The 109832-nt window shown below is 64.6% G+C and carries 113 protein-coding genes and 1 pseudogene (2 of these 114 only partly in view); 56 read left to right on the top strand and 58 right to left on the bottom strand.

Annotated features, from left to right (window positions below):
• The 3 genes from aspS to AC58NV_RS06335 form a co-directional block, all read left to right on the top strand.
• Positions 1–834, top strand: the end of a protein-coding gene (gene aspS, locus AC58NV_RS06345; RefSeq protein ID WP_497226365.1) for an aspartate--tRNA ligase. It extends 945 nt beyond the left edge of the window; 834 of the gene's 1779 nt are visible here — the last part of the coding sequence; its start codon lies off the left edge, out of view; its stop codon occupies positions 832–834.
• 262 nt (positions 835–1096) lie between these two features.
• A complete protein-coding gene (locus tag AC58NV_RS06340; protein WP_497226364.1) occupies positions 1097–2482 on the top strand; it encodes a DUF1800 domain-containing protein in 1386 nt (461 codons plus the stop codon).
• 15 nt (positions 2483–2497) lie between these two features.
• Positions 2498–3718, top strand: coding sequence for a DUF1501 domain-containing protein (locus AC58NV_RS06335; protein ID WP_497226363.1), 1221 nt, complete (start codon positions 2498–2500; stop codon positions 3716–3718).
• A gap of 499 nt (positions 3719–4217) precedes the next feature.
• On the opposite strand, the gene AC58NV_RS06330 is transcribed toward AC58NV_RS06335, so the two are convergent.
• Both AC58NV_RS06330 and AC58NV_RS06325 read right to left on the bottom strand, forming a co-directional pair.
• Complete coding sequence (locus tag AC58NV_RS06330; protein WP_497226362.1) at positions 4218–4646, bottom strand: hypothetical protein; 429 nt, start codon at positions 4644–4646, stop codon at positions 4218–4220.
• Positions 4647–4682: 36 nt separating this feature from the next.
• Positions 4683–4934, bottom strand: a complete 252-nt coding sequence (locus AC58NV_RS06325) for a hypothetical protein (RefSeq protein WP_497226361.1) — start codon at positions 4932–4934, stop codon at positions 4683–4685.
• A gap of 180 nt (positions 4935–5114) precedes the next feature.
• Here AC58NV_RS06325 and mce point away from each other — a divergent pair.
• Both mce and AC58NV_RS06315 read left to right on the top strand, forming a co-directional pair.
• Positions 5115–5509 (top strand): annotated as a pseudogene (gene mce / locus AC58NV_RS06320) (methylmalonyl-CoA epimerase); the annotation flags it as partial.
• A gap of 229 nt (positions 5510–5738) precedes the next feature.
• Positions 5739–5840: a hypothetical protein gene (locus AC58NV_RS06315; RefSeq protein WP_497226360.1), complete on the top strand. Its 102-nt coding sequence runs from the start codon at positions 5739–5741 to the stop codon at positions 5838–5840.
• A gap of 323 nt (positions 5841–6163) precedes the next feature.
• Here the strand turns inward: AC58NV_RS06315 and AC58NV_RS06310 are convergent, their stop codons facing one another.
• Both AC58NV_RS06310 and AC58NV_RS06305 read right to left on the bottom strand, forming a co-directional pair.
• On the bottom strand, positions 6164–6853 hold the full coding sequence (locus AC58NV_RS06310) for an EI24 domain-containing protein (protein ID WP_497226359.1): 690 nt from the start codon (positions 6851–6853) through the stop codon (positions 6164–6166).
• Positions 6850–7428, bottom strand: coding sequence for a nitroreductase family protein (locus AC58NV_RS06305; protein WP_497226358.1), 579 nt, complete (start codon positions 7426–7428; stop codon positions 6850–6852). Before AC58NV_RS06305 ends, AC58NV_RS06310 begins: the two co-directional genes overlap by 4 nt.
• A 197-nt stretch (positions 7429–7625) precedes the next feature.
• Between AC58NV_RS06305 and AC58NV_RS06300 the strand changes: the two genes are divergently transcribed.
• Entirely contained in the window at positions 7626–7907 is a 282-nt protein-coding gene (locus AC58NV_RS06300) for a DUF167 domain-containing protein (protein WP_497226357.1), read from the top strand.
• Between the two features lie 3 nt (positions 7908–7910).
• On the opposite strand, the gene AC58NV_RS06295 is transcribed toward AC58NV_RS06300, so the two are convergent.
• Complete coding sequence (locus AC58NV_RS06295; RefSeq protein ID WP_366659066.1) at positions 7911–8147, bottom strand: DUF8831 family protein; 237 nt, start codon at positions 8145–8147, stop codon at positions 7911–7913.
• A 149-nt stretch (positions 8148–8296) separates the two neighbouring features.
• On the opposite strand from AC58NV_RS06295, the gene AC58NV_RS06290 reads away from it, so the two are divergent.
• The 5 genes from AC58NV_RS06290 to AC58NV_RS06270 all read left to right on the top strand — a co-directional run bounded on the left by AC58NV_RS06290 (position 8297) and on the right by AC58NV_RS06270 (position 10323).
• Positions 8297–9010, top strand: coding sequence for a M48 family metalloprotease (locus AC58NV_RS06290; protein ID WP_497226356.1), 714 nt, complete (start codon positions 8297–8299; stop codon positions 9008–9010).
• 2 nt (positions 9011–9012) lie between these two features.
• Positions 9013–9405 carry a YigZ family protein gene (locus tag AC58NV_RS06285; protein ID WP_497226355.1) on the top strand — a complete coding sequence of 131 codons (393 nt, stop codon included), beginning with the start codon at positions 9013–9015 and terminating at the stop codon, positions 9403–9405.
• An 88-nt stretch (positions 9406–9493) separates the two neighbouring features.
• The gene (locus AC58NV_RS06280; protein ID WP_366659061.1) at positions 9494–9757 is read left to right on the top strand and encodes a DUF6455 family protein; all 264 of its coding nucleotides are present in this window, start codon (positions 9494–9496) and stop codon (positions 9755–9757) included.
• A gap of 30 nt (positions 9758–9787) precedes the next feature.
• Positions 9788–10048 carry a DUF6455 family protein gene (locus AC58NV_RS06275; RefSeq protein ID WP_497226354.1) on the top strand — a complete coding sequence of 87 codons (261 nt, stop codon included), beginning with the start codon at positions 9788–9790 and terminating at the stop codon, positions 10046–10048.
• Complete coding sequence (locus AC58NV_RS06270; protein ID WP_497226353.1) at positions 10045–10323, top strand: DUF6455 family protein; 279 nt, start codon at positions 10045–10047, stop codon at positions 10321–10323. Before AC58NV_RS06275 ends, AC58NV_RS06270 begins: the two co-directional genes overlap by 4 nt.
• A gap of 34 nt (positions 10324–10357) precedes the next feature.
• On the opposite strand, the gene AC58NV_RS06265 is transcribed toward AC58NV_RS06270, so the two are convergent.
• The 3 genes from AC58NV_RS06265 to rimO form a co-directional block, all read right to left on the bottom strand.
• Entirely contained in the window at positions 10358–10600 is a 243-nt protein-coding gene (locus tag AC58NV_RS06265) for a CDGSH iron-sulfur domain-containing protein (protein WP_497226352.1), read from the bottom strand.
• Between the two features lie 145 nt (positions 10601–10745).
• Complete coding sequence (locus AC58NV_RS06260) at positions 10746–11828, bottom strand: Shedu immune nuclease family protein (protein WP_497226351.1); 1083 nt, start codon at positions 11826–11828, stop codon at positions 10746–10748.
• A 5-nt stretch (positions 11829–11833) separates the two neighbouring features.
• Entirely contained in the window at positions 11834–13258 is a 1425-nt protein-coding gene (gene rimO, locus AC58NV_RS06255) for a 30S ribosomal protein S12 methylthiotransferase RimO (RefSeq protein WP_497226350.1), read from the bottom strand.
• A 187-nt stretch (positions 13259–13445) separates the two neighbouring features.
• On the opposite strand from rimO, the gene AC58NV_RS06250 reads away from it, so the two are divergent.
• The gene (locus AC58NV_RS06250) at positions 13446–14801 is read left to right on the top strand and encodes a hypothetical protein (protein WP_497226349.1); all 1356 of its coding nucleotides are present in this window, start codon (positions 13446–13448) and stop codon (positions 14799–14801) included.
• 207 nt (positions 14802–15008) lie between these two features.
• Positions 15009–16913, top strand: coding sequence for an AsmA family protein (locus AC58NV_RS06245; RefSeq protein ID WP_497226348.1), 1905 nt, complete (start codon positions 15009–15011; stop codon positions 16911–16913).
• A 214-nt stretch (positions 16914–17127) separates the two neighbouring features.
• Here the strand turns inward: AC58NV_RS06245 and AC58NV_RS06240 are convergent, their stop codons facing one another.
• From AC58NV_RS06240 to AC58NV_RS06225, 4 genes are read right to left on the bottom strand one after another with little or no spacing between them, the layout of a single operon-like run.
• Positions 17128–18624, bottom strand: coding sequence for a phosphomannomutase/phosphoglucomutase (locus AC58NV_RS06240; RefSeq protein WP_497226347.1), 1497 nt, complete (start codon positions 18622–18624; stop codon positions 17128–17130).
• Positions 18625–18645: 21 nt separating this feature from the next.
• Positions 18646–19479: a 3-deoxy-8-phosphooctulonate synthase gene (gene kdsA, locus AC58NV_RS06235; protein WP_497226346.1), complete on the bottom strand. Its 834-nt coding sequence runs from the start codon at positions 19477–19479 to the stop codon at positions 18646–18648.
• 15 nt (positions 19480–19494) lie between these two features.
• Positions 19495–21120, bottom strand: a complete 1626-nt coding sequence (locus AC58NV_RS06230; protein ID WP_497226345.1) for a KpsE/RkpR family capsule polysaccharide export protein — start codon at positions 21118–21120, stop codon at positions 19495–19497.
• Positions 21098–21757 carry an ABC transporter ATP-binding protein gene (locus tag AC58NV_RS06225; protein WP_497226344.1) on the bottom strand — a complete coding sequence of 220 codons (660 nt, stop codon included), beginning with the start codon at positions 21755–21757 and terminating at the stop codon, positions 21098–21100. Before AC58NV_RS06225 ends, AC58NV_RS06230 begins: the two co-directional genes overlap by 23 nt.
• Positions 21758–21997: 240 nt before the next feature.
• On the opposite strand from AC58NV_RS06225, the gene AC58NV_RS06220 reads away from it, so the two are divergent.
• Both AC58NV_RS06220 and AC58NV_RS06215 read left to right on the top strand, forming a co-directional pair.
• The gene (locus AC58NV_RS06220; RefSeq protein WP_497226343.1) at positions 21998–22615 is read left to right on the top strand and encodes a uracil-DNA glycosylase family protein; all 618 of its coding nucleotides are present in this window, start codon (positions 21998–22000) and stop codon (positions 22613–22615) included.
• Complete coding sequence (locus tag AC58NV_RS06215) at positions 22612–23403, top strand: SseB family protein (RefSeq protein ID WP_497226342.1); 792 nt, start codon at positions 22612–22614, stop codon at positions 23401–23403. Before AC58NV_RS06220 ends, AC58NV_RS06215 begins: the two co-directional genes overlap by 4 nt.
• Before the next feature lie 234 nt (positions 23404–23637).
• Here AC58NV_RS06215 and yghU read toward each other — a convergent pair whose 3' ends face one another.
• Positions 23638–24513: a glutathione-dependent disulfide-bond oxidoreductase gene (gene yghU, locus AC58NV_RS06210; RefSeq protein ID WP_497226341.1), complete on the bottom strand. Its 876-nt coding sequence runs from the start codon at positions 24511–24513 to the stop codon at positions 23638–23640.
• 272 nt (positions 24514–24785) lie between these two features.
• Between yghU and AC58NV_RS06205 the strand changes: the two genes are divergently transcribed.
• Positions 24786–25304 carry a YHS domain-containing (seleno)protein gene (locus AC58NV_RS06205; RefSeq protein ID WP_497226340.1) on the top strand — a complete coding sequence of 173 codons (519 nt, stop codon included), beginning with the start codon at positions 24786–24788 and terminating at the stop codon, positions 25302–25304.
• Between the two features lie 218 nt (positions 25305–25522).
• Here AC58NV_RS06205 and AC58NV_RS06200 read toward each other — a convergent pair whose 3' ends face one another.
• Entirely contained in the window at positions 25523–25903 is a 381-nt protein-coding gene (locus tag AC58NV_RS06200; protein WP_497226339.1) for a VOC family protein, read from the bottom strand.
• Positions 25904–25942: 39 nt separating this feature from the next.
• Here AC58NV_RS06200 and AC58NV_RS06195 point away from each other — a divergent pair, with 39 nt between their 5' ends.
• Positions 25943–26485 carry a winged helix-turn-helix transcriptional regulator gene (locus AC58NV_RS06195; protein WP_497226338.1) on the top strand — a complete coding sequence of 181 codons (543 nt, stop codon included), beginning with the start codon at positions 25943–25945 and terminating at the stop codon, positions 26483–26485.
• 347 nt (positions 26486–26832) lie between these two features.
• Here the strand turns inward: AC58NV_RS06195 and AC58NV_RS06190 are convergent, their stop codons facing one another.
• Entirely contained in the window at positions 26833–27429 is a 597-nt protein-coding gene (locus tag AC58NV_RS06190; protein ID WP_497226337.1) for a GcrA family cell cycle regulator, read from the bottom strand.
• A gap of 161 nt (positions 27430–27590) precedes the next feature.
• Between AC58NV_RS06190 and AC58NV_RS06185 the strand changes: the two genes are divergently transcribed.
• Complete coding sequence (locus AC58NV_RS06185) at positions 27591–28403, top strand: ABC transporter permease (protein ID WP_497226336.1); 813 nt, start codon at positions 27591–27593, stop codon at positions 28401–28403.
• A 5-nt stretch (positions 28404–28408) separates the two neighbouring features.
• Here AC58NV_RS06185 and AC58NV_RS06180 read toward each other — a convergent pair whose 3' ends face one another.
• Both AC58NV_RS06180 and AC58NV_RS06175 read right to left on the bottom strand, forming a co-directional pair.
• The gene (locus AC58NV_RS06180) at positions 28409–29647 is read right to left on the bottom strand and encodes an MFS transporter (RefSeq protein ID WP_497226335.1); all 1239 of its coding nucleotides are present in this window, start codon (positions 29645–29647) and stop codon (positions 28409–28411) included.
• A 128-nt stretch (positions 29648–29775) separates the two neighbouring features.
• Positions 29776–30687 carry a DMT family transporter gene (locus tag AC58NV_RS06175; RefSeq protein ID WP_497226334.1) on the bottom strand — a complete coding sequence of 304 codons (912 nt, stop codon included), beginning with the start codon at positions 30685–30687 and terminating at the stop codon, positions 29776–29778.
• Between the two features lie 435 nt (positions 30688–31122).
• Here AC58NV_RS06175 and AC58NV_RS06170 point away from each other — a divergent pair, with 435 nt between their 5' ends.
• From AC58NV_RS06170 to AC58NV_RS06155, 4 genes are all read left to right on the top strand, one after another.
• Positions 31123–32298 carry an aspartate aminotransferase family protein gene (locus tag AC58NV_RS06170; RefSeq protein WP_497226333.1) on the top strand — a complete coding sequence of 392 codons (1176 nt, stop codon included), beginning with the start codon at positions 31123–31125 and terminating at the stop codon, positions 32296–32298.
• Between the two features lie 79 nt (positions 32299–32377).
• Positions 32378–33304: an ornithine carbamoyltransferase gene (argF, locus tag AC58NV_RS06165; protein ID WP_497226332.1), complete on the top strand. Its 927-nt coding sequence runs from the start codon at positions 32378–32380 to the stop codon at positions 33302–33304.
• Between the two features lie 164 nt (positions 33305–33468).
• Positions 33469–34044: an isochorismatase family protein gene (locus tag AC58NV_RS06160; RefSeq protein ID WP_497226331.1), complete on the top strand. Its 576-nt coding sequence runs from the start codon at positions 33469–33471 to the stop codon at positions 34042–34044.
• A gap of 91 nt (positions 34045–34135) precedes the next feature.
• The gene (locus tag AC58NV_RS06155) at positions 34136–34855 is read left to right on the top strand and encodes an SDR family NAD(P)-dependent oxidoreductase (RefSeq protein WP_497226330.1); all 720 of its coding nucleotides are present in this window, start codon (positions 34136–34138) and stop codon (positions 34853–34855) included.
• Positions 34856–34929: 74 nt separating this feature from the next.
• On the opposite strand, the gene AC58NV_RS06150 is transcribed toward AC58NV_RS06155, so the two are convergent.
• The 3 genes from AC58NV_RS06150 to hrpB all read right to left on the bottom strand — a co-directional run bounded on the left by AC58NV_RS06150 (position 34930) and on the right by hrpB (position 39622).
• Positions 34930–36411, bottom strand: coding sequence for an inorganic phosphate transporter (locus AC58NV_RS06150; protein WP_497226329.1), 1482 nt, complete (start codon positions 36409–36411; stop codon positions 34930–34932).
• A gap of 90 nt (positions 36412–36501) precedes the next feature.
• The gene (locus AC58NV_RS06145; RefSeq protein WP_497226328.1) at positions 36502–36960 is read right to left on the bottom strand and encodes an NUDIX hydrolase; all 459 of its coding nucleotides are present in this window, start codon (positions 36958–36960) and stop codon (positions 36502–36504) included.
• A 202-nt stretch (positions 36961–37162) separates the two neighbouring features.
• Entirely contained in the window at positions 37163–39622 is a 2460-nt protein-coding gene (gene hrpB, locus AC58NV_RS06140; RefSeq protein ID WP_497226327.1) for an ATP-dependent helicase HrpB, read from the bottom strand.
• Between the two features lie 197 nt (positions 39623–39819).
• Here hrpB and meaB point away from each other — a divergent pair, with 197 nt between their 5' ends.
• From meaB to AC58NV_RS06115, 5 genes are all read left to right on the top strand, one after another.
• A complete protein-coding gene (gene meaB, locus AC58NV_RS06135) occupies positions 39820–40797 on the top strand; it encodes a methylmalonyl Co-A mutase-associated GTPase MeaB (protein WP_497226326.1) in 978 nt (325 codons plus the stop codon).
• Positions 40798–40803: 6 nt separating this feature from the next.
• Positions 40804–41607 carry an alpha/beta hydrolase gene (locus tag AC58NV_RS06130; protein ID WP_497226325.1) on the top strand — a complete coding sequence of 268 codons (804 nt, stop codon included), beginning with the start codon at positions 40804–40806 and terminating at the stop codon, positions 41605–41607.
• Positions 41608–41756: 149 nt separating this feature from the next.
• Positions 41757–42047 (top strand): 50S ribosomal protein L28, encoded by a 291-nt coding sequence (gene rpmB, locus AC58NV_RS06125; protein WP_019296104.1) that lies wholly within the window; start codon positions 41757–41759, stop codon positions 42045–42047.
• Positions 42048–42185: 138 nt separating this feature from the next.
• Entirely contained in the window at positions 42186–42536 is a 351-nt protein-coding gene (locus AC58NV_RS06120; RefSeq protein ID WP_497226324.1) for a DUF2946 family protein, read from the top strand.
• Positions 42537–42592: 56 nt separating this feature from the next.
• Complete coding sequence (locus AC58NV_RS06115; RefSeq protein ID WP_497226323.1) at positions 42593–43081, top strand: copper chaperone PCu(A)C; 489 nt, start codon at positions 42593–42595, stop codon at positions 43079–43081.
• 95 nt (positions 43082–43176) lie between these two features.
• On the opposite strand, the gene AC58NV_RS06110 is transcribed toward AC58NV_RS06115, so the two are convergent.
• Positions 43177–43875, bottom strand: coding sequence for an NAD-dependent deacylase (locus AC58NV_RS06110; RefSeq protein ID WP_497226322.1), 699 nt, complete (start codon positions 43873–43875; stop codon positions 43177–43179).
• A gap of 50 nt (positions 43876–43925) precedes the next feature.
• On the opposite strand from AC58NV_RS06110, the gene AC58NV_RS06105 reads away from it, so the two are divergent.
• A complete protein-coding gene (locus AC58NV_RS06105; protein WP_497226321.1) occupies positions 43926–44363 on the top strand; it encodes a low molecular weight protein-tyrosine-phosphatase in 438 nt (145 codons plus the stop codon).
• A 1-nt stretch (position 44364) separates the two neighbouring features.
• Here the strand turns inward: AC58NV_RS06105 and AC58NV_RS06100 are convergent, their stop codons facing one another.
• From AC58NV_RS06100 to AC58NV_RS06085, 4 genes are all read right to left on the bottom strand, one after another.
• Positions 44365–45330, bottom strand: coding sequence for a LysR family transcriptional regulator (locus AC58NV_RS06100; RefSeq protein WP_497226320.1), 966 nt, complete (start codon positions 45328–45330; stop codon positions 44365–44367).
• 273 nt (positions 45331–45603) lie between these two features.
• On the bottom strand, positions 45604–45915 hold the full coding sequence (locus AC58NV_RS06095) for a hypothetical protein (protein ID WP_497226319.1): 312 nt from the start codon (positions 45913–45915) through the stop codon (positions 45604–45606).
• Positions 45916–46063: 148 nt separating this feature from the next.
• On the bottom strand, positions 46064–46246 hold the full coding sequence (locus AC58NV_RS06090; RefSeq protein WP_174146526.1) for a hypothetical protein: 183 nt from the start codon (positions 46244–46246) through the stop codon (positions 46064–46066).
• A 263-nt stretch (positions 46247–46509) separates the two neighbouring features.
• On the bottom strand, positions 46510–47127 hold the full coding sequence (locus AC58NV_RS06085; protein WP_497226318.1) for a hypothetical protein: 618 nt from the start codon (positions 47125–47127) through the stop codon (positions 46510–46512).
• Between the two features lie 688 nt (positions 47128–47815).
• Here AC58NV_RS06085 and lepA point away from each other — a divergent pair.
• The 4 genes from lepA (at position 47816) to AC58NV_RS06065 (ending at position 51891) form a co-directional block, all read left to right on the top strand.
• Positions 47816–49630, top strand: a complete 1815-nt coding sequence (gene lepA / locus AC58NV_RS06080; RefSeq protein ID WP_497226317.1) for a translation elongation factor 4 — start codon at positions 47816–47818, stop codon at positions 49628–49630.
• A 145-nt stretch (positions 49631–49775) separates the two neighbouring features.
• Positions 49776–50894 (top strand): hypothetical protein, encoded by a 1119-nt coding sequence (locus AC58NV_RS06075; protein ID WP_497226316.1) that lies wholly within the window; start codon positions 49776–49778, stop codon positions 50892–50894.
• Complete coding sequence (locus AC58NV_RS06070) at positions 50891–51277, top strand: hypothetical protein (protein ID WP_497226315.1); 387 nt, start codon at positions 50891–50893, stop codon at positions 51275–51277. Before AC58NV_RS06075 ends, AC58NV_RS06070 begins: the two co-directional genes overlap by 4 nt.
• A gap of 371 nt (positions 51278–51648) precedes the next feature.
• Positions 51649–51891, top strand: a complete 243-nt coding sequence (locus AC58NV_RS06065; protein ID WP_497226314.1) for a PA2433 domain-containing protein — start codon at positions 51649–51651, stop codon at positions 51889–51891.
• A 75-nt stretch (positions 51892–51966) separates the two neighbouring features.
• Here the strand turns inward: AC58NV_RS06065 and AC58NV_RS06060 are convergent, their stop codons facing one another.
• Complete coding sequence (locus AC58NV_RS06060; RefSeq protein WP_497226313.1) at positions 51967–52101, bottom strand: entericidin A/B family lipoprotein; 135 nt, start codon at positions 52099–52101, stop codon at positions 51967–51969.
• A gap of 208 nt (positions 52102–52309) precedes the next feature.
• On the opposite strand from AC58NV_RS06060, the gene AC58NV_RS06055 reads away from it, so the two are divergent.
• The 5 genes from AC58NV_RS06055 (at position 52310) to AC58NV_RS06035 (ending at position 56756) form a co-directional block, all read left to right on the top strand.
• On the top strand, positions 52310–52636 hold the full coding sequence (locus tag AC58NV_RS06055) for a TraR/DksA family transcriptional regulator (RefSeq protein WP_497226312.1): 327 nt from the start codon (positions 52310–52312) through the stop codon (positions 52634–52636).
• 153 nt (positions 52637–52789) lie between these two features.
• A complete protein-coding gene (locus AC58NV_RS06050; RefSeq protein WP_497226311.1) occupies positions 52790–53104 on the top strand; it encodes a TraR/DksA family transcriptional regulator in 315 nt (104 codons plus the stop codon).
• 211 nt (positions 53105–53315) lie between these two features.
• Complete coding sequence (locus AC58NV_RS06045; protein ID WP_497226310.1) at positions 53316–53969, top strand: protein-L-isoaspartate O-methyltransferase family protein; 654 nt, start codon at positions 53316–53318, stop codon at positions 53967–53969.
• Positions 53970–54103: 134 nt separating this feature from the next.
• Complete coding sequence (locus tag AC58NV_RS06040; protein WP_497226309.1) at positions 54104–55528, top strand: TolC family outer membrane protein; 1425 nt, start codon at positions 54104–54106, stop codon at positions 55526–55528.
• A 76-nt stretch (positions 55529–55604) separates the two neighbouring features.
• Positions 55605–56756, top strand: a complete 1152-nt coding sequence (locus AC58NV_RS06035) for a hypothetical protein (protein ID WP_497226308.1) — start codon at positions 55605–55607, stop codon at positions 56754–56756.
• A gap of 263 nt (positions 56757–57019) precedes the next feature.
• Here AC58NV_RS06035 and AC58NV_RS06030 read toward each other — a convergent pair whose 3' ends face one another.
• The gene (locus tag AC58NV_RS06030) at positions 57020–58474 is read right to left on the bottom strand and encodes a cobyric acid synthase (protein WP_497226307.1); all 1455 of its coding nucleotides are present in this window, start codon (positions 58472–58474) and stop codon (positions 57020–57022) included.
• A 193-nt stretch (positions 58475–58667) separates the two neighbouring features.
• Positions 58668–58985 (bottom strand): DUF6280 family protein, encoded by a 318-nt coding sequence (locus AC58NV_RS06025; RefSeq protein WP_008556013.1) that lies wholly within the window; start codon positions 58983–58985, stop codon positions 58668–58670.
• Positions 58986–59204: 219 nt separating this feature from the next.
• Here AC58NV_RS06025 and efp point away from each other — a divergent pair, with 219 nt between their 5' ends.
• Positions 59205–59768 carry an elongation factor P gene (efp, locus tag AC58NV_RS06020; protein WP_065270015.1) on the top strand — a complete coding sequence of 188 codons (564 nt, stop codon included), beginning with the start codon at positions 59205–59207 and terminating at the stop codon, positions 59766–59768.
• A gap of 138 nt (positions 59769–59906) precedes the next feature.
• Here the strand turns inward: efp and AC58NV_RS06015 are convergent, their stop codons facing one another.
• The 3 genes from AC58NV_RS06015 to ygfZ are packed head-to-tail and all read right to left on the bottom strand — an operon-like array spanning position 59907 to position 62062.
• The gene (locus AC58NV_RS06015) at positions 59907–60452 is read right to left on the bottom strand and encodes a hypothetical protein (RefSeq protein ID WP_497226306.1); all 546 of its coding nucleotides are present in this window, start codon (positions 60450–60452) and stop codon (positions 59907–59909) included.
• Positions 60453–60512: 60 nt separating this feature from the next.
• A complete protein-coding gene (locus AC58NV_RS06010) occupies positions 60513–61316 on the bottom strand; it encodes a fructosamine kinase family protein (RefSeq protein WP_497226305.1) in 804 nt (267 codons plus the stop codon).
• Positions 61317–61327: 11 nt separating this feature from the next.
• Positions 61328–62062 (bottom strand): CAF17-like 4Fe-4S cluster assembly/insertion protein YgfZ, encoded by a 735-nt coding sequence (ygfZ, locus tag AC58NV_RS06005; protein WP_497226304.1) that lies wholly within the window; start codon positions 62060–62062, stop codon positions 61328–61330.
• Positions 62063–62160: 98 nt separating this feature from the next.
• Between ygfZ and AC58NV_RS06000 the strand changes: the two genes are divergently transcribed.
• A complete protein-coding gene (locus tag AC58NV_RS06000; protein ID WP_497226303.1) occupies positions 62161–62841 on the top strand; it encodes a TIGR04283 family arsenosugar biosynthesis glycosyltransferase in 681 nt (226 codons plus the stop codon).
• 54 nt (positions 62842–62895) lie between these two features.
• On the opposite strand, the gene AC58NV_RS05995 is transcribed toward AC58NV_RS06000, so the two are convergent.
• Positions 62896–64758: an ABC transporter ATP-binding protein gene (locus tag AC58NV_RS05995; protein ID WP_497226302.1), complete on the bottom strand. Its 1863-nt coding sequence runs from the start codon at positions 64756–64758 to the stop codon at positions 62896–62898.
• Positions 64759–64964: 206 nt separating this feature from the next.
• Here AC58NV_RS05995 and AC58NV_RS05990 point away from each other — a divergent pair, with 206 nt between their 5' ends.
• The gene (locus AC58NV_RS05990; protein WP_497226301.1) at positions 64965–66173 is read left to right on the top strand and encodes a pyridoxal-phosphate-dependent aminotransferase family protein; all 1209 of its coding nucleotides are present in this window, start codon (positions 64965–64967) and stop codon (positions 66171–66173) included.
• 31 nt (positions 66174–66204) lie between these two features.
• Here the strand turns inward: AC58NV_RS05990 and AC58NV_RS05985 are convergent, their stop codons facing one another.
• Both AC58NV_RS05985 and AC58NV_RS05980 read right to left on the bottom strand, forming a co-directional pair.
• Positions 66205–66399, bottom strand: a complete 195-nt coding sequence (locus AC58NV_RS05985) for a histidinol phosphate aminotransferase (protein WP_366663115.1) — start codon at positions 66397–66399, stop codon at positions 66205–66207.
• A gap of 90 nt (positions 66400–66489) precedes the next feature.
• The gene (locus AC58NV_RS05980) at positions 66490–67599 is read right to left on the bottom strand and encodes a pyridoxal phosphate-dependent aminotransferase (protein WP_497226300.1); all 1110 of its coding nucleotides are present in this window, start codon (positions 67597–67599) and stop codon (positions 66490–66492) included.
• 94 nt (positions 67600–67693) lie between these two features.
• Here AC58NV_RS05980 and AC58NV_RS05975 point away from each other — a divergent pair, with 94 nt between their 5' ends.
• From AC58NV_RS05975 to AC58NV_RS05960, 4 genes are all read left to right on the top strand, one after another.
• Positions 67694–68764, top strand: coding sequence for an SMP-30/gluconolactonase/LRE family protein (locus tag AC58NV_RS05975; RefSeq protein WP_497226299.1), 1071 nt, complete (start codon positions 67694–67696; stop codon positions 68762–68764).
• Positions 68765–68841: 77 nt separating this feature from the next.
• Positions 68842–69627, top strand: a complete 786-nt coding sequence (locus AC58NV_RS05970) for a crotonase/enoyl-CoA hydratase family protein (RefSeq protein WP_497226298.1) — start codon at positions 68842–68844, stop codon at positions 69625–69627.
• A 449-nt stretch (positions 69628–70076) separates the two neighbouring features.
• Positions 70077–70274: a hypothetical protein gene (locus tag AC58NV_RS05965; protein WP_366663111.1), complete on the top strand. Its 198-nt coding sequence runs from the start codon at positions 70077–70079 to the stop codon at positions 70272–70274.
• Complete coding sequence (locus AC58NV_RS05960; protein WP_497226297.1) at positions 70271–70549, top strand: hypothetical protein; 279 nt, start codon at positions 70271–70273, stop codon at positions 70547–70549. Before AC58NV_RS05965 ends, AC58NV_RS05960 begins: the two co-directional genes overlap by 4 nt.
• A gap of 79 nt (positions 70550–70628) precedes the next feature.
• On the opposite strand, the gene AC58NV_RS05955 is transcribed toward AC58NV_RS05960, so the two are convergent.
• The 3 genes from AC58NV_RS05955 to AC58NV_RS05945 all read right to left on the bottom strand — a co-directional run bounded on the left by AC58NV_RS05955 (position 70629) and on the right by AC58NV_RS05945 (position 73359).
• Positions 70629–71531: a fructose bisphosphate aldolase gene (locus AC58NV_RS05955; protein WP_497226296.1), complete on the bottom strand. Its 903-nt coding sequence runs from the start codon at positions 71529–71531 to the stop codon at positions 70629–70631.
• 80 nt (positions 71532–71611) lie between these two features.
• Complete coding sequence (locus AC58NV_RS05950) at positions 71612–71944, bottom strand: DnaJ family domain-containing protein (protein ID WP_497226295.1); 333 nt, start codon at positions 71942–71944, stop codon at positions 71612–71614.
• Positions 71945–71988: 44 nt separating this feature from the next.
• Positions 71989–73359 (bottom strand): aminotransferase-like domain-containing protein, encoded by a 1371-nt coding sequence (locus AC58NV_RS05945; protein ID WP_497226294.1) that lies wholly within the window; start codon positions 73357–73359, stop codon positions 71989–71991.
• 146 nt (positions 73360–73505) lie between these two features.
• Here AC58NV_RS05945 and AC58NV_RS05940 point away from each other — a divergent pair, with 146 nt between their 5' ends.
• A complete protein-coding gene (locus AC58NV_RS05940; protein ID WP_497226293.1) occupies positions 73506–73886 on the top strand; it encodes a DUF983 domain-containing protein in 381 nt (126 codons plus the stop codon).
• A gap of 153 nt (positions 73887–74039) precedes the next feature.
• Here the strand turns inward: AC58NV_RS05940 and pyrG are convergent, their stop codons facing one another.
• A complete protein-coding gene (gene pyrG / locus AC58NV_RS05935) occupies positions 74040–75683 on the bottom strand; it encodes a CTP synthase (protein ID WP_497226292.1) in 1644 nt (547 codons plus the stop codon).
• A gap of 172 nt (positions 75684–75855) precedes the next feature.
• On the bottom strand, positions 75856–76224 hold the full coding sequence (gene secG, locus AC58NV_RS05930; protein ID WP_366663105.1) for a preprotein translocase subunit SecG: 369 nt from the start codon (positions 76222–76224) through the stop codon (positions 75856–75858).
• Positions 76225–76398: 174 nt separating this feature from the next.
• On the opposite strand from secG, the gene nthA reads away from it, so the two are divergent.
• The 5 genes from nthA to AC58NV_RS05905 all read left to right on the top strand — a co-directional run bounded on the left by nthA (position 76399) and on the right by AC58NV_RS05905 (position 80283).
• The gene (nthA, locus tag AC58NV_RS05925; RefSeq protein ID WP_497226291.1) at positions 76399–77025 is read left to right on the top strand and encodes a nitrile hydratase subunit alpha; all 627 of its coding nucleotides are present in this window, start codon (positions 76399–76401) and stop codon (positions 77023–77025) included.
• Entirely contained in the window at positions 77022–77699 is a 678-nt protein-coding gene (gene nthB, locus AC58NV_RS05920) for a nitrile hydratase subunit beta (RefSeq protein ID WP_497226290.1), read from the top strand. Before nthA ends, nthB begins: the two co-directional genes overlap by 4 nt.
• Positions 77696–78028 carry a nitrile hydratase accessory protein gene (locus AC58NV_RS05915; protein ID WP_497226289.1) on the top strand — a complete coding sequence of 111 codons (333 nt, stop codon included), beginning with the start codon at positions 77696–77698 and terminating at the stop codon, positions 78026–78028. Before nthB ends, AC58NV_RS05915 begins: the two co-directional genes overlap by 4 nt.
• A 702-nt stretch (positions 78029–78730) precedes the next feature.
• Complete coding sequence (locus AC58NV_RS05910) at positions 78731–80044, top strand: adenylosuccinate synthase (protein ID WP_497226288.1); 1314 nt, start codon at positions 78731–78733, stop codon at positions 80042–80044.
• Entirely contained in the window at positions 80044–80283 is a 240-nt protein-coding gene (locus tag AC58NV_RS05905; protein ID WP_366663100.1) for a DUF2842 domain-containing protein, read from the top strand. The genes AC58NV_RS05910 and AC58NV_RS05905 overlap by 1 nt, the downstream gene beginning before the upstream one ends.
• A gap of 137 nt (positions 80284–80420) precedes the next feature.
• On the opposite strand, the gene AC58NV_RS05900 is transcribed toward AC58NV_RS05905, so the two are convergent.
• Positions 80421–82649, bottom strand: a complete 2229-nt coding sequence (locus AC58NV_RS05900; protein WP_497226287.1) for a chemotaxis protein CheA — start codon at positions 82647–82649, stop codon at positions 80421–80423.
• A gap of 140 nt (positions 82650–82789) precedes the next feature.
• On the opposite strand from AC58NV_RS05900, the gene AC58NV_RS05895 reads away from it, so the two are divergent.
• Entirely contained in the window at positions 82790–83455 is a 666-nt protein-coding gene (locus AC58NV_RS05895) for a thiamine diphosphokinase (protein ID WP_497226286.1), read from the top strand.
• Positions 83456–83482: 27 nt separating this feature from the next.
• Here the strand turns inward: AC58NV_RS05895 and AC58NV_RS05890 are convergent, their stop codons facing one another.
• The 7 genes from AC58NV_RS05890 to AC58NV_RS05860 form a co-directional block, all read right to left on the bottom strand.
• Positions 83483–84397 carry a DMT family transporter gene (locus AC58NV_RS05890; RefSeq protein ID WP_497226285.1) on the bottom strand — a complete coding sequence of 305 codons (915 nt, stop codon included), beginning with the start codon at positions 84395–84397 and terminating at the stop codon, positions 83483–83485.
• 201 nt (positions 84398–84598) lie between these two features.
• On the bottom strand, positions 84599–85972 hold the full coding sequence (locus tag AC58NV_RS05885; RefSeq protein WP_497226284.1) for an L-serine ammonia-lyase: 1374 nt from the start codon (positions 85970–85972) through the stop codon (positions 84599–84601).
• On the bottom strand, positions 85972–86679 hold the full coding sequence (locus AC58NV_RS05880; protein ID WP_497226283.1) for a glutathione S-transferase family protein: 708 nt from the start codon (positions 86677–86679) through the stop codon (positions 85972–85974). Before AC58NV_RS05880 ends, AC58NV_RS05885 begins: the two co-directional genes overlap by 1 nt.
• A 590-nt stretch (positions 86680–87269) precedes the next feature.
• A complete protein-coding gene (locus tag AC58NV_RS05875; protein ID WP_497226282.1) occupies positions 87270–88259 on the bottom strand; it encodes a glycosyltransferase family 4 protein in 990 nt (329 codons plus the stop codon).
• A complete protein-coding gene (locus AC58NV_RS05870) occupies positions 88256–89254 on the bottom strand; it encodes a glycosyltransferase family 2 protein (RefSeq protein ID WP_497226281.1) in 999 nt (332 codons plus the stop codon). Before AC58NV_RS05870 ends, AC58NV_RS05875 begins: the two co-directional genes overlap by 4 nt.
• A gap of 20 nt (positions 89255–89274) precedes the next feature.
• Complete coding sequence (locus AC58NV_RS05865) at positions 89275–90198, bottom strand: glycosyltransferase family 2 protein (RefSeq protein ID WP_497226280.1); 924 nt, start codon at positions 90196–90198, stop codon at positions 89275–89277.
• A 3-nt stretch (positions 90199–90201) separates the two neighbouring features.
• A complete protein-coding gene (locus AC58NV_RS05860) occupies positions 90202–91437 on the bottom strand; it encodes an oligosaccharide flippase family protein (RefSeq protein ID WP_497226279.1) in 1236 nt (411 codons plus the stop codon).
• A gap of 201 nt (positions 91438–91638) precedes the next feature.
• Here AC58NV_RS05860 and AC58NV_RS05855 point away from each other — a divergent pair, with 201 nt between their 5' ends.
• The gene (locus tag AC58NV_RS05855; RefSeq protein ID WP_497226278.1) at positions 91639–92835 is read left to right on the top strand and encodes a polysaccharide biosynthesis/export family protein; all 1197 of its coding nucleotides are present in this window, start codon (positions 91639–91641) and stop codon (positions 92833–92835) included.
• Here AC58NV_RS05855 and AC58NV_RS05850 read toward each other — a convergent pair.
• The 4 genes from AC58NV_RS05850 to AC58NV_RS05835 all read right to left on the bottom strand — a co-directional run bounded on the left by AC58NV_RS05850 (position 92832) and on the right by AC58NV_RS05835 (position 98323).
• On the bottom strand, positions 92832–95354 hold the full coding sequence (locus AC58NV_RS05850; protein WP_497226277.1) for an ATP-binding protein: 2523 nt from the start codon (positions 95352–95354) through the stop codon (positions 92832–92834). The two genes, AC58NV_RS05855 and AC58NV_RS05850, sit on opposite strands and share 4 nt — an antisense overlap.
• A gap of 57 nt (positions 95355–95411) precedes the next feature.
• Positions 95412–95918, bottom strand: a complete 507-nt coding sequence (locus AC58NV_RS05845) for a putative pterin-binding protein (protein WP_497226276.1) — start codon at positions 95916–95918, stop codon at positions 95412–95414.
• A 102-nt stretch (positions 95919–96020) separates the two neighbouring features.
• A complete protein-coding gene (locus AC58NV_RS05840) occupies positions 96021–96908 on the bottom strand; it encodes a UTP--glucose-1-phosphate uridylyltransferase (RefSeq protein WP_497226275.1) in 888 nt (295 codons plus the stop codon).
• Positions 96909–96931: 23 nt separating this feature from the next.
• Complete coding sequence (locus AC58NV_RS05835) at positions 96932–98323, bottom strand: WecB/TagA/CpsF family glycosyltransferase (RefSeq protein WP_497226274.1); 1392 nt, start codon at positions 98321–98323, stop codon at positions 96932–96934.
• A gap of 247 nt (positions 98324–98570) precedes the next feature.
• On the opposite strand from AC58NV_RS05835, the gene AC58NV_RS05830 reads away from it, so the two are divergent.
• The 4 genes from AC58NV_RS05830 (at position 98571) to AC58NV_RS05815 (ending at position 102659) form a co-directional block, all read left to right on the top strand.
• Positions 98571–99185, top strand: coding sequence for a response regulator (locus AC58NV_RS05830; RefSeq protein ID WP_497226273.1), 615 nt, complete (start codon positions 98571–98573; stop codon positions 99183–99185).
• 132 nt (positions 99186–99317) lie between these two features.
• The gene (locus AC58NV_RS05825) at positions 99318–100760 is read left to right on the top strand and encodes a GumC domain-containing protein (RefSeq protein WP_497226272.1); all 1443 of its coding nucleotides are present in this window, start codon (positions 99318–99320) and stop codon (positions 100758–100760) included.
• A complete protein-coding gene (locus AC58NV_RS05820; RefSeq protein WP_497226271.1) occupies positions 100757–102013 on the top strand; it encodes an O-antigen ligase domain-containing protein in 1257 nt (418 codons plus the stop codon). The genes AC58NV_RS05825 and AC58NV_RS05820 overlap by 4 nt, the downstream gene beginning before the upstream one ends.
• A gap of 169 nt (positions 102014–102182) precedes the next feature.
• A complete protein-coding gene (locus tag AC58NV_RS05815; RefSeq protein ID WP_497226270.1) occupies positions 102183–102659 on the top strand; it encodes a hypothetical protein in 477 nt (158 codons plus the stop codon).
• A gap of 497 nt (positions 102660–103156) precedes the next feature.
• Here the strand turns inward: AC58NV_RS05815 and AC58NV_RS05810 are convergent, their stop codons facing one another.
• The 7 genes from AC58NV_RS05810 to AC58NV_RS05780 form a co-directional block, all read right to left on the bottom strand.
• The gene (locus AC58NV_RS05810; protein WP_497226269.1) at positions 103157–104113 is read right to left on the bottom strand and encodes a YeiH family protein; all 957 of its coding nucleotides are present in this window, start codon (positions 104111–104113) and stop codon (positions 103157–103159) included.
• A gap of 183 nt (positions 104114–104296) precedes the next feature.
• Complete coding sequence (gene hisD / locus AC58NV_RS05805; protein ID WP_497226400.1) at positions 104297–105562, bottom strand: histidinol dehydrogenase; 1266 nt, start codon at positions 105560–105562, stop codon at positions 104297–104299.
• 4 nt (positions 105563–105566) lie between these two features.
• Complete coding sequence (gene cuyB / locus AC58NV_RS05800) at positions 105567–106268, bottom strand: cysteate racemase (protein ID WP_497226268.1); 702 nt, start codon at positions 106266–106268, stop codon at positions 105567–105569.
• The gene (locus tag AC58NV_RS05795; RefSeq protein ID WP_497226267.1) at positions 106265–107458 is read right to left on the bottom strand and encodes a DegT/DnrJ/EryC1/StrS family aminotransferase; all 1194 of its coding nucleotides are present in this window, start codon (positions 107456–107458) and stop codon (positions 106265–106267) included. Before AC58NV_RS05795 ends, cuyB begins: the two co-directional genes overlap by 4 nt.
• 14 nt (positions 107459–107472) lie before the next feature.
• Positions 107473–108486: a D-cysteate sulfo-lyase gene (gene cuyA / locus AC58NV_RS05790; protein WP_497226266.1), complete on the bottom strand. Its 1014-nt coding sequence runs from the start codon at positions 108484–108486 to the stop codon at positions 107473–107475.
• Positions 108395–109480, bottom strand: a complete 1086-nt coding sequence (locus AC58NV_RS05785; RefSeq protein ID WP_497226265.1) for a GlxA family transcriptional regulator — start codon at positions 109478–109480, stop codon at positions 108395–108397. Before AC58NV_RS05785 ends, cuyA begins: the two co-directional genes overlap by 92 nt.
• Positions 109481–109487: 7 nt before the next feature.
• Positions 109488–109832, bottom strand: the 3' end of a protein-coding gene (locus AC58NV_RS05780; RefSeq protein WP_497226264.1) for a GcvT family protein. The gene runs 2091 nt beyond the window's last position; only the last 345 of its 2436 coding nucleotides appear in the window; its start codon lies beyond the right edge, outside the window — the gene reads right to left on this strand; the stop codon is at positions 109488–109490.

The following is a 109832-nucleotide window of genomic DNA, read 5'->3' as shown; positions in this document are numbered from 1 at the left end:
AAGCTGCTGGAGCAGGAAGGCACCGAAATCCGCGCCATCCCGGCGCCCACCGGCGGCTCCCGCAAGTTCTGCGACCGGATGAATGCGTTTGCCCAGAAAGAGGGACTGCCGGGCATGGGCTACATCTTCTGGCGCGAGGGCGCGGACGGCATGGAAGCGGCAGGCCCGCTGGCCAAGAACATCGGCCCCGAGCGCACCGAGGCGATCCGCCAGCAGCTGGAGCTGGGCGTGGGCGATGCGGCCTTCTTCCTGGGCGGCAAGCCCAAGACGTTCCAGACCGTTGCAGGCAAGGCGCGCAACGTGATCGGCGAGGAGCTGGGCCTGACCGAGCAGGACCGCTTTGCCTTTGCCTGGATCGTGGATTTCCCGATCTACCAGGAGGACGAGGAGAGCGGGAAGCTGGACTTCGACCACAACCCGTTCTCGATGCCGAAGGGCGGCATGGATGCGCTGCAAGGCGATCCGCTGGCCGTGACCGGCTACCAGTACGACCTCGCGTGCAACGGCTATGAGCTGGTCTCCGGCGCGATCCGGAACCACAAGCCGGAAATCATGTTCAAGGCCTTTGAAATCGCCGGTTACGGCGAGGACGAAGTGAAGAAGCGCTTTGGCGGCATGGTCAACGCCTTCCAGTACGGCGCCCCGCCGCACGGCGGCTGCGCGGCCGGCATCGACCGCATGGTGATGCTGCTGGCCGACGAGGCCAACATCCGCGAGGTCATCATGTTCCCGATGAACCAGCGCGCCGAGGACCTGATGATGGCGGCGCCGTCCGAGCCGATGGCGGAACAGCTGATGGAACTAGGCCTGCGGGTGATCCCGCAGGATCAGTAACCGCCGCAAGGAATTCAGGGAGGCCCGGGCAGTTGCCCGGGCCTTTTCTGTTGGGGCGCTGCCGGAATTTCGCGAAAACTCACGCCAGGACAGCAGGTGTCTTCCCGGCCGTTTTCCCGCGCCCGGAAGCGGTTTTCACAATACGGCCGCACAGGCGGCGGAACGCGCGGAGATTTGCGTATCATTTTAAATTCACCTGTGGGCCGGGGCGGCGATGCTCTAACTTGCAGGTGCAAGGGCAGTTCAGGGAGAGAGCAGGGCGATGCGGTTTGACGGGGATTTGGCTGAGATCCGCTTTGGGGCAGGGCTGTCGCCGCTGCTGCCGCCGCCGGCCTCGGCGGAGCAGATGCTGGCGCGCCTGAAGGGGCCGGATGCGGCTGCGAATGCGTTTCCGCTTCCGGATTTCGATGCCGCTTTCCAAGACACCGGGGAATTCCGCCGCCTGCGCCGCGCCCGCAACAAGCTGCGCGGCCAGCCCGGTCACGAGGCTGCCGAAGAAGCGTTCAAAGCCTACCGCAGGGCGCGCAACCGGGAGCGGCGACGCTGGCACGGGCAGCGGCTGCTGCGGCACATACACACCTCTGACGGGCTGCGCGAACGGCTGGTGCTGTTCTGGGCGGATCATTTTTCCGCGCAGGGCAAGACCGGCTTGTACCGCGTTCTGGCGACCCCTTACGCCGAAACCGTGATCCGGCCGCATGTGGCGGGGAGGTTTGAGGAAATGCTGATCGCTGCCGTCACCAGCCCGCTGATGCTGCATTATCTGGATCAGGAGCGGTCTGCCGGTCCGGGCAGCCGGGCGGCGCAGCGGCGCAAGCGTATCAGCGGGCTGAATGAGAACCTGGCCCGCGAGGTGCTGGAATTGCACACGCTGGGCGTGGATGGGCCTTACAGCCAGGCGGACGTGCGGCAATTGGCGGAGCTGTTCACGGGCCTGTCCGTCAAAGGCAGCGACGGGTTTCTGTTCCGGCCCGGGATGGCCGAGCCCGGCCCGGAAACCGTGCTGGGGCAATCCTACGGCGGCGGCAGGCCGGCGCTGGAGCAAGTGCTGGCGGCCTTGCGCGATCTGGCCCGCCATCCCGCCACCGCGCGCCATGTCGCCTGGAAGCTGGCGGTGCATTTCACCTCCGACACGCCGGAGCCGGCGCTGGTGGACCATCTGGCTGCCCGCTATCTGGAAGCGGATGGGGCGCTGCTGCCGGTTTATGAAGCCTTGCTGGAGCACCCGGCGGCCTGGGCGCCGCAGCTAGCCAATGTAAAGCCGCCGTTTGATTTCCTGGCCTCGGCCTGCCGGGCGCTGGCGGTGCCGGAGGCGCGGATCGCAGATCTGAAGCCGGGACAGATAAACCGGCTGCTGCTGGCGCCGCTGACCCCGATGGGGCAGCGCTGGGAATTTCCCAATGGCCCGGACGGCTGGGCGGAGGCGGATCAGACCTGGATCACGCCGCAGGCGCTGGCGGCGCGGCTGCGCTGGGCGATGGCGGCGCCGCGGCGGCTGCTGCAGGACCTGCCGGACCCGCGGGATTTCGCGGAGGCCGCCCTGGGCGGATACACCAATGAGAGAGTCCGCTTTGCCGCCCGCGCGGCGGAGACCCCGTCCGAAGGGGTCGGCCTGATCTTGTCTTCTCCCGCCTTTCAGCGCCGCTAACAGGAGGCCTTGCCGATGCAAATTTCCCGCCGTTCCCTTCTGACCCGCTCTGCTGCGCTGGGCTGTTCTCTGGCGGCCAGCCCGCTGCTGACCCCGGTCACCTTTGCCGCTGCTCCCTGGGACACCCGGCTGGTGGTGATCATCCTGCGCGGCGGCATGGATGCGCTGGATGCGGTGCAGCCCTATGGCGACCCGGATTATGCCGGCCTGCGGCAGAGCCTGCCCGGCGGGCCCGGCACCGGCGCTGCCGACCTGGACGGGTTCTACGCGCTGCACCCGGGGCTGGCGCCGCTGCTGCCGCTGTGGCGCGCGGGCCAGCTGGGCTTTGTGCAGGCGGTCTCCACCCCGTACCGCGACCGGCGCAGCCATTTCGACGGCCAGGACCTGCTGGAGGCAGGCACCGCCGGGCCGGGGCAGGCGGAGGGCGGCTGGCTGAACCGGCTGCTGCAGCTGATGCCGGGGGTGGAGGCGCGCACCGCCTTTGCCATCGGTCAGGAACGGATGCTGCTGATGGAAGGCGCGGCACCGGTGTCGCAATGGGCGCCGGGCGCCGGGCTGGCGATGAGCCCGCAGGCGGAGCGGCTGGCGGGCCTCTTGATGGAGGAGGATCCGCTGTTCCACGCGGCGCTGAACGAGGCGCTGGAGCTGACCCGGCAGGACCTGTCTTTGGGGACAGGGGAGAACAGCGGCGATGAAGGCGAGGACATGATGATGTCCATGATGAAAGCGCCCAAGGGCAAGGCGCACAGGGAAGTTGCCGCCTATGCGGCGCAGCAGCTGCGCGGCGACACCAGGATTGCGGCGTTTTCCATCAACGGCTGGGACACCCATCAGCGCCAGGCCAATGGCTTGAAAAATGCGCTGGGGCGGCTGTCCGAGACGATCCTGACCCTGCAGAGCGGTCTGGGCCCGGAGGCCTGGGGCAAGACCGCGGTGGCGGCGGTGACCGAGTTCGGCCGCACCGCCCGCGAAAACGGCACCGGCGGCACCGACCACGGCACCGGCGGCGCGATGCTGCTGGCAGGCGGTGCCATCCGCGGCGGCCGGGTGCTGGGCCGCTGGCCGGGGCTGGCGGAGGCGGATCTCTATGACCGCCGCGATCTGATGCCGACCGCGGATGTGCGCAGCCCCCTTGCCTGGCTGCTGCACGGGCTGACCGGCGCCGGCCGGAGCGGGCTGGAATCCGCTGTGTTCCCCGGACTGGACATGGGCGGCGACCCGGGGCTGCTGCTCTGATCGTGAATCACCTGTCCCGCTTTGCGGGCGACAGGCATCCGTTCCTATTGCGGCTTGGCGCTATGTCCGGCGGTCTTTCAGGCAGCGGCTCCCCCTGCCGGCCTGTTCAGGGAACGGGCCGCCGTCGGGCCTGGCACCGCCCTGCAGGCGGTGCCGGGCCGAAGGCCGCCAAGAAGCACGGCGTAAGCCGTGCGGCTGCGGGCGCGGGAGAGTTGGTGGATTGAGATTGGTGCCGGGCCTGGTCCATTTGCGTTGCGGTACGCGCAGGCGGCAGACAGGGAGGGTCTTGCCTGCAGCTGGACTGTCAAAGGCTGCCGCAGGACGAAGGTCTCAGCTGCGCCCGATCGGGTTTACTGCCTGCGCGGCTGCAGGATCAGGGCGCGGCTGCTGGCGGAGCCGCCGGCGGTTGCTGGCGGGACGGCGCGGGCTTCCAGCCGGACCTGGCCGTAAAAGGACAATAATCAGCGTGGCGAGGGCGATGAGGCAGGCTTCCAGCATGTCAGGTATCGCCGCGCGGCGCCGCAGCCGTCTGCACCAGCCCGGCCAGCGTGGCGGCGTCCTGGGTGAGCGGTCTGCCTTTCTGCCGCGAGCGGGCCAGGCGGTCGGTGGCATCGGCGAGCGGCCTGTCGCCGCGCCGCCGGGCAACGCCGCCCAGGCAACCGCGCCAGATAGGCCAGGTCCTTTCCTGCCCCATGTTCAGCACATCGGCGGCGTGGGCGATGTCGTCGCGGTAGGTGATCAGGTCCGGCTCCACCGTTCGTCGTTCAATGCGCGCGGGCCGCAGGGCTGGCGGTCCGCCGGGATGCCCGCACAGCACCGCCTGCTGGAAGGCGGCGAGCGAGGTGATCGGTTCTTCCAGGAAGCCGCCGGCGCCTGCTTCCAGCGCGGCCGCCGCCAGATTGGGGTCGCCGGAGGTGGCCAGGATCACGCTGGGCGCGGGCTGGCGTCGGCCAGTTCGCCGGGATCAGGTCGAGGCCGGAACCGTCCGGCAGCCGACATCGGCGATCAGCACCGACGGCGAGACTGGCAGATGGCGGCGGCGGGCGGACTTCAGGCAGTCGGCGCGGCGGATGCGGGCGCCGCTGCGCAGGCACAGAAGGGCGCAGCGCCTCGCAGGCGAAGCGGCTGTCCTCGACCACCAGGATGGTGACACCAGAAGCGGGCGCCTGCTGGCTGGCAGGCGCTGGGCGGCAGCAAACAGTTCCGAATCGTCCATAACGCATCCTCCTTGCGGATATGTTCCAACGCTAGGGATTCGAGGCGAATCACTCGTTAACGGGGCGTGCGCAGGAGCGGATGGACGAGCGAAGATGTGCGGATTGGCGCACTTGCCGGCGGCGCAGCAAAGCCCCCATAACCGCTGCGGAGGAATGTTTGTGAGAGGAGCACAACAAAGATGATCGGCCGCTTGAACCATGTTGCCATTGCTGTCCCGGATCTGGAGGTGGCATCGGCGCAATACCGCAACGCGCTGGGCGCCAAGGTCGGCGACCGGAGGATCAGCCTGGATCGACGGCGTCACCGTGGTGTTCATCGAACTGCCCAACACCAGATCTGAGCTGTTGTACCCGCTGGGGACAATTCGCCGATCAACAGCTTCCTGGAAAAAGAACCCGGCGGCGGCATCCACCACGTCCGCGATGAGGTGGAGGATACCCGGCGGTGCGCGACCACCTGAAGGCGCAGGGCGCGCGGGTGCTGGGTTGGGCCAGCCGAGATCGTCGCCCACGGCAAGCCGGTTCTGTTCCTGCATCCCAGGATTTCAACGGCTGCCTGGTGGAACTCGAGGAGTTTGACGTGATCAGCGCCGCGCCCGGCTGCGGGCAGGGGCAAACCGGAGGAGCCAGCGCCATGGGCATTACATCAGCAATCGTTCTGTACGGTGATCGTTCATGACCTTCCTGGTGTGTGATCCCATCCGGCTGGAAACCCAGGCGACAGGGGCGACGCTGGTGCCGGGCACCCATGCCTGCGTGCTGCAAAAGCACTTCCTGAACAGAAGGCCTGGATCACCACCGGCGTGGCGGCAGTGCTGTGGGCCATTATCTGCGCGATCGTCATCTCCGGCGTGATCTCGGTGCATGATTTCGACTGGATGGGAACGCTGCTGGAGCGGCAGTGATCCGTCTCGGCACCAGACAATCAAGATAGCAGGATCCTCCCTGCTCGGCTTGAAGGCATTGAAATGCTTCTCGTTCCTGGTTCGGGCGTGGCGCCGCGCTGATGCGCGGCGCGGCTGGCCAGCCCGGCGGGCTGGAGCGGACGGAAGCGCAAGATTGAACTCAGAAGAGATTTGCGGAGAAGCGTTTTCAAGGGCAGGACTGCCCTTGAAAGCGCCATCTCCAGTGTTTTGCGGCCTTTACCGCGTCAAGGCTGAACCGCGCGTGCCGCGCGGCGGCTGGCGCCGGCCTTGACCCGGCTGCGGCCGGAGGGGGCGGGGCCGGCCTAGCGGCGGGCCAGCGCGTGGTAGATGTGGGTGAAGGTGGCGGCGCCCAGGATCGGGATCACCAGGTTCACCAGCGGCACCGACAGCGGCACCGCCATCAGCGTGCCGGCTGCCCAGATGGTGGTGGAATGGCGGCGGCGCAGCTTCTTGGCCTCGGCGGTGCCGACCCGGCGGGCGGCAGCAAGGGTGAAATATTCGCGCCCCAGCAGGAAGCCGTTGAGCCCCCAGAAGATGAACAGCGCCGCAGGCGGGAACAGCACATAGAGGAACAGCGCCAGGATGTTGGCCGCAATCAGCAGGCCGAGGAAGTTCACCGTGTCCTTGACCGCGTCCCAGAACGGCACTTTGGCCGCCGGGGGCAGGGCGGGGTAGTGCTTGTCCTCCACCGCTTGGGCAACCTCCTCGAGGAACATCGAGGTGATGGCCGAGGCCACCGGCACCATCAAGAACACCGACAGGAACAGCATGAAGAACAGCGAGCCGAACGACAGGAGGTCGTCGAGCCAGGTGACCTCGCCAAGCACCGGCAGCGTGGCCTCCGGGCCGACCAGCCACTGGATCAGCATCAGGAAGCCGGCGTAGGCTGCGATCAGCAGGGCGATGGTCAGGCCCAGCCCCAGAAACAGCACCTTGCGGAAACGCGGGTCGCCAGTCTGGCCGAGGGTTTTGAAAAAGGCGGTGAAGATCATGCGCTCATCCAGGTGGTGATGGCGTCCAGGTCCGGGCGCGGGCGCTCGGGCGGGGCGGAGCTTTCGGTGGCGATATGGACGATGCCGGCGATGCGCTCGTTTTCCGCCAGGCCAAAGGCTGCCTCGCAGAAGCCGCGGTCATGGCTGGCCCAGCCGGTCAGCCAGTTGGCGCCCCAGCCTGCCGCCAGCGCCGCATTCAGCAGCGCCAGGCAGACCGCGCCGGCGGAGTAGGTCTGTTCAATGGCCGGGATTTTGGGGCTGCCCTTCTGCACTTCGACCACCACAACAGCAAGCTGGCCCTGGTCGAACTGGCTGCGGCCCTTGGCAATGTCTTCCGGGCTTTTGCCAAGGCGCCGGCCGGTTTCTTCGGTCAGGCCGGCCAGCCGCGCCATCGCGGGCTGCTCCACCACGACAAAGCGCCAGGGCTCCAGCTTGCCATGATCGGGGGAGCGGGCGGCGGCGGTCAGGATCGGCAGCAGCTCGTCCCGCGAAGGCGCTGGCGCCACCAGCGTCTTGGCCGGGCGCGAGCGGCGCGACAGCAGGAATTCGAGGGCGGCGTCATTGCGTGCAGGCATATGTGAAACCTTTTTACATCTGGTGCTGCCTATCTCGGCGGCGTTGGGTGTTTTTTCAAGAGCCAATGGGCCTTGCGCGCCATCTGTGCCGGAAATGCAGCAGGCGGCGGGGGCTTGGGTTTCGCTGGCAGGGTGATAGCGGTGTCAGGGCGGCAAAGTCTATGGTTTTTGCCGCCTGCGCAGGGCATCAGTGCCTCATGGGAAAGCCAAGGAAGAAAGACCTGCCGGATCTGTGCCATCTGTGCGTGCCGGGCGCGGAGATCGCGGTGCGGGCGGCGCCCAAGGCGGCGCGCAATACCATTGTGCAGGCGGAGGGGGTGCTGAAGATCTCGGTCACCGCGGCGCCGGAGAACGGCAAGGCGACCGAGGCCATCCGCAGCCTGCTGGCCGTGGCGATGGGCACGGCTGCGACGAATCTGGAACTGCGCCGCGGCGCAACCTCGCGCGGCAAGGTGTTTGTCTATACCGGGCCTGCCTGAGGGCTAGTCGTCGCCGACCAGCCGGTAGACGCCCTCGGGCAGATCGAGTGCGGCGGCCAGATCCCGCACCTGGTTGTGCGACAGCGTGATTTTCTGCACGCTGTCGGTGCGCGGGTCGTATTGCTCAACCGTGACGCATTCGGCAAAGGAATTGATGGTCACATCCTCGTTGAGCGGGCTTGTGTTCTCGTCAACAAGGGTGATGACCGTCGAGTCGAATTCATGTTCGATGGTAAACATGCCCCCAGCCTGCACTGCGGGCCGCCTTCTGGCAAGGCCTTGCAATTGCAGGCGATCATCCCGATCTGCCGGCAAGGTTCCGCCGCCGGGCAATTGCCTTCCACCGAGGGAGCAGGGTAATGTGCGGGTGGATTTCAAAAGGATGTGCCATGCGCCGTTATCTGTGTCTCATTGCCCTTGCCGCCAGCGCCTGCAACATGGTGGTGGAACCCGCACCCCAGCCGGTCCAGACCGCGCAGCGGCAGCCGGTGCAGGGGATGGCGCCGGGCGAGGCGCGCAGCGCCTTTGCCTCCGTCACCCGCCGGGTGGAGCCGGTGGCGGAGCGCGAATGCCGCAGCCGCACCCAGGGCCTGAACTGCGACTTCCTGATCCGCATCGACCCGAATCCGAACGCCGCGCCCAACGCCTATCAGAGCCTCGACCGCAACGGCCGGCCGGTGATCACCTTCACCCAGCGGATGCTGGGGCAGATTGCCAACCACGATGAGCTGGCCTTTGTGATGTCGCATGAGGCGGCCCACCATATCCGCGGCCACTTGGCGCGGCAGGCGACGAACTCTGCCCTGGTCAGCGCCGGTGCCGGTCTGATCACCGCGCTGGCGGGGGGCGGGTCCGCCAGCGTGTCCACGGCGCAGGATATCGGCGGTTTTGTCGGCGCCCGCACCTATTCCAAGGAATTCGAGCTGGAGGCGGATGAGCTGGGCACCATCATCACCCACAAGTCCGGCTACCGGCCCAGCGTCGGCGTGCGGTTCTTCAACCGGCTGCCGGATCCCGGCGACCGCTTCCTCGGCACCCACCCGGCCAACCCGGACCGGGTGCGGGTGGTGCAGGCCACCATCGCGCGCAACAATCTGAACTGACCGTGGCGGCCAGGGACACCTCTGCCCCCGGGCTGGAAAAGCTCGGCGTGGTGCTGACCGACCGCGGCTCGAAATACGCGGTCACCGGCGCGCGTGTGACCTCGCGCGAGGACGTCGATGCGGTGCTGGCAGAGCTGAAGTCTGAGCGCGCCTACGCCAAGGCCACCCACAACACCTGGGCGGCGATGCTGCCCAGCGGCGGGCTCAAGGCTGATGACGGCGAAAGCGGTGCGGGCATGGTGATCCTGCGGATGCTGGAGCGCGAGGGGATCACAGACCACGTCATCATCGTCACCCGCTGGTACGGCGGCAAGAAGCTGGGCGGCGACCGTTTCCGCCGGGTGCAGGATGCGGTGCGCGCCTATCTGGACCACCGGGGCGGTAAGCCCGCGTGAAAATTCTCTCCGGTTGACCTGAGTCAAATCCGCTCCCGCCGCCAATCGCTAAGCTGCCCCGGCAATGCATGATTACGGGGTATGCGCGATGACCGCCGAAGCTGATCTGAAAACCCACGCCGAACTGTTCGACCGGATGGCCTGCGCCGTTGGCCTGGACCTGGAGGAAGAGGCAGTCAGCGGCCATCTGCGCTTTGACGAGATCGCCGAGGCGGTGCTGCGCTGCACCCGCTGCGGCGGTGTCGGCGCCTGCCGCAAATGGCTGGCCGAAGGCCTGCGCCCGGGCGCCGACGCGCCGGATTTCTGCCGCAACCGCGATCTGCTCGGCTATTTGAACGAGCAGCAGGCCTGACCGCTCCGCCCCATCCCAGGAGATTGAAACATGAAGCCATTGGGTGAGCCGCTGCGCCATTTGCGGCTGATGTCCCGCATGGGACAGGCCATCGGCGCCGACCTGTCCGGCGCCCTGGCCGCAGGCCGGATCAGCAATCAGGATTGGGCCGACATGGTCACCCGCTGCCGCGGCTGCAGCGCACCGGGCCAATGCGCTGCCTTCCTGGCAGAGCATGAGGACGCCAGCGCCCCGATGCCCGGCTGCCTGAATTCCGAAGACCTGATGCGTCTCAAGGAGCAGGCCCGATGAAGGACATGGCAGCGGAGGCCGAGGGTCTCGGCAATATCTTCCGCCACCTGTGGCTGTTGCGCGCCGTGGCAGAGGCCGCGGGCGTCGATCTGGATCAGGCGGTGAAGGCGGGCCGCCTCAGCGGCCTGGATTATGCCCGGATGGTGACAAGCTGCCGCGGCGCGGGCTGCGGCAAGTCCTGCGCGCTGTGGCTGTCCGCCCGCCGGGGCGGCGAGATGCCCGCAGTGCCGGAGTTCTGCCCCAGCGCGGATGTCTTCAGGCGGCTGATGCCCTGATCCGCCGCCCGCGCGGCGCCTGCGGCTTGGCCCGTTACAGCTTGGAATGCGTCCCGTCGCACAGGGGCTTCTTGCCCGTGTGCTTGCAGCCGCAGAAGAACAGCTTGCCGTCCTTCTCCGCGGTGTATTTCACCGGCTCGAACGCCGTGTCCTTGTGCGAGCCATCGCAGAACGGCTGCCGCTTGGACCTGCCGCAGGCGCACCAGAAATAGGTCTTTCCCTCCTTCACCTCGACCGGGAAGGGGGCTTTCTGGGCGATTTCCGGAGTGTCTGACATGGCTGGGCGCTCTCCCTGGCTGGTTGCGGTTGGGGAAGAGCGTAGCAGGGATTTGGCGCGAGGGGAGGGAAAACCCAAAGCCCGCGCCTTGCACGGGGCAGCGCCCGACCTTCCCCACGGGAGGGCGCTTCGCACCCACCCAGGGTCAGACGCTGGGGTGATGGTTCGTTTCTAGCGCTTTAAGCATCGCTTCGGCCCGATGGTAGAGCTCGTCAAAGGTGATTATCTCGGGTGAAGTAGTGTTTCGACGAAGTAGTTCAAAGCAAGAAATTTTGTCGTCGTTCTGTGCAATCTGAGATAGCCTTCCTGCCACGAGGTAAGATTTGGGAAACACCTGATAAACGTACTCTGGCAAGTTGTTGCCGTCTTTGTCTTTAAGCTGTGTCCTTAGTTGCCTTCTTGAAAACTCAAAGCTGGTCTTCTGCGCTTGAGAAATCGCCCCTGAAAGTTCGTCACTTGGCTGCCAAACTCCCGATCTGTAGGGAGCCCTTTTAACTAGTGAAGTTGTGCTAGACTTTATCTCAATGAGTACGAAATTGCTTACTTCAGCTCGAGTTTTGGCTAGCCCATCTGCCCGCTTCCCAGCAGAGTTGAAATCACTACCAGTAGTAGTTTGCTCGAATTTTTCACCAACCTTGTCAATGAAGATGTAATTGAGGCCGAGGCCAAAGATCCAGCTGTTAGCTTCCAGGAAGTTCTGCCAAGTTGTTTCAGGTGTATCGTTTTCCAGTAGCTTTTTGAAGTCGTTAAGAGATTTCCGTTTGTTGGCTAATGCAAAGATGTCGTTGGAGAATTTCGGATTTTTTGATAGATCTCGAGTTATCTTTTGAATGTTTTCGAACGAGGCAAAAGATAACAAGTCATCAAGCGAAAACGTGTTTAAATCAATCTTTTTCTTGCTTGGGTTCTCGAGGTCGAGACTGCGCAGGATAGATAAAAGAGAGGTAACAACTTCTGTGTCAAACCCATTGAAGCTAATGCTCTCATCCAAGAACCAGCCGCTGTTCTTTCTGAACCTAAGTTTATGAATTTTTAGGGTCGATATGTTGCTCGAGTCTTTTTTGTAGAACGCAGAGACGGATATCCTTGTTAGGTTCGAAAGTTCGAACTCTCCAAGAACGTTTTCCTCATGGTCATCACAAATTGCCGCGTAGGCTCCACCCTTAGGCGACGGGTTCACATAAAGTCTTTTAGGGCGATAGCGTGCTATGTATTGCTCATCAGACATCCAAGCTAACTGCCGTTGCTAATAACTCCCCACAAGTCATACTCTCCCGCCTCGTCAACTTCAACGGTCACCAGATCACCCGCCTGCAACCCCTCGGTCCCCTCATCAATGAAAAGGTTGCCGTCGATCTCCGGCGCGTCGGCCTTGGTGCGGCAGGTGGCGATGCCATCCTCGTCAATGTCGTCCACGATAACCTGCATCGTCTGGCCGACCTTGGCCGCCAGCTTGGCCTCGGAAATCGCCTGCGCCTTCTCCATGAACCGCTCCCAGCGCTCCTGCTTGACCTCTTCCGGCACGTGGTCCGGCAGGTCGTTGGAGCGCGCGCCGTCGACGTTTTCGTATTTGAAGCAGCCGACCCGGTCGAGCTGCGCCTCGTCCATCCAGTCGAGCAGATGCTGGAACTCCGCCTCGGTCTCGCCGGGGAAGCCGACGATGAAGGTGGAGCGCAGGGTGATGTCCGGGCAGGTCGCGCGCCAGGCGTTGATCTCGTCCAGCGTCTTGGCTGCCGCCGCCGGGCGGGCCATGCGGCGCAGCACATCCGGGTGGGCGTGCTGGAAGGGGATGTCCAGGTAGGGCAGCAGCGCATTGTCCGGGTCCGCCATCAGCGGGATCAGCTCGCGCACATGCGGGTAGGGGTAGACATAGTGCAGCCGCACCCACAGGTCCTCCGCCGGGGCCAGCTTGCCCAGCTCGCGAGAGAGGTCCTGGATATGGCTGCGCACCTCCTCGCCCTTCCAAGGGTGGGTCGAGTATTTCCGGTCCAGACCATAGGCAGAGGTGTCCTGCGAAATCACCAGCAGTTCGCGCACTCCGGCTTCAACCAACTTTTCAGCCTCGCGCAGCACCGCGTGCACCGGCCGCGACGCCAGCTTGCCGCGCATGTCCGGGATGATGCAGAACTTGCACTTGTGATTGCAGCCCTCGGAGATCTTCAGATAGCTGAAGTGCCGCGGGGTCAGTTTCACACCCGCCGCGGGCAGCAGGTCCACGTAGGGGTTCGGGCTGGGCGGCACCGCGGAGTGCACCGCGTCCAAGACCTGCTCATACTGGTGCGGGCCGGTCACCGCGTGGATGCGCGGGTGATGCTCGCGGATGTAGTCCGGCTCGGCGCCGAGGCAGCCGGTCACGATCACCTTGCCGTTTTCCTTCAGCGCCTCGCCGATCGCCTCCAGGCTTTCCGCCTTGGCGCTGTCGAGGAAGCCGCAGGTGTTGACGATCACCGCGTCGGCGCCCGCGTAGTCGGGCGAGATGCCGTAGCCCTCGGCGCGCAGCCGGGTCAGGATCCGCTCGCTGTCCACCAGCGCCTTGGGGCAGCCGAGCGACACCATGCCGAGGGTCGGCTGGCCGTCGCGGGGCGCCTCGCGGAACTGCGGTTCCGGGGCGAGGTCAGGGCGGAGGCTGGGCGGGTTGCTGGACGGGGTACTGGTCATGCGCGCGCATATAACAGGAATGCGGCAGGAGGCAAGGAAAACGGGGGGTGCAAGCGGTGCACCCCCTGTGCACCCCCTGTGCACCGGGGAGGTGCATTTTCGCCGGATGTGCGGGGTTCGCAGTTGTAGGCGGGGCGCCAAAGCCCGTAGCCTGCGGCAAAGCGAATTTGCATGACGAGAGCGATTGATGCGTGACGAGACCCAAACGCCGGAGGCCCCGGCCGCCCCGCAGCGCAAGCTGACACCCGCCAACGAGAACCCCTGGTATGTGCTGATGACGCTTTATGGGGAGCAGGAAGGGGAGGAGATTGACGAAGGACTTCACGAGAAAAACAGGAGAGCGTGGAACTCTTGGGTCCTGCGATATCTTTCCATTGAGGAAATTGAAGAACAAACTGTTGGCTGGAAAAGCGAGTGTCTAGATGATCTGATAGGGTTAGAATGGGGGCGAAGGGAGGAGGTATTGTTTTCTGATGAAATTCAAAAGAGAGCTGTAAAAAGTAAGTATTCCTTGCCAGGCTGGGCCGACGTCGTTCAATTTCTGGACGTTGAGTTTAACAACGAATTGTGCCTAGATGGCTTCGTTTTGCCCAAGGATGTTGAGTTCACGCGCTGTAAGTTGCTTGGCATTTCGGCTAAATATACTGCATTTTTAAAGGATCTCCGGCTGGAAGATGTTGAAGTTTCTCAAAAGGCGTCATTTAGTGAAGCGCTATTTTGCGCTGCGTACCGAAGCTTCGAAACTGAATATCTTGGTCCTGTAAATTTTCTTCAGTCGATATTTAAGAGTGAAACCTTTTTCTACCGTGATACCTTTTTTAGCGAAGCCTATTTTCAAGATGTGAAGTTTTGTGGCGAAGTTGAATTTGCCGGTTCGACTTTCCTGTACGACGGGGAGGGTTACTACGATGAGGGTCTCTTTCAAGGTTGTATTTTTGAAAGCCCTGCAAGCTTTAGAGAAGTGAGGTTTTTGCGACAATACCCTAGATTTCACGAGTCTCTTTTGCATGAAAAGACTATGTTTAGTGCCAATAATGAATGCTGGCCCGATATAGTCTCGCAGCCTTTGCATCATGCGAAAAGTGCCTGTTCAGCAATTCGCCACCTTGTTGCCAAACAGGGCCTCCCGGAAGACGAGCACTTCTTCTTCCGCCGCGAAATGCAGTTTGCCAGCAAGATCGGCTCCATCTGGCAGCGGCTGCCCTATCTTCTGTTCGGCTGGCTCTCGGAGTACGGCTATTCCATTGCCCGCCCTCTCTGGTGGCTGTTCGCCATTTGGCTGTTTGGAACCTTTGTCATAGCGGAGCACTTTGTGGCGGAAACCGCCGAGCCTCTGCTAGGTTCTGATGATTGGACAGCTATGGCGCTAAGCTTTTCCAACCTGTTTCCTGTATTCGGGTTCGGGCGGGCTTATTTCGGGACTGAGTTCCTGCAGGCATTGCCGCAGCATCTAAAGGTTCTCTCCGGCTTCCAGACCGTCGCCAGCCTGCCGCTCTTGTTCTTCCTCGGCCTGGGCCTGCGGCAGCGGTTCCGGCTGCGGTGAAGACATGAACGTCCCGGGCCGCTTGCGGCCGGTTCTTCCCCGCCCCGTCACGCCGGAAGGGCGCCCGCCCCGGGGCGGGTGCGGAGCTCTCGAAGACGTGACAACACCATCCCTTGACCCCTCTATGCATTGCGCCCCCGCGCACAGGCGGTAAGCTGGGGAAAAGACCCTCGGGGAACAGGGGGACAAGGCAAGAGGAGCGGGATGATGAAGCTGATAATCCGGGTCGTGACGGCGCTGGTGCTGACGGTGGTCGTGCTGGCGGCGCTGGTGCTCTTGCTGCCGGGCGAGAAGATCGCGCGGCTGGCCGCCGATCAGCTGGAAACCCAGACCGGGCGCAAGCTGGACTTCGGCGGCAAGGTGCGCTTCACCTTCTGGCCGACGCTGGGCGTCAAGGCCGATGCGGTGACGCTGTCCAATGCGGACTGGGCCGGTCCGGAGCCGATGCTGCGGGCCGAACGGCTGACCATCGGGGTCTCCGCGGCAGAGCTGCTGCAGGGCGATGTGCGGGTCACTGAGGTCTCTGCCATCCTGCCGCATCTGAACCTCGCCACCAACGCGGAGGGCACAGGCAACTGGGTCATGGGCGGCACCGGCGCGGCGCCGGGCGGCGGCGGCGGTGCCTTGCCGCTCCGGATCGAGGCGGTGGAGCTGACCGGCGCCTCGCTGCGCTATGCGGCGCACGGGCAGGAGCCGGTGGTGATGAAGAACATCGATCTCAGCCTGCTGTGGCCGGACCCGGCCGGCACCGCAAACGTCAAGGCCACGCTGCGCCCGGCGGGGGAGCCGGTGGAGGTGGACGCCGAGATCGGCACCTTTGCGGGTTTCCTGGCCGGTGAGGTGTCCTCGGTCGGGGCAACGGTGACGGCGCCCGGCGGCAAGGGCCGGTTTGACGGCCACGCCGATATCAACGGCGAGGCCAGCGGGCGGCTGACCTTCGGTGCCGAAGACGCGCTGCAGACTGGTGTGGCGCTGGGGGTGTTCCTGCCCGATGCGCTGGCGCAGAAGGCGGTGTTCGGCGCCGATGTGACCTATACCGCCGACGGGCGCCTGTCGATGCGGGACCTGGCGCTGGAGCTGGGCGCCAACCGGCTGACCGGCGCGGCGGATGTGGAATTCAATGACCGTCCCAGCATCACCGCGCAGCTGCAGGGCGGGGCGCTGGATTTCTCCCGCTATGCCGCCGGGCAGGGCGGTGCCGGCAGCGGCGGACCGGCAAGCCGCGGCTGGCCGGAAGGGGTGATCGACGCCTCGGCGCTGGGGCTGGCGGACGCGGCGGTCGACCTGACCTTTGACAGCCTTCGCACCGGCGGCCTGACCCTGGGCGCCAGCAAGCTGAACCTGACGGTGGAGCGCAGCCGCGCGGTGCTGAATTTCCTGCCTGCGGCGATGTTCGGCGGCCAGGTGCAGGGGCAGGTGGTCGCCAACAACCGCAGCGGGCTGTCGGTGGGCGGCAATCTGACCTTCACCGGCATCCGGCTGGAGCGCGCGCTGGGCGAAACCGCGGGATATGACCGGCTGAACGGCGAGGCGCTGGGCGCGCTGGAGTTCCTCGGCTCCGGCAATTCGGTCGCGGCCATCATGCGCTCGCTCAGCGGCAAGGGCTGGCTGGAGGCGGGCAAGGGGTTCTTCACCGGCTTCGACCTGGAGCAGCTGATGCGCTCGGGCGGCAACGGCGGCAGCACCGTGTTCGACCAGCTGACCGCCAGCTACACGATCGAGGGCGGCAACCTGCGCAACGAGGACCTCCTGGTGCTGCTCAAGGGCTTCCGGGCCGATGGCAAGGGCAGGATCGGGCTGGGCGCGCGCGACCTTGATTACCTGTTCACGCCGCAGATCGTACGGGCGGGCCGCGACCAGGTGCTGACCATCCCGGTGCGGATCACCGGCCCTTGGGAGGACCCGGGCATCCGCCCGGACTTCGGCCAGGCGCTGCAGACCCGGATCGACGATGTCGAGCAGGAGGCCAAGGACCGGGTGCGCCAGAAGCTGGCCGAGGAGCTGAACCTGGAAACGGAGATCGCGCCGGAACAGGACATCAACGATGTGCTGAAGCAGCGCATCGAACAGGAGGCCCGCGACCAGCTGCTGAAACTCCTGGGCGGCGACTGACGCCCCCCACAGCCGGAGGCCGGGTCAAGGAAGGCTGCAGGCCTCCGGGCAACGCCCGGCGTGTCCTTGACGCGGCTGCAGGCGTCTTACACTGGGGAACGCGCATCTAAGGGCAGACTTGCACTTAGATCGCTTCTCAGCCAAAGAAAAAGCGCCCGCCAAAGGCGGGCGCGGATCGCCTGCGAAGCAGGCGAAATCCCTCTTGATCGGCGGATCAGATGGTCTGGTCGTAGTCGCCGACCAGCGGCTCGGTGCGGATCACCGCGTCGATATCCGCGAAGATCGCCCGCATCTCCGCCTCGCTGCCGGAGCTTTCGCAGACCACCACCAGGTTCGGGGTGTTGGAGGACGCCCGCACCAGCCCCCAGGAGCCGTTGTCCAGGATCACCCGGGCGCCGTTCACGGTGACGACTTCCTTGATGGCGCGGCCTGCGAATTGCTCACCCGCCTCATGCTTGGCCGCCAGCTTCTGCACCAGCCGCTCCAGCACGGCGTATTTCTCGGTGTCGGCGCAATAGGGCGACATGGTCGGGGTGGACCAGGTCTTGGGCAGCGCCTTCCTGAGGTCTGACATCGACTGATCCGGGTTGCGGTCCAGCATCTTGCAGACCTCAACCGCGACCCGCATGCCGCAGTCGTAGCCGCGGCCCACCGGTTCGGCCAGGAAGTAGTGGCCGGATTTCTCGAACCCGGCCAGGGCGCCGATTTCCTTCACTCGCCGCTTCATGTGGCTGTGACCGGTCTTCCAGTAATCCGCGGTGACGCCGTTCTTCTGCAGTTCGGGATCGGAGGCAAACAACCCGGTGGATTTCACATCCGCGACAAAGGTCGAATTCGGATAGAGCTTGCTGAGGTCGCGCGCCATGATCACGCCGACCTTGTCGGCAAAGATCTCCTCGCCCTCGTCATCGACCACACCGCAGCGGTCGCCGTCGCCGTCAAAGCCAAGCGCCAGATCGGCGCCGGAGGCTTTCACGCTGGCCGACATGTCATGCAGCATTTCCATCGCTTCGGGGTTGGGGTTGTAGTGCGGGAAAGTGTAGTCGAGCCGGTTGTGGCTCTCGACCACCTCGACGCCCATGCGCTTGAACAGCTCCGGCGCAAAGGCCGAGGCGGTGCCGTTGCCGGTGGCGCAGACCACCTTGAGCGGGCGGGACATTCTGAAATCGCCGACCAGGTCGTCGATATAGGCTTCCTTGACGCCATCGACAAACTCGTAGGAGCCGCCGGGCGCAGGCTGGCCTTCGCCGTTCAGCACGATATCGCGCAGCTCTGCCATCTCGTCCGGGCCGTGGGTCAGCGGCCGGTCAAAGCCCATCTTGACGCCGGTCCAGCCGTTCGGGTTGTGGCTGGCGGTGACCATCGCGACCGCGGGCACGTCCAGGTGGAATTGGGCGAAATAGGCCATCGGCGACAGCGCCGGGCCGATGTCCTTCACCTGGATGCCGGCCTGCATCAGGCCGAGGATCAGCGCGTTCTTGATGGCCAGCGAATAGTCGCGGTAGTCGTTGCCGACCGCGATCACCGGCTCGATGCCGCGCTTGCGCATCTGGGTGCCGAGGCCGAGGCCCAGGGCGGTCATGCCGGGGAGGTTGATCTCCTCCGGGTACTTCCAGCGCGCGTCGTATTCGCGGAAGCCGGTGGGCTTGATCATCGCGTCGCGCAGAAAGCTCCAGGTGTTCGGGGTCACCTCGGACAGCGGTTTGGTCATGTCTGAAATCTCTTTTGAAGGTCAAATACGAATGGGGTCGGCCTTGGCCAGCGCGTCAAAGCGCATCAGGCTGTCGATCAGCTGCGGCATCTGGTCAAGGTAGATCATGTTCGGCCCGTCGGAGGGCGCGTTGTCCGGGTCTTGGTGGGTCTCGATGAACACGGACGCGATGCCTAGCGACACCGCCGCGCGCGCCATCAGCGGCGCAAACTCGCGCTGGCCGCCGGTGGAGCCGCCCTTGCCGCCGGGCTGCTGCACCGAATGGGTGGCGTCCATCACCACCGGGTAGCCGCCCTGTGCCATCTGCGGCAGCGAGCGCATGTCGGCGACCAGCGTGTTGTAGCCGAAGGAGGTGCCGCGCTCGGTCAGCAGGATGTTCTGGTTGCCGGTGCTTTCGACCTTGGCGACCACATTGGCCATGTCCCAGGGCGCCAGGAACTGGCCCTTCTTGATGTTCACCGCCTTGCCAGTGTTGCCTGCGGCCAGCAGCATGTCTGTCTGGCGGCACAGAAAGGCCGGGATCTGCAGGATGTCGACGGCCTCAGCCGCCACCGCGCATTGCGCTTCAGTGTGGACATCGGTCAGCACCGGCACGCCGAATTCGCGGCGGATGGTGTCCAGCACCTTCAGCCCCTCGTCGATGCCAAGGCCGCGCTTGCCCGACAGCGAGGTGCGGTTGGCCTTGTCGTAGGAGGCCTTGAACACGAACTGGGCGCCTGCCTTGTCGCAGGCTTCCTTGAGCTGCCCGGCAATCATCCGGGCGTGGTCTGCGGTTTCCAGCTGGCAGGGGCCGGCAATGAAGGTCAGCGGACGGTCATTGCCAACGGTGAGGCCGGCGATATCGATGTTTTTCATGGGTACCCGATGGCTTTACGATGACACCTGCTCCCGCAGGATGGACGCGGTGAGCGAACACATCAGGTAGATACCGGAAAAGATCAGGAATGCCAAAACGGTATTCTCGAACTTGCGCGGATAGGAGGGTTCCTGGCTGGCAACCGGCTCCACCGCGGTGGTCAGGTAGCGGACCTGGCGGTTGGCCTCCATGCGGGTGGTTTCCACTTGCTGCAAGGCTGATTGCAGCATCAGGTCGCGGGTGGCGAGGTCGGCCTGGGCCATCTGGATCTGGATCCGCAGATTGGCGAGCGAGTTTTCGCCGGCCGAGGCATCGACCATCCGGTTGTTGAGGCTGGCGATCACCGCTTCCAGCCGTTTGATGTCGGCCTCTGCGCCGGACACCTTGGCGCGGTTGGGGCGGGCGTTGTCCATCAGCGCCGCCAGCTCCAGCCGTTTCTCCTCCAGCTGGATTTCAAAGGTGCTGATCTGGGTGCGCAGCGAGGCCACAACGCCCTCGGGGTCGAGCACCGCCCCCTGCTGCTGCAGCACCACCAGCCGCTGCTGCGCGGCGCGGCGCTGGGCCTCGGCGTCGGAAAGCGCGGTTTCGGCTTCGGACATCTGGTCGGCGCGTTTCTGCTGCGACAGGTTGTTCACCTTTTCCTGCGCATAGCCAATCAGCTTGCGCGAAAACTCCGCCGCCACTTCGGGATCGGCGGCGGAAACCTCCATCCGCACCACGCCCTCGGTCGGGTCATAACCGATCTTCACATTGCGGTTGTAGGTGGCGTAGGCCTCCTCGTTGGTCGGCGCGCTCTCCAGCCGCTGGATCGGGTCCAGCCACTCCTGGGTGAAATGCGCCTTGAACCCGACCTCGCGGTCCAGCCGCAGCATCGCCTCCTTGGACATCAGGTAGCTTTGCACCGCGATCGAGTCCTGGCTGGTGGCGAACTGGGTGCCGGACAGAAGCCCGCCGACACCGCCGGCGGCGCTGTCGGCCTTCAGCACCAGGAATTCCGACTTGGAGGAATACATCGGCGTCGCCACCGAATAGAAGTAATAGCCCGCGGCCAGGGTCGGCAGCATCACGAAGAAGGCCAGCCGCGCCGCCAGCATCGTCAGTTTGCGGCGGCGGCGGCGGGCGATGTCGCGCTGGATGTCCTGGATTTCGCGGGCGCGGCGCTCTGCCGGGCTCAGCTCTGTCGAGGGCAGGGTGGTCTTGGCCGCGGGAACCGTCTGCGGCAGCTGGACCTTGCCGGGCGCGGGCGGGGCGCCTGCGGGCTGCGCCTTGTTCTGCGGCACCACCAGTTCCAGCAGGTTGGCGCGCTTGAACGGGTCGATGCCGCGCTCGCGCAGCATCCGCACCGCCTCGAAATCGGAGGTGGCGGGCAGGTTGTGCTTTTGCGCCATCCGCCGCGCCAGGCGCAGCTGGCGGCCGGTCAGGCCTTCCTGGCGGATCGCGTCGATATCGGTTTCCATTTTGGTTTCGCGGGCAGAGCTGACCATGCCGGACAGCGGCGCACCTGCGTCGTCTGCGCCAGCCGGGGCTGCAGCGGCCGGGGCGGCCGGCTGCTCCGCCGCCTGCGGCTGGGCCGCGGCGCCGCCGCCGGCAGGGGTGCTGCGGCGGATGCGGAACTTCTTAGCTCTCGGTTTCGTAGTCATAGAGCTGTTTCGCTTCTTCCAAAGTGTCAAACATGTGCAGCTGCCCCTGCAGCAGGACGGCAGCCGAACGGGCAAATTTCTCCAGCGTCCTGGCCTGGTGCGAGACGATGATGATGGTGGTGGTCGCCAGCCGTTCCTGCAGGATCTCGCCGGCCTTGCGGTTGAACTCCACATCGGTGGTGGAGGGCATGCCTTCGTCGATCAGGTAGATGTCGAAGTCCAGCGCCAGCATCAGCGCAAAGCTGAACCGCGCCCGCATGCCCGACGAATAGGTGCCGACCGGCTGGTCGAAATACTCCTTGAGCCCGCAGAGCCAGCGGCAGTAGGCCTCCACGTAATCCGGGTCGAGGCCGTAGAGCTTGGCGATGTAGCGGCAGTTTTCCATCGCTGACAGGCGGCTGATGACGCCGCCCATGAACCCCAGCGGGAAGGAGACCTTGCAGTTGCGGCGGATCTCGCCCTCATCGGGTTTTTCGAGGCCGGCCATCATGTTGATCAGGGTGGTCTTGCCGGTGCCGTTCGGCGCCAGCACGCCCAGCGAATTGCCGGGCTCGATGCGGAACGACACGCGGTCAAGGATCACCTTGCGCTGGGTTCCTGTCCAAAAGGACTTGCTGACGTTTTCAAACTCAAGCATCGCCTGTTCCGGTACTGCCCGTGCGGCCCTGTCGCGGGTTCTCGTGTGCCTCTTGTCCGGGCGCGCGCGGCGCGCCCTTGGCCCCTTCATATCAAAAGAGTGTTAATGGCCTACGCCCCGAATTTGGCCTTATTATGTCGAACTGTGACATAAATCATCAACCAAGTGTTAACCAATTTGCCCCGCATCCGGGCCGCAGGGGACGGAAATTGCAGGCATAACAGATTTGCGGGGTGCAAGATGGCTGTTTCCAGTACTGAAACAATCAAGGCCAGCCGGCGGCTGAAGGACCGGATTCGCGCCTGCCGGATCTGCGCCGAGCGGTTTGCCGCCACCGCCACCGCGCATGACCCCCGCCCGGTGGTGTGGTTCCGCCCCTCCGCCCGCATCCTGATTGCCGGCCAGGCGCCGGGGCTGCGGGTGCATGAAAGCGGGCGGCCCTTCACCGATCCCTCCGGAGACCGGCTGCGGGCCTGGCTGGGGCTGACGGAGGCGGAATTCTATGACAAGGACCGCGTTGCGGTGGTGCCGATGGGCTTCTGCTTTCCCGGCTACAACGCGAAGAAGGCCGACCTGCCGCCGCCTGCGATCTGCGGCAAGACCTGGCATGATCAGGTGATGGAGCATCTGCCGGATGTGCAGCTGAAGGTGCTGGTCGGCGCCCATGCGCAGCGCTATCACCTGGGGCTGAAAGGGCCGGTGACGGATGTTGTGCGCGGCTGGCGGGATCATGCGCCGCAGGTCTTCCCCTTGCCGCATCCGTCCTGGCGTAATACCGGATGGCTGAAGAAGAACCCCTGGTTCGAGGCGGAGCTGCTGCCGGTTCTGCAGGCCCGGGTGAAGGAGCTGATGCGATGACAGATGAAACCCCGCTGGATCTGGCCCATGCCGCGATGGAGGCCGCGCCGCAGGACGATGCCGCCCGGCTGCGGTTTTATGAGCGGCTGGCGGATGCCGAGCTGTTCCTGATGCTGACGGAAGAGGCGGCGGGGGAGCAGATCTCGCCGGAGCTGTTCGAGACGCCGGAGGGCGCTTTTGTGCTGGTGTTCGACCGCGAGGAGCGGCTGGCGCAATTTGCCGGCAAGCCTGTTCCTTATGCGGCGCTGTCGGGCCGGGTGGTTGCGCAGATGCTGGCCGGGCAGGGGATCGGGCTGGGGCTGAACCTGGAGGTGGCGCCCTCCGCCTTCCTGGTCCCGGCGGAAGCCATCGCCTGGCTGCACCAGACCCTTGGCCACGCGCCGCAGGAAGTCGAGGCAGGCGTCACCGAATTCACCGCCCCCAAAGGGCTGCCGGAGGCGCTGCTGACCGCGCTGGATGCCAAGCTCGCCACCGCGGGCGGACTGGCGGCGGCGGCCTATCTGGCCGGCGTGCGCTACGAAGGCGGCGGGCAGGGGCATCTTCTGGGCTTTGTCGGCGCCAAGGAGGCCGCGCAGGCCTCGCTCGCCAAGGCCGCCGGCGAGGCGCTCACATTCTCGGGCATCGAGGCCGGGGCGATGGACGTGGGTTTCTTCGGGGCCGATGATCCGGTGGCGGCCAGCCTGGCCCGGGTCGGCCTGCGCTTCGACCTGCCGCAGCCCAAGGCGCCGCAAGAATTGAAGCCGGTGAAGCCCGGCAGCGACCCGGACAAGCCGCCGCGGCTGGTCTGACCGGGCGGGAGCGCTCCCGCCTGTTCCTGCACATCTTTTGGATGTGCGTCACAGTTGGGCGTGGCGCTGTGCTGCGCACAGCGCGGGTGCTCTTTTTCTGAGAAGCGTTCAAGGGCAGTTTTGCCCTTGAAGCGCCATATCGAGGGTGTATCCGCCTTTGGCCGCCTCAAGGGTGAACCGCGCGTTGCGCGGCTGCCGGCGCAGCCCTTGACCCGGCCATAGACGGGAGCTCGGTTACTCCGCCGGTTCCAGCTTGTCCTGGGTGCGGGTGTCGAAGTCGCTGGCGTCGTGGCGATCATGCAGCTGCATGGCCGGATCGCCGGAGGTGCGGTTCACCATGCGGCCGCGCTGCACCGCCGGGCGGGCGTCGATGGCCTTGGCCCAGCGGACCACGTTCTTGTAGCTGCCGGCATCCAGGAATTCGGCGGCATCGCCATAGTTGCGGCCCAGCACCAGCTGGCCGTACCAGGGCCAGATGGCGATATCGGCAATGGTGTATTCGCTGCCTGCGATAAACTCGTGTTCCGCCAGCTGCCGGTCCAGCACATCCAGCTGGCGCTTGGTTTCCATGGTGAAACGGTCGATCGGATACTGCCATTTCTCCGGCGCATAGGCATAGAAGTGGCCGAAGCCGCCGCCCAGGTAGGGGGCGCTGCCCATCTGCCAGAACAGCCAGTTCAGGGTCTCGGTGCGGGCCGCGCCCTCCTTGGGCAGGAAGGCGCCGAATTTCTCCGCCAGATGCAGCAGGATCGAGCCGCTCTCGAACACCCGCACCGGCTCCGCGCCGCTGCGGTCCAAGAGCGCCGGGATCTTGGAGTTCGGGTTCACCTCGACAAAGCCGGAGCCGAACTGGTCGCCGTCGCCGATCTTGATCAGCCAGGCGTCATACTCCGCATCTGCATGGCCCGCGGCCAGCAGCTCCTCGAACATCACCGTGACCTTCACCCCGTTCGGCGTCGCCAGCGAGTAGAGCTGGAAGGGATGCTTGCCCGCGGGCAGCTCCTTGTCGTGGGTGGCACCGGCGATGGGGCGGTTGATGGAGGCAAACTCGCCGCCGTTCGCCTGTTCCCATTTCCAGACTTTCGGCGGGGTATAGGGGGTGTCGCTCATCTGTCGGCCTTGCTCTCATTGTTTCCTGTTGCGTTTCAATCGCACGCGCTGCGGCGACCGGTTCCGGCAGAGATAAGGGGATTTTCGGAAATTCCAATGACTGGAAGGTCTGCGCGCGGAAATTTTACAATCCGCTCACATCCTCTCGTCCGCGGACACAGAGCCGTGAGCCCCCCTTCGCATTTGCCGCCGGGGCGGTAATGTCGATGCCGAGGCCGGTGCAGCGAGCCGGTGCCCAAGTTGAAGCGATCACCGAGGAAAGGGATGATTTCATGAAGCGTCTTGCATTTGCTGCTGCGGCAGCGCTGTCCTTTGCCCTGCCGGCCTTTGCCGGGGAGCAGTATGTCGATGGCACCGGCTATGCGGTTTCCGGCTATGACGTTGTGGCCTACCGCAGCCTGGAGATGAACCCGGTCGGCACGCCGCAGACGGCGCCGGTGCGCGGCAGCACCGCGTTCACCGCGGACTACAACGGCGCAACCTGGGCCTTCGCCTCGGCAGAGAACCGCGACAAGTTCGCGGCCAACCCGGCCTATTACGCGCCGCAGTATGACGGCCACTGCGCCTATGGCGTCTCCAAAGGCGGCAAGGTGCCGGCCAACCCGAACCTGTGGCGCATCGTCGATGACAAGCTGTACCTCAACATCACCGACGTGGTGGTCGGCTTCTGGGAAGAGGACATCCCCGGCAACATCACCCTGGCCGAAGGCAACTGGCCGGGGATCGAGGGCAAAGCAGCCTCGGACAGCGTGATCCCGAAGTTCACTTCTGAGGGTCCGGTGGCGAACTGATTGGAACCTGCAGGCAAGGCGAGGGCCTTGCCTGCAAGGTGCTCAAAGTGGTCTTTGATCCTGTTTTGCTAATGCTTCTAAAGCTTTAGGCATCCGCTATGGGGAAATACCCTGCGGCTGCGGCTGAACGTGAGGCTCCGAAGAAGTGCCGTGCGGTGCAACTGACGGCGTGCCTGCCGGAAACAGACACGCGGCGGAGGCCATTAGAAATCCGCGTGTTACTCAATTCCGCCGGTCAAATCCTGCGCAAGCATCAGCGCATTGCCGTCGAGGTCGTAGAAAGTCGCGGTTTTGACCATGCCCTCGACGACATCCGTCTCGCCATCAAATTTGACTTTGGCCTGCTCCAGTTTCTGCCGGGCCGAATCCAGATCAGAGACCCCGAAGACTGGCACGCAGTTGCCGGGGGCTGGTTTGGTGTGCTCGCCAAGGCCGATGGCGACACCGGGGGTGTTCGTCCGAACCTCGGACCAGCCCGCCTCATCGGCATGGTAGAGCAGCTCAAATCCCAACATGGTTTCGTACCACTTTGCGCTCGCATGGCGGTCTTTGACCGACATTGCGATGGTGATGGTTTGATCGACTGCAATGAGTGACATGGGCTTTCCTTATGATTTAAAGTATACTAACTATACTTTATGCACATTGAACTGTTTGTCAACGTCACATCAAAGGCTTGGGCAATGCCCATACTCGCGTGCCTGCATTCGGGCGTGGCCGGACGGCAGGCGCCCCTATTGGCTGCGACCGGTGCAGGCAGAACCGCCTTCGTGCAAAGCATGGATCATCTGATTGAAATGCGGTTGATTGAACGTAACCCCGGGTATGGTCATCCGCTGCGCCCGGAATTCCGCCTGACACAGTTGGGAATTCCGGCGGCGGCCATTGCCCATAAGATCCACGATGTTTCGACAGAGGAGGATCAGCCTTTGCTGCGCCGCTCATGGACTTTGCCGGTTCTGACATCGCTCCACACACCAAGCCATTTCAGCGACATCAAGCGAAACCTGCCGGCGATAACGGACCGGGCGTTGTCTCAATCATTGAAATCCATGGAGGCAAAGAGCTGGGTGTGCCGCAGCGTAGATGGCGCCGCCCGCCCGCCGAGGCCTGTCTATAGCGCGGTGAACACTGGTGGCCTGATCAGCCGCGTCATCGCGCCTGAAATCAGGTTCATATAGAAAAGGCGGCTATTCGTTGAGAGATGACGAAGGTCAGGAAAGTCACGCGTGCAGGTCAAAGAGACTGGAATGTTCCAAGGTCCCGTCTCAGCGCAGACTGTACGCGGCTTGCCAGCCAATCAACACATGCAGCCAGAGAAATCCGGGTCCTGCGCAGCGGAAGACTTCCGGGGGCAACTGAAAATGATCCTGGCAGAGGGCTTTCAGAACGCACGCCCAGCATTGGCCTGCCCTGCACATCTGCGGAATGCATCCTGCCATGCAGACCGTCTTGGAAGGCGGGAAGCCTCAAAAAACAAAAGCCCCGGGCGCAATGCCGGGGCTTTGAAATTCTTGGGCTGCGCCGCTCAGCGGCGGCGGTCGCGGCGCGAGGACATCGGCTGGAAGGCCACGCCCACATGCGCCTCGCAATAGGGCTTGCCCTGCTGGGCGGGCAGGCCGCAGAACCAGAAGTCCTCGGTCGCGGGGTCGCCCACCGGCCATTTGCAGGTGCGCTCGGTCAGCTCCATCAGGCCCAGCTTCTTGGCCTTCTTCTCGATCTCGTTGACCTTGGCCAGCGCCTCGGGGCTGATCTCATTGGCGGAGGGCTGCGGCGGCAGCGGCTGGCCGGCCGGGATGATCTGGCGGCGCGCCGGGGTTGCCGGCTTGGCGTCCGCGGAGGGCTGCGCCGCGGCCGGGCGGGCCGGTTCGGTCTTGGGCTGCGGTTTGGGCTTGGCGGCGGCGGCTGGTTTCGGCGCGGCGGCTGCGGGGGCGGCTGCCGGCTTTTCCTTGGGCTCGGCCGCCTTGGCGCCGCCGCTGTTGCGGTTGGACAGGCCGAGCCGGTGCACCTTGCCGATCACGGCGTTGCGGGTGACGCCGCCCAGTTCCTTGGCGATCTGGCTGGCCGACTGGCCCTCGCCCCACATTTTCTTGAGCAGTTCGACGCGCTCGTCTGTCCAGGACATCTGTTGCCTTTCCAAGCTAATAGCGGCCCCAGGGGTTCTGCGGCCGCCATCATATTCCGTGTGATCGCCCTATTCTAATCACTGCGGGCGGAGTTACAAGGCATCTTGCGCCTATTGGCACAGCCGTTATGCAGTCAGGCCAAGGAATTTCAGGGGGCAGCATGGCAGACCAGGGCTATCAGGTGGAATTGGGCGCGCGCCGCTTCGGGCGGGTGAACTGGCTGGGGCTCAAGGCGCTGGCCTGGCGCGAGGTGAAGCGGTTCCTGGCGGTCTGGACCCAGACCCTGCTGGCGCCGCTGGTGACCGCGGCGCTGTTCCTGATGATCTTCAACATCGCCATCGGGCCGAAGCGCGGCGACGTGATGGGGGTGCCGTTCCTGACCTTCCTGGCGCCGGGCATCATGATGATGACGGTGATCCAGAATGCCTTTGCAAACACTTCATCCTCCATCGTTATTGCCAAGGTGCAGGGCAATATCGTCGACACGCTGATGCCGCCCCTGTCGGGGCTGGAGATTCTGCTGGGCTACCTGGCGGGCGCGGTGGCCCGCGGCACGCTGGTGGCGCTGGGCATCGGGCTGGGGCTGATGGCGGTCTTGCAGATCGTGCCCGCGCATCCCGTGACGGCGCTGGTCTTCATCGTGCTGGGGGCGGCGTTCCTGGGCGGCCTGGGCATCGTCGCCGGCGTGTTCGCGGACAAGTTCGACCAGATGGCGGCGATCACCAATTTCATCGTGACGCCCTTGGCCTTCCTCTCCGGCACTTTCTACTCGGTGGAGGCGCTGCCGCCGGTGCTCAAGGTGATCTCGCACCTGAACCCGGTGTTCTACCTGATCGACGGGGTGCGATTCGGGGTGATCGGCACCTCCGACAGCCCGCCGTTGCTGGGGCTGGCGGTGTGCAGCGGCGCCACCTTTGCCATCTGCCTGCTGGCCTGGGGGATGCTGCGCACCGGCTACCGGCTGAAACCCTGAAGCCGCTATTCCGCAGGCAGCGCGCCGTCCGCGGGCGGTGCTTCCGGCTTCTTGCGCCCCAGCCGCGGATGCAGCTTGCCGGCCAGGAAGGCGGCATAGGCGGTGGCGGCGGCCCCCGCCGCAAAGATCCCGGCCAGCGGCGACACCATCAGCACCAGCCAGGCGGCCCCCGGCGTCAGGATGCCGGAGATATCCCGGTAGCTGGAATAGACCGCCGACATCTCGGTGCGTTCCGAGGGTTTCACCGCCATCAGGAACGGCAGCCCGCCACAAATGTCCAGCAGGATCAGCGCCGCGGAACCGGCCATCAGCAAGGCCACGGAGACATCGGGCCAGCCCTGCAGCGCTGCTGCGGCGCCGAAGCAGGCCGTAACGGCCAGGAACCCCGTGCGCACCGCAAAGCGGATCGAATGCCGCTGAACCCAGCGCTGCAGCAGCGGCGCGGCAAACAGGCTGGCATTGGTCACTGACAGCAGGATGCCGCCGAGTTCCTGCCCCAGCCCTTTTTCGATGGCAAAGATCGGCAGATAGACCACATAGATCCACCAGCCGGAGGAGCGGATCACGGCAAACAGAAAGCCGGTGATCAGCCGCGGCTGCTCCAGAAACCGCGGCAGGTATTTCAGCGGGTTGGAGGCCGGGCCGCGGGCGCGGGCGATCTGCTTGCCGTTGCCCATCCGCATCCACCAGAAGGCGGCCAGCATCATGAGCGCCGCCGCGGCGGAGATCAGGAACGGGGCGGGCGCCCAGACCTCCAGCAGCAGCACGCCGGCCATCGGCCCGGCGGTCCAGCCGAGCGCCGAATAGAACATCCGCGAGGTCTCGCATTTGCCCAGCTCGACCCGGGCAATGTAGTCCAGCACATAGGCGTTGAAGCAGATGAAAGTGGCGACCGCCGCCACCGTGTTGAGCGCCAGCGCCGCCAGCACCGCAACCGGGCTGCCCTCGACCGCCAGGGCTGCCGAGGCCACGAACATCAGGGCGCCCAGGCTGTAGGCCCAGCGGCGCGGCACCAGCCGGATCAGCGCGGGCACCATCAGCCCGGCCAGCAGAGACAGGATGCCAACCGCGAAATAGGAGGCAGAGACCAGCCCGGCATCCCCCAGCGCCCGGTACATGATCAGCGGAAACACCGAAATCAGGATGCCGCGCACCACTGCCTCAAGCCCCGCCAGGATCCCGAAATCCCGGACCGAGGGCACCGGCGCGTGACGCAGCCATTCGGGGATTCGCCTTTCGTGCATCTGTATTCTCCTGTCCTGCTAACAGGCAGGGTGGCGCGCCGGGCAGGCGGAAATTGCCGGTTTTCGACCTCGGCGTCGCCGCCGGGCCATTGGAATGAAATAACTTTTCGTGAGGGGGCGGGCGCGGGTTACTTCCCGGCCGCCGCCGCGCGGCCTGCAGGCGGCCGCACCCGGCCTTCGCGCCAGGCCAGAATCGCCGCACCGGCCAGAATGATGAAGGCGCCGAGGAAGGAAACGGCGTCCGGTACCGCGCCAAAACCCAGAAAGTCGTAAAGCGCGGCAAAGACCAGCGTGGCATAGCTGAACGGCGCCACGAAGGAGGCATCGGCCCGCGCCATGCCGTTGATGAAACAGGCCTGGGCGCAGGCCATCAAGAGCCCCAGCGCCGCCAGCGCGCCCCATTGCGCCGCGCCCGGCATCTGCCAGACCGGCAGCACCGCGCAGCTGGCAATCATCATCCCCAGAAGGTTGTTGAACCACAGCACCTGCAGCGGCCCTTCGCGGCCTGCCAGCTTCTTGATGAAGATCAGCTCCAGCCCCATCACCGCTGCCGCCCCCAGGGCCAGCAGTGCGGCGGGCTGGAAGCTGGCGGGGGTGGGGCGCAGCAGGATCATCGCGCCGATCATCGCAACCAGCGCCGCGCCCCAGCGCCAGGGGCCGACCCGTTCGCCCAGGAGCGGGATCGCCAGCAGCATGCCGAAGACCGGGTTCAGGAAGGTGATCGCGGTGGCATCGGCCAGCGGGATATAGGCCACCGAGGCAAACATCAGCGTGACCCCGGCCCAGCCGAAGGAGGTGCGCCCGATGTGATAGCCCCAATGCGGGCGGATGAACCTGGGCCGCAGGATCAGCACCGCTGTCGAGATCGCCATGAAGGCAAACAGGAACCGCCCGTGGCTGATCTGCAGCGGGTGCAGCGGCGCCCCCAGCAGATCCGTTCCCAGCGCCTTGGCCATCAGCGTGGTGCCCGCAATGAATGTGGTTGCCGCCAGGATCAGGGCGGCGGCCAGGGCCGGGTTCTGCGGTGTGGCGATGCTCATGGCACAAGCGGTGCGGCAAGCCGCCGCGGGATGCAAGGGGAAAGGGGCCGGCCGGTGACGCATTTTGCCGGCAGGGGAGGGGCGCTGCCCCTCAGGCTTGAGTTCAGAGGGGCGCCGCCCCTCTTGGCCTGGCGGTCAATTCACCCCGGAGTATTTGCGCAAAGGTGAATTGGAAGGCGGGCCGCGGCGGATTGGCAGGGCGGGCTGCACAAAAGGGGTTTTCTTTCCCCGAAACCTCCACTATGGAACCCCACCATGATCAAACGCGCACATACCCCCATCTCGCGACGCCGACGCCGCCTGGCGTGACCGGCCCCTGATCCCCTGTGCCTGCCGTGCAGCACATCCCCCATTCGAAATCCATTGATCCACCGTTGACCCAAGGCCAGGCTTACGTCACAGCTTTGGCTTCTACCTTTGAAAAGGATGATCCCGATGATCCCGTCCGTTCTGCCGACCTACAACCGTGCACCGCTTGAGTTCGTCAAAGGCGAAGGCGCCTGGCTGACCACGGCGGACGGGCGACGCTTTCTGGATCTGGGCTCCGGCATCGCGGTGAACGCGCTGGGCCATGCCCATCCGGCGCTGGTGGCGGCGCTGACCTCCCAGGCGCAGAACCTGTGGCATGTCTCCAACCTCTACCAGATCCCGCAGCAGCAGGCGCTGGCGGACAAGCTGGTGGAGCATACCTTTGCCGACACCGTGTTCTTCACCAATTCCGGCACCGAGGCCTGCGAGCTGGCGGTGAAGATGGCGCGCAAGTATTTCTATGACAAGGGCCAGGAGGAGCGGGTGGAGATCATCACCTTCGACGGCTCCTTCCACGGCCGGTCCTCCGCGGGCATCGCCGCCGCAGGCTCCGAGAAGATGGTCAAGGGCTTCGGCCCGCTGCTGCCCGGCTTCGTGCATCTGACCTTCGGCGATCTGGATGGTGTCACCAATGCCATCTCGGAGAAGACCGCCGCGATCATGATCGAGCCTGTGCAGGGCGAGGGCGGCATCCGTGTGGTGCCGGATGCAGAGCTGAAGGCGCTGCGCCGGATCTGCGACGAGCACGGCCTCTTGCTGATCCTCGATGAGGTGCAATGCGGCGTCGGGCGGACCGGCAAGCTGTTTGCCCATGAATGGGCGGGCATCGCTCCCGACATCATGATGGTGGCCAAGGGCATCGGCGGCGGCTTCCCGCTGGGCGCGGTGCTGGCCACCGAAGACGCCGCCAGCGGCATGACCGCGGGCACCCATGGCTCCACCTACGGCGGCAACCCGCTGGGCTGCGCGGTGGGCTGCGCGGTGATGGACCACATCGCCGACGAGGCCTTCCTGGCCGAGGTGAACCGCAAGGCGGGCCTGCTGCGCCAGCAGCTGGAGGGGCTGGTGGCCGGCCACCCGGACGTCTTCGAGGAGGTGCGCGGGTCCGGCCTGATGCTGGGCCTCAAGTGCAAGGCAGTGAATGCCGATGTGGTGAAGGCCGGCTACGGCAATGAGCTGATCACCGTCCCGGCTGCGGACAATGTGATCCGCCTGCTGCCGCCGCTGACCCTGACGGACGAGGACATCGCCGAGGCCGTCAGCCGCCTTGAAAAAACCGCCGCCCAGGTCGAAGCCTCCTGATCTTCATCTTTGCAGAAATACTCCCGGGGGTCCGGGGGCAGGCAGCCCCCGGCCTTCGTCAGAACAAAGCGATACGACCATGAACCATTTCCTCGACATCCATAAAACCGACCCTGCGGACCTGCGGGCGATCATCGACCAGGCCAAGGCCACCAAGCAGGCGCGCCTCGGCCGCCCCAAGGCGGCGCTGGATGATGAGCTGCCGCTGAAGGACCGGATGGTGGCGCTGATCTTCGAGAAGCCCTCGACCCGGACCCGGGTGTCCTTTGACGTCGGCGTGCGGCAGATGGGCGGCCAGACCATGGTGCTCAGCGGCAAGGACATGCAGCTGGGCCATGGCGAGACCATCGCCGACACCGCCCGGGTGCTCAGCCGTTATGTCGACATGATCATGATCCGCACCTTCGACGAGACCGTGCTGACCGAGATGGCGGAATACTCGGACGTGCCGGTGATCAACGGTCTCACCGACCGCACCCACCCCTGCCAGATCATGGCCGACGTGCAGACCTACGAGGAGCACCGCGGCTCGATCAAGGGCAAGAAGGTGGTCTGGTGCGGCGACGGCAACAACGTCTGCGCCTCCTTCATCCATGCGGCCGGCCAGTTCGGCTTCGACCTTACCTTCACCGGCCCGGCGCAGCTGGACCCGGAGGAGGAGTTCATGGGGCTGGCGCGCAAGGCCGGCTCCAAGATCGTCGTCGAGCGGGATGCGGCCAAGGCCGTTGATGGCGCCGACCTGGTGGTCGCCGATACCTGGGTGTCGATGCATGACAGCCAGTCCTCCAAGGAGCGCCGCCACAACATGCTGCGCCCTTATCAGGTCAACGATGCGCTGATGGCCCATGCCAAGCCGGATGCGCTGTTCATGCACTGCCTGCCGGCCCACCGCGAGGAAGAGGTGACAAGCGCCGTGATGGACGGCCCGCAGTCGGTGATCTTCGACGAGGCGGAAAACCGTCTGCACGCGCAGAAGGCCATCATGCGCTGGTGCCTGGGCGGCTGAGCCGCAGGCGGTATTTGATTTGGAAGGGCGCGCGCAGCCGGGGCTGATGCGCGCCTCTTTCATGCGGGCAGCGCCGGTGACGCGGGGGCACCGGCTTTTGCGCTGGCCCTTGCCGCCGTGATCGGCAAACCTTCTGCCATGGATTTCACCACAAGGATTTTCCCATGGACCGCAGCACCGCCCTATTGATCGTCGACATGCAGCAGGAGATGGCCAATGTGGCCGCCTCGGGCCGTCCGCAGGCCAACCCGCAGGCGGAAGAGGTGGTGGCAGACCTGGCCGCGGCGTTCCGTGCGGCGGGGCTGCCGGTGGTGCATGTGATGCATGACGATCCGCGCCCCGAAAGCAAGTTCCGCCGCGATCTGCCCAGCGGCCAGCCCTTGCCCTGCGCCGTGCCGCAGGCGGGCGAGGCGGTGTTCTGGAAAACCGGCTCTTCCGGGTTCTACGGCACCGGACTGGACAGCCATCTGCGCGACGCGGGCGTCAGCCGGCTGGTGATCGTTGGCGGCGTGGCGGCGTTCTGCGTCAACTCGACCGCGCGCTCTGCCGCCAATCTGGGGTTCGGCGTCGAGGTAGCGGAGGACGCGCTGATCGCCTTTGACATGCCCGCGCGCAACGGCGGCATGCTGGATGCGGAGACCGTTCTGGAGGTCACCCTTTCGGCCCTACATGCAGGGTTCGGCACGGTAGTGACCGCGGCGGATGTGCTTGCGCAGCTGCCCGCCGGGGCAGAGGCCTGATAGGGCCGCCAGCCACGGCCGGCTCCCATTACCCCTTGTGCCGGCACCGGATTGCCGCCAGCATTTCCTTGTTTAGCAAGGGAGGTGCATCATGGACGGAACATCCGCAACACCGCAGGCGCTGATCGTCGGGGCCGGGACCGGCCTGTCCGCGGCCTTTGCCCGGCAGCTGGCCGGCGCGGGCTATGCGCTGCATCTGGCAGCGCGCAATACCGCCAAGCTGGAGCTGCTGGCGGCGGAAACCGGGGCAGAGCTGCACGTGCTGGACGGCACCGATGCCGAGGGAACCGCCGCGCTCATAGGCAGTCTGCCGGGCGATTTGCGGGTGGCCTGCTACAACCCCTCGGCCCGGATGCGCGGCCCGGTGGCGGAGCTGGACCCGGCGGCGGTGCGCAAGGCGGTGGAGATCACGGCCTTTGGCGCCTTTGTGCTCGGCCAGGCGGCGGCCAAACGGATGCTGGCGCAGCAGCCGGAAAACGGGCGGCTTGGCACCATCCTGTTCACCGGCGCCTCTGCCGGGGTGAAGGGGTTCGCGCACTCCGCGCCCTTTGCCATGGGCAAATTCGCGCAGCGCGGCCTGGCGCAATCCATGGCGCGGGAGCTGCATCCCAAGGGCATCCATGTGGCCTGGGTCAACATCGACGGCGGCATCCGCAATGCCTCGCGGCCGGAACGGGTTGAGGCAGCGGACAATCCCGACAGCATGCTGGACCCGGAGGCGATTGCCCGCGAATACATGCATCTGATCTGCCAGCACCGCTCCGCCTGGAGCGACGAGCTGGTGCTGCGGCCCTGGGTGGAGCGGTTCTAGGGGCTGACCCTAAAAGCAAAGAAAAACCCCCGCAGCCGGACGCGCGGGGGTTCCTTGTGTGAATGCGGTGCGGCTCAGCCGACGAAGCTGTTGAGCAGCAGGTAGATCACGGCCGACAGCAGCGCCGCGGCCGGAACAGTGATCACCCAGGCGGCCACGATGGTCATGAAGTGGCTGCGGCGCACCAGCTTGCGACGGCGGCGTTCCTCCGGCGCGATGCGCTTGGCCTCCGGGCGGCCCGCGGCGGATTTCTTCAGGCGGCGCTCCATGTGCCACTCGCGGAAGAAGCCGACGCCGAACACCGCGCCCACCGCAATGTGGGTGGAGGACACCGGCAGGCCCAGCCAGCTGGCCACGATCACGGTGATGGCCGCGGACAGCGACACGCAGTAAGCGCGCATCGGGTTCAGCTTGGTGATCTGGCTGCCGACCATGCGGATCAGCTTGGGGCCGAACAGGAACAGGCCGAAGGAGATGCCGAAGGCGCCGATCACCATCACCCAGGTCGGGATGGCGACCTTGGCGGCAAAATCGCCGAACTCGGTGGCGTGCACGATGGCGGCCAGCGGGCCGACCGCGTTGGCGACGTCATTGGCGCCATGGGCAAAGGACAACAGGCCCGCGGAGATCACCAGCGGCAGGCCGAACAGAGCCTTCAGCGACTTGTTGCGGTTCTCCATGCCCTCGGACTGGCGCTTGATCAGCGGCGCGGTGATCACATAGGAGACCGCCCCGACGCCGGCACCGATCAGCAGCGCGGTTTGCAGGTCGATCTTGACGATCTTTTTCAGGCCTTTGAGGGCCAGATAGGCGCCAAAGGCACCCGCCATGATGGCGACAAGCACCGGCACCCAGCGGCGGGCGGCAGCGATCTTGTCGTCCTGGTAGATGATCTTGGCCTTGATGAAGGCGAGGAACAGCGCTGCGATGATGCCGCCCAGCACCGGCGAAATGACCCAGCTGGCGGCGATCTTGCCCATGGTGGGCCAGTTCACCGCGGCGGTGCCTGCGGCGGCCACACCGGCGCCCAGCACGCCGCCCACGACAGAGTGGGTGGTGGACACAGGCGCGCCGACCCAGGTCGCCAGGTTCACCCACAGCGCCGAGGAGATCAGCGCCGCCATCATCGCCCAGATGAAGATGCTGCTGCTGGACACCGCGGCGGGGTCGATAATGCCCTTGGAAATGGTCGAGACCACATCGCCGCCCGCCAGCAGGGCGCCGGCGCTTTCACAGATGGCGGCAATCACGATGGCGCCGCCCATGGTCAGCGCATTTGCGCCCACCGCCGGCCCCATGTTGTTGGCAACGTCATTGGCGCCGATGTTGATCGCCATATAGGCGCCGAACGCCGCGGCTGCGATCACCACCATGCTCATCGCCGAGCCGCCGAAGAACACGCCAGCGGCAAGGCCTGCCACCACGATGAAGGCCAGCGCGATGCCCGGCGCCACCAAGGGGCGGGAGGCATAGCTGGTCGCCAGCTCCAGCTGGGAGATCCTGTTCAGATCCTTATCCAGCGTGTTCCATTGCGGGCGCTGATCTGTGTCGCTCATCATCGCATTCCTGATTCCGGGGTCTGGGCACGCGCCTACCCCCGCTCAGGACACGGTTCAAGCGTTTGACATAAAAATGTCACATAACTTTTACAATTGGCGCAAAACGGCCTGCAGCTGCGGCTCATGCACCAGGCCCGCGGCCTGCTCCGGCGTCATCCACTCGCGGGTACGCTCGGCGGACTCGGGATAGTCGTCCTCCAGCTGCTCCACCTCGGCCTCGAAGATCAGCGTGGTCACCGGCTCTTCGGTGCCGTTGTCGTGGCGCTTGGTGAAGTGGTATTCGCCGATCGGCTGCGGCGTGATGCGGGCGGATTTGACGCCGGCTTCCTCCCAGGCTTCCTGCAGCGCAGAGGCCGGGCCGTCTTTGCCCTCGACCGGCCAGCCCTTGGGCAGGATCCAGCGCCCGGTGCCGCGGCTGGTGATCATCAGCACCTCCTTGCCGTCCGTGCCCATGCGGTAGCACAGCGCGGCGACCTGCACGCGGGCAGGGCGCTGCAGCATCGGTTTGATGATCTCGTTCCAGGCGCGGGTCAGCGGGCTTGTCATGGGTGCTCAGCCTTTGTTGTTGGGGAAGATCCCGTGTTTTGTGTGCTTTTGTGGGAATCTACGCCTGATTGCCCGGGGGTGCAAGGCGATGCGCGCGGGCGGCAGGCCGTTGAAGGCAGGGCTCCCGCCCGCGCGTCAAAGCATCAAGGATGCAGTGCCGGCGGTTGGGCCTCGCAGCGCGCCTGCGGCGCGCTGCGGGCGCTCACTTGCGGCGTTTCACCCGCAGCGTCGGGTCTTCCCGGGTCGGATCCTCGGGCCAGGGGTGCTTGGGGTACTGGGCGCGCATGTCCTTCCTGACATCCGCATAAGAGCCGGCCCAGAAGCCCGGCAGGTCGCGGGTGATTTGGATGGGGCGCTGGGCGGGCGACAAGAGAGACACCTTCAATGGCACGCCGCCCACGGACGGATGCCGGGTGACGCCGAACATCTCCTGCAGGCGGACCGAGATTTCGGGGATCTCGCCGTCATAGCTGATCGGGATCCTGCGCCCCAGCGGGGTGATGAAACTGCCCGGCGCCTCACGGTCCAGCAGTTGTGTCTGCTCCCAGCTGAGCACGGCCTTGAGCGCGGGCAGCAGGTCGAAGCGTTTCCAGTCGTCCGCGGATTTCACCCCGTCCAGCATCGGCAGCAGCCAGTCCTCCAGCGTCTCCGTCAGGCCGGGGAGGGAGAAATCGGGCAGGTCAAAGCCTTCCGCCCGCACCAGCTCCACCCGCGCCGCCAGCCGTGCCGCCGCCCCAGTAAGGCGCAGGCCCAGATCGCGCACGCCGTCCAGCATCGCCCGCGCCACCGCGTCCGGCGGCACGTCCTTCCAGATCCGGTCGTCCAGCACCACGGCGCCAAAACGTTCCTGCTGGCGCGCCGCCACCCGGCGGTCGCGCTTGGACCACTCGCAGCTGTCCTCCCAGGCAATCTGATCGGCAAACAGCTCGCGGATTTCGCCCTGCGAGATTTGCGCCGCCATCCGGATCTTCGCCTCGCGCGGGTTGCCGTCGGTGTCCAGCGCCACGATGAACGGCGCGCCTGCCAGCGTGTCGCCGCCGTCCAGAATGGTGCCCTTGCCGCCCGAGAGCACGAACCGCGGATTATCGCCCTTGCGGCGCTGGCCGACGCGGTCGGGGTAGGCCAGCGCGGCCATCATTGCAGTCGACAGGCCCGCGTCCCGGCGGCCCGCCTGTTTCTCCAGCCGCCGCGCCTCGCTCTTGATCCGCTCCACGACGGGGCGGTTCAGCTGATAGGGGTGATTGCGCAGAAACCCCTTGGGGTCCCGCAAGGCCTTCAGCCGCAGGCTCAGATCCGCCGGCGCCCCGCGCAGCGGGTCGCGCTCGCCCAGCAGCGCCGCCAATGGCGCTGCGGCAGGACCTGCCTGCAGCAGCATATGGCCAAGCCGCGGATGCAGGGGCAGGGCGGCCAGTGCCTTGCCATGCTCGGTGATCCGCCCCTGCGCATCCAGTGCGCCCAGCATGGCGAGCAGCGTCTGCGCCTCAGCCAGCGCCCCCGCAGGCGGCTGGGTCAGGAATATGAGATCGTCCGGCGCCGCGCCCCACAGCGCCAGCTCCAGCGCCAGCGCGGTCAGGTCGGCGCTTTCGATCTCGGCAGGCGGGAAACCCATCAGCGCGCCTTCCTCGCCCTTTGTCCAGAGCCGGTAGCAGATGCCCTCCGCCACCCGCCCCGCGCGGCCCTGGCGCTGGGTCGCCTCGGCGCGGGTCACCTTCTCCGTCACCAGCCGCGACATGCCGGAACCGGGATCGAACCGGGCGCGGCGCGCCTGGCCCATATCGACCACCACCCGGATGTCCTGAATGGTCAATGAGGTCTCGGCGATGGATGTCGCCAGCACCACCTTGCGGCCCTGCGGTTCCGGCTGGATCGCCGCGCGCTGCTCGGCAAAGGGCAGGGCGCCGAACAGCGGCCGGATATGGCAATGGCCGGGCAGGCGCTTTTCCAGCGCGCCGGCGGCGCGGCGGATCTCGCCCTCGCCGGGCAGGAACACAAGGATGCCGCCGCCATTGCCGGGTCCGGCGGCGCGGGTTTCCTTCTCTGCCTGCATCGCCAGATCGGCCAGCGCATCGCCGCGGCGCGTCTGCGCGGGCAGGGGGCGCTCCAGCCAGCGCGTTTCCACCGGATAGCTGCGGCCCTCGGACGTCACCATCGGCGCGTCCATCAGTGCCGCCACCGGCTCCGCGTCCAGTGTCGCCGACATCGCCACAAGGATCAGGTCATCGCGCAGCGCGCCCGCCACCTCCAGGCACAGGGCGAGGCCCAGATCGGCATTCAGCGAGCGTTCGTGGAATTCATCGAAGATAACCGCGCCGATGCCGGGCAGGTCCGGATCCGATTGCAGCATCCGGGTCAGGATGCCCTCGGTCACCACCTCGATGCGGGTCGATTTGGAGACCTTGGCATCGCCGCGCACCCGGTAGCCGACAGTCTGGCCCGGCTTCTCGCCCAGCGTCTCTGCCATCCGCTCCGCCGCGGCGCGGGCGGCGAGGCGGCGCGGTTCCAGCATCACGATGCGGCCCTTGGTCAGGCCTGCTTCCAGCATCGCCAGCGGCACCCGCGTGGTCTTGCCCGCGCCGGGCGGCGCTTGCAGCACGGCACGGCCGCGGGCGCGCAAAGCGTCCAGCAACTCGGGGAGGGCGTCTTCGATCGGCAATCTGGTCATCTTTGCCTTATCGCCAAAGGGGCGGGTGAGGTCCAGCGGCCTTGCAGCGCCCGGCACTGCGCAAACCACGCCGGGCGCGGCGGATTTGCCGCCTTTCCTGCACCGCTTGCTGATGTAGGGTGCCCGTCAGACGGCAGGGGCTGGACTTTGCGACGCGGCTTGCGCCAAGGTCCGCCCATTACGACAGGAAAGCACGCATGGACACCGAACAGCTGACTCAGAAGATCCTCGATGGCGACCGCCGGGCGCTGGCCCGGGCCATTACCCTGGTGGAAAGCGGCCGCGAGGATCACCGTGCCAAGGCGGGCGAGCTGCTGTCGGACCTTGCGAAGCACAAGCGCCAGTCGCTGCGCATCGGCCTGTCGGGCACGCCCGGCGTGGGCAAATCCACCTTCATCGAAAGCTTCGGCATGATGCTGACGGGGCTCGGCCTGCGGGTGGCAGTGTTGGCAGTTGACCCCAGCTCCGCCCGCTCCGGCGGGTCCATTCTGGGCGACAAGACCCGGATGGAGCGCCTCAGCCGCGAGCGAAACGCCTTCATCCGCCCGTCCCCCAGCCAGAGCCATCTGGGCGGCGTCGCCCGCCGCTCCCGCGAGGCGGTGGCGCTGTGCGAGGCGGCAGGGTTCGACGTGGTGCTGATCGAAACCGTCGGCGTCGGCCAGTCGGAAACCGTGGTGGCTGAGATGTCGGACCTGTTCCTGCTGCTGCTGGCGCCCGCGGGCGGCGATGAGCTGCAAGGCGTCAAGCGCGGCATCATGGAAATGGCCGACCTCATCCTGGTGAACAAGGCCGACGGCCCCCTGAAACCCGTCGCCACCCGCACCTGCGCCGACTATGCCGGCGCCCTGCGCCTGCTGCGCAAGCGCCCGCAGGACCCTGAGGGCATCCCCAAGGCGCTGATGGTCTCCGCTGTCGAAGAGCATGGGCTGGACAAGGCCTGGGAAGAGATGCAGGTGCTGACCGCCTGGCGTAAGGAGAACGGACACTGGGACCGCCGCCGCGCGGATCAGTCCTGCTACTGGTTCGACCAGGAGGTGCGCCAGGCGCTCTTGGCGCGGCTGCACACCGCCAGCGCCCAGGCCGCGATGGCAGAGCTGTCGGGCCGGGTGGCGGAGGGGGCGCTGACCCCGGCGGCGGCGGCACAGCAGATGCTGCAGGACCACCTGAAGGGCTGAGGCGGCGTGCAGGAAATCCGGGTCTTTGACGGCACGCATCTGCGCGCCTCGCTGTTCAACAGGGGCGCCGAACGGCTGTTCGTGACCTTCCGCCAGCGCGTTGCCGTGGCCGGGGAATTCGAGGACCGCGGCCCGGTCAGGAACATGACGAGGCACGGCTATGCCCATCTGCATATCCAGCCCCGCGACAACGACTGGTACATCAACAGCGAGACCAAGGCGCTGTCGCCCAGCCTTAAGGATTTGTCCAAAGGCTACGGCGACGTCTCTGCCATGGGGTTTTCCATGGGCGGCTACGGGGCGCTGCGGTTCTCCGGGGCGCTGCATCTGAACCGCTTGATTGCCGTCTCGCCGCAATACACCATTGCGCCGGGCGCGGTGCCGCATGACCGCCGCCGCAAGGAGGCAGAGGCCTTTGACGAGGCGCTCGGCGATCTGGTGCGCTATGGCCGCCATGATCTGCAGGGCGTGGTGCTGTTCGACCCGTTCCGCAAGATGGACCTGAGCCACGCGCTGTTCATCCAGGCAGTGTTCCCGGACCTGCAGCTGTGCCGGCTGTCCTGCGGCGGCCATCCGGCCAGCCAGGTGATCCGCGAGGGCGGCAGCTTCTGGGACCTGCAGTCGCTGCTGCGCGACGGGCCGCTGAACGCGGCGCGGGTGCTGGAGCTGCACCGCAGCCGGCGCAGGCTGTCGCGGGCCTATTGGCAGAAGCTCGCGCGGGTGGCCCGGCAGCGCGGCAAGCAGGGGCTCGGGGCCGCTGCAGAAGCCGGTCTGGAGAGGCTTGCAGCGGAGCAGGAAAAGGTGCAGTAAGCGCGGCAAGAAAGCTGAGTTGAATCACTTGACGCTGTTGCCGGTTGAGCGTAAGAGCAGCGGACCAGTTTTCGGGCGCAGCCAATGGCCGCGCCCCTTGTGATTTGGCGCCGGACTGCCGGAGCCTCCAAAAAACGAAGGATGAAGATATGTCGCGCCGTTGCGAACTGACCGGAAAAGGCCCGATGACTGGCAACAATGTCAGCCACGCCAACAACAAAACCAAGCGCCGCTTTCTGCCCAACCTGAACGACGTGACTCTGCAGTCCGAAGTTCTGGGCCGCGGCGTCAAGCTGCGCATCTCCGCAGCTGCCCTGCGCTCTGTCGACCACCGCGGCGGCCTGGATGCTTTCCTGGCCAAAGCCAAGGACGAAGAGCTGTCGGCAAACGCGCTGAAAGTGAAGAAAGAGATCGCCAAGGCACAAGCCGCACAGGCTTGATAATCCTGGCCTGATCCCTTCACCGGATCGGATTACGGACACCGCGCAGGGGCAATCCTGCGCGGTGTTTGCGTTTGCGCAATCTGCCGCAGAGCCGGGTCTTGCAGACGGCACGCCTTGGGGGCATACCTGCCTGTGATGATGCATGCCTTCCGCATATGCCTCGGCCTGTTTTTGGCCCTGACCGTCGCCCTGACGGCGCATAGCGCTGCTGCCCGGCAGGGGGAGCGCGATGCTGCGGGGCAGATGGTGATCTGCACAGGCACCGGCCCTGTCACCATCTATGTGGACAGCGAAGGCCAGCCGGCCAAGCCGCCGCACAGCTGCCCCGATTGCGTAATGCATGTGCTGGACGCGGTGGCGCAACCTGCGGGGCTGGTGCTGCCGGTGGAGGCCAGCAGCGAAGTGACGGCGGGCCGGCAGGCCGCACTGGCCTCCATTCAGCATATTCTGAATGCCAGCGCCCGCGCGCCGCCGGCCATCGCCTGACCGGCCACGCACACTCTCAATTTGAAAACTGAATATCTACCAAGAGGAGACAGGATATGTCCCTGAAGTCTGTTGTCTTTGCAGCCGCCGCTGCTGCTGCCTTTGCCACCTCCGCCTTTGCAGGCGATGCCATGATCAAGGTGCACGACCAGTACGCGCGCGTCTCGTCGCCAACTGCCAAGGCCGGTGCGGCCTTCATGGAGATCATGAATAAGGGCGAAGCCGACGATCAGCTGATCGACGTGCGCTCCGACGTGGCGGCCAAGGTGCAGCTGCACACCCACAAGGAAGGCGATGACGGCGTCATGAAGATGATGCATGTGGAGGAAGGCTTTGCCGTGCCTGCAGGCGAAACCCATATGCTGATGCGCGGCGGCGATCACATCATGTTCATGGGGCTGAACCAGCCGCTGAACCACGGCGATGTGGTGAAGGTCACGCTGGTGTTCGAAAAGGCCGGCGAGGTCGAGATCGAAGTGCCGGTCGATTTGGAGCGCAAGGCCGAGGGCCACGGCCATTCGGATCACTCCGGCCACTCGAACTAAGCGCCGCAGGGCAGGGCGGGCGCGGCGTCAGGCCGCGCTGCAGCCCTCCTTCGCGCCCAAAGCCCGCCCCCTGGCGGGCTTTCTGCTGCCTGGGGTCAGCCCAGCAGCTCCGCCACCCAGGCGGGCACGGTTTCGCTGGCGGGGCCAAAGCGGCGCTCGGCAAAGCGGGAGGCGGTGGCCGACGGCTCCAGGTTCAGCTCCACCGTATGGGCGCCCGCCAGATGCGCCTCATCGACAAAGGCCGCCGCCGGGTAGACCTCGCCCGAGGTGCCGATGGCGGCAAACAGATCCGCCCCGGCCAGATGGGCGTAGATCTCCTCCATGAAATACGGCATCTCGCCGAACCAGACCACGTCGGGCCGCCCCGCAGGCGCGGCGCAGGCGGGGCAGGGCTGGCCGGTCTGCATCTCCATCGGCGCAGCCCAGCGGTGGCTGCAGGCGGCACAAAGCGCGCCTGCCAGGGTGCCGTGCATGTGCAGCACCTGCGCGGCACCGCCGGCCTCATGCAGCCCGTCCACATTCTGGGTCACGATCACCACCTCGCCCTTGTGCTCGGCCTGCAGCTGCGCCAGCGCCTGATGCGCGGGATTGGGCTGTGCCGCCGCAGCCTGGGTGCGGCGGGCGTTGTAGAAGCCGTGCACCAGGTCCGGATTGCGCGCGAACCCCTCCGGCGTCGCCACATCCTCGATCCGGTGCTGCGCCCAGAGCCCGCCCTCGTCGCGGAAGGTGCCCAGCCCGCTTTCAGCCGAAATCCCGGCGCCGGTCAGGATCACGATCTTCGCGCTCTTTTCCATCGGCCGCAAACCTCCTATCACTGGCCCCGGATCACAGGAGCCGTTTGCCAATGCCTATCCGTATTCTCTTCGTCTGCCTAGGAAACATCTGCCGCTCCCCGGCGGCCGAGGGGGTGTTCCGCGCGCTCTGCCCCGAGGCGGAGACCGACAGTGCCGGCACCGCCTCCTACCACGTGGGCGAGCCGCCCTACGGCCCGATGCAGACGGCGGCGCGGGCGCGGGGGCTGGACATCTCCGACCTGCGCGCGCGGCAGTTCCGGCGCGGCGATTTCGAGGCCTTCGACCTGATCATCGCGATGGATGCCAGCAACCTGGAAGACATCGAGGCCTTGCGCCCCTCAGGCAGCGAGACCCCGGTGCATCTGTTCACGGGCTATGCGCCGGAAACCGGCGCGGACCATGTGCCCGATCCCTATTACACCCGCGATTTCGACGGCTGCCTTGACCTGATCGAGGCGGCAGCGAGAGGGCTGAAAACCGCACTCTGACTTAGCCGGCGATCACCCGGAAGCCGCCCGCCAGGAACGGCAGCTGCTGCACCGCCGGGTCAATCATCTGGGTCTGCACCAGGCGGCGCACGGTCTCGGCCACGTCCCGCGGCACCCGGTCGGCCCAGTCGGCGGCGGTGAACAGCGAGATCGTGCGGGACATCTCGCCGAACGGCAGCGGGAAGGCGTCGATCTGGTCGTGGAAACGGCCGGCGCGCATATAGCCCAGCGGCGTGGTGACCGCCCAGCCGATCCGCCGCGCCACCATCGCCATCAGCGCCAGGTGCGAACCGACCTCGAAGCGGTTCTCGAATTCCAGCTTCTGGCGGCTGAGCAGCCCCTCGATCTGCTGCGAGATCAGCTGCTCGCGGGCATAGCGCAGGAACGGCAGCGCCTGCAGCTGCTCCGCCGCCTGCGCCGCATCGGAAACCGTGCCGCGCGGCGCCACCAGGATGAAGGGATCGCGCACCAGCGGGTATTCCACCAGCCCCTCGTGCAGGCCTCCGGCGGTGGCGGCAATGGCGATATGCAGCTCGCGCGCCTCCATCGCCCGCACCACGTCGTGGCTGGAGGCGGTGATCATCTTGAACCGGCATTGCGTCAAACTGTCGGCCAGGATGGTGGCCAGCCGCGGCGTCAGATCATTGTCGAAGTCGTCGATCAGCCCGATCGACAGCGCCTGCAGGTGGGTGAGATCCATCACCGTCAGCTCGCTCTGGGCCAGCCGCAGCTCGCCCAGCACCGCCTCGGTCCGGGCCAGGAAGCTGCGCCCCGCCGCCGTCAGCACCATCGGGCGGCGGCCATGGTCGATCAGCTCGCTGTCCAGTGCCTTTTCCAGGTTGCGCATCTGCTGGCTGACCGCGGGCTGGCTGAGGCCGGTCATCTCGGCGGCCTGCGCCACGGATCCGGTTTTGGCCAAAGCTTCAAACACTTCCAGCCCGCGCAGGGTAACGCCCTTGATCAACATATGAACTGCTCCAATACCTTGCGCCGTTCTTTGCGGTTTGAGCCGGCCCGGTCAAGGGTGGCAATGCCGCAGCCTTTCCCCCTTGCGAAAATGCCGCAGCGCCGATGCATCAAATGAAACGGCGTTCCTGCGGCGGGCGCGTTGCGCCGCGCGGGACAAGGCCGCCAGGCCGCCGCGCACCGGCGGCTCGCGGCTCATCGCGCGATAGCAGACCACCCAAAAAAAGGCGCCCCGCCGGGACGCCCTCACATGCTTTGACGCTGTGCCGCCGGTTCAGCCGCAGCTGCGCGCTGCGTGATCGCCGAAGGCCTTGTAGCGCAGCCACAGCCGCTCGTCGCTGCGGTTGCTGGACTGGCGCACCACCTGGGCCTGGTGCGGATCGGCAAACCACTTGGAGACGGTCTTGCGCTCGGACCGGGTCAGGCTGCGGTTGGCCACCTTCTGGATGCAGTTGCACAAGCCGGGCGAGGCCGCGGTGCGGTCCGACTGGCGGCAGGCGCGCTCAATGGCGCCGGCCTCGGCGCCCGCCGGTGCCAGTGCTGCAAGAAAGCCTGCGCAAAGCGCGGTTGTCAGGAAATGTTTCATCTGCTCATGCCCCGTTCTTGGCAAGCGGGTCTGCTGCCCGCGGAATTGGCCGTACTATGGCGCAATCCGGTGCCGTTTTCAATCGTGGTAAACGGGAATGAAGAGGGCTGGAGCGCCACGTGTCATGGCCCTCCAGCGCTGCTGGTGCTCAGGTCTGGTTCGGCCCGCGCATTGCGCGGACGGCTTGGCGCACGGCTTTCCAGTCCGCCGCCTCGCTGTCTTTGCCGGCTTCTTCGCATTCGCGCATTTTCTGCGCGGCTTCAGCCTCGGCCTTGTCGCCATGCGCGCTGTAGAGCGCGCGGGCATATTCAGCGGCTTTGATTGCATCCATGCGGATCATCCTCCTTTGCTGTGTCTCCCACCAGAGGGACGCGCGTCTCGCGGTACAGGGGGAGTATAGCGCATTTTGGGCGGGCGCGCAGGAGGCGGGGAGAATTTGCAGGGTTTTGGCGGGGCTGCGCGGAGGGCAGGGACCAAAGGCCGTGCAGAAAATTGGAGGGGCGCGGCCGATCCGAGGGCGGGAGCGAAGCGCCCGCCCGTGGGGGCGGATCGGGCGCTGCCCGGCGGTGCCGCCGGGCGGGAGGTCAATTCAGCCTATTGGAGCGCTTTGACAAATGCCCCAATGGCTTTGACAACCGATTGAACACTTTCGGTTTGCGCCGTGACGGTGACGGCTGTTGCCCCAGCGGTCCATTTTGCACCGGCTTTCGCCAATTCTTTGGATCCCTCGCGGATCATGCCATCCGCAACTGACCCGCAGTAAGCCGCCATGCGCAGGGAAATGTCCCAGAGAGCTTGGGCGATCTTTTCCAGCAGTGAAGGGTAGGGGGAAGGTTTCGCAATCTCCTCTTCCAGTTCCTCAACCTGTTTCCAGATCAGAGCGAGGTCGGCCTGCATTGCACGCGCCGCTGCATCCTCCAGCGGCGGCCCGCCATTGTCGCCGATCAGGGCAGTAACGGGTGCGCGTTCAACCGCCGCAAGCTGTTCCTTGAGGCGGGCGACTTCCTGTTCCAGCTCAAACAGGCGGCGTATGCGCTCGATTTCCTCGGCGACAGCTTCGGGGCCAGCGTTCCATATCTCATCCTCGATCAACGCAACCCGGCGCTGGAGGTCCCAGTTTAGCGGTTTGCCCGAGAAGTAGCCCTGGTACCAATCACACCAGTAGCTCCATTCTTTGGATTTTAGGAAGGTTTTCCAGTAGTGCTGCCACATTGATTGAACGTTTTGGGCGTCTCCGGCGTCTAGCCACAATGGAGCATTGAAGACGTCTTCCAACGCTGGAACGGCGTTTGTACCAGCAAACTCTATCGGATTATCATCCCCAAGAATGCGGGTGTCGAATTTTGTCGCTGCGTAGGTTTGCTTGTACCCGGCTTGGGTATGTAATGAAGTTGCTTGGGCGGTGTTCTGGATGCATTTAAGCGCGGAAATTGGGCCTGAGGTGGTCTCCGAACGAGCTCAAAGCATATGAAATATTGCCTCAGCTGTGTGCTGCAAGTCTGGCTGCGCCGTACTTGTCGATAGCCTTGATGAAAGCTTTGCAAGCTCATCAGTTGCGGACCTTGAAGCTCTGTGCAGTTTGCTGGTTCCCTCGCTTGTAGAGGTGCTCGTGCTGCAAGCAATAGCAACTGCTCGAAAGCAAAGCAGAAGGTCTTCTTGTGTTGCTTCAGTGGAATTGCGCCTGCTCATTTGATTCATGAATATGGGCAGACAGCGAAGTGCTGATCGCGCGGTTAAGGCGTGGCAGGTCCGGGCATCCTTTGACTTCAACCAGTCTTCCAGTTGCATCTCAGTTTCGGAAGGCTTCAAATTCATCACCGCGCCAGATTCCTGAAATATTGCTCGCGGTAGTCAAAGCGCCCGCTTGACCAAACCCCGAATCCAAATCATATGCCTGAGCATGACTGACCTCGCTCACATCCGCAATTTCTCCATCGTCGCCCATATCGACCATGGCAAATCCACCCTCGCTGACCGGCTCATCCAGGAGACCGGAACGGTGAAGGACCGCGATATGAAGGAACAGCTGCTCGACGCCATGGATATCGAGCGCGAGCGCGGGATCACCATCAAGGCCAACACCGTGCGCATCGACTACACCGCGCAGAACGGCGAGACCTATGTGCTGAACCTGATCGACACCCCCGGCCACGTCGACTTTGCCTATGAGGTCTCCCGCTCCATGCGCGCGGTCGAAGGCTCGCTGCTGGTCGTAGACTCGACCCAAGGGGTGGAGGCGCAGACGCTGGCCAACGTCTACCAGGCGATCGACGCGGATCATGAGATCGTGCCGGTGCTGAACAAGATCGACCTGCCGGCCTCCGACTGCGACCGGGTGGCGGAACAGATCGAGGATGTGATCGGCATCGACGCCACCGGCGCCATCCAGGTGTCGGCCAAGACCGGCCAGGGCATCCGCGAAACGCTGGAGGCCATCGTGCAGCACCTGCCCGCGCCGCAGGGCACCCGCGACGCGCCGCTCAAAGCCATGCTGGTGGACAGCTGGTACGACAGCTACCTCGGCGTGATCGTTCTGGTCCGCATCATGGACGGCGTGCTGAAAAAGGGCATGCGGGTGAAGTTCATGTCGAACGGCACCCTGCACCACGTCGACCGCATCGGCGTGTTCCGCCCCGCCATGCAGGTGGTGGATGAGCTCGGGCCCGGTGAAATCGGCTTCCTCACCGCCTCGATCAAGCAGGTGCGCGACACCCGCGTCGGCGACACCATCACCAACGACCGCAATGGCACCGAGACCGCGCTGCCGGGCTTCAAACCCGCCCAGCCGGTGGTGTTCTGCGGCTTGTTCCCGGTCGACTCGGCCGAGTTCGAGGACCTGCGCGACGCCATCGACAAGCTGGCGCTCAATGACGCGTCCTTCAGCTTCGAAATGGAAACCTCCGCCGCGCTCGGCTTCGGCTTCCGCTGCGGCTTCCTGGGCCTGCTGCACCTGGAGGTGATCCGCGACCGGATCGAGCGCGAATATGACATCGAGCTGATCACCACCGCGCCGAGCGTGATCTACCACGTCTACATGAAGGGCAAGGACAACGAGCCCGGCGAGATGATCGAGCTGCACAACCCCGCCGACATGCCCGACCCCTCCAAGGTCGACCACATGGAGGAGCCGCGCATCAAGGCGACCATCCTGGTGCCGGACGACTACCTCGGCGACGTGCTGAAGCTCTGCCAGGACCGCCGCGGCATCCAGATGGACCTCTCCTACGCCGGCTCCCGCGCTATGGTGGTCTATGACCTGCCGCTCAATGAGGTGGTGTTCGACTTCTACGACCGCCTGAAATCGGTGACCAAGGGCTATGCCTCCTTCGACTATCAGATGACCGGCTACCGCGAGGACAACCTGGTCAAGATGTCGGTGCTGGTGAACGACGAGCCGGTCGACGCGCTCTCCACCATGGTGCACCGCGACCGCGCCGAGATGCGCGGCCGCGCGATGTGCGAGAAGCTCAAGGAGCTGATCCCGCGCCACATGTTCAAGATCCCGATCCAGGCCGCCATCGGCGGCAAGGTGATCGCGCGCGAGACCCTCTCCGCCCTGCGCAAGGACGTGACCGCCAAATGCTACGGCGGCGACGCCACCCGGAAGCGCAAGCTCTTGGACAAGCAGAAAGCGGGCAAGAAGAAGATGCGCCAGTTCGGCAAGGTGGACATCCCGCAGGAGGCCTTCATCTCGGCGCTCAAGATGGACTCTTGAATGTTGGATCTATCGGTGGTTGAGTGTGGCGGGGCTTCGGTCCCGCTTTCTTAATTTCTTGTAGGTTATAGTTTTGAAGAACAGAGGTTAAGAACTCTGTTTTGTGGGGTGCTTAGCTTCTACTTAACTAACAGGCAGGTGGATTTTGGTAGAAATCGAAGGGGAGGGTTTTGTTACGGTAAAGTTCTCCGGAGTGCGCTTTGACGGAGGCAATTTACCTGTTTCATTGCTCGACAACATTAAGTCGTACCAAGAAGTTCTCCTATTGTTGGCTGAGGAAGTTTGGAGAGAGCAGAATCCTGAAAGGAAGAAGCTCCCTAGAAACTTCAAACGGAACTTGTCACTATCTTTTTCGCATGTCCAAGATGGCAGCGCGGAAGCAGTGTTGCGTAGCGACGCATCAATAAATGCTGGGTTGCTGCCTGATGAGTACGCAATTGACTATTTAGCGCTCGCTCAGTCGCGGTTTCTGAAAGTCGCAAATGCAGCCAATGAGGATCGAAAAATTGAAGGCGTTCCACGGGCAGCGGTGGTTCACCTCAAGCGGCTTCTTTCTGGTCTTAGAGAACAAGAGCAGATAGAAGTAATTTCACACAACTCATTCGACAGAAAAAGGAATCGAGCTCGGTTCTCTGACAGAACGTGCAACGCGCTGGTGGAGAGCGCTCAAGATAAATCTATAGTTGAGGTTTCTGGTTTAGGGATTGTTCAATCAATCTTGGATGCGACCGAAGAAATAGAAGTGTTATCCGAGCACGGGAAGTTTAGGTATCCAGTTTCAAGAGAGGAAATTCGATCGGGACAATTCCCAATCGCATCATTTCTCGAATTTTCAATCGAGGCGAAACTGAACCACAATGGGCACGTTCGGAGTGTTGAAGATACCAAGGGTATCGAAAGGGTTGAAGAAAACTCGGAATTTTTGAGGTTATCCGAACGCCTCCAGCACATAGAGGGCCTGGTTGAGGGGTGGAAGAATGGAGTAGGAAACGCGCCCTCGAAGAGAGCCTTGCAATGGGCGCGAGATTTGAGTGGTTTCATATGCTCGGTCTACACGCAGATTTCCACTTTCCCGGAGCTGGATGGAGGAATCAATATTGAGTTTTCAACTCGTGATATTGAGGTCCTTGTCATGTGTCGGGAAGAGTACATTCGAATTGAAGCGTTCGATGAAACCGATGCAGACCCCGTAGAGCGTGTGTATTTTGGAATTTCCCCCAGGCTTCTGCAGGATTTGATCGACGTAAGGGAATTTATTTCGTGAGTGAAGATAAGATAGATGCATCTGAGCGACTTTTCAGGAACTTGCACCCGGATGACTATGATAATGGACGAATAAATAGTTCAGCGTTCAATCCCTCACAAAGCCATGATTTTAAACTTAGCACTGACAGATCTTCGATGATTGCTGCGCAGGAATCCTTTGATTTGTTCGTTTCATCCGGTCTCGAATCCATTGGCGTTTGCGGAGTGACCTGCAATGACTTCGTATATGAATCTATTTCTTGTGCTCCCGATCCTATCCCTAACAACCCTGCTCATGCACTGGCGGATTATGCGCCTCATGGACCAAGCCAAAGAAGAAAAAAAGGTAGGAAACTCGCGAAGCGAGCATTGGAGTATGGCTTTGACTATAGGCCCAAGTAGAACTCTTTCCGGCTGATTCTCATGTGTAAAGTCCCGGTCGCCAGACCGAGCAGCGCCCGTCCCGCCCCCCCCCCCCGCCACGCCAGAGGCGTGGTTCCAGCACGACGCGGGCGCTTCGCTTCCCACCCCGCCGGGCCGGGCGCTGCCCTCAGCGTGCTGATCAAGCCTTTTGAAATCAGTGTGCCGAGGTAAGGCCGCTCCATAAGCGCCATCCGCCTGTATACCCGTAGGGTGGGCAATCCTGCCCACCATTCTTGGCCACCACCCCATGCGCCACTCTCCGCCCATCCGCGGCCTCCGCGCAACTCCTGCCTGAAAACGCCCCCGTTCCATGCTATCCTCCGCCCCGTTCATCTGGGGAGGATAACACCATGAAACACCTGACTTTGGCCGCGGCGATCACCCTGTTGGCCTCACCCGTCTTTGCTCATAGTTGCCCTGCCGACATGGCTGCCATCGATGCGGCGCTGGCCGCCGGGACGGAGCTGTCGGAGTCCGATCTGGCAACGGTCCAGGAATTGCGCGCCGAGGGCCAGGTGCTGCATGAAAGCGGCGATCACGACGGTGCGGTTGACACCCTGGGCCAGGCCAAGGCGCTGCTCGGCATCGACTGATCCGGCACCCCGGACCCTGAAACAAGAACGCCCGGCGGCTGGCCGGGCGTTCTTCAAACCGTGCGTGCGGGCGGCTCAGAAGCTGTCCTGCACATCCTGCGCCACGCCGCTGATCGCGTTGCCGGCCTTGGAAATGTCGCGCCCGGCGCCCTTGGCGGTCTCGCAGGCCGCCAGCCCCAGCAGCAGCGCACAGGTCAAAATCCGCATCATCGGTGAAGGCTCCTCATCTCTGCTCAAACCTCTTCGGCGGATGTCTAGCAAGCCGCCCCGGCACAGGCCAGAGGATTTGCAGGCCAGAGGATTTGCGGGCCAGAGGATTTGCAGGCCGGCGCGGCCTGCACGGTTGAGCGAGGTCAAGGCGGCCGGCGCGGCGGCGGTCTACCGTGACGTGCAAACCAACCCCGAGGAGGGCAGAACCATGGATCTATCCACCCGCAAGCAGGCGCTGGAGGCGCGCCGCGCCGAACTGACCGGCCATCTTGCCAAGGTCGAGCACACGCTGGACGCGCCGATGCCGAAGGACTGGGAGGACCGCGCCTCCGAGCGCCAGGGCGACGAGGTGCTGGAAAGCCTCGGCAAGGCGGAGCTGGACGAGCTGCGCCGGATCGACGCCGCGCTGGAGCGGATCAAGGCGGGCACCTACGGCATCTGCGCTGCTTGCGGCGGCCGGATTTCGGACGCGCGGCTGGACCTGCTGCCCGCGGCGCCCCTGTGCAAGACCTGCGCCGGCGCCGCGGCCAAGTAGGCGCAGCCTCCGGTTCGATGGGGATTTACCAGAAATTTGCAACTTATAAGATAGTGCAATCCCCGTAAATCGCGGGTATCTTGACCTGGATCAAGGAGATGTAACCGACCCCGGGGGCAGAGTGCGCGAAACCTGAACTGGAGGGTTTGGACGATGGACTTTTCCGCCAGAAGAGAACTGCTTGAGGCGCGGCGCCAGCAACTGGCCGGGCTGCTGCCGCGGGCCGGCGCGGCCCCGGCGGCGGCGCGGATGGGCTCCCGCCGCCAGCCGCGGGCCGAACGGGGCGCCGGCTGCGCGATCGAAGTGCTGCCCTGGGCCAGCCTGGAGGAGCTGCGCCGGATCGAGGCCGCCCTGGCCCGCCTGCGCGAGGGCTCCTACGGCTATTGCCGGATCTGCGGCGACGACATCGGCGACGACTGGCTCGACCAGCGCCCGGCCTCACCCTTCTGCAAATCCTGCGCCCTGTAGCTGCGCCGCCCGCCGCAGCGGCGGCGCATCCCTGTTCCATCCCTCGCCGGCGGCCGATCGGGCCGCTGGCCTTTTTTGCGCGGATGCGCAGCGGCCGTTGCCCCGCGGCAGCGCTGCACTACTTTAGCCCTTCGCGCGCAAAGGCCCCGTTGCCGTGCTTGCCGGGATATGCCACAACCGGCCTGACCGACTGAACAAATGAGTTTAGCAGATGCCAGAATTCACTGAGCGCCGCCGCATGATGGTGGATACCCAGATCCGTCCCTCGGATGTCACCAAATACCCGATCATCGAGGCCATGCTGGCAGTCCCGCGGGAGAAATTCGTGCCGGACGCGCAGCGCGAGGCGGCCTATGCCGACCAGAACGTGCGGCTGGGCGGCGGCCGGGTGCTGCTGGAGCCGCGCACCCTGGCCAAGATGCTGGACGCGGTCGATCTGCAAAACGACGAACTGGTCCTCGATGTGGCCTGCGGGCTGGGCTATTCCACCGCGGTTGCGGCCCGGATCGCGCAGATGGTGATCGGCGTCGAGGAAGATGAGGCAATGGCCGCGGACGCGCAGGAGCTGCTGAGCGAGACCGGCGCCGACAATGCCATCGTGCACAGCGGCCCGCTGGCCGAGGGCGCGGCGGAACACGGCGCCTACGACGTGATCCTGGTGCAGGGCGGCGCCGAGGACCTGCCCGCAGCACTGCTGGACCAGCTCAAGGACGGCGGCCGCATTGCCGCGCTGATGATGACCGGCGCCCTGGGCGAGGTGAAAATCGGCTACAAAACCGGCGGCCGGATCTCCTGGCGGTTCGAATTCAACGCCAGCGCGCCGGTGCTGCCGGGCTTTGCCGCGGCAAAGGAATTCGCGCTCTGAGCCTTCGGGCCGGGCGCTGCGGCCGGCCGGGTCGGCCGCGCCGGAAAGACGAGGGGCCGGGCGCCGTTCACAGCGCGCCCGGATCAGGGAAAAACTCACCGCGGCTGGCGGCGCGGCAAAAGATAAGGCAATCGATGCGAATGAAATTTCCGGCGAGTGTGTTTAAGGCTTTTGTATTTGCCGGCGGCGTGGCTGCCACGGCGCTGATGCCGCTGAAGGCCGCGGCGGACAACCTGTCCGATGCGATGATCGGCGCGTATAAGACCAGCGGCCTCCTGGAGCAGAACCGGGCGCTGCTGCGCGCCGCGGACGAAGATGTTGCAGCAGGCGTTGCCCGGCTGCGCCCGGTGATCGAATGGACCACCTCCGCCACCCATACCTATACCCGCGGCACCAGCCAGTTCGGCAACTTCAACGAGTTCACCGACAATGAGATCCGCACCCAGCTGCAGCTGACCCAGCTGGTGTTCGACGGCGGCGAGACCCGGCTGCGCAAGCAGGCGGCGCAGGAACTGGTGCTGGCCACCCGCCAGCGGCTGATCAGCATTGAACAGCAGGTGCTGTTCTCGGCGGTTCAGGCCTATGTCGGCGTGCTGCAGGGGCAGGAGAACGTGTCGCTGCGCCGCAACAACCTGCGCCTGCTGCAGGAAGAGCAGAAGGCGGCCCAGGACCGTTTCGAGGTCGGTGAGGTCACCCGCACCGATGTGGCGCTGGCCGAAAGCCGGGTGGCCGCCGCGCGCGCCAACCTGACCGACGCCGAAGGCACCCTGAAAACCGCCCGCGCCACCTATCTGCAGGTTGTCGGCCACGCGCCGGGCAGCATCGCGGGCCAGCCGCGGCTGCCCACGCGCACCGCGTCTCTTGACGGGGCGCAGGCCATTGCCCTGCGCAACCAGCCGGACCTGCTGGCGCAGCAGTTTTCCGTCAAATCCGCGGATCTCCTGGTTCAGGCCACCACCAAGGCGCTGGGGCCAAGCGTGAACTTCACCGCCCGCGCGGGCCTCGGCGAGAACCTGAACGAGGGCACCGGAACCTCCTCGGATTTCACCGCCACGCTGTCGCTCAACCAGGAGCTCTATACCGGCGGCCTCAACGCTGCCACCCGGCGGCGGGCGATTGCTACCGCTGATGCGGAGCGCGGCACCCTGATCAACGTCCAGCGCTCGATCCTGCAATCGGTCAGCGCCGCCTATTTCAACGTTGAAACCGCCCGCGCAACCCTGATCTCCTCCGGGGAACGGGTGCGCGCCTCCAAGGTGGCCTTTGACGGCATCCGCGAGGAAGCCACCCTGGGCGCCCGCACCACGCTGGACGTGCTGCAGGCTGAGCAGGAATACCTCGACGCGCAGACTGAGCAGGTCAACGCCCGCGCCAACCAGGCCCTGGCAGCCTATCAGCTGCTGCAGTCGCAGGGGCTGCTGACCGCAGAGCATATCGGCCTGGCGGTGGAGATCTACGACCCCACCCTCTATTACAACCTGGTCAAGGATGCGCCGGCCCATCACAGCAAGCGCGGCAAGGATCTGGACCGGGTGCTCAAGGCCTTGGGGCGGAACTGACAATTCATCCTACCAGTTGTGCGGTGACGGGAAGGCGGCTACACTCTGACTCAAGAGGCAAGAGTGGTTTTAGATAATGTCCGACCCAGTTACCCACGCTGAGATTGAAGATGTATTGTCCTCGATCCGCCGCTTGGTGAGCGAAGACACCCGCAGCCAGCCCGCGGCACCGGAACCGGCGGCGCGGCTGGTGCTGACACCCGCTCTGCGGGTGCAGGCGCCCGAAACCCCCGGCAGCCGCCCGCCCGCCGCAGAGCCGGAGGCTGAGGCCCTGGCAGAACCTGCGGAACCGGTGGAATCGGCAGAGCAAGCCGCGGAGGAGGCGCCGCAAACCGGTTTCGGCGCCGGCAGCAGCATCGGCCCCGATGCCGGCAGCTCCGGCGCCGATGCTGCTGCCGGCCCGGCGGAGCCATTGGAAGAGCCGTTGCTGGCCTTCCGCCATCACAGGGACCTGGCCGCTGAACGGGCTGAACCCAAAGCGCCGCAGGAGAAGGCCGAAGACCAGGCCCCGCCCGCCGCCGCGGAAGAGCCGTCCGGGGACGCCGGACGCGCCGGACCGGACGCGCCCTGGGGCAACCCCGAGGCCACCCTGTTTGCTGCCGCCGCCGGCGCCGGCCGTAGCGCGGACGCTGAGGCGGAGGCTGATGAGACCGCAGAACCCGCTAAGGCCGCGCCGGTGCTGCTGACGGAGGAAAACCTCGCCAGCAGCACCGCTGGCGCCCGCGCCGCCTCCGTGGTCCGCAAGATCGCCGAGATGGAGGCGCGCAGCTCCGCCTCGAAGGCTGGCACCCAGCAGCATTGGGAGCCGGACAGCCAGACCGAGGCGCCTTTTGCCGGTGCCGGCCCCGACACCATTGAATGGCGGGATGAGCCGCTGCCGCCCCGCCGGCCCGCCCGGCCGCAGGAGGATGCCCGCGACGCCGCCGCAGGCGGTGATGAACCGGAGATGATCGTCGTCCCGGACAGCGCCGAGGCCGCACAGGACCGGGAAACGGCCGGACCCCCGGCGGACACGGTGGTGGAGGACGCCGTCACCGGCGCGGCGATGGACGCGCTGGCGGAGGAGGAGGGCGACAGCTACCTCGACGAAGACAGCCTGCGCGATCTGGTGGCGTCAATCGTCCGCGAGGAGCTCCAGGGCCCGCTGGGCGAGCGCATCACCCGCAACGTGCGCAAGCTGGTCCGCCGCGAAATCCACCGCGCCCTGGCCGCCCACGATCTGCTCTGATCCGGGCCGGGGCGGGATCTGGTCTCCGTTTCCGGCTCTGGCCTCGAGAGAGGTTTCCGCTTCCGGCTCAAGAGAAAAGGGGGAGCCTCCCCCTTTTCCCATCCCTTTCGCTCAGTGATGCCTATGGCGCACCGGAACCTGCATCAAGGACGCTGCGCGCCAGCAAGCTGGCAGATCCTTGACGCAGAACCCCGTCCGCCATTTTCCGGCATCAGCGAAGGCGACGGAGAAAGGGGAAGGCGGCCAGCCCCGCGGCCGGCGGCTCAGAGCTTCACCGGCTGCGCCAGCTCCAGCAGGTGGTCCAGGTCCATATAGCGCTCCAGGTGATCCGCCAGCGCATCCAGCACCTCCTCGACGCCGTCCTCGTATCCCGCCTGGCTCTCATGCCCCAGGCTCGCCAGCACGCTGGCGCGGAAGGCGTCTGCGGAAAACAGCCCGTGCAGGTAGGAGCCTTTGACCCGGCCGTCGGCTGAGGCCGCGCCTTCGGGACGCCCCTCGATGCTGAGCCAGGCGCGCGCGCAGTCGGCGCCGGTGGTGCGGCCCATGTGGATCTCATAGCCGCTGACCGGCAGGTTGCCGTCGCGGGTCACCGCCTCGGTCAGCGTCACCCGCTTTTCGCCTGCCATCACCGTGTGCACGTCCAACAGGCCCAGCCCGTCCACCTTGCCCGGCCGCCCGTCGACGCCTTCGGGGTCGTCGATGCTCTTGCCCAGCATCTGGTAGCCGCCGCACAGCCCCAGCACATGGCCGCCGCGGCGGTAATGCGCCAGGATGTCGATGTCCCAGCCCTGGCGGCGCAGGTAATTCAGGTCGCCGATGGTCGACTTGCTGCCGGGCAGGATCACCAGATCCGCATCGCCGGGCAGGGCGCGGCCTGGCGGCACGATCTCCACCGTCACCTCCGGCTCCGCCGCCAGCGGGTCCAGGTCGTCGAAATTCGCCATCCGCTCCAGCTGCGGCACCACCACCTTGCAGGCGCCGCCCTGGCGCGAGGCGATGTCCATCATGTCCTCGGCCGGCAGTTTCCAGGCATCCCAGAACCAGGGCACCACACCCAGCGAGGGCCAGCCGGTGCGCGCGGCGATGTCATCGCGGCCGCCGTCAAACAGGCTCAGGTCGCCGCGGAAGCGGTTCACCATGAACCCGGCGACCCTCTCCAGGTCCTGAGGTTCCAGCACCGCATGGGTGCCGACAATCTGCGCGATCACCCCGCCGCGGTGGATGTCGCCGGCAATCACCACCGGCACCTCAGCGGCGCAGGCAAAGCCCATGTTGGCAATGTCGTTCTTGCGCAGGTTGGTCTCGGCGGGCGAGCCCGCGCCCTCGATCAGCACCAGATCGGCATCCGCCGCCAGGCGGCGGTAGCTCTCCAGCGCCGCCTCCAGCAGGCCGGATTTGTCGCGCATGAATGATCCGGCGCCCTGGGTGCCGCGGCGTTTGCCCTGCACGATCACCTGGGCGCCGGTGTCGGTTTCCGGTTTCAAGAGCACCGGGTTCATGTCGGTATGGGGCGGGCGTTTGGCAGCCCGCGCCTGCAGCGCCTGCGCGCGGCCGATCTCGCCGCCCTCAGGGGTGACGGCAGCGTTATTGGACATGTTCTGCGGCTTGAACGGAGCCGCCTTCAGCCCGCGCCGCACATAGGCGCGCGCCAAGCCCGCCACCAGCAGTGACTTGCCGACATTGCTGCCGGTGCCCTGGATCATGATTGCGCGTGCCATCAGCCGCTCCCTGCCTGCGCCCTGTAACTCAGGGGGCCTGCATAGCAGGTTAGACGCCCCCGTCCATGGGGGCTGTGCCGCAAGCGTCCCGCGGCAGCCGCCGTGCGACAGGTTGACCCCGCGGCAAGCAGTTGCGGGCAAAAGAAAAACGCGCCCCTAAGGGCGCGCTTTTCAGCAATGCGCAAGGGAAGCCTTAGGCGGCTTCAGCCTGCGCAGCGTTGCGGCGTTCGCTTTCTTCACGCGACAGTGCAACCGAGGTCCGCACACCGCGGCCCACGAAGTCCATCAGGCCTTCCACAACCCGTTCGTTCGGGTCGATGCCGGCGCAGGACAGCACTTCGCGGCCATCGCGCGAGCGTGCCCAGCGGGCGATCTGTTCCGGGCCATTGCCGTATTTCTTGTCGTCGGCGATGGCGTCATCCAGTGCGGCCAGGACAACGGCTGCAAACAGTTTGCGGGCGCGGTTGCCTTGCTCGTTATTATAAGCGGTGCCGTCTACGAAATCTCGCATCTCGTATCCCTTGTTGTTCTTGCTATTGCAATTTTCGGCGTAGCGCTGCTTATGACGGAAGTGTGACGATTCGGATAGAGCGCAGATGCATAGCTTTCATGCAAATTGCGCATAGCTTTTTCACGCTTCCTCCACACCATATCCTTGTCTTGCCAGCAGCCGGCCTGCCAGATATAGGGTCTTGCAAATTATCATCAACCATCTGAAAGGCATTTTCCCATGCCCAAGATCAACGGCAACGAAATCCGTCCCGGCAACGTGCTGGAACATAATGGCGGCCTTTGGGCAGCGGTGAAGGTCGACCACGTCAAACCCGGCAAGGGCGGCGCATTTGCCCAGGTCGAGATGCGCAACCTGCGCAACGGCTCCAAGCTCAATGAGCGGTTCCGCTCGGCGGACAAGGTGGAGCGCGTCCGCCTGGAGCAGAAGGACCAGCAGTTCCTCTACGAGAGCGACGGCATGCTGGTGTTCATGGATGCCGAGACCTATGAGCAGATCGAGCTGCCCGCGGAACTCCTGGGCGACCGCCGCCCGTTCCTGCAGGACGGCATGACCATCGTGGTGGAATTCTACGAGAGCGAGGCGCTGAACGCGACCGTGCCGCAGAAAGTCACCTGCAAGATCGTCGAGACCGAGCCGGTCGTCAAAGGCCAGACCGCGGCGAACTCCTTCAAGCCGGCGATCCTCGACAACGGCGTCAAGGTCATGGTGCCGCCCTTCGTCGGCCAGGACGAGATGATCGTGGTCAACACCGAGACCATGGAATATTCCGAACGCGCCTGATCCGGGACGCCTTCGGAAAAACGGAAAAGCCGCCCTCCCTCGGGGGCGGCTTTTTCTGTTTCTGCGCACCGCCCAAGACTTTTCAGAAAAGTCTTGGCAAAAGTTTTCTGAAAACTTTTGCGCAGGCAGCCGGCCGGGTCACCCCGCCGGCAGCGCCAGATCAAAACCGCATTCATCCATCATCTTGCCATAGGCCGCGGTGAACCCGCTGAGCGAGGCCTCGTAGAACATGTCGTTGCCGGCCCAGATCTCCACCCAGCTGCCCTGCTGCATCGACCTAAGCATCACCAGATGGTCCTGGAACCGCAGCGCGCTTTCGGCCTCGGCCAGCCCTTCCTCGTTGATCCAGGAGTTGATCCCCGCCGCGATGGAAAAGCTGCGATCGAAGTCAAAGATGAAATCCACCGTGCCGCCCTGCTGCATCAGCGTCGGGTAGTGCCGCGGCGCGTATTCCTGCACTTTGGCCATCGGGTAGACCGCAGGCGGGCCGGCATCGCCGGAAAACACCTCCAGCGCCAGCAGCGGATCACCATCGCCGCCGGTCCAGGCGCGGCAGGTCAGATAGCTGTCCTGCCCGGTCTCATGGGGTTCGACAGCGGCATGCCAGTCCTTGTAGTTCCAGTACTCCGCCCAGGCCGGGGAGGCCGCCAGCGCGGCGAAACAAACTCCAAACATAAGTCGCATCAAATACCCTTTCAGCAATTCCGGCGGCGATCCTAACGCAAGGAGGTGAACAGAGGCTTGTCAGAAGCCCAATGCGTCCAGGCGGGCCGCCACCATGCTGCGGTAGCCGCTGCCGAACAGCCGCAGATGCACCAGCGCGGGCCACAGCTGATAGATGGCACGGCGCGCCTCGTATTCTGGCTCCGGTTCACCGTAGGCGTCGTGAAACGCGGCAGGCGGCGTGCCGAACAGATGCAGCATCGCCAGATCCACCTCGCCATGCCCCCAGTAACAGGCCGGGTCGATCAGATAGGCGGCAGGACCGCTGAACAGCACATTGCCGCTCCACAGATCGCCATGCAGCAGCGCGGCAGGCGGCGCGGCGGGCAGCAGGTCCGGCAGCCGGAGGCAAAGCGCCTCAACCCGCTGCCGCAGATCGCGGGGCAGGGCGTCCGGGCTTGCCAGCAGACGGCGGCGGGTCCAGAACTCCACCCAGTTTTCCAGCGGCGCATTGGGGATCGCAACGCCGCCAAAGGCGTAATCCTCTGCCCAGCCGTAGTGCGGGCCGCAGGCGGCATGCAGCTGCCGCAGGGAATGCCCCAGCGCCTGCCAGCCTTCTGCGCCGGCCGCGGTTTCCTCCAGCGCGTCCATCAGCAGCACAGAGCCTGCCACGCCCAGAACCTCCGGCGACGGCGCGCCTGCGTCCCGGATCGCGCGCAGCATCGCGGCCTCGGCCACCACCAGCGGCCCGGTCTTGGCCACCACCCGGCGGCCGTCTGTCAGGTCAAGAAGCTGCACCTCCGACAGGTCGCCGCCGTGCAGCGGGCGGGCGTGCGCAACTTCCGCACCCAGCAGGGATAGAACCGTCCGGTTCAGCCCGCTCACGGCTGCCCCGCTCACTCTTGCCAGCTGACGCGGGCGTCCCCCGCCTGCATCTCCCCCTTGGCGCGGTCAAGGCGCAGGTAGGCAATGCCCCTGCCGCCGGACTGGGTGAACAGCGTGCCCACCACCTTGCCGGCGGCGGTGATTTCCGTGCCGACCGGCGCCGCACCCTCAACCGCCACCGTGCGCAAGCCCTTGCGCAGCTCGGTCTTGTGCTTCATCCGCGCCGTCACCTCCTGGCCGACATAGCAGCCCTTGCGGAAATCGACGCCCTTCAGCGCCTCGAACCCGGCTTCCAGTATATAGGTTTCCGGCCCCAGCTCGATGCCGGTTTCGGGAATACAGTGGGCGACCCGGATGGCGTCCCAGTCGGTGCCGTCATCACCTCCCTCGGCGCCATAGAGCCGCCAGCCCATCTCCGCATGGCGCGGGTCCGCGAGCGCGCCCTCCGGTGCCGCGCCGGTGCCGCGCTTCACCTGCAGGTCGGTGATCTCCAGCTGCACGTCGGCGCGCAGCCGGTACATGTTCAGCCGCTTCAGCAGCCCCTCGGCCAGCGACGCCTCCACATCCAGCAGCACCGCATCGCCGTCCGCCGCCAGAAAGAAATCCGCTATGTATTTCCCCTGCGGCGTCAGCAGCGCCGCATAGACCAGGCCTTCGCTCAGCCGCTCCACGTTGCTGGTGACAAGATCCTGCAGAAAGCTCTTGGCGTCATTTCCGGTCAGGCGCAGGATGCGGCGGTCGCTCATGTCAATTCTCCTGTATGCCTCAGGGGCGTTTCACTGCTTGGCCCAGTGATATAGGAAGCAGGGCGGAAGAAAACAGCAAATCCGCCCCAGGAGAGCCCATGCCCGCGCCGGTCAGCATTGTCATTCCCACCCTGAACGCGGAGGCAGAGCTGCCCGCCGCGCTGGAGCATCTGATGGAGGGGCTGGCGGCAGGCCTGATCCGCGAACTGGTGATCACAGACGGCGGCTCGAGCGACGCCACCCGCGCCATCGCGCAGGCTGCCGGCGCCGAATGGGTCAGCGGCGCGCCGTCCCGCGGCGGCCAGCTGCGCCGGGGCTGCGCGGCGGCGCAGGGGGAGTGGCTGCTGGTTTTGCACGCCGACACCCGTCTGGAGCCGGGCTGGGCTGCGGCAGTGTCGCAGCATCTGGCAAGCGGGCCGGGCGGCCCCGCCCATTTCCGCCTGCGCTTCCGCGCCCGCGGGCTGATGCCCGCCTGGGTGGCCGGCTGGGCCAATCTGCGGTCGCGCCTGTTCGGACTGCCCTACGGCGATCAGGGCCTGCTGATCCGCCGCGCGGATTATGAGGCCGCAGGCGGCTACCCCGATCAGCCGCTGATGGAGGACGTGGCGCTGGTGCGCCGCCTCAAGGGGCTGACCGCCTTGCCCTGTGCGGCGCTGACCAGCGCGGCGCGCTATCAGCGCGCAGGCTGGCTCCGGCGCGGCGGCCGGAACCTGTGGACGCTGATGCGGTATTTCCTCGGTGTGGCCCCGGAAAGGCTGGCAAAGTCTTACAGCAAATAACTGTTCCGCCCGCGGACGGGCGATGTCCTCGGCGCTCATCAGGGGAAAAGGCCCTTACCCGAACACCTTCTTTGCAAAACGGCGGAACCAGCGTTCTTTGCCGCGCCGCGCACCGCCGGGCACCTGCTGTGCCTGGGCGGCAATGCCGGCAGTGTCCACCACCGTCTTGCCGTCCTGGAACTGCAGCCGGTAGAGATCGGCATAGAGCCCGCCGCGCGCCAGCAGCTCCTCGTGGCTGCCCTGATCCACCACCCGGCCGCGGTCCATCACCACGATCTTGTCGGCGTTGCGGATGGTTGACAGCCGGTGCGCGATCACCAGCGTGGTGCGGCCGCCCGACAGCTTGTCCAGCGCCGCCTGCACCACCTTCTCCGACTGCGCATCCAGCGCCGAAGTCGCCTCGTCCAGCAGCAGCACCGGGGTATTGCGCAGCAGCGCGCGGGCAATCACCACCCGCTGCCGCTGGCCGCCCGACAGGGCAGAGCCGCGCGGCCCCACCCGGGTCTCCAGCCCGTGCTCCAGCTTGGGCAGGAAATCCGCCACATGCGAGGCCTCCAGCGCCGCCTGCAGCTCCTCGCCGCTGACATCGGTGCGCCCCAGCACGATATTCTCGCGCAGGGTCTCGTCGAACAGCATCGCATCCTGCGTCACCACCGAGAACAGCCCGCGCAGATCGGCGGTGTTCAGATCGCGCACCTCGACGCCGCCGACGGTGACCGCGCCCGCCTGCGGGTCCACCATCCGGGTCAGCAGGTTGAAGATCGTCGATTTGCCCGCACCGGAGGCGCCCACCAGCGCCGTGGTCCTGCCGGCCTCGGCCTCCAGGTTCAGCCCGTGCAGGATCCTGGCATCGCCATAGCTCAGGTCCACCGCATCCAGGCGGATCGCGGGCAGCCCCTGCGGCGCCGGTTTCGGCTGCGCAGGCTCGCTCAGGAGGATCGGCGCATCCAGCAGTTCCTTGATCCGCTCCAGCGCCGCCGCTGCGCCCTGCCACACGCCCGAGATATTGGCCAGCCGCCGCATCGGTTCAAACGACAGGCCGATCGAAGTGAAAAAGCTCATGAACTGGCCGACGGTCTTTTCGCCGGCGATGATCTCATTGCCGCCATAGAGCAGCACCGCCATGAAACCGACGCCGGCCATGATGTCGGTCATGCCGGAGATAGACGAGGTGCCAAAGGCCGCCTTCACTTCGGATTTGACAAATTCATCGGTGCGCTCGGAAAAGCGGCTGACCTGATACTCCTCCAGCCGGTTCAGCTTGACCGGCACGATGCCGTGGAAGATCTCGTCCAGCCGGGTCGCCAGATCGGCGCCCAGATCGCGGGCGCGCGACGCCTTTTTGCGCACATAGCGCTGGATGGTGGAGATCGGCAGCAGCAGCACCGGCACGCCGATCAGCAGGATCAGCGTCCAGCGCCAGTCGATCGAGAACGCCACCCCCAGCACCGCCACCAGCGCCACCAGATCGCGGCCCGCACCGGTGATCACCGCCTGCCAGACCGAGTTGATCGCCCCCACATCGCTTTGCACCCGCTGCAGCAGCAGCCCCGGCGGGTGCTGCTGGTGAAACGCCGGGTCCTGGCGGATAAGGCGGGCCAGCATGTCCTTGCGCAGATGCGCGGCCGAGGTCTGGGAGACCTTGCTCAGCAGCACCTTCTGGGTGACGCTGGACACCCCGCGCAGGGTGAAGATCGCCAGGAACGCCAGGCTGACCCAGACCAGCGCGTCGGAATTGCCTGCCACGAACACCAGGTCGAACATCGGCTGCATCATGTAGCCGAGCGCCCCCATGGTGGCGCCTTCCAGCAGCATGAAGATCACCGCGATGCCCAGAAGACCGATGTAATGGCGCAGGTATCCGCGCCACAGCCAGCCGAACAGCTCTTTCGAGGATTTGTGCGGTTTCCGGCTCATGCCAGCGTGTCCCGGCGGGAAATTCGTGTCATTGCGGGCCTTTCCCTGTCGTTCCTGCGCCATTTAAGCAGGTGGGAAGCAGGGCGCAAGCAATTCGCCGTGACCCTGCGTTGCCGGGAATTGACCCGGCGCGCCGTGCGGCTACTGTGCCCGCATGGATCAACCGCGGCGGCCTTGGGGCCGCCCGCAGTCAGGGAACATCAGGCATGAGCGGACCGGCAAACGTATCGGCAGGGCGTCAATATCTGGCCATTCCGGGCCCTTCGGTGGTGCCGGACCGGGTGCTGCAGGCAATGCACCGGCCGTCCCCCAACATCTACGCGGGCGAGCTGGTGGAGATGACCGCCGCCCTGATCCCGGACCTGCGCCGGGTGGCGCGCACGCAGCATCATGCGGCGGTCTACATCGCCAACGGCCACGGCGCCTGGGAGGCGGCGCTGCAGAACACCCTGCAGCCCGGCGACCTGGTGCTGGTGCCCGCCTCGGGCCGCTTTGCCATCGGCTGGTCGGAAATGGCCGAAGGCTTGGGGATCGGGACCGAGGTGCTGGACTTCGGCACCAGCGCCCCCTGGGACATGGCGCGGATTGCCGAGGTGCTGGCCGCCGACAAGACACACCGCATCAAGGCGGTGCTGGGCGTGCATGTGGACACCTCCAGCTCGATCCGCAACGATATCGCGGGGCTGCGCAAGCTGCTGGACCAGGCCGGCCACCCGGCGCTGCTGATGGCCGACTGCATCGCCTCCTTGGGCTGCGAGCACTTCGAGATGGATGCCTGGGGCGTTGATGTCATGGTCACCGCCAGCCAGAAGGGGCTGATGATGCCGCCCGGCCTCAGCTTCGTGTTCTTCAACGAGAAGGCCGCCGCGGCACGGGCGGCGCTGCCGCGGATCAGCCGCTACTGGGACTGGCAGCCGCGCGCCAACCCGGCCGAGTTCTACCAGTATTTCGGCGGCACCGCGCCCACCCATCACCTCTACGGCCTGCGCGCGGCGCTCGACATGATTCACGGCGAAGGCCTTGAAAACGTGTGGGACCGCCACGCCCGTCTGGCCCAAGCCATCTGGGCCGCCTGCGAGGCCTGGGGCGCAGACGGCCCGCTGCGGATGAACGTGGCGGACCGCTCCTTGCGCTCCCACGCGGTCACCGCGCTGCACATCGGCGCACCGGACGGCACCCGGCTGCGCGACTGGCTGGAGCAGAACCTGGGCCTGACGCTGGGCATCGGCCTCGGCATGGCGGCGCCCAAAAGCCCGGAATGGCACGGCTACTTCCGGCTGGGCCACATGGGCCATGTGAACGGTCAGATGGTGATGGGCCTGCTGGGCGGGATTGAAACCGGCCTTGCCGCGCTGGATATACCGCGCGGGGCAGGCGCGCTGGAGGCCGCATCAGCGGTATTGTCGGGCCGCTGACGGCCCGGCCGCCGGCGGCGGCGGGCAAGGCTCACGCCTTTTGCGAGTTCAGCCTGATGTCCAGCCTGGTGATGAAATGGTTGATCAGCACGGCCAGCACCAGCACCGGCACCAGCCCGTACATCACCCAGATCACAAAGAAGATCCACATCAGGTTGATGCCGGCAAACATGATTGCCGCGGTAAAGAAATCCGGCATTCCGTCCGGCAGTTCAGGGTCACGCATGACAATTCTCCCGGTGATACCCTTTGATGGTAGTCCGGGACCGGTGAATGTCCGGTAAAACTGCTGCGATCAGGTCCCCGCCGGCAGGTTTCAGCCGCCCCGTGCTGTGTCCAGCGCCAGCGGCAGCGCCGCGGCAAAGGCGTCCAGCTCCGCCGCAGGCCCGCAGCTCACCCTTATGCAGCGGTTCTGCGGTTCGGCAAAGGGCATCCGCACAAAGACCCCCTGATCCACCAGCCCGTCCAGCACCGCCTTGGCAAATGCCCCGTCCAGGCCGCAGTCGATGGCGACGAAATTGGTGGCGGAGGGCAGGGCGCTCAGCCCGTTTTCCGCGGCGATGCCGGCAATCCGCTCGCGCGCCTCTGCGATCTGCGCCAGCACCTCTGCCAGCCAGTCCTGATCCTGCAGCGCCGCCAGCGCGCCGGCCTGCGCCGCCCGGTTCATGCCGAAATGATTGCGCACCTTGTTGAAGGCGGCAATCAGCTCCGGATGGCCGATGGCATAGCCCACCCGCGCGCCCGCCATGGCATAGGCCTTGGAGAAGGTCCGCATCCGGATCACCCGGGTGTCATCGGCGCTGATGGGCGCCGCGGTGCCTTCCGGCGCGCATTCCACATAGGCCTCGTCCAGCAGCAAGAGGCACCCCTCGGGCAACTGGTCCAGCGCCGCGGCAATTTCGGCGCCCTTGTGCCAGCTGCCCATCGGGTTGTCCGGATTGGCGAGGTAGGCGATCCTGGCATCGACCTCCGCCGCCCTGGCGAACAGCGCCTCGAAATCCTCGCGGTCGTCCTTGTAAGGCACCGCGTGGATTACCCCGCCAAAGCCCGCGACATGGTAGTTGAAGGTCGGGTAGGCCCCCAGCGATGTGACCACCGCATCGCCCGGCCCGACCAGCAGCCGCACCAGGTACCCCAAAAGGCCGTCGATACCCTCACCCACGATGATATGCTCCGGCTGCACCCCGTGATGCGCCGCCAGCGCGTGGCGCAGGTCATGGTTCTCCGCATCGCCGTATTTCCAGATCTCCGCCGAGGCCTTGGCCATCGCCTCCACCGCCTTGGGCGAGGGGCCGAAAATGTTCTCATTCGCCCCCAGCCGCGCGGCAAAGGCATGGCCGCGCGCACGCTCCTGGGTCTCGGGGCCGACAAAGGGCACGGTGGCGGGCAGGGATTGGGCAAGCGGGGTGTAGCGGGGACCAGTCATGGCCGCAGATAAGCGCAAGCGCAGGCAACGGGCAAGGCTTGCGTCGCTTCTGAGGGACGCGCAGTCTGCATCAAGATTTCAAAGGGATTCTTTCATGCGCATTGCCCTGGCCCTGCTGGCCGCCACCCTCGGCTATCTCCTGTTCTGGCCGGTGCCGGTCGACCCCATCGCCTACGACCCGCCCGCAGCGCCGGGCTTCACCGGCGATTACGCGGGAAACAACGCCCTCAGCGCAGCGGCGCTGGTCCATCTGCCGGACGGAGAACTGGGGCCGGAGGACATCGCCCAAACCCCGGACGGCGCCATCTACACCACCAGCCTCGCAGGCAACCTCTACCGCATCGACGGCGCGGAACCGGTGCTGGCGGACAAACTCGGCGGCCGCCCGCTGGGGCTCAAGGCAGGACCGGACGGCGCGCTCTACATCGCCGACAGCTTCCGCGGCATCCTGCGCTGGTCCGGCCCCGGCTCGCTCACGGTTCTGGCGGACAGCGTGGACGGCGCCCCGATCGTCTATGCCAATCAGCTCGACGTGGCCCGCGACGGCACCGTCTATTTCTCCAACTCCTCCGACCGCTTCGACCCGGAAACCATGGGCGGCACCAAGCCGACCTCGATCCTGACCATCTGGGAGCAATCGGACACCGGCTACGTCGCCCGCATCAACCCCGATGGCAGTGCCGAGAAGATCGCCACGGGCTTCGTCTACACCAACGGCATCGCGCTCTCGCCGGAGGAGGATTTCCTGCTGATCAACGAGACCGGCCGCGCCCGCATCCACCGGTTCTGGCTCAAGGGGGACCGGGCTGGCGAGCGCGAGGTGTACCTCGACAATCTCCCCGGCTACCCCGACAATCTGGAGGCGCAGGGCGACGGCACCTACTGGCTCGCCTTCGCCAGCCCGCGGGTGCCGTCGGAAAAACTGATGCCGTACCCAGCCTTACGCAAGCTGATCTGGCGCCTCGGCCCGGTGGTGCGCCCGGCGCCGGTCCACCGCGGCATGATGATCCAGTTCGACGGCCAGGGCAAAATCCTGCGCAGCCTGCAGGACCCGGACGGGCGGCTGGGCGTCACCACCGGCGGCAAGGTGATGGACGGGCAGCTCTACATCATGACGCTCGACTCGCCCTGGTTCGCCCGGATGCCGCTGGCGCCCCGCCCCTGACCCTTCCCCCACGTTGGACTGGTATCCGGTCCGCGTCCGGGGCAGGCTGAAGGCGGATCATCAGCGGGGAAGAAACCATGAGCAGAGTCACCACCGGCTACAAGGACCACATCGCCTATGTCACGCTTGCCCGCCCGGACAAGCACAACGCCCTGGATGAGGAGATGATCGAGGCGATCATCGCCGCAGGCCAGGAGGTGGCGGAGTCGGACGCCCGCGCGGTGGTGCTGTCAGGGGCGGGCAAGAGCTTCTGCGCGGGCCTCGACATGGCGGCGCTGGCCGGCTTTGCGCAGCGCGACCTCAGCACCCTGATCATGGAGCGCACCCACCACGACGCCAATGCGTTCCAGGAGGTGGCGATGGTCTGGCGCCGGGTGCCGGTGCCGGTGATCGCCGCCATCCACGGCGCCTGTTTCGGCGGCGGCCTGCAGATCGCGCTGGGCGCCGACATCCGCATCGCCCACCCGGAGGCGCAGCTGTCGGTGATGGAGATGAAATGGGGCCTCATTCCCGACATGGGCGGCATGGCGCTCTTGCCGCGGCTGGTGCGCTCGGACGTGCTGCGCCGCCTCACCTGGACGGCGGAGAAGGTGGAGGCGCAGCAGGCGCTCGACTGGGGGCTGGTCACCGAACTGGCCGGCAACCCGCTCAGCCGCGCCCAGGGACTGGCGGTGGAGATCGCGGGCAAGAGCCCTTCCGCCGTGCGCGCCGCCAAACGGCTGATCGCCTATGCCGAAAGCGGTGCCTCCCAGGCGGAGGTGCTGCTGCGCGAAAGCGCCGAACAGCGGGACCTGATCGGCCAGCCCGACCAGTTCGAGGCGGTGGCGGCCCAGCTGCAGAAGCGCCCGCCGGATTTCAGCTGATATGCCGCCCCGGGGCTGCCTTGCTGCAGTCCCGGCGGCTTCTTTCCGGCGCAATAGCTGCCGCCCCGCCGCCCGGCAGGCGGCTGCACCGCCGCGCGGGAAGGCCGCGCCCGGACCCGGCGTTTACGCTTCGGTAACGTCTTTGGATTCTGCAACAGCGGAATTTCGCCAAATTTTCCGGAACCCCGCCCGGACAGGCGGGAAACCGCCGCCTGCCGGCAGGAAAATGCCGCGTTAAACCAGCGCCAAACACCGTTAACTTTTTGGCAATATCTGGGGGCGAATTCTGCCTTCAGCAGGGCGCGAGAGTGGCCAATCCAGCATCTGGAAAACTGCGGACCGGCAGCCCGGCGGGGCTGACGGGCGGCCGCCTGCACCCTGAGGAACTGCAATTGAACCGGCGGCGGCGGAGACGGGCCGCAGCCGGGCTTCAGAAAGGAGTGAGGCTGATGCAACTGGTGCAGAAGAAGTGGTTTATCCTGTTTGAAAGCGGCGGCCTGCTGTCCCGGACCGGGGACCGGATCACCTATTTTTATGACGAGGCGCTGAGCTTCGGAAACCGCGAGGAGGCGCAGCGCTACCTGGCAGCGAACGAGAACAAGGTCAGCTATGCCGGGCTGCGCCCGTCGCTGACCCAAGCGGCGTGAGCGGGTGGCTCGCCGCCAGCCGCACGGCGGAACGGCTTGCCGTGAACGAGGGGAGGATGCCTAGGTCGGCGCGCTGGCTGCTGGCGATCAGCGGGGTGATGATCTCCGCCTCGGCGCTGATCTTCTGGGCCTGGCTCGGCGGTGCGGGCCAGGCGCCGGAGGACCAGCCCGGCTGGTTCACCCTGACCGCGCTGCGCTTCTTCTGGCTGCCCTTCCTCAGCGGCGCCGGGCTGGTGCTGGCGGTGTGCTGCGCCGGGCGCAACAACGGCTATTAAACCCTTTGGGAACAACAGAAAAGGCCGCGCCCGGGTGCAGGCGCGGCCTTCTCAATCTCAATTTCCGGTCTGCAAAGCGTTACAGCGAGGCGTCGTATATCTTGCCGATGTTGGCACCCAGCGCCGCATCGTATTCCGCGTCGGACATCGCCACGTTCAGCCCCTCGGTCAGCGCGCGGCTGAAGGAAGCGATCATCTTGCTGTTCTGCGCCAGGCGCGCGCAAGCGTCATCGGTGGTGTAGCCGCCGGACAGCGCCACAACCCGGACAACACTGGCGTGATCGGCCAGATCGTCATAGAGGCCCGCCTTGGACGGGATGGTCAGCTTCAGCGCCACTTTGGTGCCCTCGGGCAGCGCGTCCAGCTGCGCGGCGATCTCCGCCTTCAGGATCTCCTCGGCCTCGGCTTTGGTGGCGGAGTTGATGTCCACTTCCGGCTCGATGATCGGCACAAGGCCGGCCGCGGCGATCTGCTGGCCCACTTCGAACTGCTGGGCGACCACCGCTTTGATGCCCTCGGCATTGGCTTCCTTGACGACCGAGCGCATCTTGGTGCCGAAGATGCCCTTTTCGCCCGCACGCGCCAGCAGCGCTTCCAGTTCCGGCATCGGCTTCATCATCTGCACGCCGCCCGCCTCATCGGCCAGGCCCTTGTCCACCTTCAGGAACGGCACTACGCCGCAGTTGCTCCACAGGAACTCGGCAGTCGGCTTGCCTTCGATCTCGCCGTCCATGGTCTTCTCGAACAGGATCGCGCCCAGGATGCGCTCCTTGCCGAAGCTCGGCGAGGTGATGATGCGGGTGCGCATCTTGTGGATCTCGGCGAACATCTCGTCGTCGTTCGAATAGGCGTCCTCGTTCACGCCATAAAGCGCCAGCGCCTTCGGGGTCGAGCCGCCGGACTGGTCCAGCGCGGCAATGAAGCCCTTGCCGGAGGCGATGCGGTCGAGTTGTTCCTGATGAACAGAAGCGTCTTTGGCCATAATGCGTCACTCTTCTTTGGAATGGTCTGTCTTGGCGCTGTCTATAGCGCGAATCTGCCGGGAAACAACGGGGTGTTGCGCTAACGGAAGAAGGATTTCCGCGCATCCCGCGCCATGTTGTAGCGCATCTCCAGATCCGAGATCCGCGCCATTGCCGCCTTGCGCTGCCCGGGGTCGGTCAAACCGGCGTAATCCTTGCGCGCCTGCGCCAGCTGCTCCTTCAGCCCGAACTCCTCCGGCACCACACCGGCCTGCGCCATGATCCGCATTCCCGCCGCCATTGCGGGGTCCGCATGCGCCTCGCTGCTGCGGTCGGGCAACGGCTTGCCTTCGCCCTCCAGCCCCTGCAGCCGGCCCTCGGCCTGGGCCTTGGTCAGCTGCCGTTCGATCAGGTTGCGGAAGGCGCGGATCATGCGGGGCCTCTTTTGCGTTGCGGCGCGACCTTAGCAGCCCCGGCTCAGCCCAGCCAGTCCTTGCGGGTGACGGCATCGTTCAGCGCCAGCAGGTCCTCGCGCAGCTCCTCCAGGCCGACCGGCCCGCCCAGGCACACCCGAACCGCTTCCTCCGGCAGGCCGGAGACGGTGAAGGCATCGCTGGGCATGATGCCGATCTGGCGCCCCGCCATGCGGCCCATCACCTCGGCCCGGCTGGTGCCGCGGGGCAGGGTGAGCCACAGGTTGAAGGCCAGCGGGTCGCTCTCGACGAAACATTCCTGCAGCACCTGTGCCGCCAGCGCCTGCCGCTCCGCCGCGGCCTTGCGGATGAAGCGCTGAAGCTCCGCCGCGGTGCCGTCCTCGATCCAGCGGCCCAGCAGCGCCAGGTTCAGCGGCGACACCATCACGTGCATCGAGCGCAGCGCCTGGCTGAACTGGCCCAGCAGGGCGCGTTTCGGCACCGTGGTGTAGGCCAGCCGCAGCCCGGCGCCAAAGCACTTGGAGAGGCCGGCAATATGCCAGCCCAGATCGGGGATCAGGCTGCTGACCGGCTGCGGCGCGCCGTTGTCGACAAAGCAATAGGCGTCATCCTCGATCAGCGGCAGCTCATGTGCCTGCAGCACCGCGGCAATCTCCTGCCGCCGCTTTGCCGTTATGGTTCTCGTGGTCGGGTTCTGCAGCGTCGGGTTGAGGTACAGCGCCGCAGGCCAGTCGCCGGTGATGGCCTTCTCCAGCGCATCCGGCAGGATGCCGTCCTTGTCCGCCGGCAGGCCGATCAGCCGGATCCCCTGCCGCGCCGCGATGGAGCGCAGGCCGGGATAGGTCACATCCTCGCACAGCAGGGTGGAGCCCGGCTCGCACAGCACCGTCAGAATGGCATAGAGGCTGGCATGCGCCCCCGGCGTGATCACCAGCCGCTCCGGCGCGCAGGGCAGCCCGTTGGCCTGCATCCACTCCGCTGCCAGGGCGCGGTCCTGCGGGCTGCCGGTCACCGACTGGTAGCGCAACAGCGGCAGCAGGTTGGCAGAGACATGCTCCAGCCCCTTTTGCATCCGCGCCAGCAGCGCCGGGTCGTCCGGCTCCGGCGGCATGTTCATCATCGGGTCTTCTTCCAGCGCCCGGCGCGGGTCGGGGCGCTCGGGCAGCGCGTCCCGGCTGCGCACGAAGGTGCCGCGGCCGACAAAACTCTCGATATAGCCGCGCCGCACCGCTTCCGCGTAACCGCGCGACACGGTGGAGAAATCCACCCCCAGATCCTGCGCCACCCGCCGCTGCGGCGGCAGCCGGTCGCCGGGCGCCAGCACGCCGGCGTCGATGTCGGCTCCGATCGCCTCCGCCAGCTCAATGTAGCGGGGCCGGGTGCCGTCCAGACGGGCAGGGGTCCATTGTTTCATCGCCGTGTCTCCGGTTGCCGCATTGTAGCCTGAATGATTGGTTCAATGCCGGACTGCGACAATAAATGCAACATCAATGTTTGCATATTGATTGCATTCAATCCGGGAATCGCGTTATCAGGCGCCGGAACCCAAGGAGACGCGCGATGACCCAAGCGGACGTTTTGCACCAGGACCAGCGGGAGCTTAAGCCTGCATTGTGGAAGGGGCTGCGGCTGCGCTGCCCGAACTGCGGCGGCGGCAAGCTGCTGCACAGCTACCTGAAGGTGAACGACAGCTGCACCGAATGCGGCCAGGAGCTGCACCACCAGCGCGCCGATGACGGCCCGGCCTATCTGACCATCCTGGTGGTGGGCCACATCCTCGGCTTTGCGCTGCACATCGTCTACACCCAGCTGCGCCCGGACCCCTGGACGCTGGCGATCATCATGTCGGTGATCACGGTGGGGGCCTCGCTGCTGATGCTGCCGCGGATGAAGGGGCTGGTGGTGGCCTATCAATGGGCCAAGCGGATGCACGGCTTCTGAGCCGGAAAAACAGTCAATCAAAATGCAAAAGGCGGGCCAGCGGCCCGCCTTTTTCTGTTCTCTCCCAGCGCCGCGCAGCGGCGCCGGGCCCAACGGGTGCTGCTCATGTGCCATGAGCAAAGCAGCGGGCGGGAGAGCCCCGCCTGCCGGGGATTACACCAGCCGCGAGGCGTCCTTGGCCGCGCGGACGAAATCGTCGAACAGCGGATGCGGCGCGAAGGGTTTGGACTTCAGCTCCGGGTGGAACTGCACGCCGATGAACCAGGGGTGGTCTTTCCACTCCACGATCTCCGGCAGGCGGCCGTCCGGTGACATGCCGGAGAAGGAGAGGCCGCATTTTTCCAGCTGCTCCTGATACTTGGTGTCGACCTCGTAACGGTGGCGGTGGCGCTCCTCGATGTGGGTGCTGCCATAGACTCCGGCAACCTTGGAGCCCTCGGCCAGGGTCGCGTCATAGGCGCCCAGGCGCATGGTGCCGCCCTTGTCGTCGCCCACCTTGCGCTCGACCATCGTGTTGCCCTGCACCCATTCCTTCAGGTGGTAGACCACCGGCTCGAAGCGCTTCTTGCCGGCCTCGTGGTCGAACTCCTCGGAGCCGGCCTCGGAAATGCCCGCGACGTTGCGGGCGGCCTCGATCACCGCCATCTGCATGCCGAGGCAGATGCCCAGGTAGGGCACCTTGTTCTCGCGCGCATACTGCGCCGCCTTGATCTTGCCCTCGGTGCCGCGCTCGCCAAAGCCGCCGGGCACCAGGATCGCGTGGTAGCCCTGCAGGTAGGGGGCGGCGTCTTCCTTGTCGAACAGTTCCGCATCGACCCATTCGATCGAGACCTTGACCCGGTTCGACATGCCGCCGTGGGTCAGCGCCTCGGCGATGGATTTATAGGCATCTTCCAGCTGGGTGTATTTGCCAACAATGGCCACCTTCACCTCGCCCTCGGGGTTGTAGATGCGGTCGGCCACATCTTCCCAGCGCTCCAGGTTCGGCTTCGGGGCGGGGGCGATGCCGAAGGCATCCAGCACCGCCTGGTCCAGACCCTCGCGGTGGTAGGCCAGCGGCGCCTCGTAGATCGATTTCAGGTCCTGCGCGGCAATCACGCTGTCGGCGCGCACGTTGCAGAACAGCGCCAGCTTCTCGCGTTCCTTCACCGGGATCGGGCCCTCGGAGCGGCAGACCAGGATGTCGGGCGCCAGGCCGATGGAGCGCAGCTCCTTCACCGAGTGCTGGGTCGGCTTGGTCTTCAGCTCGCCCGAGGCCTTGATATAGGGCAGCAGCGTCAGGTGCATGAAAATGCACTCGCCGCGCGGCTTGTCCTGGGCGAACTGGCGGATGGCTTCAAAGAAGGGCAGGCCCTCGATGTCGCCGACGGTGCCGCCGATCTCGCACAGCATAAAGTCGACCTCATCCTCGCCGATCGAGATGAAGTCTTTGATTTCATTGGTGACATGCGGAATGACCTGGATGGTCTTGCCGAGGTAGTCGCCGCGGCGCTCCTTCTCCAGCACGTTGGTGTAGATCCGCCCGGAGGAGATCGAGTCGGTCTTGCGCGCCGGCACGCCGGTGAAGCGCTCGTAATGGCCCAAGTCCAGATCGGTCTCGGCGCCGTCGTCGGTGACGAAGACCTCGCCGTGCTCAAACGGGCTCATGGTGCCCGGATCGACGTTCAGGTAGGGGTCCAGCTTGCGCAGCCGGACCGAGTAGCCCCGCGCCTGCAGCAGAGCGCCGAGCGCTGCCGAAGCCAGGCCTTTGCCCAGGGATGAAACAACACCGCCAGTGATGAAGATAAAACGCGCCATATGTGTTCGGCTGCCCCCGTGAGAAGTCAGATTTCAGCTGCCCGGCGGTGATCGGAATCATTCCAAAAACCGCAGCATCACGGGACTTCATATATAAAGGATTCGCACGAAATGCGCAAGGGAACCGCAAGATGCTGTTGCGGTTCCTAAAACCCTCTCAAGGTGTAGTGGATCAGTCTGCGCTGGGAACCAGCGGAGCGTTGTCGCCCTCGCTGGGCGGCAGAAGGTCGCTGCCCAGCGGTGCCGCCGGGGCTTCGGGTGTCTCGCCTGCGTCTTCCTGCGGCACGCCGATGCGGTCTGCCACAGAGGAGCCGGCGGATTTCTGCGCCGCCATGATGGTCAGGGTGATCGAGGTGCAGATGAAGGCGATGGCCAGCAGCCAGGTCAGCTTGCTGAGCGCGGTTGCCGCCGCGCGGCCGGAGATCGCGCCGCCGCCACCGCCGCCCATGCCCAGGCCGCCGCCTTCGGAGCGCTGCAGCAGAACCACGGCAATCAGGCCGAGAGCCAGAAGAAGATGGATGATCAGAACAACGTTTTCCATGGGTCCCTGCGGCGGTTGGCTAAGTACCGGGCGGTAAATAGGCAAGATTGCCCGGGGGGGCAAGGGCGGAGTTGCAGGCTCTTCCGCCAACCGTCCTTGGACGTCACGCAACGTGATTGATTGCATCAGGAAACATGACTGGACAGCAGCCCCTGCGGGGGCGCAGCATGGGGTATGCCCCATGATCACTCCGACCACCCGCATGCCCTGCTGCCGCCCGATCCTGCCCTGCGGGTGAAGGCGCTGGAGACGATTCTCACCGAAAAGGGCCTGATCGACCCGGCCGCGCTGGAGGAGATCATCGACACCTATCAGAACCGGATCGGCCCGCAGAACGGTGCCCGGGTGGTGGCCAGGGCGTGGAATGATCCGGCGTTCAGGGCGGCGCTGCTGGCAGATGCCGATCCGGTGCTGGCGGAGCTGGGATATTACGGCCGCCAGGGCGAACATATGGTGGTGGTGGAGAACACCCCCGCGCAGCACAACATGGTCGTCTGCACCTTATGCAGCTGCTACCCGTGGCCGCTCCTGGGCATTCCGCCGGGCTGGTACAAGTCCGATGCGTACCGCGCCCGCGCGGTGCGCGAGCCGCGCAAGGTCTTGGCGGAGTTCGGCGTCACCCTGCCGGCGGAGACCGCGGTGCGGGTCTGGGATTCGACGGCGGAGGTCCGTTACCTGGTGCTGCCGGTGCGCCCCGAGGGCACCGGGGGGCTGAGCGAAGAGGAATTGGCGGCGCTGGTCACCCGCGACAGCATGATCGGCACCGGTCTGGCAAAGGTGCCGGGGGAGGCGCCGGCATGACCCGGGTGCATGACATGGGCGGGCGATTCGGCGACGGGCCGGTACAGCCTGAGGCCGAGGACGCGCCGGTCTTTGCCGAGGACTGGCACGCAAGGGCGCTGGCGGTGACGCTGGCCTGCGGTGCGCTGGGGCAGTGGAACATCGACACCTCGCGCCACGCGCGGGAGAAGCTGTCGCCCAAGGACTACACCCGCTTTTCCTATTACGAGAAATGGATTTCGGCACTGGCCGACCTCCTGGTCGAGAAAGGCGTGCTGACGCGGGACGACCTGCAGGGCAAGGGCGCTGCCGGGCTGCACGCGCTGGCGGAGCGGGCGCTGAAGGCGGAGAATGTCGCCGCAGCGCTGGCCAAGGGCGGACCGGCGGACCGCGACGGCGGACCGGCGCCGCTGTTCACCCCCGGCCAGGCGGTGCGGGCGCGAATCCCGGCTGATAACGCGCTGGTGGAGGGCGGCCACACCCGCCTGCCGCAATACGCCGCCGGGGCGCAGGGCTATATCCTGCGGCTGCATGGCACCCATGTGCTGCCCGACAGCAGTGCCCACGGGCTGGGCGAGGCGCCGGAGCCGCTCTATGCGGTGCGCTTCTTTGCCCGCGCGCTGTGGGCGCATCCGGAGCATCCCGATGACGAGGTGGTGCTGGACCTGTGGCAGAGCTACCTGGAGCCGCTATGAGCGAGTGTGCCGAAGTATCCGCGCCGGAGCCGGTCTTTGCCGAACCCTGGCACGCGCAGGTCTTTGCGCTGACCGTGCATCTGAATGAGGCCGGGCGGTTCAGCTGGGGCGACTGGGTGGGACGGTTTTCTGCGACGCTCAAGCGCCATGGTCTGAGCCGGGAGCTGGACGGCGGCGAGGATTACTTCCGTGCCTGGCTGGAGACGCTGGAGGTGTTTCTGGCGGAGGATGGGGCGGCGTCACGCGCCGAGGCCGAGGTGATGCGCAGCCGCTGGGAGGAGGCGTATCTCAGCACCCCGCACGGCGCGCCGGTGCGGCTGCGGGTCTGAGCGCGCAGTTTTGGCCGCCGTGGCGGTTGGTGCCGGGGCGGTTTTACCTTGCTGATTTGTTTCGTTCCGTATTCTTCGGGTCTGCGCTGTGTCCCAATTAAGGGGGCGGCGCCGCCGGATGGAGGTGGACAGACCCCGCAGGGGGCCTGCTCGGACAAGCTCGCTTGGACGACCCCCTTTTTATCAGGGCCGGTCTCCGGGTGTCGCGCAGACAGCCCATAGATGCCTGCGCCTCGTATCATGGCCCCGCGCGCGGGAACCATGGCGGGGGATCGCGATCTTCTGGCAGTCTGGCATAGCCAAGTGAGGATAGCGTGAAGGCACCGTACGCCGGGTGCGCAACACCCAGCCCGGAACAAGGCGCGCAGCGCCGCCGGGCGAGCGCATGCCCGCCCCACCGGGCTGGCGCTTTCGAGAAGGCAATGCTCCCTCGATAACTCGTACGGATGTTGCAGGGATAAAGTGCCCCGAACAGGCGTCGCTGCGCCACCCCGCGGGCAGGCGCTCGCCCTCCTTTCTGTGTGGTGTCCTTTGGGAATCAGCGGCAAGCAGGCGTATTCGCGCCCGCCCAGGCGGCCGCAGCCCTCTGTGATAGGGCGAAAACCTTGGCTAAGCCTTCTCCTGCGGCGAATTTGCGGTTCCACTGCCTGCGCAGCATCGCTATATGAGCGTGGGTTTGAACCAGACTGTAAAGGACCGGATATGGCCAATGTCGTCGTAGTCGGCGCCCAGTGGGGCGACGAAGGGAAAGGCAAGATCGTGGACTGGCTGAGCGAGCGCGCTGACGTGATCGCCCGCTTCCAGGGCGGCCATAACGCCGGCCACACGCTGGTCATTGACGGCAAGGTCTACAAACTGCACGCGCTGCCCTCGGGCGTGGTGCGCGGCGGCAAGCTCAGCGTCATCGGCAATGGCGTGGTGCTGGACCCCTGGCATCTGGTCAAGGAAATCGCGACCGTTCAGGCGCAGGGCGTGGAGATCACCCCGGAAACCCTTATGATCGCCGAGAACACGCCGCTGATCCTGCCGCTGCACGGCGAGCTGGACCGGGCGCGCGAGGAAGCCGCCTCCAAGGGCACCAAGATCGGCACCACCGGCCGCGGCATCGGCCCGGCCTATGAGGACAAGGTGGGCCGCCGCGCGATCCGCGTGGCCGACCTGGCCGACGAGGCGACCCTGATCGCTCGCGTCGACCGGGCGCTGCAGCATCATGATCCGCTGCGCAAGGGCCTGGGCGTCGACCCCGTCGACCGCGACGCGCTGATCGAACAGCTGAAAGAGATTGCACCGCAGATCCTGCCGTTTGCCGCACCGGTGTGGAAGGTGCTGAACGAGAAGCGCAAATCCGGCAAGCGGATCCTGTTTGAAGGCGCCCAGGGCGCGCTCTTGGACATCGACTTCGGCACCTATCCGTTTGTGACCTCCTCGAACGTGATTGCAGGCCAGGCGGCAACCGGCGTGGGCATCGGCCCGGGCTCGATCGACTACGTGCTGGGCATCGTCAAGGCTTACACCACCCGCGTCGGCGAAGGCCCGTTTCCGACCGAGCTGCTGGATGCGGAAGGCAAGCCGGATGCCGATGGCGAGCGCCTGGGCACCCGCGGCCATGAGTTCGGCACCACCACCGGCCGCCAGCGCCGCTGCGGCTGGTTCGACGCCTGCCTGGTGCGCCAGACTTGCGCCACCTCCGGCATCAACGGCATTTCGCTGACCAAGCTGGACGTGCTGGACGGGTTCGAGACCCTGAAGATCTGCGTCGGCTACGAGCTGGACGGCGAGCGCCTGGACTACCTGCCGACCGCCGCCGACCAGCAGGCCCGCTGCACCCCCATCTATGAAGAGATGCCGGGCTGGAGCGAGTCGACCGAAGGCGCCCGCAGCTGGAACGATCTGCCCGCCAACGCGATCAAATACGTGAAGCGGGTGGAAGAGCTGATCGACTGCCCGGTCGCACTGCTGTCCACCAGCCCGGAGCGGGACGACACCATCCTGGTGACCGACCCGTTCGCCGACTGATGGCGGAGAACAAAGGCCTGAGCTACAAGGCCCGGCGGCGCTGGGCCCTGGTGATCCTGCTGGTCGGGATGCCGGTTTACATCGTGGCCGCGGTCACGGTGCTGAACTGGCTGGACCGGCCGCCGCTGTGGCTGGAACTGATCGTCTATGTGGCCTTGGGCATCGCCTGGGTGCTGCCGTTCAAATTCGTGTTCCGCGGCGTCGGCAAGGAAGACCCGGACGCCGGAAAGGACCAGTAAGGGCAGGGGCGCTGCCCCTTTTGGCCTCACGGCCAATTCACCCCGGAGTATTTCCGCAAAGGTGAAGCGGGATCCGGTCCGGAAATCAAAAAAGGCGGCCTCGCGGGGCCGCCTTTTTTGATTTCCGAGGGGGCGGGTCAGCCCGCGGCGCGTTTGCCGGGTTTGAAGCCGATGTCGCCGGAGGCGGTGAACTTGCCGTTGCCGGAGCGCTCGATCTTGCCGTCGCGCAGCAGCTGGCCGAAGGAGCGCAGCCCGTCCTCGCGGTTGAAGTCGCTGCTGCCGGCGGTGCGCACCTTGTTCATCAGCTGCGGGCGCGAGAAGTGGTCGCGGCCTTCGACAAAGCTCATATAGGCCGCGGCGGCCTCCAAGAGCTCATGCAGTTCGGCGGCGCCGCGCTCTTCGGCGTAGTCGGCAAAGCCGCTGCCGCCATCGGTGTCACTGCCCAGAACCGCAGCCGACACCCGGCGCGGGCGCACCGCCTGCGGCGGCTGTTGCGGTGCGGCGCCTTCGTCGACGCGCTGCTCGGCCACCAGTTTCAGCGGCGCCGGGCGCGCGGCCGGGGTGACCGGACGCGCCGATGCGCCCTGGCGGGCTTCGGGGCGGCGCGGGCGCACCACGCTGGCGAGATCGTCGCGGTAAGGCTGCGCCTCGTCGCCGGAAGTTTCGCTGCCCGGGCCGTCGGCCTTGGTGGCGGCGACGGCGCCGCGCAGCTGGCTGTAGGCCTCGCGCGAAGAGGCGGTTTCCGGGTCTTCCAGTTTTTCGTCGGCGGCGGCCATCAGGCGGGAGACGTCGCTGTCTGCCAGGCCGGGCGCCGTGGGCTCGGCGGCCTCCGTCCGGGCGGCAGGCTCCTCGGTTGCGCCGGCGGTTCCGGGCTGCTCGGAGGCGGCGAGGATCTCCGCCTCCACCTCGGCCAGCTCCCGCATCAGGTCGGCTTCGTCCTCGTCCGAGAGGGCGGCCTGTTCAGGTTCGGACTTTGCCGGGGCTGCGGTGTCTTCCGCCTCCTGCAGCTGGCCGGCGGAGACGGCCTTGTCAAAGACGGCGCGCTTGATCTTGGTGATGCGGACGCGGGCCGGAGCGGGAGCGGGGGTCTCGTCTTCTTCCCCGGCCAGCAGGTTGCTGTCATCTTCGGCGCTGTCCGCTTCGGCCTCTTCGGCGTCTGCGCCCAGGCTGCTGAAGATGCCGTCTTCCGCCTCGGCCTCTTCTTCGCCGCCTTCATCGTCAGCGGAGGCTTCTTCGGTGCCGGCCGCTTCTTCTGCTTCAGCTTCTTCCGCGACGGTGTTCAGGTCCAGGCGGTCCAGGGCGCGGGCGATTTCGTCGTCGGCTTCGTCATCGAAGTCCGGCGCGCCGTCATCCTCCAGCAGGGCGCTGGAGATGTCATCGGCGGCATTTTCCAGAACGTCGTCGGCGTGCTCGTCCTCGCTGAAGTCCTCTTCGGGGGTCTGGGCCACTACGGCGCGGATGCGCTGCAGCTTGGCGGCGATGCTGTCGGCGGCGGGGGCGGCAGCCGGGGCTTCGGCCTCAACCGGTTCCGCCTCGGCCTCAACCGGTTCCGCCACGGCTTCAACCGGCTCTGCCTCGGCCTGCGGCTCTTCGGCCTCGGCTTCCGCCTCGGTGGTTTCCAGCAGTTCAACGGCGGGGGCCGGCTCTTCTTCGCTTGCGGTTCCCAGCACAGCGGCGATGGCTTCTTCGGCTTCGGCTTCGGCTTCGGCTTCGGCTTCGGCTTCGGCTTCGGCTTCGGCTTCGGCTTCGGCTTCGGCAGTCTCTTCCGCCTCTGCCTCTGCCACTACCTCTGCCTCGGCGGCGGCTTCCGCGGCTTCCTCTGCTTCGGCCTCCACCTCTGCCGCCGCGTCCTCAATCTCTGCGGCGGCGGCCTCGGCTTCCTCTGCGACTGCCTCGGCGGCGGCTTCGGAGATGTCTGCGGCAAGGGTGTCTTCGGAGACGGCGTCTTCGGCAGCGGCTTCGCTCACGGCGGCTTCCGCCTCGGCGGCCGGTTCCTCTGCCGGGGCAGGGGCGGGCGCGGGCTGTTCGGCCACCGGTGCGGCGGCCGGAGCCGGGGCGGGCGCCGGGGCCGGTGCGGCGGCTTCGGCAGGGGCGGCTGCACCAAGCGCCGGGGTGGCGGCGCGCAGGTGGATGCCGCCTTCGCTGGTGCGGGCTTCGACCTGGCGGGCGATCTCGCGCTGTGCGATCCGGGCCAGCATGTCGGCGTCGGGCTGCGGCGGTTCGGCGCCGAAGTAGCGGTCATCCGCGGCAAGGTCGCGGAAATACTCGGCAATGGCCTTCATTGTGCCGAAGGAATCCTCGAACCCTTCCAATGTGCAGGAAAAGGTACCATAGGATACGGTCAAGACTTTGTTGTTGTGTACCATCAGCTCGCTCGTCTTCGTCACATCTGCTGCCGTTCACCATAAAGGCTGGAAGGACCAATTTTGCTCGAATCCGTGCAATTGATCGTATCATTTTGTGTTCACAATGTGACCTGTTTCCAAATCAGGCAGGAATACCGCCCATGACCGCGAAGATTGTTGATGTATTGGAACCAATCACCCTGGTCGGCGGCGGCGAGGTGGCCTCTGGCGCGCTTGCGGAGGCTTTGGCGCTGGCGCCGGTGCTGGTGGCGGCTGACGGCGGCGCCGCGGCGGCGCTGGCGGCGGGGCATCTGCCTAGGGCGGTGATCGGCGATTTCGACTCGCTGAGCGATGCGGTGCGGGGGCAGCTGCCGCCGGATGCGCTGCACCAGGTGGCGGAGCAGGACAGCACCGATTTCGACAAGGCTCTGAGGATGATAGCGGCGCCGGCGGTGCTGGCGGTGGGATTCCTGGGGGCGCGGGTGGATCACCAGCTGGCGGCGTTCAGCACCTTGGTGCAAGGGCATAAGACGCCCTGCGTGCTGGTGGGCGGGACGGAGGTGATTTTTCACCTGACCCGGGCGGTGGAGCTGCCCGCGGAAGCGGGGGAGGTGATCTCGCTGTTTCCGATGCAGGAGGTGACGGGGCGGTCCGAAGGGCTGGAGTGGCCCATCGACGGCTTGCGGATGTCGCCGATGGGGCGGATCGGCACCTCGAACCGGGCAACGGGGCCGGTGCGGCTGGAGCCGGAGGGGCCGGGGCTGCTGGCGATTGTGCCGCGGCGGCTGCTGGCGGATGTTCTGAGCGCGGTCCGGCTGGACCGCTAAGCCGCAGGCTGGGTTTCAGGCCGGACGTCAGGCGGGGTTGATGCGCTCTTCGGTTTCCGTGGCCTTGCGCTCGCGCATCACCGCGTAAAGCCCTGCGCTGATGGTCAAGAGGATGCCGAAGGCAGCCAGCGTGTTCGGGAGCTCGGAGAAAATCAGCCAGCCGAAGAACACCGCCACCGGGATTTCCAGGTATTGCATCGAGGCAAGGGTGGAGGTGGGGGCGAAGCGCAGGCTCCAGGTCATCAGCAGATGCGCAACGGTGCCGAGCGCGCCGGCTGCGGCCAGCAGGGTCCAGGTGTCCTGCGGCGGCAGGGCAGTGGAGAGGGCGGTGATACCGGCGGCATCGCCGATCAGGAACACCGGCGCCAGCAGCACGGTCCCCATGACGCCCGCCACGGCCTGAACCGAGATCGGGTCGGTCTCCTTGGCGATCTTGCGGGTGATCAGCATGAACAGGGCAAAGATCACCGCGACCAAGAGCGGCCAGAGCGCGTTCCAGCCGACCGCGGCAAAGCTGGGCTGAATGACCAGCAGTGTGCCGGCAAAGCCGACGACGCAGGCGCCGAGGCGGCGCAGGCCGACCTGTTCCTTCAGCACGTATTTGCCCAGGAGCAGCATCAGGAAGGGCATCACGAAGGCAATGGCCACCGCATCAGCCAGGGGCAGGTAGCGGAAGGCGGTGAACATGGCGCCGATGCCGCCCATCTGCAAGAGCGTGCGCAGGAACAGCAGCGGCGCCACCCGGCGCGACAGGCTGAGCGGCAGCCGCAGGGCCAGCGCCAGCGGCAGCAGGATCGCGGCCTGGGCGGCAAAGCGGATGAAAACGATCTGGGCAACCGGCACCCGGTTGGTCAGCAGTTTTGCAATGGCATCCCCCAGCGGGATCACCATGCAGAAGCCCAGCATCAGGGCGATGCCGAGGAGAGGCCGGTCCTGTGTCATGGCGGCAGGCTAGGCGGGGTGTAGGAAACTTACAAGGTGCGGTTGAAGGCGGGACGGTTTGCGAAAATAGACCCCGGGGCGCTTGCGGCCCGGTTCGCGCCCGTCCCCGCCCCCCCAGGGCGGGCGCGAAACGCCCACCCTCGGTGCCGGGCGCGAACCTTTGTTTGGTTGTCCCGGCGGGGGCAGTTTTGGACTTGAAACTCAGCAGTTCGGCACGTTCACGGCGAGGCCGCCGAGCGAGGTTTCCTTGTACTTGTCGTGCATGTCGGCGCCGGTCTGGCGCATGGTCTCGATGCAGGCGTCCAGCGGTACGAAATGCTGGCCGTCGCCGCGCAGCGCCAGGGACGCGGCAGAGACTGCCTTGATCGCCGCCAGGCCGTTGCGTTCGATGCAGGGCACTTGCACCAGGCCTTTCACGGGATCGCAGGTCATGCCCAGGTGATGCTCCAAAGCGATTTCGGCGGCGTTTTCCACCTGCTCGGGGGTGCCGCCCATGACGGCGCAAAGTCCGGCGGCGGACATTGCCGACGCGGAGCCGACCTCGGCCTGGCAGCCGGCCTCGGCGCCCGAGATAGACGCGTTGTATTTCACCAGGCCGGCAATCGCGGCGGCGGTCAGCAGGAAATCCTCGACGTGGCTTTCCGACGCGCCCGGCACATGGTCGAGGTAGTAGCGGATCACCGCCGGAAGGGTGCCGGCAGCGCCGTTGGTCGGCGCGGTCACCACCTGGCCGCCGGCCGCGTTTTCCTCGTTCACCGCCATCGCGTAGACGCTCATCCAGTCGTTGATGGTGTGCGGCGCGGTCAGGTTCATGCCGCGCTCCGCCATCAGGGCGTCATGGATGCCCTTGGCGCGGCGGCGCACCTTGAGGCCACCGGGCAGGATGCCGTCGCGCTCCAGTCCGCGGTTGATGCAGTCGTTCATCACCTGCCAGATTCGGGCGGTGCCCTTGGCGAGGCTGTCCTCGCAGCCGCGGGCGATTTCGTTGGCGCGCTTCATGTCCGCGATGGACTTGCCGCTGGCCTTGGCCATCTCCAGCATCTCGGCGGCGGATTTGAAGGGGAAGGGCACCGGGTCGCCTTCGTCGGTGGCCTTGCCTGCGGCCAGTTCCTCTTCGGTCACGACAAAGCCGCCGCCGATCGAGTAGAACACCTGTTTCAGGATCACGTCGCCCTGTGCGTCGGTGGCCATCAGGATCATGCCGTTGGCGTGGCCCGGCAGCGCGTGATCGTAGTCAAAGATCATGTCGGCCTTGGGGTCGAAGTGCAGCGCGCCCAGCCCCTCGGGGTGCATGGTGTGGGTCTTGTCCAGCTCCGCCAGGAAGGCCTGTGCCTTCTCGTCGTCATAGTCGTGGGCGACAAAGCCGCCGAGGCCGAGGATGGTGGCGCGGTCTGTGGCGTGGCCGACGCCGGTGAAGGCGAGCGAGCCGTGCAGCGAGGCGCGCAGCCCGTGGAATTCAAAGGGCGACGCGCGCATCATGTCGAGGAACCGCGCGGCGGCAACCATCGGCCCCATGGTGTGGGAGGACGACGGGCCGATGCCCACTTTGAACATGTCGAAAACGGAGAGGAACATTAGGTGGCTGATCCTTCTGGGGGATTGGCGTAGGCCGGGGATGTGAACGGGGTGGCGCCGAGGCCCTCGGCCTCGCGTGCCACAGTAACGGCGGGGCGGCCCTCCAGCCCGGCGCAGATCCGCTGCAGGCTGGGGTAATGGGCCAGGGTGAACCAGGATTTGTCGGCCTGCGCCGGATAGAGCGCCATCCAGCGCATCTGGCAGGCGAGGTAATAGTCCAGCACCGAGGGCTGCGGCGCGCCGAGCCAGGCGGGGCGGGCGGCGGCGGCCCGGTCGAGGCTGGTCAGATGCACATGCAGCCGCTGGCGCAGCACGGTTTGCAGCTGGGCCTGATCGGCCTTGGCCGCGCCGATGTATTTGTCCGGGTAGAACAGCATCCGCAGGTCGGCGTGCAGCGTGTTGGAGGCGAAGAACAGCCATTTCAGGAACGCCGCGCGGTCGGCGCTGCCGGGCTGCGGCGCCATCGCGCCATGGCGTTCGGACAGCCACAAGAGGATGGCGGCGGTCTCGAACAGCGGCCCGTCGGGGGTTTCCAGCACCGGGATCAGCCCGCCCGGGTTCAGCGCCCGGTATCCGGGGCTGTTCTGCGCCTCTGCCCGGCGGTCGACCAGCACGCATTCATAGGGCTGGCCAAGCTCTTCCAGCACCAGCCGGATGACCAGTGAAGCGTTGTCGGGGGCGTAGTGCAGGCGGTACTCGGGTTTCATGACGCAATAATATGACGCAGACCGGCGGAATATGTGTCCGTTTCCGGCGTTTCCAATAGGAAACCCGCCTTTGTGATGCATGTTTGCCGAACAGGCGCCCAAGCGGCGGAAAGCAGCCGTTCAGGCCCGCTGCAGCGATAGGCTGGTCAGATCTCATTTTACCGATCTAGCTGTTGCATTAATTTGCAGTTGCAGCGAATTTACGCGAGTTATGCCAACCCAAAGCCGGTTTTGAGGGAACGCAGCAACAGTTGCACGGCGGCCTGCAAAACCCGACCTTGCTCCACTTCGGAGCACGATTGAAACTGAGATCAGGCGACTAGGAATAGACAGCCTTTAACAGAAGCGTCAGCGCGGGCCTTCTAAGAAGTCGGAAAGTACACAGAACATGCATCGGCCAGAGGTGTTCGGCTGAGCAATTCGTTGGGGGCGGGCAGCACCGTTCAGGCAGAGGCGCCGCCGGTAGGTCCGCGGGCTCCACTCCTCGGGAACCAAGAAAACACGTCTGCCAGATCGAAGCTAACGAAGCGTTCTCAGATCCGTGCAGTTAACTCTCGGCACTCAAAAACACAGCCCGCCGGTGAACTCCCTCACTGTGAAGCAATGCCAGGAGGCAAAAACAGCGTTCTCCAACAGTCGGAAAAATGTTTTTCGTAGTTGTGAGCGCGCCCTAGCCTGCGGGGGCGCGGCGGTGCTGCAAAAAGCTCTTCTAGTGCGCTCTGCCAGGGATTAATTCCTGCGCCGTCAACCAGTGCGGCTCCATGAGGCAAGTGATCCGTAAGTCCATCGACGTTGCTGACAAGCAGCCTGCGTCCCGCTGCCAGGGTTTCAATCGCAACCAGTCCGTAGGCCTCCCATCGCGACGGCATTATTACCGCGTCAAGACTGGCCAAGGCCGCCACCGGGTTGGAAGAAAAGCCTTTGAATTGTATGCGGGGATCACCGGCGGCGAGGTCACGGAGTGGCTTCTCCTCCGCCCCTTGCCCGAAGATATGTAGGGCAAGGTTGGGGTCGCTGAGTTCGCGGAAAGCCTTGATTAGGATATCAAACCCCTTCTGCGGTTCCAGCCGTCCAATGGCACCGATTGTCTTCACCGCGCCCTCTGGCGGTGCCAGTTTCCGGAAAGCAGACAGATCAACGCAGGAGGGAATGACATGCAGAGCGTCCGGCCGCACGAAACCCTCATCCCTCAGCCACTTCCCCTGCGCGGCACTGACGGCAACGACATCGTGGAACAGGGCATATGAAAGCTTGAGCAGAGCGCCGAACCGCCGTTTCCGTCTTACATTCAGAACTGTGAAGCATTTGGTGTAACTGTGCTCGATATGAACAAGCCGTGCTGCGGGGGTCAATACACGTAATGCGGCCAGCAAGGGGAGAAGGCGCCAGCTTATCGCAAGATGCGAAATGATCACATCCGCTTCCATCCGCCCTATGCAAAGCCTGTTCCGTTTCACCTCCAGCAAACTGTGATCAGCCTCGCGCGTAAGATCAGGCGTTGTCATCATGTGGCCGACGACGCGCATCACACCGCCTGCGGTGCTGTCATCAACCAGGTGGATTACGCGGATAACGGTCATGACATGGCCTCGGTCCAGTGTGCCCGTGCGGCCAGGTCCATTGTTTTCCGCAAAGCCTTCGGCCCGGTCACGGCAAGCAGCGCAGTCGCCGCCAGGGTTGCCCCGGACTTCAACGGCTCCTCCCAAAGCGGCCGCAGGGAACAGGCAAGCCACGCCCTGGCAAGATGCACAGCGCGGCGGCTGTCCAGATCACTGATGGCGCGACGGTTGAGGTAGCGGAGCTGATATGCCCGCGCCACTTCTGTTTCTTCCGCAAAAAACTTGGGGTTGATCTGAGAAAGCTTGCGAACCATCCGCTCCCATGCGGCAAGCTGGCGGTCTGTCGCCGCCGAAAGCCCGCCTGAATTGATCCGGTAGCGTGTGAGCTGGCCCGGGATCCCTTCGAATGCCCAGTTGGTCGTCAAGGCAATCCGCAGCCAGCATTCGATGTCCTCGGATTGGCGGAAAGTCTCGTCGAAATACCAGTCGCGCTCGGTTTCCGACCGGGGCCGGAAGGCGATGTCGTCAAACACAGCCCGCCGGATCACGGCGGCAGACCCGTTTCCGACCGGGTTGCGCTTGAAAATATGCCCGGTGTCAACATTCTGCAGCCGCGGCCGCTGCGCCTGGCCCGTAAGGGCGCCATATTCCGAGATGAAAGCAGATCCGGCATAGCTTATGCCTACGTCGGGCTTGGTCTCCAGATGGCTGATATGACGGGCCAGCTTTTCCGGCTCCCACATGTCATCTGCGTCGCAAAACGCCACCACATCGCCCTGTGCGCCAGCAATACCCGAGTTGCGCGCTCCAGCAAGGCCACGGTTTTTCTGGTGGATCACGCGAAAGCGCGGGTCGCTGCAGAAGCCCGCAGCAATCGCGGCGGTTGCGTCAGTGGAGCCGTCATTGACCACAATGGCCTCAAACTCCGTACAGGTTTGCCTCTGCAAGGAAAGAAGAGTGTCAGCGAGCGTTGTCTCGGCGTTGAAAGCAGGAACGACAATTGATGTGAAGGCCATGGTTGTGAACCTCGAGAAAGTTAACGGGAAAACAGGTTCCGGCGCAGCGGCCGGGGCAGGAACGGCGCCAGCAGTGAGCCGACCAATGTCAGGCCGCCCCTGCGGAACGGGGAGAAAAATCCGCGCGGGCTTTTGAGAATGCCGGACACAGCTTGTTTCAGCGCATAAGCCGGAGCCCCATTCAGACGAAGCGCCCGGCGGGCAAGGTAGCGGTGGTGAATGGCATGAGAGGCGGCGCTCGGAACCACGCCAAAACCGGCGGCGGTAGCAATTGCCTGTTCACGGCCTGCCCGCATTGCCTCAAGATCTGTCGACAATCCGCCAACGGAAGTGCGGTAGTAGGTATGCAGACTGTCAATTCCGGTCACCCGCGCGCCGCCGCCGACCAGGCGGATCAGCCACTCCAGGTCTTCGTTGTGGACCATGGCCTCGTTGAATCCGCCGCTCGCTGCAAAGACTCTGCGCCGCACGGCAAAGTTCGACATGGTGCAAACCGGGTTTTCCCCCAGCAGCATGGCGATGGTCAGATCCTGAACGGGAACTGTTGAAAACACGCGGGCATTTGCCGGGTTGGCGCGGAAGAAACCGATCCGTCCATAGGCACCATCGACGGATCCTTGCCGGAAGCCCGCACGGAGCTGCGACAGCTTTTCCCGGTGCCAAATGTCGTCCGCATCGCAGAACGCGATCACATCACCGCCGGCGTGCTCCGTTGCACCGCAGTTGCGGGCCGCACTGGGGCCTTTCCCGGGGTTTTGCACCAGCTGGATCCGGGCATCGGCAGCGGCAGCGGCCCGCACCAGGGTGCGGGTCTCATCCGTGGACCCGTCATCGACCACAACCGCCTCCCAATCGGCGCAGGTTTGCGCCTGGAGTCCGGCCAGGGTTTCCCGGATCGTGGCGGCAGCGTTGTAACTGGGAATGACTGCGGAGAAATATGGCATGTCTCAAACCTCTGCGGTGCGGTGGCGGAAGGCCATAGTAAGGGTTGGCAGCGATGCGCCCGTCATCATCAGCGCGGCGACTGCGGCATAGCCTGTGGCGACCGCTGTCAGACCATGGGGCGCAAGCAGGCAGGTGTTCAGGATCAGCGCGCCGGTGGTGGCAAGCGTGACCCGGAATTCCTGGCCTGGCCTGCCGTTTGCCCGCAGCCAGCCCGCGGTCGCGGACCATAGGGTGGTAGGGATCGCAACCAGGCACAGGATTGACACCACCCCCTCGATGCCCGCCCAGCCCGCACCGAACAGAACCGGGACGTAGAACGGGGCCAGCAGCGACTGCGCGATGACGGCCGGTGCAATGATTCCGATCGCAAGCAGAACGCTTTGGCGCAGCGCCTGCAGCTTGTCGGCGCTGGCACAGAGATGCGGAAACAAAACAGTGGAGAAGGCCACGGTAAAGGAGTTGGACAGGCTGAGCCCGGCATTGAAGGCCATGAAATAAAGGCCCAGCGTCTCAGCCCCCATCAGCGCGCCGACGATGACTTTGTCCGCCTGCAGGCGCAGCGCCTTGACAAGCTCGACACCCAGCACCGCCCATCCGAAAGCCAGGAACGGGCGCAGCGGCGCATAGCCTTGGGACGGATCCGGGCTCCAGGAGTGCAGGCGGCGCATGGCAATCAGCCAGAACGGCGCGGTCAGCAGGCGCGGCAGCACCAGCACCAGGGCGGAAGGCCAAATCAGCGCCAGCACCACCGACAACAGGTTTGACGCCACGATCTGCGTGCCCGAAATGGCCGCGGTTTGGCGCAGCTTTCCTGCCCGCATGGCAAGGCCTGCCTGCACCAGCCCCGCGGGCATGAACAGGTATTCACCCGCCAGAATTAGGATCAGCGCCAGCAGCATTACGCTGCCGCCGCTGGCATAAAGCACAAGCCCCGCCAGCGACTGGAGCAGGAACAATCCGATGCACCAGACCCAGAATATGCGGTGCGCAGTGGCACAGGTCTGCTGCAGCTGAGCCTGCGGGGCCGCGATGATCTTTTGAATGACGCCGTTTTCCGTCAGCGATTTGACAATATCGGCTGCCGCCAGGGCTGCCGCGGCAATGCCGATCTGACCCAGGTCGAGCGTGCGCGCCACCGCGACAACCACCAGAAGCCGCGAAACCTTGGCAGCCGCCTCAGACGCACCGTAGGCAAAGAGGTTTTTTGCGAAGCAGGGAATTTGCACGGTTTGGGGCATCGGGACCTGTCCATAGGGCTGTTGGATCAAGTCATACCGGGCGTGAGAGCCAGCTGTCCCTTGTCCCCCGGGACAGGGCAGCGGTGCAACAGAACTGTCGCATATCCGAAAGGATAGCGCCGCAATATCAACGGGCTCTCGACCGCTGAGGCCGAATTCCGTATCACCTGTACAACCCGCAGTGATCCCGCGAGCAGTAGAATGATGAAGCCCCTCAAAAATGGAACGGCAATTCTGGCGGTTTTGTCTTTGAGCGGCTGCGCGCAGATCGATCCGCCAGACAACCTGGAGCCGGTTGCCTCCGGCGACGGGTATCAGGCGCAATACCGTGAACCGGAGGTGTCCCGCAGCGAAGCCGGTTTTCTGCAATCACAGACAATGAACGAGTCCAGGTGCCGCCCCGCCGCCGGCGGAACCGGCGGCAAGGGGGTCGGAACGGCGCAGGCTGCGCTCGCAGGTGAGAGGTTCACCCGCAACGATCTGGTGAACGTGCGCGTCGGCGATGATGAGACCTTCAATGGTGACTACGTCATCTCCAGGGATGGCTCGCTGAAACTGCCTTTCCTTTCACCGATCCGCGCCCAGGGCCGAACGGCCATCCAGATCGAGGATGACATTGCCGCGAAACTGATCGCCGAAGACTTCTATTCTGACCGGCCGCGGCTGTCGGTTCGCGCAGCTGATTTCGCCTCAGTCACGGTGGGTGTTTCAGGGGCCGTTTTCGAGCCTAAAGCCGCGGAAATCGGCGGTGTGCCAGGTGACGAAGTGGATTCCCGCAGGCAAGGCGCCCTGGGGGCCTCGACCGAAGCGCGCAACCTGTCTGCCGCATTGCGTGCAGCAGGCGGGGTGCGCCCGGATGCGGATATTTCAGCTGTTGAAGTGCGGCGCGGCAGCAGCCTCTACCTATTGGACATGCGCGGAGTGTTCGAAGGCCAGAACGCCGTCGACATCATGCTGCTGACAGGCGACCAGGTGCATGTGCCCAGCCGAGGATGCTTCCAGGAAGACCTGATGCGGCCCAGCCCCATCAGTCCTCCGGGGGTGACGCTGTTCTTGTCGAACCTCACCCGGCCGGCTGCCGGTAACGCATTGTCTGCGATTGGCCGCGAGGTGCGCGAGTTTCCTTATGGGACACGGTACCTGCAGGCGGTGGTGGACACCAACTGCGTGGGCGGCGCCCGGGCCACCAGCGCACACCGCTCTTCCGTCCTGTTCTCCCGCAACCCTGTCACCCAAGTATCGGTTGTGATCGAACGAAGGATCGAAGATTTGCTGCGCCGCGCGGACAGGGACGATTATGACCCCTTCCTCCTGCCTGGGGATGCCATTGCCTGCTATGACAGCACAATCACCAACCTGGGAGAGGTCGGCCGCCTTATCGGCGCCTTCAACTACTAAGTCAGGTTGAGCACCGGCTTGGTGGCGGCCCAGGCCTTCCTCAAAGGGTGCAGCGCGTCCTCTGCCGCTTGGATGTCCTGGCTGAGCGCCGCTTTCTCGAGGCAAATCAGCGCACTGCGCAGCTCCGGAAGCCCAAAGGTTGCGGCGCTGCCGGCAATCCGGTGGGCTTCAACTGCGGTTTCGTTCGCAGCCAAATCCTGCCCGTTCTCAAGACTTTTGAGGAAGGCTTCCATTTCAGCTGCAAACCGGTTCAGGAGGGGGTGCAACGCCTCGGCACCAACTGTTTCTTCCAGTTCAATTAGCTGCTGCGACCGCAGCGCTGCGCCTTCCGGTGCTGGCGGAGGCGGAGAGGGATGGTCTGCAATCAACTGCAAAAGTCCTTCACGCGTCAAAGGTTTGGTCAGCACATCATTCATGCCGTCCTTCAGAAAGGCTTCCTGCTCCTCAGCCATCGCGTTTGCGGTTACGGCAATAATCGGTGCGCGCGCTGACGCGCCGCCGCCTGTCCGGATTGCCCGCGCGGCGCTGCGCCCATCCATGACGGGCATGCTGATGTCCATTAAAATCAGGTCAAAACCTGTTGCAGCTGCCATCTCGACCGCTTCCCGGCCGTTGTGCGCTTCGGCCACAAAATGCCCCTGTGCTGTCAGCATCTCCCGGGCGACATGGCGATTAATCTCGTTGTCTTCCACCAGCAGGACATTTGCCCGCTTCCGAGCAGGCGCAGCAATCGGTGCCTCACCCCTCGGCTCGGGCACCGCAATGGCCTGAACAGGGAAGCTGACATTGAAGACGCTGCCTTCTCCTGGAGTGCTTTCAACAGTGATGCGGCCTCCCAGCGCTTTCACAAACCGCTGGGCAATCCCCAGACCCAGCCCGGTTCCCCCGACTTCCCGGTCATAGGAGCTGTCTCCGGTCGCGAAATCATCGAAGATTTGCGGCAGCAGGCCCGGGTCGATGCCTGTACCGGTATCTCGAACGGCAATGTGTAGGATGGTCTTTCCCTCATCAGCGGCACTGGCCTGAGCGGTGATGGATATCCGCCCGTCTTTCGTGAACTTGACCGCATTGCCGACGATGTTCATCAGAATGTGCTGAATGCGGTCTTGATCCGCGTGAACCCAGTTGAGCGGCGGCCCCATCCAACCCCAATCCAAGGTGCTGCCGTTGCCCGCCGCTGCACCGCTTAGACTGTCCACAATGTCCTTCAGCAGAGTACTGATGTTCATATCCACCGGGTGCAGACGCAGCTTGCCCGCATCGAACTTCGTGATGTCCAGAACATCTGAAATATGGCTCATCAGCAGTTTGCCGGACGTCTGCATATTTCGGATGTAACGGGACTGCTTGGCACTGAGCCGGGTTTCCTCCAGCAGTGTCAGATTACCCAGCAGCCCGTTCAGCGGGGTTCGGATCTCATGGCTCATGGTGGCCAGAAAATCGGTTTTGGCTTTCTCGCCGGCCATTGCACGGTCGCGGGCCAGAACAAGCTCGGCTTCGGCCTGCACCTGATGGGAGATGTCGCGCAAGAAAGCGATGAAGATCTCCCCGTCTCTGGTGTCCGCTGACTGGATGGCAAGCTCCACCGGAAAAACTTCGCCATTCGCCCGCTTCGCTTCAAGCTTGAAGCGCCCACTTCCTACGACACGCCTTTCGCCGGTCTTGCGCAGGCGGGCCATGCCGGCCTCATGCGCAGCCCTGTGGTGATCGGGCACAATCAGCTCGCCCAGATCGCAACCCACTGCGTCTTTGGCAGGATGACCGAAAATCTGTTCGGCGGCGGCATTGAAATCCTTGATGCGCCCCGATGTGTCCGCAACAACCACGGCGTCAAGGGACGTGCTTGTCACGATGTTCATGCGCTCGCTGGCTTCTGTTGCCTGGGTCCGGCGCCGCACGTTTTGCGCGTTCAGAAACGCCAGATAGCAGGCAAGCACCGCCAAGGCGGCGATCAGTACGGCAATCGCAAGCGCCAATTGCATCAAAGTGCCGGACAGGGCATTGCGCCGGAAATCGGACTCCTCAGCAAAATAGTTGAGACCGGAAACAGAGAGGCTGCGGACATCCGGGCCGATTGCCTCAGAGTCCGCCTTAAGCGATGGCAAAGCGTCCTGTAATGCGCTTATCTCACTGTCGATGACAGGCACTGCCCTATCAAGATAGGCGGCAACTGTTGCCAGATTTGCCGCGAACTCGCGCACTTCACGCAGGTCTCTGTAAATAGACGCCTGCTGGAGAGTCCGAATGCGGCTGAAGAACACGTCAAACTTCCGCCGGAGAATGCGAAAGTCCGGTGCCGCTTTCAACTGCGCCTGCGATAATGCCAAGTTGAACTGAAGAAACTCCACTTCCGTCTGCGAAAGCGTCCATTGGATGTTGTCGGAGCTGGCGGAGTTCAGCCGCGAGATATCGCGGGACACATTGAGCGCGAGCAGCGCAATGGCTGCGACCCCCATCAGCGCTGGTAAAACAATTACGACGAGCCGCAGCCAGATCTTGCTCCGTTTTCTGCCGGCCATTGCCACCATCCTCATATGCGGTCAGCCAGGCGAACGAATGCTCTTTCGGGCGGTTCTCTACTCAATCACTTCGATGCGGTCGAGCTGCCAGATGCTGCGGGAATAAACCACCTCTGATTGATATTCCGTTTTGCTGTCATAAGGGTAAACAATCCAGAGCGGCCCCTTGTCACGCACCGACATTTCCTCCCCATTGAGCTTGTAGGCAATGATCGGGCCGCCCTCGACAGCATCCGACAGCGGGATGTCCACCGCATAGTCATTGATGGCGGTGGCCCGCAGCGTGGTTCCGGTGATGTCCAGACGGTCAACCAACTGGTCCAGCGGCACGCCTTCAAAATGCTGCACGCCCTGCGTCCAGATTGTCGAGGTTTCAAACTCCACGGCACCCAGCCCTTCCAGCATGGCCAGATCGAATTGCGCTGCTCCTCCGGCGATGTCCGCGTTCACGGCGCCAGACACAGTCAGCACCACCTCACCGGCTGGCTGGTCAAGGCTCGCGGCTGCCAGCGGTTGCGCGGCGAACACGGAAATTGCAATTATCTCAAGCGCTTTAAAAAGCATTGCGCGGCCTCCTTTACTGTTTGACCCAGATATGGCACGGCGTGGCGCGGGCGCCAAAAGGTTAGACGGATACCCGCCTATCCTTTCGAATAGGTTCCGCAATCATGCGGCCTGCGGAACCGGGGCAACACGCCCGGCAAGAAAGCCGGACAGTTCATGGGCCAGTTCCGGCCGGTCCAGCGCAAAGGCTGCCGTCGCCTGCACAAACCCTTGCACACTGCCGCAGTCGAACCGTTCGCCGTCAAACCGGAACCCGGTTACACCTGCTGAGGGAAGGTCCGCGTTGATGGCGTCCGTCAGTTGCAGCTCTCCGCCTGCGCCCGGGCAAATGGCGCCTAGAGCCTCAAAAATCGAAGGTTCCAGAATATAGCGGCCAACGACAGCATGTGTTGATGGTGCCTGCGCTGGATCCGGCTTTTCAACCATCCCGCGGGCGAGTGCGAGTTTTCCGGCCTCCCGCGCAACATCCAGGATGCCATAGGAGGAGGTCTGCTCACGCGCGACTTTCATGGTAGCCACCATGTGGCCGCGGCTCACCGCATGCGCCTCCACCATCTGGCGCAGCGCCCCGCGCGGCGCCCGGATCACATCATCCGGCAATAGCACGGCAAAGGGTTCATCACCAACCAGGCGGGCTGCCAATCCCACAGCGTGGCCCAGGCCCAGCGGCTTGCTTTGGCGCACAAAGGACAGGGCGCCTTCCGGCATCCGGGTCCGTGCGATGGCTTCCAAAGCCGCTGTTTTGCCGCGCATTTCCAATGTGTTCTCCAGCGCCGCGGCAGTGTCGAAGTAGTCCTCCAATGCTCCCTTGCCTGCGGCAGTGACAAAGATGAACTCCTCGATCCCCGCCTCCCGCGCCTCGTCCACCGCGTATTGGATCAGCGGGCGGTCCACCAGCGGCAACATCTCCTTGGGGATCGATTTGGTGGCGGGCAGAAAACGGGTCCCCATGCCGGCAACCGGAAAAACAGCTTTGCGAATATGTGTCATTGTATATCTCCTGAAGTGAGGGGTCAGTAAGCGCCGCGGCCGGAAATCACCGCGCCAAAGGTTCTGAGGATGAGCTGGAGGTTCAGCTTGAGCGAGCGCGCCTGAATGTAGCTGAGGTCCATCTCGATCATTTCCTTGAAGCCGACAGAGGCACGGCCGGATACCTGCCAGACACCGGTGATGCCCGGTTTGACCTGCAGGCGGCCAAGCGCCCGGGGCGGGTAATCTGCAACCTCGCACGGCAGTGCCGGGCGGGGGCCGACGATAGACATATCCCCTCGCAGCACATTGAACAATTGCGGCAGTTCATCAGTGGAGGTCCGGCGCAGCCAGCGGCCTATACGGGTGATCCGCGGATCATGGCGCGACTTGAAGCAGAGTCCGTCCCGGTCTGAGACGTTCAGGATCTCCGCCCGCCGGGTTTCCGCATCTGCCGTCATCGAGCGGAACTTGTACATGGAAAAGGTCTTGCCGTTCAGCCCGACACGCGTCTGTTTGAAAATCGCCTCCCCCTTGCTATCTGCCCTTACTGCAAGCGCTACTAGCAGCAGCAATGGTGACAGCAGCAACAGCGCCGAAAGTGCAACTGTGATATCAAGTGCGCGCTGCTGGACGTCGGCGAGGCGCTTCTGCCGCAGCGCTGCCAGCCCGGCATGGGTCAGGAAGCTGACGTTACCGGTCAGGTAGCGGCGTGCCATCCGGCGCGGCTCCATCGCCAGCCGCCAAATCCACTCCATCCTTGCCGCCCTGACCAGTTCCGGCGCTCGTGCAACCGAGCCGGACAGAAAATCGAACAGCGCGCCTACCCCAAGGGTGAGGTCGGCCTTCAGGTCATCTGCATTGCGGTGCAGCCAAAGCTCCTGCATTGGCACGCCAAGCGCGACCAGCACGATGCCGGCACCGCTTTCGTTGATATCCGCGACAACGGCCCTGGTGTCCTGTGCTCCCGAATACCCGTCGCGGGTGCCAGCAATGCGCAGGCCGGGAATATCATAGACCAGCCGTGCCGCGGCTGCATCAGCAACTCCCGGCCGCCCGCCGAACAGGTAGACCGATTTGCCCATGCTGGCCGCACGCTGCAACAGCTGCGGCACAAAATCGGTACCGTTCAAATTGGCCGTCAGAGAATGACCGGTGAACTTTGCCGCCAGTTCAACTCCGATGCCATCAGGCAGAAGGATATCCGCACTGGCGACGGCTTGGGCATAATGCGGGTCGCGGCGGCGGATATTGCAGCAATGCGCGTTCATGAAGAAAACGCGCCGGCGGCCAGGCGACAGCAGCTTGGCAACCGCCTGACCAGCGCTGCTGTCAACCAGATGGAGGTCCAGCGCAGGCAGGTAAGCCGTGTTCAGACGGTCGGCTTTGACCGCAGGCGCAGCACCGAAACTGGAAGAGGAATATGCAAGTGTCATCTGCTAAGTCCTTGAGCTGTCATTGGTTGCTCTCAGGCTGCTGCAGGCGGCCGCTCCTCTCAACGGAGCGGGAGGACAGGTCGCGGGTCCGTTGGCATCCCTGGCTTGCCTTGCGGCGTGCGAACCTATCCGCCCGGATCAGAAACTATCCAAATGCTTTGCAAGCTGCGGCGAATACGCACGACTTTTGCCGTGCAAGCGCCGCATTCACGCGTTACGTGTAAAGGACGGGATCAAGGAGCATGTTATGAGAGTACTGATTGCCGACGACCACGACCTGCTGCGTGACACGCTTGTTTTGTTCCTGGAAGGCCACGGTTCCATCAAGACCAGCACCGCGGCGGATCTGGAACAGGCCTGCAAGCTGATTGAGACCGAAGATCCCTTTGATCTCATCCTGCTGGATCTGAATATGCCCGGCATGAACGGGCTGGCCGGCCTCAAGCAAGCGATGGCCATGAGAAACGGACAGCGGGTTGCCCTGATGTCGGGTGCTGCCACCCGCCAGATCGCTGAACAGGCGCTGGAGGCCGGCGCCGCCGGGTTTGTGCCAAAGACCCTGCCGGCAAAGTCAATGATCAATGCAGTCAAGTTCATGGCGATGGGAGAGCAGTATGCACCCATTGATTTCATGACAGCCGCAAATCCGGAAACGGACCACCCGCTGGCGGAAAAACTCTCGCCGCGCGAGCTTCAGGTTCTGAAAGGCCTGACCGAGGGCAAGTCCAACAAGGAAATCGCCCGCGATCTGGACATTACCGAACCGACCGTGAAGCTGCACATGAAAACGCTGTACCGAAAGCTGGAAGTGGCAAACCGCACTCAGGCAGCACTGGCCGCACGCGAGGCCGGCCTATTCTGACTGCCTGCGGGGCGCGCAGTATAGAAACCTACTCCTTTGGATAGACGCGAATACGGATGCGCATCGGGATAACCTTGCGCGCAGGCGTAGCGGGCAGGTAGCCGGGATAGTCTCTGGTTGAAGGAGACTGACATGCTGCAAAAACTTGCCGGAAAATTTGATGCTCCGCGGCGGCTTTGGCACCAGATATCACTCCGCCGCATCATCGTCGGCGGGCGCTTGGGCGACACCAGCCGCATCCGCCGCTACCTGGCATTCTTGCTACTTGGGCTGGCACTGATCTGGGTGCCGATCAACGGATATTTGCAAACCGCACCGCTTGCCTTCAAATCGCATGCCTCGCTCATCCTGCCGGGGTCAGGTGCCTCGGCCTCGATGAACCTCAATGGCATCGGTCAGGCGTCCTCCTATGCCAATTCCGCCTTTGCCAGCAACTCCGTCAGCCCGACCGAAACCTACAAGCGCTTGATCGGTGCCGACCGTATCCTTACCGCGGCTGCCGGCGCTATGGGACTGACCCGCCGTGAATTCGGCAAACCGCGGATCCGGCTGGTGGACCAGACCAGCCTCATTCACATCGAAATGACGGGTTCCAGCGCAGAAAGCGCCCAGCAGCGCGGCAATGCCCTGCTGCAGGCCTTCTTCGAAGAACTGGACGCGCTGCGTAAGGATGAGCAAGCCACCCGCGAGGACAGCGGTCTGGCCGCGATTGGTGATTACCAGCGTTCTGTAGCGGTCACACGCTCTGACATCGGCAAACTTCAGAAGTCCTCCGGATTGCTGTCTGGCGAGGAGTTCGATGCAATGGTCGAAGACACCCGCGAACTGGAAGGCCGGGTTGAGGACATTGCCGGTATTCTTGACGAAAAAACACAAAGCGTTGCCGCGCTTGAGCAAACCTTGGGCATCCACGCCTCCGCTGCGGCCGCAACCTTGAAGCTCTTTGCTGATGCAGACTTCCTCGCTCTGAAAGAAGAAAGCGCCATCCATGCTGCAAAACTGGCCGAAGCCCGTGCGTCTTACGGCGAAGGGCACCCCAAGGTGCAAGCCGCCCGTGCCGCTCAGGCTGCGGCGGAACACAGTGCAGGCCAGCAGGCAGCGGCAGTGACAGGTATCCAAATTGATGAGCTGAAGAGGCTTGATTTGGCCCCGAATGGAGCGCGGGCAGAGTTGCTGGCTCAGCTTGTGCGGATGGATGCTGAACGTATGGGAACGGCCCGGCAGCATCAGACCCTCGCGCAGCGGCTGGTATCGGAGCGGACCCGGCTGCAGCAGCTGTCTGCCAGCGCAGCGCGGCTGAAAGATCTGCAGCGCGACTTTTCCGTCGCAGAAGCGGTGTTTGCTTCTGCCATCGCCCGTGCCCAATCGACGAAATCGGACGTTTATGCTTCCTACCCGCTGGTTCAGGTGCTTGAAAACCCGTCCCTTCCGGAGCGCCCTTCTTCGCCAGACCGGAAGCTCGCCTTTGCCGCGGGGGCCGCGGCCACCTTCATGCTGCTGATCGCGCTGATGCTGGGCTGGATCAGATCCGCGGTCATCGGCCGCCTTCTCACCGCACCCAGGGCCGAAGCATGACACCGCAAAACCCGGCAGAGCGGATAATCTACCGCTCCATGGTGCTGACCTGGCCCTTTTACGCTGTTGGTGCGCTTTACGTCGTCGGTCCTGTTCTCGCCTGGATTCTCGGCGCGCTGGCTGTGCTGGCACTCTACCTTGGCCCGGCGTTCCGGCCCGACCTGCGTGCAGCCGGTCCGGTTCCGGTGCTGATCTGGGCCTGGTTCATCGGCATGGCCATCATGCTAATTGCTTTGTGGATCGGGCATCTCGACTGGGGGCTCGGCCTTAAGAAGACAATCAAGTCCTCGATCGGCTGGGCCAAGGGCTGGGCGCTGCTGGCGCTGTTCCCGCTGGTTGGCGCGGTGCTGCCGATCCGCCGCGAGGTCCTGATCCGCGGGCAATGCGTGATCGGGGCATGGACGCTGGCGCTGGCACCGGTTCTGCTGGCAGCGCCCTACCTTGGCCTTCCAGAACGTATCTTCACGTCACCGCTGAAGGTAGTTGGCGGGCCGGGTCCGGAGTATTTCAGCGTCTACCTGTTCACCTATGATCCAGCCAGCTGGACACCGCGCTGGCAATTCTACGCCCCCTGGTCCCCCTTTGCAGCCCTGCTGGGCGTCATCATGGTGCTGTTTGCGCTGGATGAAAAAAACCGAAAGTGGATGCTGGTCGGTGTGGCCGCTGGGGTCCTGATGATTTTGGCGTCAAAGTCTCGAATGGGTCTGGTGGGGCTGGTGGCCTGCACCGTTGCGCCGCGCATGATGCCCCTGATCCTGCGCGGCTGGGCCTGGCATGTAACGGCAGGGCTGACTGCCTCATTGGCAATCACCGGCGGAACTTTGGCGGCACTTGCCGCAGATGCGGTGGCCGCGTTCAAGGGCGCCCGGGCGGACAGCACCCGCGTCCGTGAAACACTGCAGCGGATCGCCAGCGAGCGCTGGCAGACCGAAGCCTTCTGGTTCGGCCACGGCACGGTCCAACCCGGGTCCCATGCTGTGGAATACATGCCCATCGGCAGCCATCACACCTGGTACGGGCTGCTGTTCGTCAAGGGGGCCGCAGGCTTTGCCGCTCTTTTGGTGCCGCTGGTCTGGCACATCGGATTTGTCATGGCGGATGCAGCAAAACACACGCGAGGCCGCCTGCCGCTGGGAATACTCATGACAATGCTGCTGCTCTCTTTCGGGGAGAATATTGAAATCGAAGCCTATATGCTTTGGCCAGGCCTGATCCTACTGGGCGTGCATCTTCGCGAAGCTGGGGCGGCTTAGGACAGTTACGGTTTCCTGCCGGAAGAATTCGCCCGACCTGCTGATTCCGTTGCAACTGCAGCATCGATTGTGCGTCTGCGGCGAAAGACCGGTTTTGTCCGCTCCTCGTTAGTCGGTCGTGGTTGCAGCGAAAGGGCGGTTCGAATTTCGCGCCTCAGACTGGCATTGAATGACCGGTCTGGCGACTCGGCTGCATCGCAGCGATGAGCGTGCCGCATCTGCAATAGAATGCTGCGTCAGCAAACACCTGGAAGGGCAATGGCAGCAAAGTCCGGCGTTGCGTCAGTTCATGTTCGACGCAGCCAAGGGCGGATCACTCTGGACCGACCGTTCGCCCGGGGCGCGGCGAACTCATCCTTCGAGCCCAACTTGTACCTTGGATTTTTTCGCTGCGCGCGCTCGCAGCAGCAAAATCGCCGCGACTGCACCATTTTGGGCGCCGCTGAGCGGCGTGAAAACCAGCCGTTCAAGCATGCTGCAGCGAGATCTGTCACCTGAATTCACAGGTCGCCGGACTTTGCGGACTTTTACTCCTTCCGCTTTCGCTTGCGCAGATAGCATTTGCACGCGCGGCGACGAGTTTTCGGCAATGCAGCGAGTTTCGTCGAACCAGCCGTTCAGCCGTATCGATCCCGCCGAGTTTTGAACCGTCCTTTCGCTGCACGGTGTTTGAGTCCGAAAGGTGCCGGACTTAGTTAACTTTCGCTGCGGCTGCACCAATAGCCGCTTCTGGAAGAAAACCTAAAACGTGCAGCTTGAGAAATTTAAGATTGCTGTAGGTATGGATAGACGTGGCAGGCTTTCGGACGATGAGAATGGTTTGAGGGCAGCTTATTGAAATACCCTTAAGCCCGCACTGGGTTTAATTGAGTGGGTGCTTGAAACCCTGGGCCGATCAGGGGACCCTGGGTAGAATCAGAATGGCGTAAATGTGGGCAAGCCGTTGATCTACGCATGGTCGGAAGCGGTGCTGAACAATCCGCGCAAGACATTGGAGCGCGGCGACAGGAGAGATTTAGAACAGCGCTTGGTGACGAGCAAAAGCGCAAGCAGGTCGCAGCAGGGACATAGATCCCGCAACGGGAGACAGCCAGTTGCCCGAAACGCTGACTGGCTGCGGCATTCCGGTGGATGTTACTGGATCTAGGAGTGAAGAAGCGTGATCCCCAGTAACACAAAGCCCGCGATGAAGACAGTTTCCGCCACAACCAGGGTGATAGCCGAGCCGCCGACTTCCAGAATGCGTTTGAGCGATATTTTCATGCCGACCGCTGCGATCGAGATCAGCAGCGCCCACCGGCTCGCTTCGCTCAGCACGCCGACGACAGGCGCCGGGATAAACCCGAACGAATTTAGTGTGGCAAACCCCAGAAAGCCGATCACGAACAGGGGGAGAACCGGCGGGTGGTTGTTTTCGCCGGACGCTCCGAAGGTGCCCCGCATCAGCAGGGAAATCGCGAGAACGGTCGGGGCCAGCATCGCAATGCGGAACAGCTTGACCAGTGTGGCGACCTCCCCGGCCTCCTCTGACACGGAAAACCCGGCCCCGACCACTTGGGCGACATCGTGGATCGTGCCACCAAGGAACACTCCGATCGTTACATCGTCAAACGCGAAGGTATCGCCAAGGATCGGATAGAGGATCATCGCGGCGGTCGACAGCATAGTGACGCTCAGCACCGTGAAGATCAGGTTCTGCTCGGAATGTTCGTTCCTAGGCAGAACAGCCGAGATTGCCATAGCCGCGGAGGCGCCGCAAATCGCCACCGCCTCCCCCCCCGTTAGAAGGCCAAAGCGCCACTCTCGCCCTAAGAAGCGAGCGGCCAAAAGGCCGAAGCCTATTGTCAGCAGCACGCCAGTCACAAGGATTGCGATCAGGCCCAGCCCCAGCCCGGCCAACAACCCAAGGCTGATCCGCGCGCCCAGAAGCGCTACGCCAAAACGCAATACGCTGCGCGCGGTGAATTCGATGCCTGCGCGACAGGTCTCTTCCGCGCTGAGAAACTGCAGCGCGATGCCGAGGAGCAGTGCCATCAGCATTGCAGGCGCGCCATAGTGTTCCGAAACAAACTGCACGGCGACGGCCACGGCAATAGACACCAGACCACCCCGCGCGCGGGACCGTAGGACCTGTACCGGATCGATACTTCCAAATTGAATAACCGTCTGGTATCTATTCGTTTTTCCGGTTTCATGGGGGCAATGAAGGACTGTTCAGGAACGTCGTTTCAGAGTGACGTCCCCGTTTTCAAGATTCGCTGGCCTGAAAGGTGCGCGAGGGTGTTAGCTCAGACGCAGTTCCGCCGCCCGGGCATGACCCTCCATGCCTTCCATCCGGCTGATCCGCGCTGTGCGCAGCGCCAGTTCATGAGACGCTGCTGCATTACTGCGCTGCCAGGTGACGGTCTTGGTAAACTTGTGCACCGACAATCCGCCAGTATAGCGTGCCGCGCCACTGGTGGGCAGGACATGGTTCGGACCGGAGGTCTTGTCACCGAAGGACACCGTGGTTTCTTTACCCAGGAACAGCGAGCCATAGGCGGACAGACGGTCCAGCCACCAATCGAGACCTTCGGCTTGGACCTGCAGGTGCTCGGGAGCGTAGCGGTCACTGACTTGGGCTGCTTCTTCACGGCTGTCGCAAAGGATGACCTCGGCGCGATCTGCCCAGGCCTGGCGCGCGGCCGACTGGTTGGGCTCCGGCAGCTGGCTGATCAGGCCCTCCGCCCGGGCCATGACACCTTCGGCCAGGTTCCGGCAGGTTGTGACCAGCCAGACGGGGCTGTCGGCACCGTGTTCCGCCTGGCTGACCAGATCCCAGGCAACCGTTTCAACCTCAGCGGTATGGTCGGCAATGACGAGCGAGTCCGTCGGCCCGGCGAACATGTCGATCCCCACTTCTCCAAACAGCATCCGCTTGGCCTCGGCGACATAGGAGTTGCCCGGGCCGACCAGAATATCGGCGGGTTTTGCCCCAAAAAGACCTTGGGCCATGGCGGCAATGGCCTGTACCCCGCCCAGGTTGAGAATTAGATCCGCGCCGCACAGATCCATCGCATAGATGATCGCATCCGGTATGCCGGTTTCCGGCCGGGTCGGCGAAACTGCTGTGATATGTTTGACACCGGCTACTTTGGCGGTGGTGATCGTCATCAGGGCGCTGGCAATATGGCTGTAGCGGCCGCCGGGCACATAACAGCCTGCGCTGGAGACCGGTATCTGCTTCTGGCCTGCGATAAGGCCCGGAATGACTTCAATCTCGCACTCCGCAATCGTCGCTTTTTGGGCTTCAGCAAAACGGCGGATATTGGCATGCGCGAACTGAATATCGTCCTTCAGCTCCTGCGGAACGCGAGCACAGGCGGCCGCCCGGTTTGCTTCGGACAGCACGATGTCGCCAGTCCAGCCGTCCAATTTTTCTGCATAGCGCCGAACGGCCTCTTCGCCCTCACGTTCGATGTTGGCTAGCATGACAGAGACAAGGTCTCGAATGTCGCTGTTTTCCGCCTCGGGCCGCGGAGCGGCCTTTTTCAGGTAGGTGATTGCCATTGGATCAGCTCGCTTCGTTGGTGATGTGGCTGTGGATTGCAGAGGCCAGAACATCGACAGTGTCGATGACAGGCACTTCCGCGATCACATCATGAGACATCAGGGAAAATTCGGAACAGGCGATGAACAGCATGTCCGCGCCTTTCCGGGTCAGTTCGGCTGCCGCGTCCTCCAGAATGCTCCGCGCTTCCGGCGCCGGGCCTGCCGCCTTGATCAGCTTGATGGCAGTCAGCATCCTATCAATATCCTCTGGCCATAGCGCTGAAAATTTGCCGGTTTTCAACGCATCGTCAAAAACACGCGAGAGATAGACGGCGGGAGAGGCCAGGATACCGATCTTGCTCCCTGGATTTAGGCGGCGTGCGGCGGCGCCGACAGAAAGTGTCACCATATTGAGCAAGGGCACGGTCGTCTTTATGGAAATGTAAGGCACATAGTGATGGGCCGTGTTGCAGGGCATGGCCAGTGCGGTAGCTCCTGCATCTTCCAGCCTTCGAGCCATTTCGGCCAGAACAGGGCCGGGGCTTTCACCTCGTTTCTCAATCAGATGCGCAATCCGCGAGGGAACCTGCGGGTTCATGTCAATCAACAGCGGCAGGTGGTCCGCGTCATCGCGCGCATCGACTTTCTTCAGCAGTCGCTGTTGCAGAAGAATTGTGGCTTCCGGCCCCATGCCGCCTAAGATTCCAACGACACGGTGCGTCATGACGCTACCTCATCCACCGCTTCGCAGATCAGCTCAGAAATGAAGGCGCAGTCAGCTGTGCTGAAGGTCAATGGCAAGCGCATATCAAACAGCGTGGCCAGCACACTGTCGGTGCGCGGTAAGGGCTGGGCGTCCAAATAGCGCCAGCTTTGGTGGGCCGAAGTGAAGCCAACAGGCTCAGATCCTCCAAACCACTTCAACTCTACACCGCGCTTTGCTGCAGAGGCCAGCAAGGCCTGGCATTGCGCAGCGGCGAAACCGGGCAGGCGGAACTGGATTGACGACCCGACCGGTTTTTCCGCAGCGGGGCGCGCAATGGTTTTGATCCGGTCTGATACAGCAAGACCTTGATCGGTAGCGGCATAGAGCGCTTTCCAGGCGCCTATGCTTTCTTCGATCCGGGCCAGTTGCGGGCGCAGAATAGCCGCGCGAAGGGCATCCATCCGGGCGGAACAGTTTGGCATCTGATAGCGGGCTTCAGCAAATGCCTCAGGTACAGGACCTGCGCCGTGACGCTCATACAGCATGTAACTGCCCGACAAGATCGTCGCACGAGCGGCGATCCCGGCGTCATCAGTGGTCAGAAACCCGCCTTCGCCCGAGTTTATGTGCTTGTATGTCTGTGTCGAGAAACAAGCGACCTTCCCGAAGTTCCCCGACCGTTTCCCGTTCCAGCGCGCCCCCATCGTGTGGGCACAATCTTCGATCACCGTGACCCCGGCACTGTCGCAGATGCGCATGAGAGCTTCCATGTCGCACAGGTGACCGCGCATATGGGACAGCAATAGAAAACGCGCACTGGTCCGGGCAATCTTTCGTTCAAGGTCTCCGAGGTCCAGGCGCAGGTTTTCGGTGATTTCCACGAGTGCGGCGCGGCCGCTGACAGCGGCGATGGCACCCGGCACCGGGGCCAGCGTGAAGGCATTGGTCAGAATAACATCACCCGGTTCAACGCCGCAGGCGCGCATGGCGATCTGCAAGGCCTGCCCGCCCGAGGTGACCGCAAGGCAAAAGGAGCTGCCTTGCCAGTCGCGGTATTCGGCCTCCAGTGCCGCCACGTCGCCGGTTTCACCCGGCAACAGATTGTAGCGGTGCAGCCGACCGCTTTCCAGTACGGACATCGCGGCCTGCATCGCCTCGGCAGGCAAAGCTGCCTGCTGCGTAAAAGCTCCGGTGAACTTGCGGGCCACGATGTCCCCCATGACTACAGGTTGACCCAACGGTTTGCGTGATCAAAGGCGAAGTCATACCCGCCCAGAGCTGCCGCGCCGCCGGTATGAAGGAACACCACACGCTCGTCCTTGAACACCCCCTTGCGGGCCAGATCGATCAGCCCGGCCGCACCCTTGGCAGAATAGCAGGGGTCAAGCAGGATGCCCTCAAGCTCGGCAAACATTCGAATTGCTTCGATGCCGCTGTCGGTTGGCAGGCCATAACCCTCACCGACGTAGTCGGTGTTGGCCATCACGTCTTCGCGCTTGACTACGCCTGGGCAACCCAGTTTTTCAGCGGTCTTGCAGGCGAGGTCATAGACCATTTGTTCCTGTTTCGGCTGGGGCGCCCGTGTTCCGATGCCCAGCACGGGGATTTGGCTGTTCATGGCACACATGCCGGTTACAAGCCCTGCCTGGGTGCCAGACGATCCGGTCGCATGCACGACCCGGTCGATTTTCAATCCGGCATCATTGGCTTGGGACAGCAGCTCAAACGCGCAATTCACGTAGCCGAGAGCACCGGTCGGGTTGGACCCGCCGCCAGGAATAACATAGACTTTATGGCCCTTGGCACGCATTTTCTCGGCTGCGCGTTCCATCTCGGCGGGCATGTCGTGGCCTCCGGGGAACTTTTCGGTCGTGGCGCCATGCAGGTGGTCCAGCAGCACGTTGCCGTTGGTGTTATAGTTGCCGTCCCGGTACCCGGTCCGGTCCTCCAGCAGGATATGGCATTTCAGCCCCAGCTTTGCGGCAAAAGCAGCTGTCTGGCGGCCGTGATTGGTTTGGGTCGCACCTTGCGTCATCACCATATCCGCACCTTGCTCCAGAGCCTCGGCCATCAGGAATTCAAGCTTGCGGGTCTTGTTGCCGCCAGTCGACATGCCGGTGCAGTCGTCACGTTTGATCCAGAGATCAACCCCCAGCTCCTTGGACAAGCGTTTCATGGGCTCCAGCGGTGTGGACAAATGAGCGAGGTGCACCCGGGGAAAGCGGGAGAGATGCATGGCATGATCCTTGTTTTTCAGAGGTAAGTTGATGCGGGTACGGGCCTGCGGACAGTTGAACTCGCCGCTTGGAAGGGGAAATCCCGAATTCCTGGATGTATCTTTTTGCGAAACTCGATGGACTTCCAAAACCGCAGGCCACGGAAATTTCGGTAATGGGCAATACGGTCTGTTCAACCAGAGCTTTCGCGCGGCGCAGGCGCAAAAACCTATAATATGATGCTGGACTCCGGCCAATTAGAACTTTGAACTTGCGTTCCATCTGACGAACGGAAAAACCTGCAATTTCCGCCAGTTCTGCTATCGAGAGGGGGGTCTCGAGTGCGTTTTCCATGGCGGCGATGATGGGTTCGAGTTTGCCGTGGCGCAGGGACATCACATCATTTTCGCTGCGCGGCTGACTGGCCGCGCCATCACGAAGGTCGCCTATCAAAAGAACTTGGGCGACAGATTGGGCCAGGAGCAGCGAATGCGGTGCTACGATCCGCATCAACACGAAATCCGCTGTTGACGCCATGCCGCCTCCGGTCGCAACACGCGCTTTCTGCATAAACAAGGGCAAACGGCTCTCGGTCGAGCTTCCCGCGTCCCTGTCCACCTGCAGGTTTTCCCAATGGGTGGTAATGTGATCTGCATCGGGATGCAGGCATTTCCATTCGGCTGCAGCGTCGGACAGCAGTGTGAGCCCGACTCCCATGCGCTCCATCAAGGTCAACCGCCCTTTGAGGCGACGGAAGGCGGAGCGAATGCCCGCCCCACCCAAGACCACAAGATGGTCTGGCAGGGCGGTGCAGCCGGTCTGAAATGGGATGGCACGCACCAAGCTGCCCCCCAATCCTTCAACCAGCTTGTCATCCTGTGCTGTGCAAACCTGATGTTCAAAGCGCACACCGGACCCAAGCCGTGTGGCGATGCGCAGAACATCAACCACCAACGCCAGCTCGGTCGGGACAAAGCCTTGCTCTGCCAGGATTGTGACACGGACGGCCTTCATGACTGGATCAACCGCGCATCAGTTCGTAGCTGGGATCATAGGGCGACGGAGCGATGACTTCGACCTCTACCATGTCGCCATACATATCCAGCTGCATCCTGTTGCCTTCGCCCGCCAGCTGCGGTTCGACAAAGGCATAGGCCAGATTCATGCCCACCCGGTGCCCCCAGTCGCCGGAGGTCACGGTACCCACGACCTTGCTGCCATGCATCAATGAGGCACCGCCATGGGCCGGAGCATGGGTTGCGTCCACTTTCAGAGTGACCAGTTTTTTGCGAAGGCCCTCTTCCTTACGTTTCAGCAGGGCTCCTTTGCCAATGAAATCGCCCTTGTCGATCTTCACGAAACGATC

Source organism: Leisingera sp. ANG49, assembly GCF_059694505.1.
The sequence above is the reverse complement of the archived record's forward strand: the minus strand, read 5'-3'. Positions and strand labels throughout refer to the sequence as shown.

Bases quoted from the DNA above. Each gene is read 5' to 3' on its own strand.
- AC58NV_RS06340 (WP_497226364.1), top strand. From the start codon at position 1,097: ATGCGGTTTGACGGGGATTTGGCTGAGATCCGCTTTGGGGCAGGGCTG.
- AC58NV_RS06335 (WP_497226363.1), top strand. From the start codon at position 2,498: ATGCAAATTTCCCGCCGTTCCCTTCTGACCCGCTCTGCTGCGCTGGGC.
- AC58NV_RS06325 (WP_497226361.1), bottom strand. From the start codon at position 4,934: ATGGACGATTCGGAACTGTTTGCTGCCGCCCAGCGCCTGCCAGCCAGC.
- AC58NV_RS06310 (WP_497226359.1), bottom strand. From the start codon at position 6,853: ATGATCTTCACCGCCTTTTTCAAAACCCTCGGCCAGACTGGCGACCCG.
- AC58NV_RS06305 (WP_497226358.1), bottom strand. From the start codon at position 7,428: ATGCCTGCACGCAATGACGCCGCCCTCGAATTCCTGCTGTCGCGCCGC.
- AC58NV_RS06300 (WP_497226357.1), top strand. From the start codon at position 7,626: ATGGGAAAGCCAAGGAAGAAAGACCTGCCGGATCTGTGCCATCTGTGC.
- AC58NV_RS06295 (WP_366659066.1), bottom strand. From the start codon at position 8,147: ATGTTTACCATCGAACATGAATTCGACTCGACGGTCATCACCCTTGTT.
- AC58NV_RS06290 (WP_497226356.1), top strand. From the start codon at position 8,297: ATGCGCCGTTATCTGTGTCTCATTGCCCTTGCCGCCAGCGCCTGCAAC.
- AC58NV_RS06280 (WP_366659061.1), top strand. From the start codon at position 9,494: ATGACCGCCGAAGCTGATCTGAAAACCCACGCCGAACTGTTCGACCGG.
- AC58NV_RS06275 (WP_497226354.1), top strand. From the start codon at position 9,788: ATGAAGCCATTGGGTGAGCCGCTGCGCCATTTGCGGCTGATGTCCCGC.
- AC58NV_RS06270 (WP_497226353.1), top strand. From the start codon at position 10,045: ATGAAGGACATGGCAGCGGAGGCCGAGGGTCTCGGCAATATCTTCCGC.
- AC58NV_RS06265 (WP_497226352.1), bottom strand. From the start codon at position 10,600: ATGTCAGACACTCCGGAAATCGCCCAGAAAGCCCCCTTCCCGGTCGAG.
- AC58NV_RS06260 (WP_497226351.1), bottom strand. From the start codon at position 11,828: ATGTCTGATGAGCAATACATAGCACGCTATCGCCCTAAAAGACTTTAT.
- rimO (WP_497226350.1), bottom strand. From the start codon at position 13,258: ATGACCAGTACCCCGTCCAGCAACCCGCCCAGCCTCCGCCCTGACCTC.
- AC58NV_RS06250 (WP_497226349.1), top strand. From the start codon at position 13,446: ATGCGTGACGAGACCCAAACGCCGGAGGCCCCGGCCGCCCCGCAGCGC.
- AC58NV_RS06245 (WP_497226348.1), top strand. From the start codon at position 15,009: ATGAAGCTGATAATCCGGGTCGTGACGGCGCTGGTGCTGACGGTGGTC.
- AC58NV_RS06240 (WP_497226347.1), bottom strand. From the start codon at position 18,624: ATGACCAAACCGCTGTCCGAGGTGACCCCGAACACCTGGAGCTTTCTG.
- kdsA (WP_497226346.1), bottom strand. From the start codon at position 19,479: ATGAAAAACATCGATATCGCCGGCCTCACCGTTGGCAATGACCGTCCG.
- AC58NV_RS06230 (WP_497226345.1), bottom strand. From the start codon at position 21,120: ATGACTACGAAACCGAGAGCTAAGAAGTTCCGCATCCGCCGCAGCACC.
- AC58NV_RS06225 (WP_497226344.1), bottom strand. From the start codon at position 21,757: ATGCTTGAGTTTGAAAACGTCAGCAAGTCCTTTTGGACAGGAACCCAG.
- AC58NV_RS06220 (WP_497226343.1), top strand. From the start codon at position 21,998: ATGGCTGTTTCCAGTACTGAAACAATCAAGGCCAGCCGGCGGCTGAAG.
- AC58NV_RS06215 (WP_497226342.1), top strand. From the start codon at position 22,612: ATGACAGATGAAACCCCGCTGGATCTGGCCCATGCCGCGATGGAGGCC.
- yghU (WP_497226341.1), bottom strand. From the start codon at position 24,513: ATGAGCGACACCCCCTATACCCCGCCGAAAGTCTGGAAATGGGAACAG.
- AC58NV_RS06205 (WP_497226340.1), top strand. From the start codon at position 24,786: ATGAAGCGTCTTGCATTTGCTGCTGCGGCAGCGCTGTCCTTTGCCCTG.
- AC58NV_RS06200 (WP_497226339.1), bottom strand. From the start codon at position 25,903: ATGTCACTCATTGCAGTCGATCAAACCATCACCATCGCAATGTCGGTC.
- AC58NV_RS06195 (WP_497226338.1), top strand. From the start codon at position 25,943: ATGCACATTGAACTGTTTGTCAACGTCACATCAAAGGCTTGGGCAATG.
- AC58NV_RS06190 (WP_497226337.1), bottom strand. From the start codon at position 27,429: ATGTCCTGGACAGACGAGCGCGTCGAACTGCTCAAGAAAATGTGGGGC.
- AC58NV_RS06185 (WP_497226336.1), top strand. From the start codon at position 27,591: ATGGCAGACCAGGGCTATCAGGTGGAATTGGGCGCGCGCCGCTTCGGG.
- AC58NV_RS06180 (WP_497226335.1), bottom strand. From the start codon at position 29,647: ATGCACGAAAGGCGAATCCCCGAATGGCTGCGTCACGCGCCGGTGCCC.
- AC58NV_RS06175 (WP_497226334.1), bottom strand. From the start codon at position 30,687: ATGAGCATCGCCACACCGCAGAACCCGGCCCTGGCCGCCGCCCTGATC.
- AC58NV_RS06170 (WP_497226333.1), top strand. From the start codon at position 31,123: ATGATCCCGTCCGTTCTGCCGACCTACAACCGTGCACCGCTTGAGTTC.
- argF (WP_497226332.1), top strand. From the start codon at position 32,378: ATGAACCATTTCCTCGACATCCATAAAACCGACCCTGCGGACCTGCGG.
- AC58NV_RS06160 (WP_497226331.1), top strand. From the start codon at position 33,469: ATGGACCGCAGCACCGCCCTATTGATCGTCGACATGCAGCAGGAGATG.
- AC58NV_RS06155 (WP_497226330.1), top strand. From the start codon at position 34,136: ATGGACGGAACATCCGCAACACCGCAGGCGCTGATCGTCGGGGCCGGG.
- AC58NV_RS06150 (WP_497226329.1), bottom strand. From the start codon at position 36,411: ATGAGCGACACAGATCAGCGCCCGCAATGGAACACGCTGGATAAGGAT.
- AC58NV_RS06145 (WP_497226328.1), bottom strand. From the start codon at position 36,960: ATGACAAGCCCGCTGACCCGCGCCTGGAACGAGATCATCAAACCGATG.
- hrpB (WP_497226327.1), bottom strand. From the start codon at position 39,622: ATGACCAGATTGCCGATCGAAGACGCCCTCCCCGAGTTGCTGGACGCT.
- meaB (WP_497226326.1), top strand. From the start codon at position 39,820: ATGGACACCGAACAGCTGACTCAGAAGATCCTCGATGGCGACCGCCGG.
- rpmB (WP_019296104.1), top strand. From the start codon at position 41,757: ATGTCGCGCCGTTGCGAACTGACCGGAAAAGGCCCGATGACTGGCAAC.
- AC58NV_RS06120 (WP_497226324.1), top strand. From the start codon at position 42,186: ATGATGCATGCCTTCCGCATATGCCTCGGCCTGTTTTTGGCCCTGACC.
- AC58NV_RS06115 (WP_497226323.1), top strand. From the start codon at position 42,593: ATGTCCCTGAAGTCTGTTGTCTTTGCAGCCGCCGCTGCTGCTGCCTTT.
- AC58NV_RS06110 (WP_497226322.1), bottom strand. From the start codon at position 43,875: ATGGAAAAGAGCGCGAAGATCGTGATCCTGACCGGCGCCGGGATTTCG.
- AC58NV_RS06105 (WP_497226321.1), top strand. From the start codon at position 43,926: ATGCCTATCCGTATTCTCTTCGTCTGCCTAGGAAACATCTGCCGCTCC.
- AC58NV_RS06100 (WP_497226320.1), bottom strand. From the start codon at position 45,330: ATGTTGATCAAGGGCGTTACCCTGCGCGGGCTGGAAGTGTTTGAAGCT.
- AC58NV_RS06095 (WP_497226319.1), bottom strand. From the start codon at position 45,915: ATGAAACATTTCCTGACAACCGCGCTTTGCGCAGGCTTTCTTGCAGCA.
- AC58NV_RS06090 (WP_174146526.1), bottom strand. From the start codon at position 46,246: ATGGATGCAATCAAAGCCGCTGAATATGCCCGCGCGCTCTACAGCGCG.
- AC58NV_RS06085 (WP_497226318.1), bottom strand. From the start codon at position 47,127: ATGTGGCAGCACTACTGGAAAACCTTCCTAAAATCCAAAGAATGGAGC.
- lepA (WP_497226317.1), top strand. From the start codon at position 47,816: ATGACTGACCTCGCTCACATCCGCAATTTCTCCATCGTCGCCCATATC.
- AC58NV_RS06065 (WP_497226314.1), top strand. From the start codon at position 51,649: ATGAAACACCTGACTTTGGCCGCGGCGATCACCCTGTTGGCCTCACCC.
- AC58NV_RS06060 (WP_497226313.1), bottom strand. From the start codon at position 52,101: ATGATGCGGATTTTGACCTGTGCGCTGCTGCTGGGGCTGGCGGCCTGC.
- AC58NV_RS06055 (WP_497226312.1), top strand. From the start codon at position 52,310: ATGGATCTATCCACCCGCAAGCAGGCGCTGGAGGCGCGCCGCGCCGAA.
- AC58NV_RS06050 (WP_497226311.1), top strand. From the start codon at position 52,790: ATGGACTTTTCCGCCAGAAGAGAACTGCTTGAGGCGCGGCGCCAGCAA.
- AC58NV_RS06045 (WP_497226310.1), top strand. From the start codon at position 53,316: ATGCCAGAATTCACTGAGCGCCGCCGCATGATGGTGGATACCCAGATC.
- AC58NV_RS06040 (WP_497226309.1), top strand. From the start codon at position 54,104: ATGCGAATGAAATTTCCGGCGAGTGTGTTTAAGGCTTTTGTATTTGCC.
- AC58NV_RS06035 (WP_497226308.1), top strand. From the start codon at position 55,605: ATGTCCGACCCAGTTACCCACGCTGAGATTGAAGATGTATTGTCCTCG.
- AC58NV_RS06030 (WP_497226307.1), bottom strand. From the start codon at position 58,474: ATGGCACGCGCAATCATGATCCAGGGCACCGGCAGCAATGTCGGCAAG.
- AC58NV_RS06025 (WP_008556013.1), bottom strand. From the start codon at position 58,985: ATGCGAGATTTCGTAGACGGCACCGCTTATAATAACGAGCAAGGCAAC.
- efp (WP_065270015.1), top strand. From the start codon at position 59,205: ATGCCCAAGATCAACGGCAACGAAATCCGTCCCGGCAACGTGCTGGAA.
- AC58NV_RS06015 (WP_497226306.1), bottom strand. From the start codon at position 60,452: ATGCGACTTATGTTTGGAGTTTGTTTCGCCGCGCTGGCGGCCTCCCCG.
- ygfZ (WP_497226304.1), bottom strand. From the start codon at position 62,062: ATGAGCGACCGCCGCATCCTGCGCCTGACCGGAAATGACGCCAAGAGC.
- AC58NV_RS06000 (WP_497226303.1), top strand. From the start codon at position 62,161: ATGCCCGCGCCGGTCAGCATTGTCATTCCCACCCTGAACGCGGAGGCA.
- AC58NV_RS05995 (WP_497226302.1), bottom strand. From the start codon at position 64,758: ATGAGCCGGAAACCGCACAAATCCTCGAAAGAGCTGTTCGGCTGGCTG.
- AC58NV_RS05990 (WP_497226301.1), top strand. From the start codon at position 64,965: ATGAGCGGACCGGCAAACGTATCGGCAGGGCGTCAATATCTGGCCATT.
- AC58NV_RS05985 (WP_366663115.1), bottom strand. From the start codon at position 66,399: ATGCGTGACCCTGAACTGCCGGACGGAATGCCGGATTTCTTTACCGCG.
- AC58NV_RS05980 (WP_497226300.1), bottom strand. From the start codon at position 67,599: ATGACTGGTCCCCGCTACACCCCGCTTGCCCAATCCCTGCCCGCCACC.
- AC58NV_RS05975 (WP_497226299.1), top strand. From the start codon at position 67,694: ATGCGCATTGCCCTGGCCCTGCTGGCCGCCACCCTCGGCTATCTCCTG.
- AC58NV_RS05970 (WP_497226298.1), top strand. From the start codon at position 68,842: ATGAGCAGAGTCACCACCGGCTACAAGGACCACATCGCCTATGTCACG.
- AC58NV_RS05965 (WP_366663111.1), top strand. From the start codon at position 70,077: ATGCAACTGGTGCAGAAGAAGTGGTTTATCCTGTTTGAAAGCGGCGGC.
- AC58NV_RS05955 (WP_497226296.1), bottom strand. From the start codon at position 71,531: ATGGCCAAAGACGCTTCTGTTCATCAGGAACAACTCGACCGCATCGCC.
- AC58NV_RS05950 (WP_497226295.1), bottom strand. From the start codon at position 71,944: ATGATCCGCGCCTTCCGCAACCTGATCGAACGGCAGCTGACCAAGGCC.
- AC58NV_RS05945 (WP_497226294.1), bottom strand. From the start codon at position 73,359: ATGAAACAATGGACCCCTGCCCGTCTGGACGGCACCCGGCCCCGCTAC.
- AC58NV_RS05940 (WP_497226293.1), top strand. From the start codon at position 73,506: ATGACCCAAGCGGACGTTTTGCACCAGGACCAGCGGGAGCTTAAGCCT.
- pyrG (WP_497226292.1), bottom strand. From the start codon at position 75,683: ATGGCGCGTTTTATCTTCATCACTGGCGGTGTTGTTTCATCCCTGGGC.
- secG (WP_366663105.1), bottom strand. From the start codon at position 76,224: ATGGAAAACGTTGTTCTGATCATCCATCTTCTTCTGGCTCTCGGCCTG.
- nthA (WP_497226291.1), top strand. From the start codon at position 76,399: ATGCCCCATGATCACTCCGACCACCCGCATGCCCTGCTGCCGCCCGAT.
- nthB (WP_497226290.1), top strand. From the start codon at position 77,022: ATGACCCGGGTGCATGACATGGGCGGGCGATTCGGCGACGGGCCGGTA.
- AC58NV_RS05915 (WP_497226289.1), top strand. From the start codon at position 77,696: ATGAGCGAGTGTGCCGAAGTATCCGCGCCGGAGCCGGTCTTTGCCGAA.
- AC58NV_RS05910 (WP_497226288.1), top strand. From the start codon at position 78,731: ATGGCCAATGTCGTCGTAGTCGGCGCCCAGTGGGGCGACGAAGGGAAA.
- AC58NV_RS05905 (WP_366663100.1), top strand. From the start codon at position 80,044: ATGGCGGAGAACAAAGGCCTGAGCTACAAGGCCCGGCGGCGCTGGGCC.
- AC58NV_RS05900 (WP_497226287.1), bottom strand. From the start codon at position 82,649: ATGGTACACAACAACAAAGTCTTGACCGTATCCTATGGTACCTTTTCC.
- AC58NV_RS05895 (WP_497226286.1), top strand. From the start codon at position 82,790: ATGACCGCGAAGATTGTTGATGTATTGGAACCAATCACCCTGGTCGGC.
- AC58NV_RS05890 (WP_497226285.1), bottom strand. From the start codon at position 84,397: ATGACACAGGACCGGCCTCTCCTCGGCATCGCCCTGATGCTGGGCTTC.
- AC58NV_RS05885 (WP_497226284.1), bottom strand. From the start codon at position 85,972: ATGTTCCTCTCCGTTTTCGACATGTTCAAAGTGGGCATCGGCCCGTCG.
- AC58NV_RS05880 (WP_497226283.1), bottom strand. From the start codon at position 86,679: ATGAAACCCGAGTACCGCCTGCACTACGCCCCCGACAACGCTTCACTG.
- AC58NV_RS05875 (WP_497226282.1), bottom strand. From the start codon at position 88,259: ATGACCGTTATCCGCGTAATCCACCTGGTTGATGACAGCACCGCAGGC.
- AC58NV_RS05870 (WP_497226281.1), bottom strand. From the start codon at position 89,254: ATGGCCTTCACATCAATTGTCGTTCCTGCTTTCAACGCCGAGACAACG.
- AC58NV_RS05865 (WP_497226280.1), bottom strand. From the start codon at position 90,198: ATGCCATATTTCTCCGCAGTCATTCCCAGTTACAACGCTGCCGCCACG.
- AC58NV_RS05860 (WP_497226279.1), bottom strand. From the start codon at position 91,437: ATGCCCCAAACCGTGCAAATTCCCTGCTTCGCAAAAAACCTCTTTGCC.
- AC58NV_RS05855 (WP_497226278.1), top strand. From the start codon at position 91,639: ATGATGAAGCCCCTCAAAAATGGAACGGCAATTCTGGCGGTTTTGTCT.
- AC58NV_RS05850 (WP_497226277.1), bottom strand. From the start codon at position 95,354: ATGGCCGGCAGAAAACGGAGCAAGATCTGGCTGCGGCTCGTCGTAATT.
- AC58NV_RS05845 (WP_497226276.1), bottom strand. From the start codon at position 95,918: ATGCTTTTTAAAGCGCTTGAGATAATTGCAATTTCCGTGTTCGCCGCG.
- AC58NV_RS05840 (WP_497226275.1), bottom strand. From the start codon at position 96,908: ATGACACATATTCGCAAAGCTGTTTTTCCGGTTGCCGGCATGGGGACC.
- AC58NV_RS05835 (WP_497226274.1), bottom strand. From the start codon at position 98,323: ATGACACTTGCATATTCCTCTTCCAGTTTCGGTGCTGCGCCTGCGGTC.
- AC58NV_RS05830 (WP_497226273.1), top strand. From the start codon at position 98,571: ATGAGAGTACTGATTGCCGACGACCACGACCTGCTGCGTGACACGCTT.
- AC58NV_RS05825 (WP_497226272.1), top strand. From the start codon at position 99,318: ATGCTGCAAAAACTTGCCGGAAAATTTGATGCTCCGCGGCGGCTTTGG.
- AC58NV_RS05820 (WP_497226271.1), top strand. From the start codon at position 100,757: ATGACACCGCAAAACCCGGCAGAGCGGATAATCTACCGCTCCATGGTG.
- AC58NV_RS05815 (WP_497226270.1), top strand. From the start codon at position 102,183: ATGACCGGTCTGGCGACTCGGCTGCATCGCAGCGATGAGCGTGCCGCA.
- hisD (WP_497226400.1), bottom strand. From the start codon at position 105,562: ATGGCAATCACCTACCTGAAAAAGGCCGCTCCGCGGCCCGAGGCGGAA.
- cuyB (WP_497226268.1), bottom strand. From the start codon at position 106,268: ATGACGCACCGTGTCGTTGGAATCTTAGGCGGCATGGGGCCGGAAGCC.
- cuyA (WP_497226266.1), bottom strand. From the start codon at position 108,486: ATGCATCTCTCCCGCTTTCCCCGGGTGCACCTCGCTCATTTGTCCACA.
- AC58NV_RS05785 (WP_497226265.1), bottom strand. From the start codon at position 109,480: ATGAAGGCCGTCCGTGTCACAATCCTGGCAGAGCAAGGCTTTGTCCCG.